The 93,526-nt window shown below is 62.3% G+C and carries 96 protein-coding genes, 3 tRNA genes, 1 rRNA gene, 1 other RNA gene and 1 pseudogene; 42 read left to right on the top strand and 60 right to left on the bottom strand.

Translation table 11 applies throughout. From position 1 onward, the window contains the following. Positions 1–153: 153 nt before the first annotated feature. The 6 genes from SIN04_RS18095 to SIN04_RS18070 form a co-directional block, all read right to left on the bottom strand. A tRNA-Ala gene (locus SIN04_RS18095) sits at positions 154–229 on the bottom strand. 205 nt (positions 230–434) lie between these two features. Further along, positions 435–511: transfer RNA gene (locus SIN04_RS18090), tRNA-Ile, on the bottom strand. Between the two features lie 181 nt (positions 512–692). Further along, positions 693–2,179: ribosomal RNA gene (locus tag SIN04_RS18085) — 16S ribosomal RNA — on the bottom strand. Between the two features lie 647 nt (positions 2,180–2,826). Next, on the bottom strand, positions 2,827–3,030 hold the full coding sequence (locus SIN04_RS18080) for a DUF1192 domain-containing protein (protein WP_134491473.1): 204 nt from the start codon (positions 3,028–3,030) through the stop codon (positions 2,827–2,829). A gap of 98 nt (positions 3,031–3,128) precedes the next feature. After that, the gene (locus SIN04_RS18075; RefSeq protein ID WP_134491471.1) at positions 3,129–4,883 is read right to left on the bottom strand and encodes a PQQ-dependent dehydrogenase, methanol/ethanol family; all 1,755 of its coding nucleotides are present in this window, start codon (positions 4,881–4,883) and stop codon (positions 3,129–3,131) included. A 74-nt stretch (positions 4,884–4,957) separates the two neighbouring features. Continuing rightward, complete coding sequence (locus SIN04_RS18070; protein WP_174513917.1) at positions 4,958–5,278, bottom strand: plasmid stabilization protein; 321 nt, start codon at positions 5,276–5,278, stop codon at positions 4,958–4,960. Between the two features lie 190 nt (positions 5,279–5,468). Here SIN04_RS18070 and SIN04_RS18065 point away from each other — a divergent pair, with 190 nt between their 5' ends. Further along, the gene (locus SIN04_RS18065) at positions 5,469–6,707 is read left to right on the top strand and encodes a metallophosphoesterase family protein (RefSeq protein ID WP_134491467.1); all 1,239 of its coding nucleotides are present in this window, start codon (positions 5,469–5,471) and stop codon (positions 6,705–6,707) included. Beyond that, positions 6,707–10,192, top strand: a complete 3,486-nt coding sequence (locus SIN04_RS18060; RefSeq protein ID WP_341264117.1) for an ATP-binding protein — start codon at positions 6,707–6,709, stop codon at positions 10,190–10,192. The genes SIN04_RS18065 and SIN04_RS18060 overlap by 1 nt, the downstream gene beginning before the upstream one ends. Here the strand turns inward: SIN04_RS18060 and SIN04_RS18055 are convergent. Both SIN04_RS18055 and mbfA read right to left on the bottom strand, forming a co-directional pair. Next, entirely contained in the window at positions 10,167–11,114 is a 948-nt protein-coding gene (locus tag SIN04_RS18055) for a metallophosphoesterase family protein (protein ID WP_134491463.1), read from the bottom strand. The genes SIN04_RS18060 and SIN04_RS18055 overlap by 26 nt on opposite strands. A 68-nt stretch (positions 11,115–11,182) precedes the next feature. Then, complete coding sequence (gene mbfA, locus SIN04_RS18050) at positions 11,183–12,154, bottom strand: iron exporter MbfA (RefSeq protein ID WP_134491461.1); 972 nt, start codon at positions 12,152–12,154, stop codon at positions 11,183–11,185. A 253-nt stretch (positions 12,155–12,407) separates the two neighbouring features. Between mbfA and SIN04_RS18045 the strand changes: the two genes are divergently transcribed. Together SIN04_RS18045 and SIN04_RS18040 are read left to right on the top strand one after the other, a co-directional pair. Further along, entirely contained in the window at positions 12,408–12,914 is a 507-nt protein-coding gene (locus SIN04_RS18045; protein WP_134491459.1) for a GNAT family N-acetyltransferase, read from the top strand. A gap of 116 nt (positions 12,915–13,030) precedes the next feature. Continuing rightward, positions 13,031–13,252: a hypothetical protein gene (locus tag SIN04_RS18040; RefSeq protein WP_134491457.1), complete on the top strand. Its 222-nt coding sequence runs from the start codon at positions 13,031–13,033 to the stop codon at positions 13,250–13,252. Between the two features lie 17 nt (positions 13,253–13,269). On the opposite strand, the gene SIN04_RS18035 is transcribed toward SIN04_RS18040, so the two are convergent. From SIN04_RS18035 to SIN04_RS17995, 9 genes are all read right to left on the bottom strand, one after another. Continuing rightward, positions 13,270–15,363, bottom strand: coding sequence for a hypothetical protein (locus SIN04_RS18035; RefSeq protein WP_174513912.1), 2,094 nt, complete (start codon positions 15,361–15,363; stop codon positions 13,270–13,272). 263 nt (positions 15,364–15,626) lie between these two features. Beyond that, positions 15,627–16,589 (bottom strand): beta-propeller fold lactonase family protein, encoded by a 963-nt coding sequence (locus tag SIN04_RS18030; RefSeq protein WP_197731996.1) that lies wholly within the window; start codon positions 16,587–16,589, stop codon positions 15,627–15,629. Between the two features lie 382 nt (positions 16,590–16,971). Beyond that, the gene (locus SIN04_RS18025; RefSeq protein ID WP_134491455.1) at positions 16,972–17,328 is read right to left on the bottom strand and encodes a hypothetical protein; all 357 of its coding nucleotides are present in this window, start codon (positions 17,326–17,328) and stop codon (positions 16,972–16,974) included. Between the two features lie 33 nt (positions 17,329–17,361). Then, positions 17,362–17,550 (bottom strand): hypothetical protein, encoded by a 189-nt coding sequence (locus tag SIN04_RS18020; protein ID WP_134491453.1) that lies wholly within the window; start codon positions 17,548–17,550, stop codon positions 17,362–17,364. Positions 17,551–17,682: 132 nt separating this feature from the next. Continuing rightward, positions 17,683–18,498 (bottom strand): TIGR00282 family metallophosphoesterase, encoded by an 816-nt coding sequence (locus SIN04_RS18015; RefSeq protein ID WP_134491451.1) that lies wholly within the window; start codon positions 18,496–18,498, stop codon positions 17,683–17,685. Between the two features lie 97 nt (positions 18,499–18,595). Next, a complete protein-coding gene (locus tag SIN04_RS18010) occupies positions 18,596–19,189 on the bottom strand; it encodes a 5-formyltetrahydrofolate cyclo-ligase (protein ID WP_134491449.1) in 594 nt (197 codons plus the stop codon). Positions 19,190–19,234: 45 nt separating this feature from the next. Next, positions 19,235–19,388, bottom strand: a non-coding RNA gene (gene ssrS / locus SIN04_RS18005) — 6S RNA. A gap of 53 nt (positions 19,389–19,441) precedes the next feature. After that, positions 19,442–19,816, bottom strand: a complete 375-nt coding sequence (locus SIN04_RS18000) for a cell division protein ZapA (RefSeq protein WP_134491447.1) — start codon at positions 19,814–19,816, stop codon at positions 19,442–19,444. Between the two features lie 77 nt (positions 19,817–19,893). Further along, complete coding sequence (locus tag SIN04_RS17995; protein WP_134491437.1) at positions 19,894–20,181, bottom strand: DUF4164 domain-containing protein; 288 nt, start codon at positions 20,179–20,181, stop codon at positions 19,894–19,896. Between the two features lie 549 nt (positions 20,182–20,730). Between SIN04_RS17995 and gap the strand changes: the two genes are divergently transcribed. Together gap and SIN04_RS17985 are read left to right on the top strand one after the other, a co-directional pair. Continuing rightward, positions 20,731–21,738: a type I glyceraldehyde-3-phosphate dehydrogenase gene (gene gap / locus SIN04_RS17990; RefSeq protein ID WP_134491435.1), complete on the top strand. Its 1,008-nt coding sequence runs from the start codon at positions 20,731–20,733 to the stop codon at positions 21,736–21,738. Then, a complete protein-coding gene (locus SIN04_RS17985; protein ID WP_134491433.1) occupies positions 21,735–22,961 on the top strand; it encodes a phosphoglycerate kinase in 1,227 nt (408 codons plus the stop codon). Before gap ends, SIN04_RS17985 begins: the two co-directional genes overlap by 4 nt. 39 nt (positions 22,962–23,000) lie before the next feature. Here the strand turns inward: SIN04_RS17985 and SIN04_RS17980 are convergent, their stop codons facing one another. Genes SIN04_RS17980 through SIN04_RS17970 form a run of 3 tightly spaced genes read right to left on the bottom strand, consistent with a single transcriptional unit; the run spans position 23,001 to position 25,332 of the window. Beyond that, a complete protein-coding gene (locus SIN04_RS17980; RefSeq protein WP_134491431.1) occupies positions 23,001–23,579 on the bottom strand; it encodes a nucleoside 2-deoxyribosyltransferase in 579 nt (192 codons plus the stop codon). A 26-nt stretch (positions 23,580–23,605) separates the two neighbouring features. Further along, positions 23,606–24,664, bottom strand: a complete 1,059-nt coding sequence (locus SIN04_RS17975; RefSeq protein WP_134491429.1) for a nickel/cobalt transporter — start codon at positions 24,662–24,664, stop codon at positions 23,606–23,608. 20 nt (positions 24,665–24,684) lie between these two features. Next, positions 24,685–25,332 carry a DUF1007 family protein gene (locus tag SIN04_RS17970; RefSeq protein ID WP_341264483.1) on the bottom strand — a complete coding sequence of 216 codons (648 nt, stop codon included), beginning with the start codon at positions 25,330–25,332 and terminating at the stop codon, positions 24,685–24,687. A 217-nt stretch (positions 25,333–25,549) separates the two neighbouring features. Here SIN04_RS17970 and ykgO point away from each other — a divergent pair, with 217 nt between their 5' ends. Beyond that, positions 25,550–25,675 carry a type B 50S ribosomal protein L36 gene (gene ykgO / locus SIN04_RS17965; protein ID WP_012590802.1) on the top strand — a complete coding sequence of 42 codons (126 nt, stop codon included), beginning with the start codon at positions 25,550–25,552 and terminating at the stop codon, positions 25,673–25,675. 67 nt (positions 25,676–25,742) lie between these two features. After that, positions 25,743–26,621, top strand: coding sequence for a tetratricopeptide repeat protein (locus tag SIN04_RS17960; RefSeq protein WP_174513902.1), 879 nt, complete (start codon positions 25,743–25,745; stop codon positions 26,619–26,621). Positions 26,622–26,636: 15 nt separating this feature from the next. Here the strand turns inward: SIN04_RS17960 and SIN04_RS17955 are convergent, their stop codons facing one another. Together SIN04_RS17955 and SIN04_RS17950 are read right to left on the bottom strand one after the other, a co-directional pair. Continuing rightward, a complete protein-coding gene (locus tag SIN04_RS17955) occupies positions 26,637–27,266 on the bottom strand; it encodes a L,D-transpeptidase (RefSeq protein ID WP_134491425.1) in 630 nt (209 codons plus the stop codon). 298 nt (positions 27,267–27,564) lie between these two features. Next, on the bottom strand, positions 27,565–28,992 hold the full coding sequence (locus SIN04_RS17950; RefSeq protein ID WP_134491423.1) for a sodium:proton antiporter: 1,428 nt from the start codon (positions 28,990–28,992) through the stop codon (positions 27,565–27,567). Between the two features lie 264 nt (positions 28,993–29,256). On the opposite strand from SIN04_RS17950, the gene SIN04_RS17945 reads away from it, so the two are divergent. The 4 genes from SIN04_RS17945 (at position 29,257) to SIN04_RS17930 (ending at position 32,423) form a co-directional block, all read left to right on the top strand. Then, positions 29,257–29,907, top strand: a complete 651-nt coding sequence (locus SIN04_RS17945; RefSeq protein WP_134491421.1) for a MarC family protein — start codon at positions 29,257–29,259, stop codon at positions 29,905–29,907. A 110-nt stretch (positions 29,908–30,017) separates the two neighbouring features. Beyond that, positions 30,018–30,740, top strand: coding sequence for a 6-phosphogluconolactonase (gene pgl / locus SIN04_RS17940; protein WP_134491419.1), 723 nt, complete (start codon positions 30,018–30,020; stop codon positions 30,738–30,740). Between the two features lie 618 nt (positions 30,741–31,358). After that, positions 31,359–31,649, top strand: a complete 291-nt coding sequence (locus SIN04_RS17935) for a general stress protein (protein WP_134491417.1) — start codon at positions 31,359–31,361, stop codon at positions 31,647–31,649. A gap of 369 nt (positions 31,650–32,018) precedes the next feature. After that, complete coding sequence (locus SIN04_RS17930; protein WP_134491415.1) at positions 32,019–32,423, top strand: cytidine deaminase; 405 nt, start codon at positions 32,019–32,021, stop codon at positions 32,421–32,423. Positions 32,424–32,635: 212 nt separating this feature from the next. Here the strand turns inward: SIN04_RS17930 and SIN04_RS17925 are convergent, their stop codons facing one another. Then, positions 32,636–32,845, bottom strand: a complete 210-nt coding sequence (locus SIN04_RS17925) for a cold-shock protein (protein ID WP_012590813.1) — start codon at positions 32,843–32,845, stop codon at positions 32,636–32,638. 380 nt (positions 32,846–33,225) lie between these two features. On the opposite strand from SIN04_RS17925, the gene SIN04_RS17920 reads away from it, so the two are divergent. Next, entirely contained in the window at positions 33,226–33,765 is a 540-nt protein-coding gene (locus SIN04_RS17920) for a formaldehyde-activating enzyme (protein ID WP_134491413.1), read from the top strand. 84 nt (positions 33,766–33,849) lie between these two features. On the opposite strand, the gene SIN04_RS17915 is transcribed toward SIN04_RS17920, so the two are convergent. Genes SIN04_RS17915 through SIN04_RS17875 form a run of 9 tightly spaced genes read right to left on the bottom strand, consistent with a single transcriptional unit; the run spans position 33,850 to position 41,653 of the window. Then, entirely contained in the window at positions 33,850–34,734 is an 885-nt protein-coding gene (locus SIN04_RS17915; RefSeq protein ID WP_244605883.1) for a Pnap_2097 family protein, read from the bottom strand. 34 nt (positions 34,735–34,768) lie between these two features. Further along, entirely contained in the window at positions 34,769–36,040 is a 1,272-nt protein-coding gene (locus tag SIN04_RS17910) for an MSMEG_0569 family flavin-dependent oxidoreductase (protein WP_134491409.1), read from the bottom strand. 47 nt (positions 36,041–36,087) lie between these two features. Next, positions 36,088–36,375 carry an MSMEG_0570 family nitrogen starvation response protein gene (locus SIN04_RS17905; RefSeq protein ID WP_134491407.1) on the bottom strand — a complete coding sequence of 96 codons (288 nt, stop codon included), beginning with the start codon at positions 36,373–36,375 and terminating at the stop codon, positions 36,088–36,090. Next, on the bottom strand, positions 36,368–37,531 hold the full coding sequence (locus SIN04_RS17900; protein WP_134491405.1) for an MSMEG_0565 family glycosyltransferase: 1,164 nt from the start codon (positions 37,529–37,531) through the stop codon (positions 36,368–36,370). The genes SIN04_RS17905 and SIN04_RS17900 overlap by 8 nt, the downstream gene beginning before the upstream one ends. After that, positions 37,528–38,505, bottom strand: a complete 978-nt coding sequence (locus SIN04_RS17895; protein ID WP_134491403.1) for a sll0787 family AIR synthase-like protein — start codon at positions 38,503–38,505, stop codon at positions 37,528–37,530. The genes SIN04_RS17900 and SIN04_RS17895 overlap by 4 nt, the downstream gene beginning before the upstream one ends. Further along, the gene (locus SIN04_RS17890; RefSeq protein WP_134491401.1) at positions 38,505–39,047 is read right to left on the bottom strand and encodes an MSMEG_0567/Sll0786 family nitrogen starvation N-acetyltransferase; all 543 of its coding nucleotides are present in this window, start codon (positions 39,045–39,047) and stop codon (positions 38,505–38,507) included. Before SIN04_RS17890 ends, SIN04_RS17895 begins: the two co-directional genes overlap by 1 nt. Next, a complete protein-coding gene (locus tag SIN04_RS17885) occupies positions 39,044–40,159 on the bottom strand; it encodes an MSMEG_0568 family radical SAM protein (RefSeq protein WP_134492647.1) in 1,116 nt (371 codons plus the stop codon). Before SIN04_RS17885 ends, SIN04_RS17890 begins: the two co-directional genes overlap by 4 nt. Next, positions 40,089–41,138 carry a Nit6803 family nitrilase gene (locus SIN04_RS17880; RefSeq protein ID WP_134491399.1) on the bottom strand — a complete coding sequence of 350 codons (1,050 nt, stop codon included), beginning with the start codon at positions 41,136–41,138 and terminating at the stop codon, positions 40,089–40,091. Before SIN04_RS17880 ends, SIN04_RS17885 begins: the two co-directional genes overlap by 71 nt. A 32-nt stretch (positions 41,139–41,170) precedes the next feature. Continuing rightward, the gene (locus SIN04_RS17875) at positions 41,171–41,653 is read right to left on the bottom strand and encodes an MSMEG_0572/Sll0783 family nitrogen starvation response protein (protein ID WP_134491397.1); all 483 of its coding nucleotides are present in this window, start codon (positions 41,651–41,653) and stop codon (positions 41,171–41,173) included. A gap of 363 nt (positions 41,654–42,016) precedes the next feature. On the opposite strand from SIN04_RS17875, the gene SIN04_RS17870 reads away from it, so the two are divergent. Further along, positions 42,017–43,399: a PLP-dependent aminotransferase family protein gene (locus SIN04_RS17870; protein WP_134491395.1), complete on the top strand. Its 1,383-nt coding sequence runs from the start codon at positions 42,017–42,019 to the stop codon at positions 43,397–43,399. Between the two features lie 14 nt (positions 43,400–43,413). Here SIN04_RS17870 and SIN04_RS17865 read toward each other — a convergent pair whose 3' ends face one another. Then, the gene (locus SIN04_RS17865; protein WP_134491393.1) at positions 43,414–44,019 is read right to left on the bottom strand and encodes a nitroreductase family protein; all 606 of its coding nucleotides are present in this window, start codon (positions 44,017–44,019) and stop codon (positions 43,414–43,416) included. Positions 44,020–44,204: 185 nt separating this feature from the next. On the opposite strand from SIN04_RS17865, the gene SIN04_RS17860 reads away from it, so the two are divergent. Then, on the top strand, positions 44,205–45,191 hold the full coding sequence (locus tag SIN04_RS17860) for an MBL fold metallo-hydrolase (protein WP_134491391.1): 987 nt from the start codon (positions 44,205–44,207) through the stop codon (positions 45,189–45,191). Positions 45,192–45,299: 108 nt separating this feature from the next. Further along, positions 45,300–46,352, top strand: a complete 1,053-nt coding sequence (locus tag SIN04_RS17855; protein WP_134491389.1) for a hypothetical protein — start codon at positions 45,300–45,302, stop codon at positions 46,350–46,352. An 18-nt stretch (positions 46,353–46,370) separates the two neighbouring features. Here SIN04_RS17855 and SIN04_RS17850 read toward each other — a convergent pair whose 3' ends face one another. From SIN04_RS17850 to SIN04_RS17840, 3 genes are all read right to left on the bottom strand, one after another. Next, on the bottom strand, positions 46,371–47,741 hold the full coding sequence (locus tag SIN04_RS17850; RefSeq protein ID WP_341264114.1) for an L-serine ammonia-lyase: 1,371 nt from the start codon (positions 47,739–47,741) through the stop codon (positions 46,371–46,373). 115 nt (positions 47,742–47,856) lie between these two features. Next, positions 47,857–48,831: a DUF5996 family protein gene (locus SIN04_RS17845; protein ID WP_341264113.1), complete on the bottom strand. Its 975-nt coding sequence runs from the start codon at positions 48,829–48,831 to the stop codon at positions 47,857–47,859. 206 nt (positions 48,832–49,037) lie between these two features. Continuing rightward, positions 49,038–49,814 (bottom strand): MOSC domain-containing protein, encoded by a 777-nt coding sequence (locus tag SIN04_RS17840; RefSeq protein WP_166795985.1) that lies wholly within the window; start codon positions 49,812–49,814, stop codon positions 49,038–49,040. Positions 49,815–50,206: 392 nt separating this feature from the next. Between SIN04_RS17840 and SIN04_RS17835 the strand changes: the two genes are divergently transcribed. Further along, on the top strand, positions 50,207–50,944 hold the full coding sequence (locus tag SIN04_RS17835) for a type 1 glutamine amidotransferase (RefSeq protein WP_134491383.1): 738 nt from the start codon (positions 50,207–50,209) through the stop codon (positions 50,942–50,944). 100 nt (positions 50,945–51,044) lie between these two features. Beyond that, complete coding sequence (locus tag SIN04_RS17830) at positions 51,045–51,491, top strand: 2Fe-2S iron-sulfur cluster-binding protein (protein ID WP_134491381.1); 447 nt, start codon at positions 51,045–51,047, stop codon at positions 51,489–51,491. Positions 51,492–51,500: 9 nt separating this feature from the next. Here SIN04_RS17830 and SIN04_RS17825 read toward each other — a convergent pair whose 3' ends face one another. From SIN04_RS17825 to SIN04_RS17820, 3 genes and pseudogenes are all read right to left on the bottom strand, one after another. Then, complete coding sequence (locus SIN04_RS17825; protein ID WP_423136035.1) at positions 51,501–52,064, bottom strand: IS5 family transposase; 564 nt, start codon at positions 52,062–52,064, stop codon at positions 51,501–51,503. 26 nt (positions 52,065–52,090) lie between these two features. Beyond that, positions 52,091–52,228 (bottom strand): annotated as a pseudogene (locus tag SIN04_RS20315) (transposase); the annotation flags it as partial. Between the two features lie 217 nt (positions 52,229–52,445). Then, complete coding sequence (locus SIN04_RS17820) at positions 52,446–53,165, bottom strand: 2OG-Fe dioxygenase family protein (RefSeq protein WP_134491379.1); 720 nt, start codon at positions 53,163–53,165, stop codon at positions 52,446–52,448. A 198-nt stretch (positions 53,166–53,363) separates the two neighbouring features. Here SIN04_RS17820 and SIN04_RS17815 point away from each other — a divergent pair, with 198 nt between their 5' ends. Continuing rightward, a complete protein-coding gene (locus tag SIN04_RS17815) occupies positions 53,364–54,053 on the top strand; it encodes a Crp/Fnr family transcriptional regulator (protein ID WP_134491377.1) in 690 nt (229 codons plus the stop codon). Between the two features lie 16 nt (positions 54,054–54,069). Here the strand turns inward: SIN04_RS17815 and SIN04_RS17810 are convergent, their stop codons facing one another. The 3 genes from SIN04_RS17810 to SIN04_RS17800 form a co-directional block, all read right to left on the bottom strand. Then, entirely contained in the window at positions 54,070–55,983 is a 1,914-nt protein-coding gene (locus tag SIN04_RS17810) for an AsmA family protein (protein WP_341264112.1), read from the bottom strand. Between the two features lie 211 nt (positions 55,984–56,194). Beyond that, on the bottom strand, positions 56,195–56,581 hold the full coding sequence (locus tag SIN04_RS17805; protein ID WP_134491373.1) for a response regulator: 387 nt from the start codon (positions 56,579–56,581) through the stop codon (positions 56,195–56,197). A gap of 99 nt (positions 56,582–56,680) precedes the next feature. Further along, the gene (locus SIN04_RS17800) at positions 56,681–57,076 is read right to left on the bottom strand and encodes a DUF423 domain-containing protein (RefSeq protein ID WP_244605881.1); all 396 of its coding nucleotides are present in this window, start codon (positions 57,074–57,076) and stop codon (positions 56,681–56,683) included. A 160-nt stretch (positions 57,077–57,236) separates the two neighbouring features. Between SIN04_RS17800 and SIN04_RS17795 the strand changes: the two genes are divergently transcribed. Continuing rightward, entirely contained in the window at positions 57,237–57,884 is a 648-nt protein-coding gene (locus tag SIN04_RS17795; RefSeq protein WP_341264111.1) for an invasion associated locus B family protein, read from the top strand. A 166-nt stretch (positions 57,885–58,050) separates the two neighbouring features. Then, positions 58,051–58,971, top strand: coding sequence for a penicillin-insensitive murein endopeptidase (gene mepA / locus SIN04_RS17790; RefSeq protein WP_134491369.1), 921 nt, complete (start codon positions 58,051–58,053; stop codon positions 58,969–58,971). A 5-nt stretch (positions 58,972–58,976) separates the two neighbouring features. On the opposite strand, the gene SIN04_RS17785 is transcribed toward mepA, so the two are convergent. From SIN04_RS17785 to SIN04_RS17775, 3 genes are all read right to left on the bottom strand, one after another. Continuing rightward, entirely contained in the window at positions 58,977–59,249 is a 273-nt protein-coding gene (locus SIN04_RS17785; RefSeq protein ID WP_134491367.1) for a hypothetical protein, read from the bottom strand. A 186-nt stretch (positions 59,250–59,435) separates the two neighbouring features. Further along, entirely contained in the window at positions 59,436–60,092 is a 657-nt protein-coding gene (msrA, locus tag SIN04_RS17780; protein ID WP_134491364.1) for a peptide-methionine (S)-S-oxide reductase MsrA, read from the bottom strand. A gap of 173 nt (positions 60,093–60,265) precedes the next feature. Next, complete coding sequence (locus SIN04_RS17775; RefSeq protein ID WP_134491362.1) at positions 60,266–60,583, bottom strand: hypothetical protein; 318 nt, start codon at positions 60,581–60,583, stop codon at positions 60,266–60,268. Between the two features lie 326 nt (positions 60,584–60,909). On the opposite strand from SIN04_RS17775, the gene SIN04_RS17770 reads away from it, so the two are divergent. Beyond that, positions 60,910–61,626: a DUF1013 domain-containing protein gene (locus SIN04_RS17770; protein ID WP_134491360.1), complete on the top strand. Its 717-nt coding sequence runs from the start codon at positions 60,910–60,912 to the stop codon at positions 61,624–61,626. Between the two features lie 152 nt (positions 61,627–61,778). Further along, complete coding sequence (locus SIN04_RS17765; protein ID WP_134491358.1) at positions 61,779–62,138, top strand: hypothetical protein; 360 nt, start codon at positions 61,779–61,781, stop codon at positions 62,136–62,138. Positions 62,139–62,523: 385 nt separating this feature from the next. On the opposite strand, the gene SIN04_RS17760 is transcribed toward SIN04_RS17765, so the two are convergent. After that, positions 62,524–63,036 carry a DUF2244 domain-containing protein gene (locus tag SIN04_RS17760; RefSeq protein ID WP_244605880.1) on the bottom strand — a complete coding sequence of 171 codons (513 nt, stop codon included), beginning with the start codon at positions 63,034–63,036 and terminating at the stop codon, positions 62,524–62,526. A 46-nt stretch (positions 63,037–63,082) separates the two neighbouring features. Between SIN04_RS17760 and nth the strand changes: the two genes are divergently transcribed. Then, the gene (gene nth, locus SIN04_RS17755) at positions 63,083–63,856 is read left to right on the top strand and encodes an endonuclease III (protein ID WP_134491356.1); all 774 of its coding nucleotides are present in this window, start codon (positions 63,083–63,085) and stop codon (positions 63,854–63,856) included. A 38-nt stretch (positions 63,857–63,894) separates the two neighbouring features. On the opposite strand, the gene SIN04_RS17750 is transcribed toward nth, so the two are convergent. From SIN04_RS17750 to SIN04_RS17730, 5 genes are all read right to left on the bottom strand, one after another. Beyond that, the gene (locus SIN04_RS17750) at positions 63,895–64,653 is read right to left on the bottom strand and encodes an ABC transporter permease (protein WP_341264110.1); all 759 of its coding nucleotides are present in this window, start codon (positions 64,651–64,653) and stop codon (positions 63,895–63,897) included. Next, the gene (locus SIN04_RS17745; RefSeq protein ID WP_244605877.1) at positions 64,643–65,608 is read right to left on the bottom strand and encodes an ABC transporter ATP-binding protein; all 966 of its coding nucleotides are present in this window, start codon (positions 65,606–65,608) and stop codon (positions 64,643–64,645) included. The genes SIN04_RS17750 and SIN04_RS17745 overlap by 11 nt, the downstream gene beginning before the upstream one ends. Next, positions 65,605–66,639 carry an ABC transporter permease gene (locus SIN04_RS17740; protein ID WP_166795983.1) on the bottom strand — a complete coding sequence of 345 codons (1,035 nt, stop codon included), beginning with the start codon at positions 66,637–66,639 and terminating at the stop codon, positions 65,605–65,607. The genes SIN04_RS17745 and SIN04_RS17740 overlap by 4 nt, the downstream gene beginning before the upstream one ends. Positions 66,640–66,770: 131 nt before the next feature. Further along, complete coding sequence (locus tag SIN04_RS17735) at positions 66,771–67,694, bottom strand: ABC transporter substrate-binding protein (RefSeq protein ID WP_244605876.1); 924 nt, start codon at positions 67,692–67,694, stop codon at positions 66,771–66,773. After that, positions 67,691–68,782 carry an ATP-dependent DNA helicase gene (locus tag SIN04_RS17730; RefSeq protein WP_134491352.1) on the bottom strand — a complete coding sequence of 364 codons (1,092 nt, stop codon included), beginning with the start codon at positions 68,780–68,782 and terminating at the stop codon, positions 67,691–67,693. Before SIN04_RS17730 ends, SIN04_RS17735 begins: the two co-directional genes overlap by 4 nt. Positions 68,783–68,943: 161 nt before the next feature. Between SIN04_RS17730 and SIN04_RS17725 the strand changes: the two genes are divergently transcribed. Beyond that, positions 68,944–69,447, top strand: coding sequence for a DUF3455 domain-containing protein (locus SIN04_RS17725; protein ID WP_166795982.1), 504 nt, complete (start codon positions 68,944–68,946; stop codon positions 69,445–69,447). 13 nt (positions 69,448–69,460) lie between these two features. Here SIN04_RS17725 and msrP read toward each other — a convergent pair whose 3' ends face one another. Then, complete coding sequence (msrP, locus tag SIN04_RS17720; RefSeq protein ID WP_134491348.1) at positions 69,461–70,414, bottom strand: protein-methionine-sulfoxide reductase catalytic subunit MsrP; 954 nt, start codon at positions 70,412–70,414, stop codon at positions 69,461–69,463. Between the two features lie 194 nt (positions 70,415–70,608). Between msrP and SIN04_RS17715 the strand changes: the two genes are divergently transcribed. From SIN04_RS17715 to SIN04_RS17700, 4 genes are all read left to right on the top strand, one after another. Continuing rightward, on the top strand, positions 70,609–71,484 hold the full coding sequence (locus SIN04_RS17715) for an S-methyl-5'-thioadenosine phosphorylase (protein ID WP_134491346.1): 876 nt from the start codon (positions 70,609–70,611) through the stop codon (positions 71,482–71,484). Further along, entirely contained in the window at positions 71,481–72,029 is a 549-nt protein-coding gene (locus tag SIN04_RS17710; RefSeq protein ID WP_134491344.1) for an adenine phosphoribosyltransferase, read from the top strand. Before SIN04_RS17715 ends, SIN04_RS17710 begins: the two co-directional genes overlap by 4 nt. A gap of 72 nt (positions 72,030–72,101) precedes the next feature. Continuing rightward, positions 72,102–72,377: a plasmid mobilization protein gene (locus tag SIN04_RS17705; RefSeq protein ID WP_134491342.1), complete on the top strand. Its 276-nt coding sequence runs from the start codon at positions 72,102–72,104 to the stop codon at positions 72,375–72,377. After that, complete coding sequence (locus tag SIN04_RS17700) at positions 72,374–72,625, top strand: hypothetical protein (RefSeq protein ID WP_134491340.1); 252 nt, start codon at positions 72,374–72,376, stop codon at positions 72,623–72,625. Before SIN04_RS17705 ends, SIN04_RS17700 begins: the two co-directional genes overlap by 4 nt. Positions 72,626–72,639: 14 nt before the next feature. Here SIN04_RS17700 and SIN04_RS17695 read toward each other — a convergent pair whose 3' ends face one another. Further along, positions 72,640–72,999, bottom strand: coding sequence for a hypothetical protein (locus SIN04_RS17695; protein WP_134491338.1), 360 nt, complete (start codon positions 72,997–72,999; stop codon positions 72,640–72,642). Between the two features lie 144 nt (positions 73,000–73,143). Between SIN04_RS17695 and rph the strand changes: the two genes are divergently transcribed. From rph to SIN04_RS17680, 3 genes are all read left to right on the top strand, one after another. After that, positions 73,144–73,857, top strand: a complete 714-nt coding sequence (gene rph / locus SIN04_RS17690; RefSeq protein WP_134491336.1) for a ribonuclease PH — start codon at positions 73,144–73,146, stop codon at positions 73,855–73,857. After that, a complete protein-coding gene (gene rdgB, locus SIN04_RS17685) occupies positions 73,858–74,487 on the top strand; it encodes an RdgB/HAM1 family non-canonical purine NTP pyrophosphatase (RefSeq protein WP_341264109.1) in 630 nt (209 codons plus the stop codon). A 139-nt stretch (positions 74,488–74,626) separates the two neighbouring features. Then, complete coding sequence (locus SIN04_RS17680; RefSeq protein WP_134491334.1) at positions 74,627–74,935, top strand: hypothetical protein; 309 nt, start codon at positions 74,627–74,629, stop codon at positions 74,933–74,935. 234 nt (positions 74,936–75,169) lie between these two features. Here the strand turns inward: SIN04_RS17680 and SIN04_RS17675 are convergent, their stop codons facing one another. After that, a complete protein-coding gene (locus SIN04_RS17675) occupies positions 75,170–76,075 on the bottom strand; it encodes a hypothetical protein (RefSeq protein ID WP_134491332.1) in 906 nt (301 codons plus the stop codon). 247 nt (positions 76,076–76,322) lie between these two features. On the opposite strand from SIN04_RS17675, the gene hemW reads away from it, so the two are divergent. From hemW to SIN04_RS17660, 3 genes are all read left to right on the top strand, one after another. After that, positions 76,323–77,492, top strand: coding sequence for a radical SAM family heme chaperone HemW (gene hemW / locus SIN04_RS17670; protein ID WP_134491330.1), 1,170 nt, complete (start codon positions 76,323–76,325; stop codon positions 77,490–77,492). A gap of 256 nt (positions 77,493–77,748) precedes the next feature. Then, complete coding sequence (locus SIN04_RS17665) at positions 77,749–79,518, top strand: DUF882 domain-containing protein (protein WP_244605874.1); 1,770 nt, start codon at positions 77,749–77,751, stop codon at positions 79,516–79,518. A gap of 171 nt (positions 79,519–79,689) precedes the next feature. After that, positions 79,690–80,175 (top strand): MmcB family DNA repair protein, encoded by a 486-nt coding sequence (locus SIN04_RS17660; RefSeq protein WP_134491326.1) that lies wholly within the window; start codon positions 79,690–79,692, stop codon positions 80,173–80,175. Between the two features lie 162 nt (positions 80,176–80,337). On the opposite strand, the gene SIN04_RS17655 is transcribed toward SIN04_RS17660, so the two are convergent. Further along, positions 80,338–82,341, bottom strand: coding sequence for an AI-2E family transporter (locus SIN04_RS17655; protein WP_244605873.1), 2,004 nt, complete (start codon positions 82,339–82,341; stop codon positions 80,338–80,340). A gap of 331 nt (positions 82,342–82,672) precedes the next feature. Here SIN04_RS17655 and SIN04_RS17650 point away from each other — a divergent pair, with 331 nt between their 5' ends. Beyond that, positions 82,673–83,641 (top strand): flagellar motor protein MotA, encoded by a 969-nt coding sequence (locus tag SIN04_RS17650; RefSeq protein WP_134491324.1) that lies wholly within the window; start codon positions 82,673–82,675, stop codon positions 83,639–83,641. 128 nt (positions 83,642–83,769) lie between these two features. Next, positions 83,770–84,807, top strand: coding sequence for a peptidoglycan -binding protein (locus SIN04_RS17645; protein WP_134491322.1), 1,038 nt, complete (start codon positions 83,770–83,772; stop codon positions 84,805–84,807). 32 nt (positions 84,808–84,839) lie between these two features. Here the strand turns inward: SIN04_RS17645 and SIN04_RS17640 are convergent, their stop codons facing one another. Both SIN04_RS17640 and SIN04_RS17635 read right to left on the bottom strand, forming a co-directional pair. Continuing rightward, positions 84,840–85,994, bottom strand: coding sequence for an acyl-CoA dehydrogenase family protein (locus SIN04_RS17640; RefSeq protein ID WP_134491320.1), 1,155 nt, complete (start codon positions 85,992–85,994; stop codon positions 84,840–84,842). A 38-nt stretch (positions 85,995–86,032) separates the two neighbouring features. Further along, complete coding sequence (locus SIN04_RS17635) at positions 86,033–87,583, bottom strand: acid phosphatase (RefSeq protein ID WP_423136034.1); 1,551 nt, start codon at positions 87,581–87,583, stop codon at positions 86,033–86,035. A 147-nt stretch (positions 87,584–87,730) separates the two neighbouring features. On the opposite strand from SIN04_RS17635, the gene SIN04_RS17630 reads away from it, so the two are divergent. Beyond that, positions 87,731–88,300 (top strand): mismatch-specific DNA-glycosylase, encoded by a 570-nt coding sequence (locus SIN04_RS17630; RefSeq protein ID WP_134491316.1) that lies wholly within the window; start codon positions 87,731–87,733, stop codon positions 88,298–88,300. 186 nt (positions 88,301–88,486) lie between these two features. Further along, positions 88,487–88,561: transfer RNA gene (locus SIN04_RS17625), tRNA-Val, on the top strand. A 512-nt stretch (positions 88,562–89,073) separates the two neighbouring features. Here SIN04_RS17625 and SIN04_RS17620 read toward each other — a convergent pair. The 3 genes from SIN04_RS17620 to SIN04_RS17610 all read right to left on the bottom strand — a co-directional run bounded on the left by SIN04_RS17620 (position 89,074) and on the right by SIN04_RS17610 (position 91,650). Further along, positions 89,074–89,358, bottom strand: a complete 285-nt coding sequence (locus SIN04_RS17620; RefSeq protein WP_197731995.1) for a hypothetical protein — start codon at positions 89,356–89,358, stop codon at positions 89,074–89,076. 181 nt (positions 89,359–89,539) lie between these two features. Beyond that, positions 89,540–90,223, bottom strand: a complete 684-nt coding sequence (locus tag SIN04_RS17615; protein WP_134492633.1) for a response regulator — start codon at positions 90,221–90,223, stop codon at positions 89,540–89,542. 14 nt (positions 90,224–90,237) lie between these two features. Beyond that, positions 90,238–91,650 carry a sensor histidine kinase gene (locus tag SIN04_RS17610; protein WP_134491312.1) on the bottom strand — a complete coding sequence of 471 codons (1,413 nt, stop codon included), beginning with the start codon at positions 91,648–91,650 and terminating at the stop codon, positions 90,238–90,240. 187 nt (positions 91,651–91,837) lie between these two features. On the opposite strand from SIN04_RS17610, the gene SIN04_RS17605 reads away from it, so the two are divergent. Genes SIN04_RS17605 through SIN04_RS17595 form a run of 3 tightly spaced genes read left to right on the top strand, consistent with a single transcriptional unit; the run spans position 91,838 to position 93,404 of the window. After that, positions 91,838–92,350: a DUF2380 domain-containing protein gene (locus tag SIN04_RS17605; protein WP_166795981.1), complete on the top strand. Its 513-nt coding sequence runs from the start codon at positions 91,838–91,840 to the stop codon at positions 92,348–92,350. 23 nt (positions 92,351–92,373) lie between these two features. Beyond that, the gene (locus SIN04_RS17600) at positions 92,374–92,823 is read left to right on the top strand and encodes an SRPBCC family protein (RefSeq protein ID WP_166795980.1); all 450 of its coding nucleotides are present in this window, start codon (positions 92,374–92,376) and stop codon (positions 92,821–92,823) included. Between the two features lie 59 nt (positions 92,824–92,882). Further along, positions 92,883–93,404, top strand: coding sequence for a DUF3280 domain-containing protein (locus SIN04_RS17595; RefSeq protein WP_166795979.1), 522 nt, complete (start codon positions 92,883–92,885; stop codon positions 93,402–93,404). Positions 93,405–93,526 lie beyond the last annotated feature (122 nt).

Raw genomic sequence — 93,526 nt, 5'->3', positions numbered from 1 at the left:
GTAGATAACCCGCCAGGCGCCTCTGACGTCAGCCGAACCGGCGTGACGTCTCAAGATCGCGCATGGCGAAACTCTTAATATATGGACGAACCAGAGCCGGCCGCGGCTTGCTTCAATGCGCCATCTCTAAGATGGCGCCGCGATCAACCAATCTGGTGGAGCCAGACGGGATCGAACCGACGACCTCATGCTTGCAAAGCACGCGCTCTCCCAACTGAGCTATGGCCCCATCCTGCGAAGAAGAGATCCTCGCATCAGCCCGGCGGCCCATTCGGGCCGAGCAAACCCTGCGGTTTGCTTGAGGCTGGCGACGATCGTCTTTGCAGGGTCAACGCCTGTGCCGCCTGCCAGCGCAAACCGCAAGGTTTGCGCCAGGAGCGACCGCGACGCCGAGCTGACGCGAGGAACTCGCGCCGGAGGCGCGCACACAAGAATGGTGGGCCTGGGAAGACTTGAACTTCCGACCTCACGCTTATCAAGCGCGCGCTCTAACCAACTGAGCTACAAGCCCGAGCTCTTGCTCAAACCCTTCGCCTCGGCGGCGCAGAGCGCGACAGCCGAAAGGGCTCGTCCTGGAAGAAAGAGAAACGAAGGCGGCGAAGTCCCGCAAAATGGCTCTTTGAATGAGCCTTTGTTCCAAGTGATCCGATAGCGCCTGACGAAAGTCAGGCGAACTGAAGGATCATCCTTAGAAAGGAGGTGATCCAGCCGCAGGTTCCCCTACGGCTACCTTGTTACGACTTCACCCCAGTCGCTGACCCTACCGTGGTCGCCTCTCTCCTTGCGGTTAAGAAAACGCCTTCGGGTAGAACCAACTCCCATGGTGTGACGGGCGGTGTGTACAAGGCCCGGGAACGTATTCACCGTAGCGTTCTGATCTACGATTACTAGCGATTCCACCTTCATGCACTCGAGTTGCAGAGTGCAATCCGAACTGAGACGGCTTTTTGAGATTTGCTCGGGGTCGCCCCTCCGCATCCCACTGTCACCGCCATTGTAGCACGTGTGTAGCCCAGCCCGTAAGGGCCATGAGGACTTGACGTCATCCCCACCTTCCTCTCGGCTTATCACCGGCAGTCCCCCTAGAGTGCCCAACTAAATGATGGCAACTAAGGGCGAGGGTTGCGCTCGTTGCGGGACTTAACCCAACATCTCACGACACGAGCTGACGACAGCCATGCAGCACCTGTGTTCTCGCCAGCCGAACTGAAGGAATCCATCTCTGGAAACCAAACGAGACATGTCAAGAGCTGGTAAGGTTCTGCGCGTTGCTTCGAATTAAACCACATGCTCCACCGCTTGTGCGGGCCCCCGTCAATTCCTTTGAGTTTTAATCTTGCGACCGTACTCCCCAGGCGGGATGCTTAAAGCGTTAACTGCGCCACTAAGCAGCAAGCTGCCTAACGGCTAGCATCCATCGTTTACGGCGTGGACTACCAGGGTATCTAATCCTGTTTGCTCCCCACGCTTTCGCACCTCAGCGTCAGTACCGGGCCAGTGAGCCGCCTTCGCCACTGGTGTTCTTGCGAATATCTACGAATTTCACCTCTACACTCGCAGTTCCGCTCACCTCTCCCGGACTCGAGATCCCCAGTATCAAAGGCAGTTCCGAGGTTGAGCCTCGGGATTTCACCCCTGACTTAAAGATCCGCCTACGTGCGCTTTACGCCCAGTAAATCCGAACAACGCTAGCCCCCTTCGTATTACCGCGGCTGCTGGCACGAAGTTAGCCGGGGCTTATTCTCCTGGTACCGTCATTATCTTCCCAGGTAAAAGAGCTTTACAACCCTAAGGCCTTCATCACTCACGCGGCATGGCTGGATCAGGCTTGCGCCCATTGTCCAATATTCCCCACTGCTGCCTCCCGTAGGAGTTTGGGCCGTGTCTCAGTCCCAATGTGGCTGATCATCCTCTCAGACCAGCTACTGATCGTCGCCTTGGTGGGCCGTTACCTCACCAACTAGCTAATCAGACGCGGGCCAATCTTTCGGCAATAAATCTTTCCCCCAAAGGGCGTATCCGGTATTAGCTCAAGTTTCCCCGAGTTGTTCCGAACCGAAAGGCATGTTCCCACGTGTTACTCACCCGTCTGCCACTCCCTATTGCTAGGGCGTTCGACTTGCATGTGTTAGGCCTGCCGCCAGCGTTCGTTCTGAGCCAGGATCAAACTCTCAAGTTGAATATGAGAATTTGCTTGCCCGGCTGGTCACCCGTCTTCCGCGCCCGTTAAGACAGCAAAAGACAGCGCGGCGCATTAATCAAAATGCGCCAGTTTGAGATCGCGCCTCACGACGCAACTCTTTTGACGAGTCCCAAGCACATCTGCCCGCAATCCCTCGCGGGACCGCAAAACACGATGAACTTGAAAACGTGACCGCCAGAGTATCTCATCGGACGCAACCCCTCCTAAGAGGAGGAAGCGTCCCGCAAGGACCCCGCCGTCCACGTTTCTCTTTCTTCCGATTCAATTGTCAAACAACAGATCGCGTCTTCAAATCCATCGCTTCGTAAAGCAAGGCTTCAACACAGCAGATCGTCAAAACAGCAAGGCCAAAGCCCAAAACGCGGAGAACGATCATCGACCCGGCCAAACAAACCAGGATCCATGACTACCCGAGAAAGTCCCGAGAAACGAAATCCGCGCCCGCCGCAAACAGCAGCGCCGCTTCCAATGACGCCCTTATAGGACCCACCATCCCCCCATGTCAACACGCGATTGCACTTTTTTGACGAAAACAATACGCGGTCGAGATGAATCAATGACATATGCCGCCAAAGGCCGAGCTGGCCGACCCGGCAATCGCCGCGGCGCGGTGAAAGAAGGCGTCAGATCTTGAAAAAAGCGGCGGCGGCGCCGCGCGAGGCTTGTTTGGCGTCCCGGGCCTCTTCCAAGCGGATGATCTCGGCCTGGAGAAGAGCGATGCGCTCCTCGATCTGATGAAGGGAGAGATCGTCCAGGTTCTGCCCGACCTCATGCGCCGCGCTCCTGCGGGGCGGCGCGCCAAAAATCCTTTCGTCATCGACGTCCATGTGCGTCTGTCCCAATCCCGATTAAAGGATTTTCAATCCTACACCCGCGCCAGCCTCTCTCAAAGCGAACCCTTGCCCCCTCGACGAGGCAGGAAACATCATTTCAAAGCGAACACCGTCAGCTGCCCCCCCAACGCCGTATAATTGGCCAGCGCCGCATAGACCCCAGGGGAATTTGCGCCCTCGTCCGAATGCGTCAGCCCGGCGGTGAGGCCAACGCCCGACCATCCGCCCGCCCCGGACAGGACGGCGATATATTGCCTGCCATTGCGCTCGAAGCTCGTGACGTCGCCGATGATCCCGGACGGCGTCTTGAACCGGTACAGCTCCTTGCCGGAGCGCGCGTCGACCGCCTTCAGATAGCCTTCGAGCGTACCGTAGAAAACGAGCCCGCCGGCCGTCGCAAGGACGCCGGAGGCGACGGCGAATGGCTCTGGATCAGACCACACGACCCGCTTTGACGCCGCATCCCAGCCAATGAGGGCGCCCATGTTCGTTTCGCCCTTCTCCGGATAGACCGCCGTGTCGGCGCCCGTATAAGGCTGACCCGCGGCGTAAGTGATCTGGAACGGTTCATAGTCCATGCAAAGACGGATCATCGGCGCGTAAAAAAGGCCTGTCAGCGCGGAATAGGCCGCCGGATTGGCGTTTTTCGCGCCGACCGTGCTCGGGCAGACGCCGTGGGTCACGGTCTCCTCGCCATTCTGCTGCGTCGAATAGGCGCCGTCGACAATAGGGCGGCCATAGCTCTTCGAGCTTTTATCCATATCGATCCGGCTCGCCCAATTCACCGCCGGATCATATTTATCCGCGCTGATGAGGTCGCCGTCGGCGCGATCCAGCACATAGGCGAATCCGTTGCGGTCGAAATGCGTCAGCACTTTGCGCCCGCCGGAAGCGTCAGTGAGAATCATCTCATTGACGCCGTCGTAGTCCCATTCGTCATGCGGGGTCATCTGATAGACCCACCGCGCGACGCCCGTATCGACGTCACGGGCAAAAATGGCCATGGACCATTTATTGTCTCCGGGGCGCTGCGTCGGATTCCAGGTCGAGGGATTGCCGGTCCCGTAATAGATGAGGTTTTCCGCGGCGTCATAAGAGATCCGGCCCCAGGGCGCGCCGCCGCCAATCTTCCATTGATCGCCCTGCCAGCTCGCAAGGCTCGACTCCTTGCCGACGGGCTTGCCAAGCTCTGTCGTTTTCTCCGGATCGATGAGCGTATCGGCGTCCGGGCCGACCGAATAGGCGCGCCAGAGCTTTGCGCCCGTTTTGACGTCATAGGCGGTAAGATAGCCGCGAAAGCCAAATTCCCCGCCGGAGACGCCAACGAGAACCTTGTCCTTGATCAGCGCTGGCGCGGAAGTTCCCGTCGCGCCCTTCGCCGGATCGCCGTTCTTGACAGACCAGACCGGCGCGCCGGTTTTCGCGTCGAGGGCGACGAGGGTTGTGTCCGCCTGATACAGAAAGATTTTGCCATCGCCATAGGCGAGGCCCCGGCTGATCGTATCGCAGCACATTAGCGGCACGACGCCGGCATCCTGGCGCGGCTCATATTTCCAGAGGATTTTTCCGTCGTGATCGAGGTCGAGCGCGTAGACGATGTTTGGAAACGGCGTATGCACATAGATCACGCCGCCGACAACCAAGGGCGCGCCTTCATGGCCGCGCAGAACGCCCGTTGAAAAGGTCCAGACCGGCGTCAGCCGCGACACATTTTCGGTCGTGATCTCCTTTAGCGGCGAATAGCGGAGGTTCGCGAGATCGGGCGCGGCCTCCTCTGCCTGAACAGCGCCGTTGGCGCCTAAACAAACGAGCGCGATGCGCAGGGCGACTGCCCAGGTCTTTTGCATTCGAAACACCACTCTTGCGACAATTTGAGCGAACTCATTGTCGCAAGTGACGGCGAATGCAAGGCGCGCGCGCCTCAGCCGCGGGCGGTATGTTCCGCCCTCGCCTTGCGCGTCGCAGCGGCCTTCTTGGCGGAAGCTGACCGCGCCGCCGCCGAGCGTGAGGAGGCCGCCGCGCCCCCTGCCCGGCCGCCCTTGTGAGCCGCCGGATGGCCCGTTTCCTTGCCGCGTCCCGAGCCCCCAGGCTTCTTGCCGCCGCCGTCATCCTTGTTGACCGTCGCCCAGGCTCTTCGTTCGGCTTCCTTGGTCGAAACGCCTTTCTCCTCATAGCTCTCGGCAATGTGATCGGCCTTGCGCTCCTGCTTGTCGGTGTATTTGGATTTGTCGCCGCGCGGCATGTCGATTCCTCCTTTGACGCCTAAACCCGCGTAAGATCGCGACAAAACGCGATTCGCCGCTGCCCGTTCCGCGGCGGCGAAGGCAGCCCCTGGAAAAATGGCGGGGACAGAATCGACGAAAGACCGATCTTCATTGATTTGACCATTAATTTCGCTTCGTAGTGACGCTGAAACCGCCAAAGGACATGGATTGCGCTTCCGTTTCATTCACGCCGCCGATCTCCATCTCGACAGTCCGCTACTTGGGCTCTCGAAAAAATCGCAGGATTTCGCCGCGCGCGTCGACGACGCCTCGCGCCGCGCTTTCGACAATCTCGTCGCTTTGGCGATCGAGGAGGAGTGCCGCCTCGTCGTCATCGCGGGCGACGTCTTCGACGGTCAGTGGCGCGATTATCGCACCGGGCAATTCTTCGCCGACCGCATGCGGCGCTTAAGCGAAAATGGCGTGCGCGTCGTCATGATCTTCGGCAACCATGATGCGGAGAACCGTTTCGCCAGCAGACTTGAACTCTCAGTCAATGTCTCAGTGCTGCCTTCGAAACAGCCGGGCACCGTGCTCATCGACGAGATCGAGACCGCCGTGCACGGCCAGAGTTTCGCCCAGCGCGAGGTGCTGGATAATATCGCCCTCGCCTATCCAAGGCCCATTGCCGGGCGCTTCAACATTGGTCTTCTGCATACGGCCGGCAGCGGCCGCGAGGGCCACGCCAGTTACGCCCCTTGCAGCCTCGAGCAACTGGCGAACCACGGCTATCATTATTGGGCGCTCGGCCACATTCACGCGCGTGAGCAGCTCTGGGATTCGCCGCCGATCATTTTTCCCGGCAATCTGCAAGCCCGCAGCATCAAGGAAACGGGAGCAAAAGGCGTCACGCTCGTCACTGTCGAGGACGGCGCCGTCGCCTCGCTGGAGCATCGCCCGCTCGACGTCGTGCGCTTCGCCGCCGAGACGATCGACGTCTCGGGGCTCGCGGATCGCGAAGAACTCTTCGCCGCGATCCGCCGCCAGGCCGAGGCGGCTTTCGCCACGGCGGAAGACCGCGCGCTGGCGCTGCGCGTCAAACTGACCGGCGCCAGCGCCCTCCACGCCGATCTGATGACGGATGCGAGAAATCTGCGGGAAGAAGTGGAAACCCTGCTCGCCAGCATCGCCAGCGACATCTGGCTGGAGAAGCTCGCGATCGAAACCGCACCCCCGCCGTTACGCGCTGGGGTCGATCCAACCATCGCGGGCGGCCTTCGCCTCGCCATCGACGAACTCGCCGAAAGCGGCTGGCTGCGCGAACGCCTCTCCGCGCGGCTCGCGGACATCAAGACCAAATTGCCGGCAAGCGCTCATCAGGACGAACTCCTTGCGGAATTGAAGGCTGAAGGCTGCGAACGCGCCAGGGCGCTTGCTCTCGCCCTCATCGAGAAGGGCCAGCGCTGATGCGCTTTGAAACGCTGACCATTGAAAATTACGGGCGCTGCAAGGAGGCGAGGCTCGTATTTCCGGCCACCCCAGGCTTCACGCTCATTTTCGGACCGAATGAAGCCGGCAAGAGCACCGCCCTCGAAGCGATTTCGGATTTTCTTTTCGGCGTGCCTGAAAGGACAGAACGCGGTCAGATGTTCGGCGCGGGCAATATCGCCCTCAGTGCGCAACTCACCCTCGCCGACGGGACGCGCCTCTCGCTCCGCCGCCGCAAGGGCCGCGCCCGCACGCTGACGGATCAATCTGGCCAGCCTGTCGAGGAGGCGGTCCTCGTCCGAACGCTCGGCGCGACAGGACGTGACCGATTCAACTCGCTATTTGGGCTCGGCCATGAGGCGCTGCGCAAAGGCGGCGACCAATTGCTCAAAGCGGACGGCGATATCGGCCGCCTGATCCTGTCGGCCGGCGGCGGCCTCGGATCGCTCGTCAAGATCGTCGACGGGCTGCGCGAAGACGCAGCTAAACTGTTCGACATGCGCAAGGGCAAAGATCGCCTGTTCTACATGGGCCTCAGCGCTTTCGAAGAAGCGGAAAAGGCTGTCAAACTCGGCCAGATGACGCGTGAGCATTATGTGAAGGCGCAGCAGCAGCTGAACGCGGCGCGTGAGACCGAGGCGTCCCTGCGCCGACGCAGAAGCGAGAAAATGACAGAGCATCTGCGTTTTGAGCGCCTCGCCCGCGTCATTCCCTTGATTCTCGCATTCGATCGTCTTTCGCAACACGCTGCGGCGTTCGCCGATCTGCCGCCGTTGCGCGCTGATTTCACCGCCTCATGCACAAAGGCGCTCGACGCAGAGTCGCGCGCCGACGAGGCGCTGCGGGAGGCCGAGGAACGCTGTCTTGGCGCCCAGCGCCGGTTGGAAAGTCTCGCGGTTTCCATCGCGGTCATCGAGGCGGAAGCCAAAATCCGAGACGCCGGCGAAAAAGCCATTCACGTCTCAAAAGCCCGCGACGACCGGCCGAACCGTGAAATCGAACTCGCCGAATACGCCGAGGCGCTGAAGACTCTCCGGCAACGGATCGGGCTTCCGGACGACGCCGATCTCGAAACCGCCGCGCCGTCCGCGGAGGCGGTCGAGAGAACGCAAAAGCTGGCCGCGGAGGGGCTGGAGCGGCGCGGCAAACTCGCCGGTCTTGCCGAAGAGCGCGCGAGGGAAACGAAAACGCTGGAGGCCGCGCAAAAGCGCCAGATCGACCGGCGCGCGGCCGGCGCGGACAGGCCCATCGGCCTCAGGGCGGCGGAGTTCTCCACGATCACCCAGCTCGCCGCCGCACATATGGCGAAAGCGAAACAGGCGGAGGCCGCGAAACAGGATTTCGAGACCGCGCTGACGCGCTTGGGATTTGCCGGAATAGAGGCGTTGCAGTCATGGCTCTGCCCCGACGAGGCCGCGATTCAGGCGGAAATCGACCGGCGCGGCGCGATCGAAGCGGAGCTTCTAACCGCGAAGGAGAAAATCGCGGCCGCGGCGGAAAAGCGCGATCAGGCGCTTGGCGAGGCAGAACGGCTGAAGGCCGGCGCTCCCATGCCTTCCCGAGAGGCGATCGAAAGCCTTCGCGCGCAGCGAAACCTCGTCTTCGACGGGATCAAGGCCCGCTATCTCAGCATTGACGCAAGCGAGGCGGCGGGGCGCTCGCAGGCCGAGCGCGAGGCCGACATTGAGGCGCATCAAAAGCACGCCGGTTCGGCAGACGCGCTGGCCGACCGCAGGGCCCTGGAAGCCGACCGCGTGGCGGCGCTCGAACTGGCGCAGCGCCAGGAAGCGGAGGCCCGGCGTCTTCTGGCAAGCCTCGCGCAACAGCAAGAACGTCTCGCCAGCGAACGTGCAGCGGCGGACGAAGTATGGAGCGCGATCTGGCCAGAAGCCGCGGCGAAGGAAAAAAATCCGGGCCGTCTCAAGGCCCTGTCGGCGCAGCGGCCCGTGGCCCTCGCGCGCCATGCCGACTGGCGGGAAAAGGCCGAATCGGCGGCGGCGCTGGAGGCGGAATTTTCGGCCCGGCTCGAGGCTTTGGCCCTGGCCGAGGCGCGGCTCGGCTTGCAGGCGGATGGCGCGATGAGCGCACGCGTCAGCGCTATCGCCGCGGCGATCGAGATCCATGAGGCGGCATTTGCCGATTATCGGACCGATGAAAACATCATCGCCGGCGTTCGCGCCAGACTGGCCGACATCGATGAGGCGCAAAAGGCGCTTCTCGACGCTGAGGCGAAATGGCGCGCCGCCTGGCGGCCGGCTCTGCAGGCGCTGGCGCTCCCCGACGAAGCTGCTTTCGAGTCCGCAAATGACATCGCCACGCAATGGGCCAAAGCCGATGGCGTCTTCAAGGGACGTCGCCAGACGCGCCATCGTCTGACGCGCATGGACGAGGACGAAGCAGCCCTGCGCAATCTCGTTGAGGAGATTAGGGGCGGCCTCGATTTCGAGCTGCCGCTGGACGCCGTCGCCGCCGCGCGGCTGCTCGCCGACCGGCTCGAGGAGGCTCGTAAGATCAGAATTGAGCGCGAAAGCGCAGCGCGGCAGTTGGCCGCGGAGATCGAGGACCGGGACGGAAAACGCGAGATCGCGGCCGCCGCGGCGGCCATCGTCCGCTCACATTGCGAGGAGGCGGGATGCGCGCCGGAGGCGCTGGCTGACTTCTCGGTAAGATTCGCCCAAAAAGTCGAACTCGAGCAGCAGCTTCGCGATCTTGCGAAAGCGATTCAGGAGCATGGCGACGCTCAGCCCCTCGAAGCCTTGAGGGAGCAATGGGGCGGGCGCAATCTCGACGAGATCGCCGCCGCGGCGGCGACCTTCAAAAGCGAGGCTGATGGACTTGACGCCGAGATCAACGAGGCTTTCGCGGTGCGGCGCGACCGCGAACGCGATCTCGACACATTCGCCTCCGCCGAGGGCGTCAACGCCGCCGTCGCCGAGCGCGAAAGCGCCGCCGCCGAAATGCATGATGCGCTCGAGCGCTATATTGAGATCGCGCTCGCCGAGGAGCTGCTGCGCGCGGCGATGGATCAGTTGCGGGACCAGCAGAAAGACCCCCTTATTCGCCGCGCCGGGGATCTGTTCGCGGTTTCGACGGCGGGCGCCTTTGCCGGCGTCAATACGGACGTCAATGTGGACGGCCTGCCCGTCGTCGTCGGCAGACGCAAAACGGGCGAGGACGCGCCTGTGGCGCTGATGAGCGACGGCGTCCGCGATCAACTTTATCTTTCTTTTCGCATCGCGAGCATCGAGCATTACGCGCAGGCGGCCGAGCCGCTGCCTTTCATCGCCGACGATCTGCTCGTCCATTTCGACGACGAGCGAAGCGCCGCCGCGCTTGGCCTTCTGGCTGAGCTTGGGAAAACGACGCAGGTGCTTTTGTTCACGCATCACCGCAGCCTCAAGGAGGCCGCCGCGCCGCTGGTCGAAAAAAACCTCGCCGCTATCCTTGAACTTTGCGGAACCTAGAGCGTACGCCGCGTGGGCTGGAGAGTCCGAGCGGGATCGGACCCAGATCTCCAATCGTCGTCGTGCCTGGCAGCAAGCCACGCGCGAAGCCTTTGATCTCATAATCGCGCAAGCTTCCCGTGATCTCGAACAGGTTATAACCGGCGCGATGGCGAGAGGCTGGCCGCGCGATCGACGCGGACGGCGCCCCGACAACGGGCGCGCGCCGCTTGGGCCCCTCGATATGGCTGACGCTCAGCCTGTGGTTATGACCGTGCAGGATCAGCTCCGCGCCCGTGCGCCCGATCATCTCTTCGAAATCGCGCGCGTCGGTCAGGCCGCGGGCGAGACTGGCTGCGTCCGTGCGCGGCGAATGATGCAGCATGACGACCCGGACGAGGTCGCGCCCGGCGGCTTCAGCGAGGAGCTTTTCGGCAAGCTCGATCTGCCGGCGCCCGAGGCGCCCGGAGGCGATGAAAAAAGGCGTCGGAACGGCGGACGAAAGACCTATAAGAGCGACTTTGCCGCGCACGCGCAAATAGGGAAAGCGGCCGTCCGGTTCGTTCTCGCCTTTCGTCCAGGGCGCAAAGACGCGCGCGAGATCGGGCAGCGAGCCGCGCACATAGGCGTCGTGGTTGCCCGGCACGAAGCTGACGTCGTCTGGCGGCCCCAAAGTCTCGAGCCATTTGCGCGCGAGCTGAAATTCAGCCGGAAGGCCGATATTGGCGATATCACCCGTCATTGCGACATGGTCGGGATTTTGCGCCCGGATGTCCGCCACGATATGGCTCAGCGTCGCCATATCGTGAACGAGGGAGCGGCCTCGCGTCCAGTTCAGATAGCCGGTGACGCGCTTGCCCAGAAGCTCGCGCCGGCGCGGGCGCGGCAGCGGGCCAAGATGGGGGTCGGTGAGATGGGCGAGGCGAAACTGCACGGTCGCCACTAACCGCGCCGCCTCTCATCCGTCAAGGCTCGCATCCGTCAAGGCTCGCATCCGCCGCGACGGCCCCATCACGACGCCCCTATGAGGATGCCCGTGGCCAGAACGATCGCGCCGCCGACAACGATCTGCAGCGCGGCCTTGAAGAAAGGAGTCTGCATATAGCGGGCGCGTATATAGGCGATGATCCAGAGCTCGAAAAAGACGATTACGCCCGCAATTCCCGTCGCAATCAAAAACGCGTTCGGCAGGGCGTCCGGCACGAGATAGGGCAGCGAATGGCCGAGTCCGCCCGCCGTCGTCATCAATCCGCACACGATCCCGCGCACCAGCGGCGAACCGCGGCCGCTGAGTTCGCCATCATCGGCGAGAGCCTCCGCGAAGCCCATGCTGATGCCGGCGCCGAGCGAGGCGGCGAGCCCGACCAGAAACGTCTGCCAGTTATTGTGGGTCGCGAAGGCCGCGGCAAAAAGCGGCGCCAGGGTCGAAACCGAACCGTCCATCAAACCGACGAGGCCGGGCTGGATATATTCGAGGATGAACATCCGCCGCCGCGTCTCGACCTCTTCCTTGCCGGCCGCCCCGGTTTCAAGCTTGCGTTCGAGATTGATCGCGATCTGCTCATGCGCCTGTTCGTCGCGCGCGAGGTCGAGGAGGAGCTTCCGAATGGCGGGATCACGCGACTGGGTTGCGGCCTTGGCGTAGAATTTCTCCGCCTCGATCTCCCGCGCCTCCGTCTCGTTGCGAATGGTGTTCAGCGACAGATTACGCGTCAGCCAGACGGGCGGTCGCCGCACGAAAGACCGCACGTCCGATTTGCGGATCGGCACGAGGTTAGGACCGAAGCGGTCCTTATAGAGGGCCGTCAGCTTGTCGCGATGGCCAGCCTCGACCTCCGCCATCCGTTCAAAGGTCTGCGCGGTGGCGGGATAACGCTCGCGCAGATCGTCGGCGAACATCATGTAGACGCGATTGTCCTCTTCTTCCGACGCGATCGCCATGGCGAGAATCTCGCGTTCGGTGAGATCTGCAAATTTCTTCAAGCCTTTTGCTCCGGATTGTTTAGAATTACTCTAATTTACTAGGCTCCTCAGTGCCAGACGGCGCGAGCGGCTTTTTTGCTCAAACCCATACTGAAAGGCGGCGTATGGCCGCGACATGAGCGCGCGCCAGCTCTCGTCTTGGCGCGCCGCCCGGGAGGACGCCTCTGCTTTCCTTCGCTTATGGCTTAATCTAACTTGTCGGCGGGCGCGCCGCCTCCGCCCGTTATCCTCGCACCGCTCAAACTACAATCGCATGGCAGATCTTTCCCTCAGTCTTACGCAGCAAACGCCGGGCGACTCGGCGGCGATCGAACGGCTCGACGAACGCGCCTTCGGGCCGGGCCGCTTCGCCCGCTCAGCCTATCGCCTGCGCGAGGGAGTCGAGCCGGATTACGCCCTCTCCTTTGTGGCGCGGGTTGGGACCCTGCTCGTCGGCGCTAACAGGATGACGACGATCCGCTGCGGGCAAGCGCTGGCGCTGCTGCTCGGGCCGCTCACCGTCGACCCGGCGTTTCGATCCGGCGGCATCGGCGAAGCGCTGGTGCAAAAGTCACTCGAAGCCGCGCGCGAGGCGGGGCACACGCTGGTGCTTCTGGTTGGCGACCTTCCCTATTATGAACGCATGGGATTTCAGCCCGTCCCGCCCGGACAAATCACTTTCATCGGTCCGGTCGACCCTGACCGTCTGCTCTACTGCGAACTCGTCGAGGGCGCGTTGGCCGCCGTCGGCGGCAGAGTGCGGCGGGTGCGGGCGCGCTGAGACGAAACCACGCGGCCCCGCGCCGCGGAGAAGACCGCGCGCCCCGCGCATCGGGAACTTTCAAAGGAGAAAAGGATTTCATCGAGTATCAACAGCAACCCGAAAGGGAGCCAGCCATGTCGACGCGGTTCCAGATCGCCTCTATTATTTATATGATGGTCAACGCGGTCGTCTTCGGCATTGGGATTGTCACGGTTCTGCTGGCGCCCGGCCTCGCCAACCATGCCTTTCAGCTCATCCCGGCCCTCGTGATCGCAAGCTTCATCGTCTCAGCTCCACTCGCCTGGTTCATCGCGCCACGGCTCAGGGCGCGTTACATGCGTCAGCATTCGGCCTGAGACGCGTAAACCGGAAATCACGCGTCCTTGCGGCCTCGGCGGCCCTCGAAAAGCCAGGCTGAAACGACGCTTGCGAGCAGGGCGATGAGCCCTAAGAACCCGATCGCCAGCGGCGTGACGCCGACGCCTTTGACTTCGCTCGCGCCGTTGCGCTTGATTGCGGCATAGTCCGAGCCGCCATAAACGGGGCTTTCGCGCATCGAGACGAGCCGCGGCAGGGCAATGTCGCCAGTCGCGCCGCTTGCAATGCGCCGCACTGTCCCGCCCGTCGCCTCGGCGAGCGGCCGCAGCCGCTCGGGCGTCGAAACCACCTCCTGGAATTCGCGCGGATTTTCCGGCCCGACATTGGCAAGAACGGACAAGGTTCCGTCCGTCAGGCGATAGAGGCCAAGCTCGGAGGCGTCGACGCTGGCGCGGGACAGCCCCGGCTCCGCGGCGGCGAGGGTCACGGTCGATTCCTGCCCCGAGGGCGCGGTGATTTTCACCGGCGGAATTTCGGCGAGCAGGCTCTGGCGCTCGATCTCGATCTTGCGACCGCGCACATTCGCGCGCAGCGCTTCTTCCTCAAGCTCCGGCTCTTTCATCAGCCAATGCGCAAGGCGGCGCAACAGATCGAGATGCGGTCCGCCGCCCTCAAACCCGCGCGCCCACAGCCACATCTGATCGCTGAGCAGCAAGGCGACTCGCCCTTTGCCTTCGCGGGACAGCACAAGGAGGGGCTTTTGATCCGCGCCGTCGAGAACGCTGGCGCCGCGCGTCACCTGCGCATTGACCTGACGGAACCACTGGCTCCAGGCCGGCGGCGTCTGATCGGAGCCCGGCAGCCCGCGCGTCACCGGGTGCTTGGCGCCATCTTTCGAGATCGCCGCGCGAAAGGCCTGTTCGGTCAGCGTGCCGTCCGGGCGGGCCGGCGCGATCCGCCCGAGCGGCGAATAATAGAGCCCGTCCGGGCCTGAAAAATCCGGGCCCGCCGCGAGCATCAAGGCGCCGCCCTCGCGGACATAGCGAACGATATTCTCGAAATAGACGAGCGGAAGGACGCTCTGATTGGAGTAGCGGTCGAAGACGATGAGATCGAATTCCTTGATCTTGCGGCCAAACAGATCGGCGGTCGGGAATGCAATCAGCGACAGTTCATTGATCGGCGTGCCGTCCTGCTTTTCCGGCGGACGCAGAATGGTGAAATGCACCAGATCGACATTGGCGTCGGATTTCAGAAGATTGCGCCACATGCGCTCGCCATTGTGCGGTTCGCCCGAGACGAGCAGCACCTTCAGCTTGTCGCGCACGCCCTCGATCGTCACCACCGCTTTGTTGTTGATCGCGGTCAGCTCGTCCGGCAAAGCCTCGACCTCGAGCTCGACGACATTCTGGCCGCCATGTTCGATGCGCACAGGGACGCGCACGCGTTCGGACGGCCGCGCCAGGATCGTTGCGATGGGATTGCCGTCGCGGCGCACCTTCAAGACGACGGGATCGTTCTTGCCGGCGGTGTCGAGCACGCGCAGCTCGATCGTCTGATCCTTGCCGACGATGCCAAAGCGCGGCGCTTCGAGAAGCTCGATGCGGCGGTCGCGCTCGCCTTCGCGCCCCGTGATCAGCGCATGCAGCGGCGCCTTGAAGCCGAGCGCGTCCGCATTGGCCGGAATATCGTCGACGAGGCCGTCGGTGATCATGAACACGCCGCCGACGCGCTCGGACGGCACATCGGCAAGGCCGGCGTTCAGCGCCGAAAAGAGGCGCGTGCCGTCGTCCTGCGCATCCGTGCGGTCGCTCTCGATGGTGCGGACCTCGACATTGCCGAGGCCTTTCAGCTGTTCTTCCAGCGCCTCGGCCGCCTTTTTCGTCTGCTCCGCCCGTTCGCCTATGGTCTGGCTGCCGCTCTGATCGACGACCACCGCGACGACGTCTTTCAGCCCGGCGCGATCTTCCCGCACCAGCGAGGGGTCCGTGAGCGCCAGCAGCAGCAGCGCCAGTCCGAGCGCGCGTAACAATGTGCCGCGCCGGCGCGCATAAAACCCCAAGGCGACGACGAAAAGAGCAAGAGCGCCAAAGCCGGCAAGGACCGGCCACGGCAGGAACGGCGCAAACGACAGGTTGAACTGGTTCATCAAGCTTTGGAGCCCTGGAGTTTAAGCTTTGCGCGCTTCATCGGCCTGAGAGATGATCCCGTCTGAGGGCCCCGCCACGCTCCAAATCGCTTCATCACGCCTCGTCGATCCATTCGCCGCTCATAGTTAAAGCGCGAATTGTGGTCATTTTCAAATCGCGGCCGCGTGAGGGGCGGAACTGGCGGGATGCGGCGCGGCCCTCGACCGGCGGACGAAGCCTGCGCGGGCCGTTGGGCTCACGGTTGTCCGCTCGCGAGCTTTCTTTAAAGAGGCGATGCGGGAGGCTTGGCCGGGGGCGGCGTGATGCCCAGATGAAAGGCCGCCACCCCTGCCGGAAAGGTCGATGCGACCGTGTTGCCGCCCGTCTCGATGACCGAAACGCTGTCGGAGGGCGCGCCGGCGACATAGACTTGGCGCCCATCCGGCGTCACGGCTATCCCGGAAGGAGAATCGCCCACGGCGACGCGGGTCATCACACGGTTGCCAGCCGTTTCGATCACCGAGACGTCACCGGAGAAAAAATTCGCGACATAGGCGTATTTCCCATCTGGCGTCACGGCGACGCCATTCGGATACGCTCCCACCATGACCGTGCCCGCCACCGCGCCGCCAGCCGTTTCTATCACCGAAACAGTGTTGGAGGGCTGGTTGGCGCGGCCCGCATTGGCGACATAGGCCTGTTTTCCATCTGGAGTAACGGCTATCGCGACCGGAGCCGTCCCCACGGCGATCGTTTTCAGCACCCTGTTGGCGTCCGTGTCGATCACCGAAACATTGTCGGAGCGGAGATTGGCGACATAGGCGTGTTTTCCATCCGGGGAAAGCGCGATCGCCTGCGGGCCGGCTCCGACGCGGACAGTGTTCACCACCGTGTTGCCGGCGGTTTCAATCACCGAGACGGTGTTGGAATCCCGATTTGCGACATAGAGGTGTTTTCCGTCCGGCGTCACGGCTATCCCCTCGGGGCGTGTTCCAACGGGAACCGTGCTCACCACCCTATCTGTGGCCGTATCGATCACCGATACGCCATCGTCGACGAAAATCGTGACATAGACATGTTTCCCATCGGGCGCCACGGCGATATCTTGCGGCCCGGTGCCAACCGGGATCGTGTCCACCAACGTGTTGTTGTTGCCGATATCGATGACCGAAACTGTGTTTGAGTTCACATTGGTGACATAGGCCAGAGACCGCCCCGTCCCGGCCATCGCTGCTGGGCCCAGCATCAGCATGGCCCAAAGGGCCGCAAAACCGTGCGCGCGAAATCGCCGTCGCCTGAGTTTTATGGCGTGCATGGTTTCATTTCGCGAAAATACTTTCGTGATCTGCCGGTCCCTTCGCGCGAAATTCTGATAATTATTGAAGATCAATAATACTGCGCGTAAGCGCCAGCATATTGAACTCCGGACAGACGCGCGCCGCTGTTACTTTAATCTCGGGAAGTTTGTTGGCAAGCATGTTCCGGGTCGACGCGAGAACACAAGCTGGGGCCAGACAGCAAGTTGAGACCCGTTAGACTCACCCGCTCAAATGCTTCGCCAACACGGGGCGCTTATCCGCCAGGGTCACGAGGGGTCAAACATCGGCCTCCAACCGCGTACCCAACAGCTAATATTCCTCACGGTAGTAGTGGTGGTGGTGGTGGTGGTGGCGATAGCCGGGCCCGACGGGAGGAATAGCGCGGCGCCAGGCACGATGATGATGATGATGGTGGTGGTGATGGTTATAATATTGTGCGAGTTGCGCCTCCGCCGGTTTAGACGCGCTTTGCTCATCGGATGCAGCTGCTTGCGCTGCGTCCACAACGCGAAGAAGAGCGATGGCGTTTGGGATCGGCTCAAGTAAGTCTCCAAACGAATCCACTTTTAATACTTCGGTCGCGCTCAATGGGGAGGCGTTTGCCGCCTGTGCAAGGGCGCCGAGAGCAGACATCGCTCCGACAAGGCCAATGATTTTTTTATCCATTCTTCTCTTTCCCCGACGAGTATTGGCTGCCGATCAGATATTGAACTGATCGGCCCGCCAAAGACGACAGATTATTTTCCGCTCACCTAAAGGGCTGAGGCCCTCAAAGGTTCCAGAGAGTTTTGTTCTTTGCTTGAGGCCCATGCCGCCCGGCCGGGACCGGAGCGCTTCGGCTGCTGTTCCGGCCTGCCGGATGCCGTAAATCCGCGCGGCGTCGATCAATTGCTCCTTGCCGCCGCGTTCCGGGCGGCGAGCCGAAGACGGGAGATCAGCAATCGGATCAGTCTCTGTTTCCGGCAGACTGCTGTCTTCAGCCGAGGCGCTGCGTAGCTATCCTGAGAGCCTTCGCCCCGCCTACCAAAAATCCGGCCGCGCCTCCGTCAGCCGGCCGCCGATGCGGACCGGCGCGATCTTCGCCGCGAGACCACGCGCGTCGAGTTCGACCGCGACGCCGCAGAGGGTCGCAGGGCCGGAGGCGGGCTCGAAGCGCGAGGCCGGGATCTTGGTCGTGAAGCGGCGCAGCGGCTCCTCCTTGTCCATGCCGATGACGGAATCATAATCGCCCGTCATTCCGGCGTCGGTCATATAGGCCGTGCGCTGGCGCAGGATCTGGTAATCGGCGGTCGGCACATGCGTGTGCGTGCCGACGACCAGCGAGACGCGGCCGTCCACGAAATGGCCGAAGGCCTGTTTCTCGCTCGAGGCCTCGCCATGAAAATCGACAATCGCGGCGTCGCAGCCAACGCCAAGGGGACAGGCTTCAAGTTCGCGCTCGATGGCCGCGAAGGGATCATCGAGCGGGTCCATGAAAACGCGGCCTAAAATATTGACGACAAGCACGCGCTCGCCCGTGGCCGTTTCAAACAGATTGGCGCCCTTGCCCGGCGTTCCGCGCGGATAATTGACCGGCCGGATCAGGCGAGGCTGACGGGCGATGAAGACGAGCGCCTCGCGCTGGTCGAAGGAATGATTGCCAAGCGTCACGCAATCGGCGCCGGCGCTCAAAAACTGGTCGCAGATCGACTCTGTGACGCCAAAGCCGCCGGCGGCGTTCTCGCCATTGACGACAACGAAATCGAGGCCCCAGGCGAGCCGCAGTTTCGGCAATTGATCGACAACAGCGATGCGTCCGGCGCGGCCAACGACGTCGCCAATGAAGAGAAGACGCATGTTTCTATCCATCAAAGAAGCCCCTTCCGCCGCCGCGGGCAAGGCTTTGCGACAGAAAAATGCGAAAAAGCAGCCACGCGCCTGACGTTCGGGGATCTCAGGGGAACGGCAGAACGCTGCGGCAGTCGATCAATCCCTCTTCGGTTAGCACAAAGTCGAGCCGCTGGTCATGATCTTCATGCGGGATTTTTTGCGTTTCCTGGCTGGCGTAGGCGACCCCGACCGCGAAGATCTTTTTCCGCGCGCGCAGAGCGGCCAGCGTGCGGTCGTAGTATCCGGCGCCATAGCCGATCCTGTGCCCTGTCCGGTCAAAGGCCGCGAGAGGCACGAACAGGAGATCGGGCGCGACTTCCGCCGCCGCGGGAGACGGCTCGGAAATGCCCATTTTGCCTTCCACCAGCGCATCGCCCGGACGCCACAGCCGGAAAACGAGCGGCGTGCCGCGCGGCCCCGTAATCGGCAGGGCCGTCAAAACCCCGGACGCCGAGAGCGTTTCCAAAAGAGGCATGGTGGAGGCCTCATCACGCAGGGAGAAATAGGCCGAGACGATGCCAGGGCGCAGTTCGGCGACCAGCGACGAGCCCGCGGAGGCGAGATGCTCGGCGAATGCGACGGGATCGACGCTGCGGGACGCGCGCCGGCGCGCCAGAGCCTCGGAGCGCAGAACGGCTTTCGGATGGGGGGGCTGCATTATGGCGAGGGCCGAGGTCTCTTTTTCGAGAAATCCAACAAAAAGTGCGGGGCCGCGATGGCCGTGGGATATCGATCCCGGGAACCTACAACGTAGGTGGGCGCCATGTGGCCAAGCCCACGGGCAAGGCCAGGGACAGCTCCCTTTGAGATCGATAAGGCCCCGGGTTACTGATCCAGCACGCACCCCGCAGCTCCGCCCATGCAATCTAGGGGGCGCCGAGGCAAAACGCCAGAGGGTTCGCGCAGCAAATCAGTCTTCGCCGCGAACGGCGCCATTGAGTTCCTGCGCCAGCGCCTCGATCCGCGAGGCCGTTTCGTCGAGCGAGAGCGCGACGCCGTCGATCCAGGCCTCGCGCCCGCTGAGCGCGCCTGCGACATGATCCTTCAGCTGCGAAAGCTCGGCTTCGAGTTCGCCGACGCGGCGGTTTGATTCGAAAAGTTCATCGGCGATCGTCACCGCTGCCATGACGGTGAGTCGCTGATCGCCCATTTCACCGAATTTTTCCCGCATGACCGAAATCTGGCCATCGACCTTTTTCGCAAGCTCGTCGAGATGGGCTTCCTCGCCCTCGTCACAAGCGACCCGGTAGACCCTTCCGGCGATCGTCATGGCAACTTGCGCCATCGCTGAAGCTCCTCGCATAAAGCATAATCGGTCGGTTTCGACGATCTCGGGGGTCACCGCCGCCGGTGCGCGCTATTTTAGCTTTCGTCCTCGACCGTGGCCAAGACGGCTTTGATCGCAGCATTGGCTCCTTTCAGTCTGCGCGCAACTTCCTCATTCGCCGTTTCGAGAGAGATCGAACGCGCCAGCGCCCCGTCGAGCTCGACGGCGAGACGGGAGCGGTCATCCTGCATCACGGCCAGCTCTTCTTCGAGATTGGAGCGGAGCGCGTCCGCTCCCGCCCGCCGCTCGCTCGCGGCCTCAAGCTTCTCCATCGCGGACGCGAGCCGCTTCAAGGCGGCGTCAAGACGTTCAGGAGTGTCCATACTGCATTCCCGTCCCGCTTTGCGATAAAGCCATGATTCCATCCCCAGCGCCCAAGGAGCGGGGCCGGCCCGCTCAGACGTCGATGCACGCATGCGTTGATACGTTGATACAATGGCCGGGCGCTCTGTCATAGTCGCGATGGAATTGCAGCGGCGCCAGCCAAGCCGAACGAGGGTGCGACCTAAGGAAACATAGACCGGGCGTTGACTCCAGCATAGCCGATGTCGTCAAAGTAAAACCATTAGTATGGCAACTGGTTCTCGTCGCCCGGGTTCCACTCGTGAACGGCCGGATTATCTTGGGCGCAAGGGCAGAATGACTTTTGGGGCGTCGGCAGCTGCGCGCCGAGCAATCCTCGCCTTCGCCCCTCCGGAGGGCTGCGTGAGGCCTGATGACCGCGCGAGCCACTCTCGCGTCTCATGCAACCGCCGGCCATTTGCCAAGTTGACGGCTTGGAAATTGCGCGACATATCACAATTCGCGTGAATGAGGCGCAAACTCGGAGGTCCTCGCGAGAGAGGGCCGGGGCCAAATAAGGAGCACATCGGATGGCGGTCAAAGTCGCGATCAATGGATTTGGTCGAATCGGACGCAACGTACTGCGGGCGATCGCCGAGTCCGGACGCACGGACATAAAGGTCGTCGCAATCAACGATCTGGGTCCGGTCGAGACGAACGCCCATCTCCTTCGCTTCGACTCAGTTCATGGCAGGTTCCCAGGCGAGGTCAAGGTCAGCGGCGACACGATCGATCTCGGGGGCGGCCCGATCAAGGTCACGGCGGTCAGAGATCCGGCCGAACTGCCGCATAAGGACCTCGGCGTCGATATCGCGCTCGAATGCACGGGCATTTTCACCTCGCGTGATAAGGCCGCCGCCCATCTCAAGGCCGGGGCGAAGCGCGTGCTGATCTCGGCGCCCGGCGACAAGGCCGACCTTACCGTCGTCTTCGGCGTCAATCATTTGAAGCTGACCCCTGAACATCTCGTCGTCTCCAATGCGTCCTGCACGACGAACTGCCTCGCCCCGATCGCCAAAGTGCTGAACGACGCCATCGGCATCGAGAGGGGCTTCATGACGACGATCCATTCCTATACCGGCGACCAGCCGACGCTCGACACGCTGCATAAGGATCTTTATCGCGCGAGGGCCGCGGCGCTCTCCATGATCCCGACGTCGACCGGCGCCGCCAAGGCGGTCGGCCTCGTTCTGCCCGAACTCAACGGCAAGCTCGACGGGTCGTCGATCCGCGTGCCGACGCCGAACGTCTCCGTGGTCGATTTCAAATTCAACGCCAGCCGGCCGACCAGCGCGGCGGAAATCACCGAGGCGGTGAAACGCGCGGCGGGTGCGGAGCTGAAGGGCATCCTCGGCTATACCGAAAGCCCCAATGTATCGGTCGATTTCAACCATGACTCACATTCATCGATCTTCCATGTCGACCAGACCCGCGTCATCGACGGAACCTTCGTTCGCGTGCTGTCCTGGTACGACAATGAGTGGGGTTTCTCGAACAGGATGATCGACACCGCGGTCGCAATGGGGAAACTCCTATGACGAGATCAGGCTCTTCTTCGCCCTTTCCAACTCTCGACGACGCTGTTCTGGCGAGTAAGAGGGTACTCGTGCGCGTCGATCTCAACGTGCCGATGGAAAACGGCCGGATCACCGATCTGACCCGCATCGACCGCGTCCTGTCGAACATCCGCGAAATTTCGGAAAAGGGCGGCAAGGTCATCATTCTCTCGCATCTTGGCCGCCCGAAGGATGGGCCGGAGGCGGAAACGTCGCTGAAATCGGTCGCGGTGGCGCTCGAACACGAACTCCGCCACATGGTGTTCTTCGCCTCCGATTGCGTTGGCCCCGTCGCCAAGAGCGCCGTCGCGGCCTTGCGCAACGGCGATATTCTGTTGCTTGAGAACACCCGTTTCCATGCCGGCGAAACCAAAAACGATCCGGCCTTTGTCGAGCAGCTCGCCGAACTCGGCGATCTTTACGTCAACGACGCCTTCTCGACCTCGCATCGCGCGCACGCCTCGACCGAAGGCATCGCCCATAAATTGCCGGCCTACGCCGGGCGCACGATGCAGCGCGAACTCGAAATGCTGACCGGAATGCTGGCGCATCCGGAGCGTCCGATGGCGGCAATCGTCGGCGGCGCCAAGGTCTCGACCAAACTCGAACTTCTCGGCAATCTGATGCGCCGGGTCGAATTTCTGTTCATCGGCGGCGGCATGGCCAACACCTTCCTTTCCGCCAGCGGCAAGAATGTCGGCAAGTCGATCTGCGAGACGCAACTCGCCGAAACGGCGCGGAAAATCATCGCCGACGCGGACGCCGCCAATTGTCAGCTCGTGCTGCCGGTCGACGCCATCGTCTCGACAAGGTTTGAAGCCAATGCGCAAACTCGCGCCGTCGATATCGACCAGATCGGCGAAAACGACATGATTCTCGATATCGGCCCGCGCACCATTTCAAAGGTCGTCGGCATCCTCGCAGCCGCCAGGACCGTCGTCTGGAACGGTCCGCTCGGCGCTTTTGAAACGCCGCCGTTCGAGGTGGGGACCGTGGCGATCGCAAAGGTCGCCGCGGAACTGACGCGGACCCATTCGCTGCAAACCATCGCCGGCGGCGGCGACACGATCGCGGCCCTCAATATGGCCCATGCATTCAACGACTTCACTTATGTGTCGACGGCCGGGGGCGCCTTCCTCGAATGGCTGGAAGGCAAGCTGCTGCCCGGCGTCGAGGCTTTGCGCGGGCAGAAAGCGAACGCCTGAGCTTCGGCCAAAGAGACTCGCGCCGCGCCATCCCGCCTTTTATTCGAGCGCGACGCGGAAATGCTGCGCCGCGTGCTCAAGGCACAGCCTGAACCCGGACAGGTCCGTGAAACGCTCATCTGGCGCGGTCCGGCGCTGCGTCAGCCGCCGCCCCTGCTCGGTGAGACAGCCGCCAAGCATCAGATTATCGGCATGTCCGAAATCTTCGATCGTCATGCCGAGAGCGTCGCGCCAGCGTCCTGTTGCGGCGTCGAAAGTTGCGCCCATGTCGCGTTTTATGCGGTCGAGCAGCGCGCCGTCCTCGTTGCTATAGGCGAAAACCGGCTTGCCGAGACCGGCGCAAAGCCCCAGTTCGAAGACCGTTCCCGCGTCCGCGCTCGGTCCGCGAAAAGGCGTCAGATTGAAGATTGCGCCATCGGCCGCCAAAATCATCGCGCGATTTGCGCGATAGATCGAGAGGCTCCTCTCGACGCCATCGTCGAGAGCCTCGCTTTCAAGAGGAAACAACCCTTCAAAGCCGTATTGCGCGCAAAGCGCCGTCTTGCGCTCGCCGGCTGCTTTCGCATCCGACAGAAAGACTTCAGGGCCGGCAAGATAAATCCGCAAGCGCCGCGTCATGCCGAGCTCTCTTGTAGGCCGTGGGCCTAGCCGCGCATCACGCCGCCCGAAAGGGTCGTCATGAGCAAGGCGAGGCCAAAGACGAGCACCGCCAGCGCGGCCGCCGCCTCAAACAGACGCCCTGCCATCATCGGCCGCCATGAATCAGCGCCGACGAAGCGCGCAGCCGCCTTTTTGGCGAAGACAGCCGATGTGGCGAGCGCGCCGGTCGTGATCGCAACGCCTAGCGACATCGCCAGCACCGCGCCGCAGCCGGCAAGAAAAATATCCTGCGCAGAGGCGAAGACAAGGACGAGAATGGCGCCCGAACAGGGCCGTGATCCGGCCGCCGCGACGGTGAGCAAAGCCTTCTTCCAGGAAAATCCGGCGTCGAGCGTTGCCGGATCGGCCGCATGAAAATGGCCGCAATCTGGCCCATGCATATGGGCCGCGCTGCAATCATCGGCGAAGAAGCGCGCGCTCGCGCCTCCGGCCGCGAGCGCCGGACCAAAGACGCCCGCGAGCTCAGGCGCGAGCTTCCGCGCGGGCGCCTGCCGCCAAAGGGCGACGACCGCGGCGCCTTTGGCGGCAAGCAGCATCGCGCCGAGGATGATGACGCCCACATAGCTCGCAATCTCGATCACATTGGCGGCGGCCGTCATATGTTTGGCCGTGGTCCCCAGGATGAGAAAGGCGACGCCGACCAGCGCCACCGCCACGAAACCTTGCAGCAGCGCCGCCGCGAGGCAAATCACTAGCCCGCGCCGTAAAACCCGTTCGTTGGCGACCATGTAGGAGGCGATCACCGCCTTGCCGTGACCGGGCCCCGCCGCATGAAAAACGCCGTAGCCGAAGCTGAGCCCGGCGAGGGTCCAGCCGGCGGAGGCGCTCTCCCGCGCCGCGCGGATCGCGCCCGTCAAAAGACGATAAAAGCCGCTCTCCTGAGCCAGAAGCCAGCCGCTGAAGCCCGTGGCGCTCGCCGCCCCTTCATTGACGCCGACGGCGAAGGGATGATGCGCGCCTTGCGCAAGGCTTTGTGTAGCGAAAGCCGCCGCGAGGAAGAGCGCGGAGACGGCCAGAGGCGAGAAACGGAAAGAAGGTTTCAAAGTTGCCCTCCAACAGCCCGTCAAGGACAGGCGACGATGACAGCCGAGGCGAGTTTGACGCCGAAATCCGACCCCGGCGACAGCCCGCTGAAGAAGGATTCGGTGAGCTTCTTCGATTCTTCCGCCGCCAGCGGCTTTGCTCCCGACACATTGGTCGAACAGCCCTTTGGCGCGTTGACGAAGCTGACAGGGGTCTGCTTGTCGAGTTCGAAGGCGACGAAATAGGTCGGATCGTAAACCTGAAAGGAAAAGAGTTTTGCTGAGACCGGCGTTTTCAGCGGCATGGTGAAGCGCAGCACCACGAGCTTGTCCGGCCTCTCCTCGAGCGAATAATCGGTCGGTTCGCCAAACTCGACCTTGACGCTATGAATCTTGGCGTGGGTAAAATAGTCGAATTCGGCGAGATCCTCGACATTGCTTTTGGCGAGCGGGGCGAGGTCCGCCTTGGTCAGAAGCTGACCTTTCTTGCCGACGCCCTCTGTGACGAAGGCCGAATACATTTCATCGAAAACCCAGGCGTGCCGGATCGCCACGATGTCGCCGTTCGGCCCGAAAATCACCTGCTCCTGCCCCGTGATCCAGACATGGGGATGCGCCATAGCTATGTGTGCGAACCCGATGATGAAAGCCGCCATCAGGCCGAGCCTCAACCGGTAGAGCCTACGCATAAACACCCAAAAAAATCGTGAAGCGGCGCCGCCAGGGCGTCTCAAGCCATCCATTGAGCGCAGAAGTCTGGCTAAACCGAGGCGAGGCTTTTCCCGCCGCGTCACGGCGAGACCGCGAGCCGGGGGGTTGATCGCGAACGGAAGATGAGGCATACACATTCGGAATTCATTTGAACCGGCCATCGCGGCCGGTTGTTTTTTTCTGGGAACAACTCCGATGAAAGTCCGTAACTCATTGAAATCGCTGCGCGGGCGTCATCGCGACAACCAGCTCGTGCGCCGCAAGGGCCGTGTTTACATCATCAACAAGACGCAAAAGCGCTACAAGGCCCGCCAGGGCTGAGGCGGCGCGCAGGCGCGGCAATACAAGGGCTTTGACCTTTTGAGCAAGCCTTATTAGGCTCAACGCCATGCTCAGAAGACTTCCTGGTTCAGCGTGGCTGCCGACATTTCAGGTCCTCGCCGTTATCGGCGCGGCCTTTCTGGCTCCCGCCGCGGCGCAAAATACGCCCGGCGCGGACAAGCGTGGATGGCCAGGCGGCCTGCCCAACGGCTGGCGCATGCTCGGCGATGACGAGGGTCCGGCGCCGCCAACCGACGCGCCGCCCCCTCCTTTCGATTTCGGGCGCGACGGACAATTTCTTCCTCCGCGCGGCCAATCGGCAAACCCGTTATCGAAGAATGGTCAAAATGGCGCAGCGAAACAGGCGGCGCCCGACGATCAAGCGGCCAAAGCCGCCAGGGTCAAGGCCCGCGCAGACCAATTAAAAAAGGCGCTCGCGCCGAAGCCAGAGCCGGCCATCCTGCGTCAACAGGCGCTCGACGAATTGTTCAAGCATCTCAGCGCCGCTAGCGATCCCGACGAGGCAAAGGGCTATGCCGAGGCGATCAAACACATCTGGATGCAGTCGCAATCCGATACCGCCCGCCTCATCATGCAGCGCGCGACGCAGGCCGCCGCCGCCAAAAACTATCCTCTCTCCCTGAGCCTGCTCGACAGGCTGGTGGCGCTCGAGCCGGATTGGGCCGAGGCCTGGAATCAGCGCGCGGCGGTCAAGTTCCTGATGCAGGACAGTGACGGCGCCATGGCCGACATCGACATGGTTATGAAGCTGGAGCCGCGCCATTTTGGCGCGCTCATGGGGATGGGAGTGATCCTGCAGCGCGCCGGTCTCGACAAGCGCGCCCTGCAGGTGTTCAACAAGGCGCTGGAGATCTATCCGGCGCAGCCCAGTCTCAAGGATAGCGTCGAGAAGCTGTCCCTCGACGTGAACGGCCGCGACATCTAAACGTGATTGAGACGCTTACCGCGGCCACGATTGCCACGACTGAGGCTGCTGCGTGACTGGATCGATGACGCGGCGATGCCTTGAAAGCACGGCGCTGCGCGGCGGCGCATAGGCCAGCCCGTCCGGCGCTTCCGCTGACCACCCCTGATAATCATCTTCAAAAAGACGCGGGCGTTGACGCCGCGCCACGCCCCCCTCGCGCCGCCATCGGTGCTTTGCATAGGCGCGCGGCGGGGAGCCGGAAATCCTGATGTCCGCCCCCTGCTCTTTGACCAGGCCGTAAAGGAAGGCGGCGTTGCCCGGCGAAAGGCGAATGCAGCCATGCGAAGCCGGCCGGCCAAGGTCAGCCGTTGAATAGGTGCCGTGAATGGCGTAGCCGCCATTGAAGAAGATCGAATGGGGCATCGGAGACATATGATATTTGCGCGAATAATGCATGCGCTCCAAATGCCTCGACCGGTAGTAGCCCCGTGGCGTCGCATAGCCTGAGCGCGCCGTTGAGACGGACCAAAGATAATCCGAGCCATCGGCGCTGACATGCATGGTTTGCGAGCTGAGATCAATGTCGATCCGAACCCTCGCCTGAGCCGCCGCTACACAGCCGAGACTACACAGGAACGCGCACACGCCAAGGATCCGCCGCATTGACCGCCCTCCCGCGCCACCGGCGGAGCCGATAGTCGATCGTCGCACTTCACCGTATTAATACAATGACAAATTGTTGATTAAGCGTTGTCGGAATTCGATCAGGATTATTTTAAAGTGATTAAATCGCGTCTTTGTCGCGCTGAACGCCGTCGTCGAGGCGCTGCACACGCGACTGACGCCGGGATGTCCTTTGCCTTCAGCTATTTCGGCGGCGGTCCACAGCCATTCCTCGAGGCACGGCCGAGCGCGAGCTTCATTCTCGCCTTTCGCGCGCTACCGCATCGTGACTATGCTGCTACATGAATAGCCAGGTAATGGCGGCAAAGAGCGGCAGAAGAATTGCTCCCGACCACAGCATGTAGCGAAAGAATCCTGGCGTCTTGACGCCGGCGTCGCGGGCGATGGCGTAAACCATGAAATTCGGCGCGTTGCCGATATAGCTGTTCGCGCCCATGAACACCGCGCCGAGTGAGATCGCCGCCAATGTATCGGCGAGCGGGCCCATCAGCTTCGCCGCCTCGCCGCCCGCGAGTTCGAAAAATACAAGGTAGGTCGGCGCATTATCGAGAAATGAGGAAAGCAGGCCCGTCGTCCAGAAATAGACCGGATTGTTCGGCGATCCGTCGGCGTGCTCGAGCAGGCCGATGACGAAAGCAAACGGGCCGTCCTTGCCAGCCTTGAGCATCGCCATGACAGGAATGATGCAGGTGAAAATCCCAGCGAAGAGGTAAGCGACCTCGCGGATCGGCTCCCAGTCGAAGCCGTTTTCCGCGCGGGAGGCCCTGTTCGTCAGCGCAAGCGAGGCAAGCGCGACGCCGATCATCACGGCCTCCCGAACCAGATTCTGCAGCTCGATCTTCGTCCCGTAGAGATCGAAACTGACGTCCGGTCGCCAAAGACCGCTGGCGACGATTGAGGCGACGACCACCCCGATCAGCGCGATGTTGACGAGACCCTTTACGCGCAGAGGAATGATCGGGCCGGATGCGCCACTCCGCCCTTCCCGCTTGAAATAATAGGCGTCGATCAGAAGGAACAGAGCGAGAAGAACGCCGACGGCGAACAATGTCTCCGGCCATAGCTTTTGCGTCGTCCAGAAGAAGTCGACGCCGTGGAGAAATCCAAGAAACAGCGGCGGATCGCCAAGCGGCGACAACGCTCCGCCGATGTTCGAAACGAGAAAGATGAAGAACACCACGACATGCGCGTTGAAGCGCCGCGAAGCATTTGCGCGAATGAGCGGCCTGATCAGGATCATCGAGGCGCCGGTCGTCCCGATGACGCTGGCGATCCCCGCGCCGAAGGCGAGTATCGCGCCATTGAAGAGCGGCGTGGCGTTCAGCGAACCGGTTATGGCGATGCCGCCCGCCGCCGTGAACAGCGCGAGGAGCATGAGGATGAAGGGCGCATATTCGAGCGCCATATTGTGGACGAAGGCGGCGGCCGTCACGTCGAAGCCTTTGACGGCGACAAGGCCCGCGAGCGTTAAAAAGGCCCAAAAAGCAGCGGCTTTGGCGTAGTGAATATGCCACCACTCCCTAACAAAAAGCGGAGCGAACGCAATCGACATCAATATGCCGACGAAAGGCAGCCCGAGTAGCCAGGGCAGCTTCGCGCCATCGAGGACCTCCGCCGCGGCGGCGGGCGAGCTTGATGCGAGGATCGCGGCAAAGGCCGCGCAGCCGCCAAGCGCCACAATGGCCGCACGCTTCCAATCGGTCATATCTCCTCCATATGTCGCACTACGTGAGCCGGATACGCGGCGGTGACGGCCATAGCCAAGTTCAAGGACGGTATTACGTGCGGGCGCCCCGCGCGGCAAGGCCAACAGGTTTCGCAGCTTTGAGGCGCCAGCTTGATCGAAGCCGCCGGTATGCTACTCAGGACGCCAAGGAGCCAGGGATCGCGGTCTTCGCCATGGCGAGGCTTGGCCCGCGGATCGGCTGAGGCGTCAATAAATACAAGATGGATCGGGAAGGATCGGCCCATGACGCAGGAATGGACCCTCTTCATAAGCACCTTCACGACTCTGCTGGCCATCATCAATCCGCTGGAGGCGCTGCCAATCTTCCTGCTGCTTCTTGAAGGCAAGAATCTCGCCGAACACCGAAAAGTTGCGGCGCAATCCAGCCTCTATGCAACCTTGCTGCTGCTTTTCTTTCTGTTCTTCGGCTCATTGATCCTTCGGCTTTTCGGCGTGCCCTTGAGCATGGTGCGCATAGTCGGCGGCATCATCCTCACCAAAATCGGCTTTGAACTCTTCTCCGGCTCTTCGGGTTCGGGATCGGTCGTTCCCGAAGGCGGCGCAGGCAAGGACGCCAACATCGCATTCGTGCCGCTCGCCCTGCCGATCATGTGCGGTCCCGGCGCCATCGCAACCGTTCTCGGCATGACGGCGCAGGTGCAAAGATGGGAATTTGGCTCCTTCGCTCCGATCGTCGCCGCCGTTCTCGCCACCATGTTCGTGACATATCTGTGCCTTGCCTATGCCGGCAAACTGGTCGATCGCCTTGGTCCCATGGGCATCGACGCCATCACCCGCATCGTCGGCTTCTTCGTCTCCGCGATGGGCGTCGGGCTGATCTTTAACGGCGTCATCGAAGGGCTGCAAAACCACGGGCTGAATATGCTGCACTGATGGCGGCGCGACGGGCTTCGCTCGCATGAAGCGCGATTTGCCGATAGTCTTGCCGCGGCGGTGGGACGGCGCCCTTTACCTCCCGGTCAACCATCCAGGATCGCCGCCGCATGAGCCCCGCCCCTAGGATCGACGTCGCGGAAGACGCCAAGGATCTCGCCAATCGCGTCGCCGCCTGGCTCGTTTCGCGCATCGCCAGCGCATCCAAACCATTTGCGCTCAGCCTCTCGGGCGGATCGACGCCGAAGCAAGTGTATCAGCTGCTCGGCGCCGAGCCGTTGCGCGATGAGGTTGACTGGCGCAAGGTGGAGCTGTTCTGGGGCGACGAACGCTTCGTCCCTTTTGACCACGAAAACAGTAACTTCCGCATGACGTCCGAAGCTTTGCTTCGCCATGTTGCGCTGGCTCCGGCGCAAATTCATCGCGTGCCGACAGACGCTGAATCGCCGGCGCAAGCGGCGGCCCTCTATCAGCGCGCCCTTCAGAATTTTTACGGAGCAAAGACGCTCGACCCGGACCGTCCTCTATTCGACGTGACCTTGCTTGGTCTTGGCGCCGACGGCCACACAGCTTCCCTGTTTCCGGATACGCGGGCCCTCGAAGAGCGAGACGCCTGGGCGACATTCATCATAGGAGCGACGCCCGAACCGCGGATTTCGCTAACCTATCCCGCGCTGGAATCCAGCGCCGAAATCGCTTTCCTCGTGTCCGGGGCCGAGAAGAGAGGCATATTGGCCCGCGTGCTGGCCAATGATCGCACGCTTCCGGCGGCCCGCCTCGCAACGCGCGGCCTGATCCACATTTTCGCTGATCGCGCAGCCCTCTCCCCATAACCCTGTCGGCCGCGCGGCCCAAATTCCCCGGCGCCGCGATGTGCGCAAGCAAACATACGCGCGGGCCGGGGCCGGCCATTCGGACAATAGCGAATTTTAATCGAAGCCGGAGCGAACATGCCGTCGCCGCGGCGCCCTTGGATTTTCGGAGCATCAATGCGACAGACGGCAAAAGCTTTTCTGACGGCCTGCGCCTTTTTCGCCGCGGGTCTGTTCGCCGGCGGGGCGGAAAGTTCAGATTTCGACCAAGCGCTGTTTAGCGTGTTCCGTTGGCCGGCGGAGTTTCAGCCTCCGGCGTCCCCCCTACCGGTCAGGCGCCAAAAAAAGCCGCCCTTACGTAAATCGTGGGGAAATCCGGAACTCCCAGCCCAGCCTCCGCGTTCAAGCTGTGAAGCCTTGGCGTGCCCTGGCTTTATAATCCTTGGAGTAGGATTCTAATTAAATGAGAGCTTAGCTCCGTTCGCAATCGCAAAATATTTAACGCGACTGCAAACAATTTAACGCGGTGCAGCATACAGAATTTTTTATTTGTAACGTGAACTTGAAGAATTTTTCGAAACCTTTGCCGCTGCCAGACATTACATAAAACAGGTAAGCGAACTCAGAGAGAGCACAGCAATGAGCGCAGTGGAGACCACCAAGAAATCGGCGACGTCGACCCGAGGCTTCGCTTCAATGGATCCGGAAAAGCAGAGAGCAATCGCGCGCAAGGGGGGCGAAAGCGTTCCCCATGAGAAGCGCAGCTTCTCGCAGAACCCGGGGCTTGCAGCCGAGGCCGGCCGTAAGGGCGGCCAGAGCGTCAATCCCAACAAACGCAGTTTTTCGCGCAACCATACCCTTGCGTCTGAAGCCGGCCGCAAAGGCGGCCACGCTTCGCACGGCGGACCAAAGAAAGCGATCATAGACTGATCGAAGGTCCGCAATAGCAACAAAAAGACGCGGCAGCCGCGGTTTTGGGGCCGCGCCTTTTATGTCTTGGCTTGTCCAGGATTACGGGCGCTCCAGCTTTCACCACTGCAGGGTGATGCTTTCGCTGCGATTTTCGCGCTTTTGGCGACCAGCGTCACGCGGCGCCTTTAATTGTTTTTCGCCCTATCCACAGCGGACGCCAGAGGATATTCCGATCAGGTCGGTTCGATTCGGTCACAACAATATGCTCAAGCTTTTGGAGCCGGAGCGATTTCTGATCGGTCGAACGGCTCCATTCGATCGGAAGGCGCTTGGTGTGAGGCGGTCGCATTTGGGAAAGCAAATTCTCTTTCGGGCGACGGCTTAAGCATGAGCGCGCTTGATGATTTGTTCAGCGCCGCCTTTGAAGCGCGGCGCAATGCTTACGCGCCCTATTCCAACTTCGCGGTGGGGGCGGCGATCCGCACCACGTCCGGAGCCGTCTTTAGCGGCGCTAACGTCGAAAACGCCTCATATCCGCTCGGCTCCTGCGCTGAAGCCAACGCAATCGCCGCAATGGCCGTTGCGGGCGAGAGGCAAATTTCCGAAATTCTGATTATCGGCGAGGGCGAGGCGCTTTTGACCCCCTGCGGGGCGTGCCGCCAACGCATTTTTGAATTCGCCGGCGCTGGCGCTCGCATTCATGTCGCGGGACCTGAGGGCGTGCGGGCGACATTCTCGTCAGCAGAAATGCTTCCCTACGCTTTTGGCCCGAGCATCACCGAGCGGCGTTAGCGCGTAATGCCGAAAAGCTGAAGACTTTCCGGGCCGATTCATGCAGTAAAACAGACACTTAAGGCGCGGAATGAAATTCCGCCCAAATGCCTTCTGCTCTAGTTAACGGTTCCTGATGCTTTTGCTGTCAGGAACTCGCCCGAACAAGGCCCCCTCGCGATAAAAAGCCCCGGCTTGGCCGCCAGGGCTTCGTGTCGAGGGGAGGTTGTGCCTCAGGCGGCGCGAAGATTGCCGGCCGAAGATTTGCCAGTCCGCTTGTCGGCGATCACTTCATAGTTGATCTTCTGGCCTTCCTGGAGGTGGCGCAGCCCTGATTGTTCCACAGCGCTGATGTGGACGAAAACGTCCTTGCCGCCATCGTCTGGCTGTATGAAGCCGTATCCTTTGTCCGGATTAAACCACTTCACAGTTCCCGTAGTCATATAGTGCATCCTTAGAATCGTAAGTAAACGAGCGTCAATCGATGACGCCGGTGTCGCATCGTCGTTTTAAGAAGGAGGTCGTCAGCGGACGCAAAACTGCGAGGCCAAGTCGTCGGTAAAAAACACGACACGATCCAACATACGGCGATGCTGACCGGAAGACAAGGGGGCCTGCGTCATTTTGACAGATGGCGCGAATCCCAGACGCACGAGCAGAATCTTCGCAATTGCCAGATCAATAAAGGTCACGCTTTCGCTTGTCGCCCGCTGGAGCGCGGCGCCAGTTTCAAGCCTCCCGCAAGTTCGGTCCCGGCGCCCCCTTCCGCGCAAGCGCCGCCGGTGGTATTCGACCACTTCTTTCAACAACAACAGGGCGAAACATGAGCGAGATCTGGCTGCGCGCCGGCGAGGCGACGGTTCTGGCGGCAGAGGGGCAATTCACCGACGCGATGCCCGAGGTCATGATCGGGCACGTCAAAGGACCTGTCGGTCACGCCTTCGCCGCCATGGCGGGGCAGGTCGCGGGCCATCCGCGCATGTTCGTCATTCGCGACCTTAATCAGATGGTCCGCCCGCCGACCATGATGACGACCAAGGTGACGGTCAACTCGACGGCCTATGTGGAATTGCTTGGCGGCGTCGTGCAGGCGGCGACGGGCGACGCCATTGTCGACTGCCTCAAGGAAGGCGTTTTGCCGAAGAAGCACGTCGACGATCTCTGCATGATCATCATGGTCTGGCTCGACCGCCGCTGCGCCACCGATCCGAACCTCGACAGGCGCGACCTCTACCGCACCAATTATGAGGCGACCAAGCTCGCGATTTCCCGTGCGATGAATGGAGAGCCGACTGTCGAGCAATTGATCGAGAATCGCAAGACCGTCAGCCACTACGCCCTCGAGGGCGTTTTCGAGGGTTGAACGGGCGCGCAATCGCCGCGCGCCGCAGCGTCGGCTTGAGCGAAGCTGGCTGGATGCGCGCTCCAGCATAGCCGCCAGCTTCTCTCAGTCATGAGGCCCACGCCGCGTAAATACATCCGCGAGCCTTGCGCCGTCACTTTCCCGCGCGATCTCAAACCAGTGCGCCAGAACATGGTCCTCCTTGCGCTGGCTGAGCAGCCGTAACACGATGCGCTCGCCCGGCTCGATATTGCCGTGATAGATGATGTCGCGATCAATCGTCATATAATGGACGGCCGAGACGTCCTCCAACAGCTCCCATTCGGCGCGGTCGACGAAAGACTGGAAGGCGGCGAAGTAAAGAAACCCGGCGCCGTTGAAATCCTGCGAAGGGCAAGGCCTAACGCGAAGCTGCGCCTCACATCGTCCTTTCGCTTTTTCAAATCCGAAATGCGCGCTCCAGCGATCAGATCTGATCATGGCCGCGACGCCGGCGGCGCGATCGAACCCCTCGCTCTTCTTGATAGGAGGAAGGCCTTCGAGCGAAACCCGCGCGATCGAGCGATTCTTGCCCTGCTCCCGCCGTTTGACGAAAACAGAGACGAGTTCAACCTCGCCGACCACGCGCCCATCGCAGCTCAGCCGGTGGAGGCTGACAAATTGCGCGCCTGAAATCCGCGCGAGATCGGACGAAAAAGCGAGTTCGTCATTCTCGCCCATGACGCCGAATTTTGCGTTCCGGATCGTCGCGGCGCAAAAGGCGGCATAGACAGGCTCACCATCCGCGTCACGAAAATCGGGAAGGGCGCGCCCTGCTGCGGCGGCGATCATCAGCCAATGGCGATGCCCGCATTCTTTCAGCAGCCATGTTTCCGATAGGCCCTTTAAGCTCAGATGCGGCATTCCGAGCAGCAACGTCGGCGGGGCTTCGATCGCCGCCGTTTCAAAAACGTCGAACGGCGCCGATCGCGCCGACAGGATGCAGTTCACCGGCGTCTTCTCCGTCGGATTAATTTGAGCGAATTCAACACGCCGCCCGCAGCCGGGGCTTAATGGCGAGCAGATGCTCATCAATGCGATGCGACAAAAATTCAGCGTCGCCTCCAACCCCGACAAATCGCCCAGAGCCCCATGTGTAGAGCCACGGCAGCCCGATGATGAAAAGCCCCTCCTCCTTCGTGACGCCGCGCCGATGTTCCGGATAGCCTGACGCGTCGAGAATCGGCAGATCTATCCATGACCAGTTCGATCGAAATCCGGTCGCCCAGACGATGCTCGTAACGCCTCCCGCCACCGGATCCAATTCAGTCAGAGCTTTGCTCGGGCGCCACACAGCTTTATAGTGACGGCCGGGGGGAGCATCAATGCTCTTTTCGGCGATGTGCTTGTCGATGAGGCCGCAAATTCCATTGTAGACAGCGTCGGCGCCATCGAGGTTCTTGGCAAGATCATCTGCGAACAACAACCGGCCGGACTCGATGTCCTTGAGGCGGCCATAGAGCGACATGCCTTCCTTTGCAAACCGCCGCAGATCAATGTCCCGTCCGCCGTCGCGCCCAGTGAGATAGTGGTTCGCCTTCTTGCGTACGCCTTCCTTCAAAGGATGATCGTCGACCGGCAAATCATATTGTCCAAGATCAGCCAGCCAATCGACGCAATCGCGGCCGCGGTAGACGCGCGGACAACGCGGAGCGCTTCCGACGACAAGATGCACCTTGCGCCCGGCAAGATGCAGATCTTCCGCGATCTGACAGCCGGACTGGCCTGAGCCGACGACCAACACGTCGCCTTCCGGCAATTGGTCGGCGTTCTTGTAGGCGGAGGAATGAATCTGCCTGATCGCTGGATCGACGCGCTCGGCGCTGCGCGGAATGCTTGGCGTATGATAACCACTGACCGCGAGGACCACCGCATCCGCCGTCATCCCTCCCTCGCTGGTTTCCACCACAAAGCCGCCGCGCGCATCGCGCCCCAGCCGCTTCACTGCGACGCCTTCCTCGACAGGCGCCTCGATCCTCCTCGCGTAATCCTCGACATAGGCGACGATCTCTTCGCGCTTCATAAAGCCGTTCGGCTCCGCGCCGGCGTAAGGGCGCCCCGGAAGCTGACACTGCCAATTCGGGGTCACGAGGCAAAAGCTGTCCCACCGTTGCGTGCGCCATGAATGCGCGATGCGGCTCTTTTCGAGAATGACATGATCAACGCCATGCTGTTTCAAAAAGTAGCTGACCGACAGGCCGGCCTGGCCGCCGCCGATGACGACGACGGAACGATGGGAGGGCAGTCTGGAACTCATTGGAGTAACTCCTTGATTGATCTGTTCGTTCGATTTTTGAGAAATCTTCACTCTTCGAATGCTTCGATGACGACGCGCGCGTCCCGAATCGTCGCGAACTGGGCGCCCTGCTTTTCGATGCGGGCGAGCTGACCGAGCGCGCGCGAGCAGGGCGCGCCATATTGTGCCTGCACGCGATCGCTCGCGATGCGTAGCGCGATGCGGCTCCGGTCGAGAAAGTCATCGAGAGAATACCGCCTGCCGACCTCAAAATGGTCCTTGATTACGAGCGAGGGCGAATAGCAGCGTTCTGTCGCGCCATCCGGCCAGCGGATGCGAAAATACATCTCAGGCATAGGATTCCTCAGTCAGTCTTTCATAGGCGGCAAGATGCGCGCGCGCCGTATGTCGCCAGTCATGTTTTGGCGCGATTTCGAGGCCCGCGGCGATGAGGCGACCGCGCAAAGGCTCGCAAAGAGCGGCGAGGATGGCGCGTGCGATCGAAGCGGTGTCGTGCGGATCGCACCAGGCGACGTCATCTGCGCCAAGATATTCGGTGAAAGGCGCGATTTTCGAAACAACGACAGGAACGCCGCTCGCCATCGCTTCAATCACGACAAGGCCGAAGCCCTCCTTCAGCGAAGGAAAAGCCAGCACATCCGCGATGCGGTAGAGAGCTGGCATGTCATCTTGCGCTAACGGACCCGCGCAGACGACCGTATTCGCCGGCAAGCCATTCGACGCCAGCGCGTCAGCGAAGCTTTGTTGATAGGCGCCGTGATCGAGCAATGATGCGCCGCCCGCGATGATGAGCTGCGCATGCGGATGAACGCGACGAACCTCTTGGAAAGATTCAAGACTCGCAATCGTATTCTTGCGGGCTTCGATCCCGCCAATACAAAGGACCACGGGACCGCGCCCAAGGCCGAGTCGCTTGCGCAGTACGCGGTCGCGATCATCAGGCCTCGGATGAAACCGGGTCATGTCGACTCCATTGCCGATAATTTTCGCATCGACGCCGAACCGCTCTGCGAGCCAGTCGCGCCATTTGCGGCTGACGACGAAATGCATGTCCGCGGCGCGGATCGCGCGCGCCTGTAGATCCATCAGGGCGGCGGATTCGAAATGATCGACATGATGGACGGTGCGTGCGATTCTTTGGATCAGACCGCGCTCTTTCAAAGTAGCAAGCGCATTGCCGGAAATGCCGTCCTGCGCATGGAAGACATCAAATTGCCGATGGTCCTTATTTTCAAAATGACGCACGTAATCTCCGATGCGCGCCTTGACCATCTCTGTGGTGTCCGAGCCCACAGGCGAAGCGGGAACGCAGACCGTCCCGCACGCCGTCCGTCTAAAGAACCCTTTGCCCTTAGAGTCTGGCGCATGGACGACCGCTTCATGTCCGAGAGCGACCAATGCATCTGCGAGCTCCAGCGCGTGGACGACGCCGCCGCGCGGATTGGTCGAATGCGCCAATATGGCGATGCGGAGGGAAGAGGTGCGGCTCATGCCAACGCCTCCTCGATCGCGCAACCGATCAATGGCCGCTCGGTGAAATCCCAGATCGTTTGCGTCGACGTTCCGTCGGCGATTCTCAGCTGCCGCTCCTCCGTCACGACACCAATGTCGGCGGCGGCGATCCCTCGCGCGGCGAAGGCGGCGAGGACCACTTCAAGGTTGCAAGGCGTAACAGAGAGGAGATAGCCAAAGCTCGGGAAGCTGGTGAGCCAGCGCTCCAGAAAAACGCCCGAAGGCCTCGGGACCGAGAAGACGTCGATCACGGCGCCGACGCCGGAGCATTCCGCCAGCATGGCCGCCGTTCCAACGACCCCACCCTGGCTGATGTCCTTTGCGGATTTGGCAAGCCCTCCCTCCGCGATGGCGGGGAGGATTTCGAGGTCGCCGCGCAACCGCTCGTGCGGCGCGCCGAGCGCAGCCTGCCAATTGGAAAAAGGCTCGCGATAGGCTCCGCGCAGATCTATCGCAGCGACGAGGCGATCGCCCGGCCTCGCGTCGAAACTGGTCAGAAGGCGTTTTGCCCGGCCAAGGATTGCGACCGATAATTGCCCGCGATCCGTGTTGATATTGGTGTGGCCGCCGACGATCGGCACGCCATAAGCCTCAGACGCCGCGCGAAGCCCGGCGAGCACCGGATCGGCCTCGTTCTCGCCATTGGCCCAAAACGCGTCGACGACGGCGATCGGGCGGCCGCCCATGGCGATAACGTCGGACACATTGACCATGACGCCACACCAACCCGCGAACCACGGGTCGCGCGCGACAAATTCATTCATGAAGCCTTCGATCGCGAGCAGCAGAAAGCCATCAGCGTCTGGGATCGCAGCGCAATCATCGCCGACCGCAATCATAGAGCCGCCGTTGACGCCAAGCTTCGTGGCGACCATGCCTATGTCCTGTTTGGCTTTGAGACCGGCGCCGGCGCGCAGCGTCACGGCGAGCGCGGCGAGATCGAAGCGCTCCATCATGCAGCCTTTCTCGCCAGAGAATGAAAGCCGGTTTCGGCGTCGACGAAGGGCGGATAGAAGGAGAGATCGGCCTCCATGCGATGATGCGGCCTTCCGTGCAGAACGACTTCCTCGACTGTGCGCCAATGCATGCGGCGAAAGAGCAGGACGTTCTGGCTTTGGACGTCTGCAAGAAAGCGCACGCATCCGCGCGCATGGGCTGATGAGACGGCAAGCTTGATGAGCGAACCGCCGAGCATTCCGACACGGCGATAATTGACTGCGACCGCGAGCCGAGAGCCGACCCATAGGCCGGCTTGCCTTTCGTGTATCCGCACCGTTCCAACCACCGCGTCGGCCGCGACCCCAAACAGGGAGATCGCAACGATCGGGATTGCGGTCTCATCGATGGCGTCGAGGTCGTCGCCTTCAAAGATCCCCTGCTCTTCACAAAAGACAGCGCGACGCAACGCATGGGCGCCTCGCTTCTCCCAAGGCCGGGTTGCGAATTTGATTTGAAAGGCGCTGGCGACAAAGGGAGCGAAGGGTTCGAGAATCATGCCGAAATCCCTCGCTCATAGGCTGAAAGAGCAGAGCATGCGCCGCATTTGGAGCAGCCCGCCTTGACCTTCTCCGATTGCATGCCGGCGGCGACGAGCATCGCGGCGAGCGGGCGCAAAATCTCATGCATGAATTGAGGGTCAGGCGTCGGGTGGCTCTCGAGCGGCGTGCCGGAAATCGGCACGAAAGGCGCGACGAAAGGGTAGACGCCGATGGCGACAAGCTTTTCGCAGATCGCAAGGATCGCCTCCTTTGCATCGCCGAGGCCGGCGAGGATGTAGGTTGAGACCTGGCCACGGCCGAACACCGGGACAGCGGCCTGAAACGCCGAGACGTAGCGATCGAGCGGGACCTGCGCCTTGCCTGGCATGATCCTCGCGCGGACTTCGGGCGTCACGGCTTCGAGGTGCATGCCGAGCGCATCGACGCCGGCCTCCTTCATGCGCGCGAACCACACATCGTCATCCGGCGGCTCGCATTGCGCCTGAATCGGCAAAGCGACGGCGGCTTTGACGGCCGCGGCGCTCTCGGCGAGAATCGCAGCGCCGCGATCGGGAGTCGCCGGCGTTCCGGTCGTCATCACCATATGTTTGACGCCGTCGAGTTCGACCGCCGCCTTCGCGACTTCTGCGAGTTGAGCCGGACTCTTTCGCTCGATCGTCCGGCCGGCCGCGAGCGACTGGCCGATGGCGCAGAACTGGCAGGTTTTCGTGCGGCTCTGATAGCGAATACAGCTTTGCAGAACCGTCGTCGCCAGCACGTCGCGTCCGTGCAGTACGGCGATCTTTGAATAGGGTATGCCATCGGCGGTCTGCAACGCGTAGAATCGCGGCTGCGAGGGGAATGACGCTTCAGCGATGGCGAACCCATCGCGCAGGATGCGGCTGACGCCGAAGGCGTCGGGCTTTTCGACGAGATAGGGGCTCTCGAACGCGGGCGCGGTATGCACCGGCGCCATCACCGTTACGCCGCCGATGGTCAGCGCCTTGTGATCGGAAGGGCCTGCGCCCCCACGACGGCTGTCGGCGCCCGCCTTGGGATCAACGAGACGCACCCCGCAGGACTGCAACTCGTTGATCAACTGCTCCGTCGAGATCGCGGCTGCAATCATCTGCTCCATCGAATTCACTCCCGGGTGCACAAGGGTTTTCGAACGATGTCGTGGTCTCCACCGGCGTCGCCGGGCGGTTGTCGAGTTTGAGGCTCAGCAGTTCGGGGCGCGCGTAATGGCCAACGCTATCCATCATGCGTTTGCGCTTGACGATGAGGCTCATATCGAGATCGGCGACGAGAATGCCTTCCCCCGAGGTCAGAGGAGGAACGACATGCGCGCCTTCAGGAGAGATGATCGCCGTCATGCAACCACCGCGGAGACCACGCCGCATCTTTTCATCAGGCGATATTTTTGCGATCTGCTCCTCGCTCAGCCAACCCGTCGCGTTGACGACGAAACAGCCGCTTTCGAGCGCATGATGACGGATGGTGACTTCGATCTGATCGGCGAAGACCTGCCCGACCAGTGAGCCCGGAAACTGCGCGACGTGAATCTCTTCATGCTGCGCCATCAACGCATAGCGGGCGAGCGGGTTGTAATGTTCCCAGCAGGCGAGAGCGCCAACCCTGCCGACCGCCGTATCGACGACCTTGAGCCCCGCGCCGTCGCCCTGCCCCCAGATCATCCGCTCATGGAAAGTTGGGGTGATCTTGCGCCGCTTGAGCAGCAGCGTTCCGTCGGCGTCGAAAATCAATTGCGCATTATAGAGCGATCCATGGTCGCGCTCATTGATCCCGAGCGCGACGACGACGCCGCAGCGCCGCGCCATCGCGGCGACCGCCTCCGTCACGGGGCCGGGAACGGTAACGGCGTTCTCATAGAGCCGCACATGTTCGGCTCCAGTCAGCATCGGCGGGAAGACGAACGAAAAGTAAGGATACCAGGGCACAAAGGTTTCGGGGAAGACCACGAGCTTTGCGCCTTTTTCCGCCGCCTCGTTGATCGCCGCCAGGACGCGGTCCAGCGTCCCGGTCGGCGTCTCGAGGTCCGGCGCGATCTGAACGGCCGCGACGCGGACCAGTTTCTTCTCGGCCATCGCTGTTTCTCCTCTGCTCAAGCGCTCGCGCGTCACAGCGTCCAGGTGTCGAGGATGAAAGCGTTGTCGCGACGGTGCAGAAGCACGAGGTCCAGCACGTCAAGCGGATTGATCGGCCTGATGCCGGGGATAAGAGAGGGCTCGCCATGGCCGTAGAGGGCCTGCAGGGCGAAGCGGCAGGCGTAGACCTTGCCGCCCTCGGCGATGAATTTCGTGATCTGATTGTTGAAGTTCTGATGGCCGGGAAAAGCTTCGTCGCCGATTTTGGGGAAGCCCCGCTGCACGCCGAGCGTCACTCCCGGACCATAAAGGAGGATCGAGGTGTCAAAGCCCTTGCGCTTGAGGCGCGTCGCTTGCAGCAGATTGACGAAGCCGATCGATCCTTCGAATGCGACGGTATGAAAAGTGACGAGAGCTTTTTCGCCGGGCTGCGCCTGAACGTCTTCAAAAACCTTCTCTTCATAGTCGACAAAGACATCGCCTTTTTGATGGGCGGGCAGGGTGACTGCTGGCATTGCGAACTCCTACGGGGTATATTGACTGGATTGGTAGCGCCACATCCGGGCTGCTTACGAGAATATGATAGCAACTGATGTGCCAATTGAATGGCTTGCTCAAAAGTGCATAAAAATAGTCATTTTACAGTCAATTATGCCGTCAATTATCATTTTTTGCATTTACAGCTGGCGATGGGAATTGAGCACAATGCCTCTGTTTTAGGAGATGGCGCCTAAATATTTCCCGCGAGGCAGGTGGCTGAAATGAATGGATAGACCGGAAGCACACAAAAATCTGATGCGTGAGGATCCTTAGCGATATACAGTCAATCTTTCGGATTGAATCAATTCTTGGCCCAAGAGCAAGAAAGATGTGGCAGCATGCCTGACTGGACGCCTGATCTGAGCGGCAGCGATAAACCGCTTTACCTCGCGATCGCGGACGTCATCGCGAACGATCTCAAAACCGGTCGGCTCGCCGTCGGCGACCGGCTGCCGCCTCAACGTAAGCTGGCGAGCCGCCTCGCCGTCGATTTCACCACCGTGGCCCGCGGCTATGTCGAAGCGCAAAAGCGCGGGTTGATCGAGTCGCGGGTCGGCCAAGGCACCTTCGTCAGCGCCAGGGCGAAGCCGCAACGATCCGCCGGGCTGGCGCGGCAGGACCTCGTCGATCTCTCCATGAATCTGCCTCCCGAACCCGACGACCCCGATCTCATCCAGCGCATGCGCGCAGGCGTCGAGGCCGTCTCGCAGGATCTTGTCCCGCTGCTGCGCTATCAGGGCTTTGGCGGTTCGCCCGCCGATAAGGACGCAGCCTCGAACTGGCTCGGGCGGCGCGCTCTGGTGCCGTCACATGAGCGCCTTTTCGTGACGCCCGGCGCCCATCCCGCCCTGCTCGCAATCTTTGGCATCCTCGCCAAGCCCGGCGAAACAATCCTCTCGGAGGCGATCACCTATCCGGGCGCGCGTTCGATCGCCGCGCAACTGGGCGTCAATCTGCACGGCCTCGCGATGGATGAGGACGGCGTCGATCCGGACGCCTTCGCGCAGGCCTGCGCGCGGCTGAAGCCAAAGGCGCTCTACCTCAATCCGACGCTGCAAAACCCGACGACGCTGACGATTCCGGAAGCGCGCCGCACCGCCATCGCCGCCGTCGCCCGGCGGTTCGGCGTGCCGATCGTCGAGGACGACGCCTACGGCTTCATTCCGTTGCGCGGCCCTGCCCCCTTCGCGGCGATCGCGCCGGACCTCACCTGGCACGTCGCCGGCCTGTCGAAGTGCATTGGCGCCGGTCTTCGCGCGGCCTATGTCCTGACCCCAGACGCGCGCTCTGGATGGCCCTTTGCCGCGTCGGTGCGCGCCTCCTGCGTTATGGCCTCGCCTCTCACAGTCGCGCTGGTCACGCGCTGGATCGAAGACGGCGCGGCCGACGCGATCTTGCGCTTCATCCGCACGGAGACAGCGGCGCGCCAGGCCCTTGCGACCGAGCTGCTGCCAAAAGGCGCGTTTCGCGCCGACCCGATGAGTTTCAATCTGTGGCTGACACTGCCGAAGCCATGGACGAGATCGGCCTTCGCCGAGCATATGCGGTCAACGCGCATCGGCATTGTCGCGAGCGACGCCTTTACGGTCGATGGGGCGCCGCCGGAAGCTGTGCGGGTCTGCCTCGGCGGCCCGACCCGGCGCACCGACATCCGCAACGCGCTCGAATTCATGGCGCATGCGCTGCAAGAATCCCCTGCGCTCGCCTCGACATTTCTTTAGGAGCGCACACGTCGTCAGAGGTTGCGCCACCTTGTGGTAATCGCATCGACGTCTGGGCGTTTGCGATCCGCCGGTTTTTCTTTCGCCGTTCCTATGAAAATGACGCCTGCGATTTTTTCGTCTTCCGCGGCGCCGAGGACCTTGCGGGCGCGAGGACTCGAGGCCGCAAAGCCTGTCACCCAATTGGCCGCGAACCCCATCGCATGCGCTGCGGTGAGAAGATTCATGCAAACCGCTCCGGCGGACAATTCCTGCTCGAAGACGGGAATTTTCGCGGTCCCGTCGGTCCGGCTCACGACGATCACTACGACCGGCGACGATGTGAAGACGCGCGCCATGATGGCGGCGAATTTCTGCAGTTTGCCAGGCTCCATCGCCGCATTCTCGGCCAGGTAGCATTCAGCCAGCTTTTCGCTCGCTTGCGCCCGGGCGTCGCCCTCAATGACGATGAAGCGCCAGGGCTCGAGCACGCCATGATCCGGCGCGCGGGCGGCGATCGTCAGCAGGCGGCGAAGCTGGCCCTCATTTGGCCCCGGCTCCCCGATCAGGCCGCCACCCGCCGAGCGGCGGCTTTCGAGCAGGGCGAGCAGGCCTTCCTCCGCACGAGCTTCGATCGTCATGACGCGCTTTCCCCAACCTTCCTCTATGATCGCAACTTGTTGTTTTTGAATTGGATCCAGACCAAGCCAAGTTGCATTGTCTGATATCGCATTATTTTATCCGAAGACCAGCATCCGGTTTTAGGAAATGATGGTTGGGTGAAGAGAGCCTCGCTCGCCCGCAACTGCGCCCCGGAGACCATTCTATGCCCAATCCTTATTACGAAGGTCCGGCTTCAGATCATTTCGACGGCGAACGCTTCTTCAATCCGGGCCGGCGCCGCGAGACGCCGCCTCTGCGCGCGCTGCTGCGGTGGCGGCTGAACGGCCAGAAAGCGAAATGGCCGCAAGGCGTGCCGAGTCCTTACAAGGATCGCCCGCCGGAGCGGGTCGAAACATTGCGCATCGCCTTGGTCGGCCACGCGTCTTTTCTGATCCAGGCCGCCGGCTGCAATATCCTCGTCGATCCGCATTGGTCGGAGCGCGCGAGCCCCTTCTCCTTCGCTGGGCCGAGGCGCTTTAACGCTCCAGGCATCGCCTTCGACGATCTGCCGCCGATCGATGTCGTGCTGGTGACGCACAATCACTATGACCATCTGGATGTCGCGACCCTGATCCGGCTTTGGCGCGCGCATCGCCCGCTCATCGTGGCGCCGCTCGGCAACGACCGTGTGATCCAGATCGCGGATCCAAATATCGCGGTCTCGACCGGCGACTGGGGCGAACGCTTCGTTCTGTCGCCTCATGTTGTGGCGACGATCACGCCCGCCGACCACTGGTCCGCCCGCGGCCTGCGCGATCGCCGCATGGCGCTCTGGGGCGGCTTCGCGCTCGAGGCGCCGGCCGGCCTTGTCTATATCGCGGGCGACACGGGCTATGGCGATGGCTCCATCTTTCGTGGCGTGCGCAAGAGATTCGGCTCGCCCGCGGTAGCGCTCATCCCCATCGGGGCCTATGAGCCGCGCTGGTTGATGGCGCCGCAGCACGTCGATCCGGCGGAGGCCGTGAAGATCATGCGCGACTGCGGCGCGCGTCAGGCGCTCGGCGTGCATTGGGGAACCTTCCATCTTAGCGACGAAAACCATGACGCCCCAGAAAAAGCGCTGACCGAGGCCCTTGAGGCCTATGCCATCGCGCCGCGGCGCTTCATCGCCCTGCGTCCGGGGCAGGTGTGGGAAAACACGGCCGGCTGACTTGCCGCCGACATGTGGGATCGCCCACATGCGGGGCCGCGAATTTGCGCTTCTATCCTTTCAGATCCGCCGCGAGCGGCGAGATGTTCCGTGAAAGGAGACAGCGTCATGAACCCAGTTGAATATAAAGACGTTCCATCCCTCAACCTTTGGATGCGTGATTCCAACGTGACTTTCGCGGTAAGGAAGCAGGACATCATCCTTATGCGGATCGATCAGCTGGTCGAAGACTACCACACGGCCGGATTGGATCTCCCCCGCCAAAGCCTCATCCTTTGCGACCTTTTTCTCACCATCGACTTTTGGGTAAAGAGCCTCCACTCCGGCAACAAGAAATGCGAGAAGGGGCGATATCCCGCGATGATGAATCTGTTCGCGGCGATCGTGAAGCTGCTCAAGCTGGCCTTCGTCGTTCAGACCGACGTCGAGCTTTCCAATGCGCTGAAGGAGTTCGTTGGCCTTGGCATGAGCGCAGGCGGCCATGCCACCGATCAGAGCGCGCCGATGAAGCCTTTCAGCGATGATGAGCGCGCAAGATACCGCGTCTGGTTCAAGGACACGCTCGCCTACCAGGTTCCGTGGTGGGAAAACTCCAGGAGCCTCAAGAGGGAGCTCGCCTGGTCCTATCGCGGCTATGTCGAGATGAAGAGAGGAATGGAGATGGGAGGCCAAACCCCGAGCTACTCCGGCTTCATCATGACGCTCGACCGCGAACTCTATATGACGAAACAGGACAAGGCCGAGTTCAGATTTCATTCATCATATACCTCCGGCGCGCGGGTTATGATGGCCGGCACGATCCTCATCAGAAGCGGCCGCATCCTCGGAATTCGGACCGACAGCGGGCACTACAAGCCGGGGCAACACAACATGACTGCATTTTTGTGGGCCCTTTTGATGTTCGGCGTTCCGTTGAGCCCCATAGCGATCCTCAACCACGAAGAAAAGTTCATAACGACCGCCGACAAATTTCTTAGCGACCATAATAAATGGAGCAAGTTTCTCGAGGGACGCGAGCAGGAAATCGAGAAACTGCGCGACGCGAAGGGCGCGAGCGGATTCCAGAACCGCGACATGTTCCGCAAGGGCGATGATCTTCAGGGCACGCCGATGAAGCCCATGATCGACAACCCCTACGACGAGGCGGCGGCCGCGTCATGAGCGGCGCCGCCCTGCGGGTCAGCACTCGGTGAAATTGACGGCAAGGCCCCCTTGCGAGGTTTCCTTGTACTTCGTCTGCATGTCGGCGCCGGTCTGATACATGGTTGCGATGACCTGATCGAGCGACACCCGATGGACGCCATCGCCATTCAGCGCCAGCGAGGCCGCGTTGACCGCCTTCACCGCGCCGAAGGCGTTGCGCTCGATGCACGGAATCTGGACGAGGCCGCCGATCGGATCGCAGGTCATGCCCAAATGATGCTCCATGCCGATCTCGGCGGCGTTCTCGATCTTTTCATTGCTGCCGCCAAGCGCCGCGGCAAGACCCGCCGCCGCCATCGAGCAGGCGACGCCAACCTCACCCTGGCAACCGACTTCGGCGCCGGAAATCGAGGCGTTCATCTTGAAGAGCGCGCCGACCGCCGCGGCCGTCAGCAGGAAGGCGCGCATCCCCGCCTCCGAGGCGCCGGGGCAATAGTCGCGATAGTAGCGCAGCACGGCTGGGACGACGCCCGCCGCGCCATTCGTCGGCGCCGTGACGACGCGTCCGCCCGCGGCGTTTTCTTCATTGACGGCGATCGCAAATAGGCTGATCCGATCCATGATTTCATGGGGCGGGCGCTGATTGTTGAGGCGGTCCGCCTCAAAGCGGGCAAGCAGCATCTTGGCGCGACGGCGCACGCGAAGACCGCCCGGCAATTCGCCATCGAATCTGAGGCCGCGATCGATGCAATTCATCATGGCCTCGATGATCCCGGCAAGATTCCGTTCGACCTCTTGCCGCGGCCGCAAGGCGCATTCATTGGCCTCGACGATCTCTGCGATGGCAAGGCCGGTCGCAGCGCCGATATCAAGAAGCTCCGCCGCGTTGGCGAAGGGATAGGGGACCTTGACCGTCTGGACCGGCGGCGTCTCCATGTCCTCTTCGCGAACGACGAAACCGCCGCCGATCGAACACCATCGCTCATCCGCCAGCGGCTTGTCTTCCGCGTCGAAAGCCCTGAAGCGTAGCGTATTGGGATGATGCGGCGTTTCGCTCATCCGGTCGAAAACAATGTCGCGCGTCGCGTCGAAGGCGACCGCCCTTACGCCGCCAAGCGGCAGGCTGTGCGTTTTGGCGGCTGCGGCGACAAGCGCGTCGCCGCGATCGGGATCGATGGTTTCGGGCCTCTCCCCGGCAAGGCCGAGAATGACGGCCTTGTCCGTCGCATGTCCCCTGCCGGTCCAGGCGAGCGATCCATAAAGATCAACCCGCACGCGAGCGGCGGCGTTGAGATCGCCGGCTTCGGCGAGAGACTGGACAAAGGCGCCCGCCGCCTTCATCGGCCCCATGGTATGCGAAGACGAAGGCCCGATGCCTATCTTGAACAATTCGAAAATGCTGATCATGCCGCCAATCCATCAGCGCCGCCGCTGAGCCGGACGCCGCGGTCTTGGGATATAGATAATGGAAGCCAGGGAAATCGCCATGTTTTGAGGCAGGCGCCGTTGAAAGCGGGCGCCCTCAAAGCGGGGCGGAGATCGCGCGGGGACGCCCGATTTCCCCGGGCCCGCATTCAAGCGAAGCGCGATCCCATGCCGCGCCAACGGCGGCCGCATCATAAGTGCTCTGTAGAAATTGCAGCAAAGCCTCGTCCGGTGCAGGCGCCGTTCGCACGCAGTCGTAAGGCAGGATGAACTCCTGCAAGTCTGTGCTGAAAAACGCCCGTTGCGGACGCAGGACAGCCGAGGAAAAGCCGGGCGGCGCCGGATAGGCATAGGAATAGAACGCTGGATAATCGATTCCGCCGCCGCCCGGCCAGAAGCCAGCGCTGCTCACCTCATGCGAATAGGCCTCGCGCACGACGCTGTCGGGAAGATAGGGAACGCCGCCCGGATGCAGCGGCGCGCGCCGCCCGGAGAAGCGCGTCACGGCGAGATCGAAACTGCCCCAGAAGAAATGCACAGGGCTGCATTTGCCGAGAAAACCGGTGCGAAACAGCTTAAAGACACGATCAATGCGCAGCAACGCTTCCCAGAAGCGATGCGCCTGATCTGGATCATAATGGCCGTGCAGCCGGTCTTCATTGAAGCGGATCGGGTCCGGGAGTTCGTTCGGCGTTTCATTGATCGCCAATCGGACGCCCAAGCCGGCGAGCCCCGCCATGAGCGTCGCATAAAGATCGGCGATGGTCGAAGACCGGAGCGGCATATGCCACCTTTGGCCATCGCTCGTCTCGACGATCAGCCGGTGCGCGATAAAGTCGAAGCAGATCTCGAACGCGCCTTCGCCGTAGGGGATTGGCGAAGTCGTCAACCCTCGCGCGCAGGCATAAAGCGTCACATGCCAGGAGTGATTGAGCCAGGGCGTTCGCGACAGCCGGATCTTGCCGACGATCTGCGTCAACAGATGCAGCGTCTCATAGGTCTCCCGGCCGGCCGCGTAGTCAAGCTCGGGCCATGCGTTCGAAGCGTCCAAAACGTCTCCAGGCTGCGCCATAAAACCTCAATCGACGACCGCTGCGCGACCGTCCGTTCAAAAGCTGCAGATGACGAGGGCCGCCATTCCCGCAAGGGCCCGATCGCTTAACCCTAGAGCGCTTTCCGATCGAATGGAGTCATTTGATCGATCAGAAATCGCTCCAGATTCAAAAACTTGAGCATATCCTTGTCGATCAGATCGAACCGATCTGATCGGAATATGCTCTAAGCGAGAGTGATGACGTCGCCAAGAGTGATATCGGCGCCCTCTTTCATTTCGACATAGATGCCCATGTCCGGATGATTGAAGGCGCGAACGAGGGCCGCGGGCAGATTGCGGTCACGCTCCGCCGTCGCTGGATTGACGTTGGTCGCGCCGCAGCGCTTCGTGCGCAAAACGCCGACGGCCCCGGCGGGACCGATGCGAACCTCCTTGCCGATCCAGTCGAATTCCTCCCAGGGGTTGTCGCCTTCGAAGTAAATATTGGCGCGAAAGCGCAACGGATCGACCGGCGCGCCGACAGCCTCTTCAAGAACGCGCACAGACTTCAGATTGATCAGCGAGACCGCCCGCATCATGGCTTCGCTCGTCACCGCCACATCAGTGAACTGGCGCCCTTCGATACGCAGCAGTTTCGGCTGTCCCGACACCTTGCCGTTCATGAAAGCCGCGATGAATTGCTCAAGACGCTCAACATCCTCGGCCTGGGTCAGCGAACCGCTGAACAACGGCTTGCCGCCCATTGAGAGCAACAGGCGATCATCACCGCCATCATCGAATTTTGCATCAAGCTTCGCCAATTGTTCATGCAACAGCAGCATCAGAAAATCGGTTTTCGGACGGGGCGCGGCCTCATAATCGCTCGGCTGAAGCGTGCCCTTGCTGAAGGCGTAAAACCGGTCCTTTGGAAATCCGGCCGCCGGCATGACGGCCACTTCCGTCAGCGGCTGCGCCGTAAAGCCCTTGACAGGATATCGATAAAGACCCGAAACCTTCCCCATTCCCATGCGCTCCATACCCCTCGGCGGCGCGACGCCAAACGTCGAGCCTCAATCAGCCGGCCGCTCAGTTACTTGCATGAGCGGCGCCACCAAATGGGGGGCCTCGCTTGACGCCAGCTCGCATTATGAGAAATTCTAAATTTTCTCTGGAATATAAATCAATTCTTACAGAGAGAGTAGCCGGCTCATATCTTGCTTCGGGCTGATGAGCGGCCGCGCAGCAAGGCTCGCGGCCTATAACGACGAACGGAGGGAGGGCGACCATTTTATTCAAAAAATCACTGGCGCGCGCGGCTTTCAACCTCGAGCAGAGCGGATCCGCGACCTTCAAACAAGACTCTAGAGTCTGCGAACAAGACTTCAGAATCTTAAGCTGCTTCTGAGGATTTATGATGCGTATTTTGGTGTTTCAACATCTCTCTGTCGAGCATCCCGGTATCTTCCGCGCGTTGTGGACTGAAGCCGGACACGACTGGGAAACGGTCGAACTCGACGCCGGAGAGACGATCCCGGCTCTCGACGGCTTCGACCTTCTCGCCGTCATGGGCGGACCGATGGACGTGTGGCAGGAGAGAACCCATCCGTGGCTCGTCCGCGAAAAGGCTGCGATCCGTCATTGGGTGCGGGTTTTGGGGCGTCCCTATCTCGGCATCTGTCTCGGCCACCAGCTTCTTGCCGCCGCGCTTGGCGGGAAGGTCAGCCTCATGGCGCGGCCCGAAGTCGGCCTCGCGCAGATAGACCTGACGCCAAACGGCCAGGACGATCCGCTGTTTCAAGGGTTCGCCCCGGGCTTTGAGACCTTTCAGTGGCATGGCGCGGAGGTATCCCGCCTTCCCGAAGGAGCGACGATCCTCGCCGGAAATTCGGCCTGCCCGGCGCAGGCCATCCGCTGGGGGCGGCACGCCTATGGCCTGCAGTTTCACACTGAGGTGGAGGCAAGCGCCGTCGGCGAATGGGAACAGATTCCGGAGTATAAAGAGAGCCTTGAGAAGGCGATCGGCGCGCGGAACGCCGCCGCCCTTGGGGAAACGATAGCGCCTAAATTGGCGGCGTTCAGCGCATCCGCGCGTCTCATCAGCGAGAATCTGGGCAATATCGTCGCCGGGGCGCCGCAGCGGCAGCGCGTCTGACTTTCCAGGGCCGATGCGTGTGACGTGACGGCTTTCCCCGCAAGCTGCGCATCGCCGCTTGTGCGTCGGACGATCCGCGGCGGCGGCGCTGGACTGGATCATGCATGAGGTTGACCGCCAAAACGGCATGATCGCCTCCGGGTGCGTCCCTATGGATAATTTCTCTCCTTCGACCGAAGCGATTGACGCGGCCGACGACGCGCGGCTGACGATCTCGCTGATCCTTTGGGATAGCGCCGGAAATGCGCAGCCGATCGAGGGATTTGCGGGCGAACGCCTGCTCGACGCCCTGATGCGGGCGCGGGCAGACGTCATGCCCGTTTGCAATGGACGGGCTTGTTGCGGCGGATGCAGAGTGAGAATCGACAAAGGCTGGCGCGCTCGCGTCACGCCATCAGGCCGGGGCGAACGAAGCGTGCTGCGCTATATCGACAACCCGCACGAAGACGATCGGCTATCGTGCCAGATCGCCTTGACGGCCGCGATCGGCGGTCTCGAAATCCGCACGCTCGAAAGGCCGCAACGGCCCAAATCGGAACCGGACTAGGCTCAGGACTCATTGATTGATCCAGAAGATGACGGTTGCGGCGATGCAGATTGCGGAGAAAAAGGTGTGTGCGCATCGATCGTAGCGGGTGTGGATGCGGCGCCAGTCTTTCAGCTTGCCGAACATGTTCTCGATCCTGTGGCGCTGACAGTAAAGCGTGCGGTCGTGGTTGATCGGTATTTTGCGGTTCGCCTTCGACGGGATGCAGGGGACGATACCGCGTTCGGCCAGGGCGTTGCGGAACCAGCCGGCGTCGTAGCCTCTGTCGCCGAGCATGGCCTTGGCTTTCGGCAAGGCGCCAAGCATCAGGGCCGCGCCCTTGTAATCGCTCATCTGGCCTTCGCTCAGCAGCATCACCAGTGGGCGGCCCTGGCCATCGCAGACCGCGTGAAGCTTGGAGTTCAGGCCGCCCTTGGTGCGCCCGATACGTCTGGGAACAGCCCCTTTTTGAGCAGGCTTGCCGCCGTGCGATGGGCTTTGAGATGCGTGGCGTCGATCATAAGCCGGTCGGGCTTGCCGCCCTTGGCCGCCAGCTCGGCGAAGATCCGGTTGAACACGCCAAGCCGGCTCCAGCGGATAAAGCGGTTGTAGATCGTCTTATGCGGGCCGTAGTCCTTCGGGGCGTCGCGCCAGCGCAGTCCGTTGCGGATCACGAAGATAATCCCCGAGATCACACGCCGATCATCGACCCGCGCAACCCCATGCGACAGCGGAAAGTAAGGTTCAATACGGCGCATCTGCGCCGGCGACAGCCAAAACAGATCACTCATCAAAGCACCTCCCGGCGCCTCCAATGAATCAATCGTTCGCCATCTCCGCAAGCAAATTAATAGGTCCTGAGCCTAGAGCATATCCCGATCAGATCGGTCGATCTGATCGGAAGGAATATGCTCAAGCTTTTGAATCTGGAGCGATTTCTGATCGATCGAATGATCCATTCTATCGGAAAGCGCTCTAGCGGCGGAAGGTCACGACGAGCACATCCCGATAAGCCGGACGCGAAGGATCGAGAGGCTCGACCGGCGTGACGCCGTGATAGACCCTCGAATCATCGACGAAGGCGGCGTCCATCGGCTGCGTCAGAGTGAAATTGCCGATGTTTTGTTTCAGAAGATCGTGGATCGAGGTCATGCCGCTGGCGACGTTTTCGCGCGCAACCAGCAAAACGAGCACCCAGTCGACGCCATCCCGGTGCAATCCCTCGGGCGTTGGCAGTCCGTGCTCGCCGGCGCGCGCTTCGATTCGGAATTGATGGATTTCGACGTGCCATGCCGCAGGCTTGGCGTCGGCTGGCGTCAAACCGTCGAAGAGATCGAAACAGGCGCGCAGGATCGCCCGCATGGCCGGATGGGCGCCGATTGCGCTCGTCACCGGCGCAAACCAGCGCTCAAGCCCTCCATTCAAGGGATTATAATCCCGGCTCTGATAATGGGGCTGGTGCGGCTTGCGCGTAATTTCGCTCTGCGCGGCGGCGAAAGCGGCGTAGCGGCGGCGGCGATAGCGCCCTCCATCGGCCATGTAACCATCGATGCCGAGATCGTTCCAGCTTTGCGCAAAGCTGTCCCAATCGGTGAGGCCAGCCTCGCGCAGCGCAGCCTCCATCTGTTTGGCTTGCGCGAATGCGAAGCCGTCGAGCTTGAGAGATTCGGCGATGAGTTGAAGATTTGCGTTCATCAGGCAGGTTTTTCTTTAAATGGGAGCAAGAAAGCGCTTCGCTCATTCAATCAGCCGTTGCAATCAGCTATTTAACGGTCGAAGCCCCTCTGACCAAGTTATGCTTTGGCGGAATTGCGAAATTCGGCGACAGCGGCGATTGTTTCAGCAAAGCTGAACTGAATGATACGAAAGCTCCTTTCCTGATTCGAGCAAGCCATGCAGACCCTCGCGCGCCTACCATTTTTCAAGGATGTCGCCGATCTCGACTTCGAGCGTTTTGATCGGCTCTGTCTGTGGCGCCGGTTCGACGATGGCGAACTCGTCGTCGATTACGAAGACGAATCATCCGATGTTTATTTCATCGTCGCCGGTGAAGTGCGGGTCCTGATCCGCACCGTCGCCGGCAAGGAGATTATCCTCGGAGAAAGCCGCGCCGGCCAGTTCTTCGGCGAAATGACGGCGATCGACGGCGCTAAACGCTCGGCCAATGTGACCGCCTTGACGAAGTCGGAACTCTGCATCATGCCGGCCCATGTGTTCCGCGAGGTCATTTTCGCCTCGCAGACGGCTTGCGACCGCATCTTGCGGCTGCTGACCGGCCGCATTCGCGAGCTGAACGCAAGGCTCGCCGAACATTCGATCTTCGATCTGAAGCACCGCCTCTATTCTGAACTGTTGCGCATGGCGCATCCGCGCCCCGGCAGGCCGACGGAACGAGCAGTGACGCCGCCGCCTTTCCATCACGTTCTGGCGGCGCGCATCGGTTGCCGGCGCGAGCAGGTCACGCGCGAACTCTCGGCTCTGGCTCAGGAGGGCCTCATAGAGAAAACCCGCGGCGCCCTCGTTCTCGTCCGGCCTGGCGTCCTGGAAGCGCGTCTAGCCGAAGCGATGCGCGAAGGCGGCTGACCCGCGCAGCCTTGGGTCAATGCGCCTCAACTGAGGATGTCGGTTTGACGCCGTCGGGAGCGCTGGAAAACAGGGGCGCCGCCGCGCCAGACTGCCGGATCAAGCTTCGCGCGTCCGGAATGAGAGCGAGATCGTCAAACGAGCCCGCGAGGTCGAAGGAAAATTTCGGTCGTTCGGCGCCAGGCTTAACCTCGCCGCCGGCGGTCGTCGCGGTCGCATGGACATTGAGCGCGCGCTCGCCAATGTCGATGGAGCCGCCGAAGCCGAGGGCAAGGTTCCGGCCGCGCATCCGCCCATCCTCGATTTCAGCGACGCCCTTGGCGATGCGAAGGCTGAAACCGAGTTCATCGAAGCCAGTGCCGCCATAGCGTATATCATCGGCAAGCCCCAGCGGCCTCGTGTCGATCCAGCGCAAAGCCTGATCGAGATTGATCCCCCCAATTTGGCCGCGCTCCAGCGCGATCTGTGCATGGCCGTTGAGATTGCGCATCAATTCGCTCATATTGGCGCCCGTGCTCTCGACATTGCCCGCGGCGGTCAGCGCGCCCTCGACTTTCCACGATTCGATGGAGTTCGGCCACACCCCGGCGGCGTCGACGCCGGAGAAAACCGCGCTGCCGTGCATGGCGAGCCCGGCGCCGGTCTTGGCGAAAGATGCGCGTCCCTTGACGCTCCCCTGATAGGCCCTGGCCTCGATCAAGGCGATGTCGAGACGCTGCTTCTGGTTCATCAGGGAAAATGCGGCGTCCTCCAGTTCGATCCCTGGCAGCGCGAGGCGGGCCGCGGAGACCCGCAGGTCCACGTCGGCGAAATTCTCTTCGTCGAGATCAAAAGCGTCATGGCTCCATTGCCCGTCGCGCCCGAGCGCCGGAGACAGATTGGCCAGGAAGGGCCGCAAGGACAAATCGCTCGTCGCCAGCGTGCCGGAAAGAATCGGCTTGGCCTGCCCCATCATGACCGCGAGAGCGCCCTCATAGGCATTGCCGTCGAGCTGAAGGCGCAGATTTGAAAAACTGGCGCCTGACGCGCCGATGCTGGCGTCCGAGGTCAGGGCGAAATCCTGGAAAGGAGCCGGCAGCTCGACAAAATATCCCCCCGTTTCGACCAGTTTGCGCAGCGACGGAGCGGAGGCGAAAATGCGCCCGGTGAATTGCGCCTTCGGCGCGCTTGCAAGATTGCCTTCGGCTGAGAGCGACAATGCCGGCCCGTTGACCTTGAGGCTCAGCGCGGACTGTTCGCCGCGCATCAAATCCGTCGGATGATCGACGATGGCGGCGATATCGGCGCTCTGTCCCCGAAAACGCGCTGTCCCGGTGAGATTCGCGGCGGCGCCCAATTTGCGCCAGTCGAGGGTCACATTGATCGCGTCGATCCAAAGATCCCCATCGCCAAGGCTCGACGTCAGCCGGGCGCTGCCATCAACCAATGACACCACTCCAAGCCGCGCCTCATCGGCGGATGTCGCCTGCGGGCTTGATGATTTTGCATTCGCGGCGCGCCCGATCGCGCTGTCGGAAGGCATCGGATGACCGTCGAGATTGATCACCATCTCAGGTTCGCCAAGGGTCGCCGACGCGATCTCGAGCCGCCCCTGCAGAAGCGCCGCGACGCGCAGATAGCCCTTGAGATAAGCAGCGTCGATGCGCAGTGCGCCGGACGGGTCGGCGAAACGGATATTGTCGATGCTGATGTGGGGCTGCGGCAAAACAACGAAAACGGCGTGGCCTTGTGATATCGCAATGAGCCCGGTCATGCGCCGGATTTGCGCGATGATCTCATTGCGCAGCACATTCGTCGAAAACAGCCATGGAACGGCGGCGACCGTCATGCCGAGGAAAATGGCGAGAAAGCCGAAGGCCGCGATCCATCTCGTGACCTGCCTGCGCGGCGGTTGCGGGGAAAGGGAAGCAGTCGTCGCCACTTCAGCCATGGCTTTCAGGCGCCCTCAAGCTCTCGTCCGGCCGGCCGCTTCGCCCGCACACCCCGCGAAAACAAGCTTGTGGCCTTCGACTATGTCACGAAGAAGGCAAAAAATACGCCCTCCTGGGCCTATTTTCGGCTCTCAGCAACCCGTTTTCGATCAAAGGGCCTGCTCGAAACTCGAATAATGGCGCGCGGGTTCCGAAAGCGCCCGAGAAGGTCTAGTGGCCAACGGCGCCAAACACTTTGTCCAGCATCGAGACAAGATCCGCGGTGCCAAAGGGCTTCTGCAAAATCGCTCTGTCCGCATAGGCGGCCGGGATGTCGGACAGTCCGAAGCCGGTGGTGAAAATGAACGGACACGACCGCTGCGCCAGCAAATCGGCCACAGGGTCGATCCGCTCCGAACCGAGATTGATGTCGAGAAGCGCTCCGTCAATGTGTTCCCGGCCAATGAAGTCCATCGCGGCGCTGACGTCGCCGAAACAGCCCGCGACGTCAAAACCCAGCTCAGACAAAGCGTCGACAAGCGAGAGCGCGACGAAAGGCTCGTCCTCGACGATCAAAATCCTCTTGGATGGCGGATCGCCAGCGCACGCAAGCGTCATCTTGAGACCTAGTTTCTGGGAGGCTGACTTTGCCTTGAGCGATCCCTAATGTCCAGAGAATCACAAATGGTCACGATTTGTTCATTTCTTGAGGGTTATTCAGGCAGGTTTTGACGCGAGAGCCGCCAGCGCGGCGACGGCGGACGATAGCCAGCCGAGGATCAAGGCCGAGCCGCCGATTGGCGCCGCCATGGGGAAAAGTCTGACGCCCAAAAGCGCGCGAAAGGCGAGATCACCGCAAAAGAGCATGCTGCCGAAAAGAAACAGCGCCGCCCCGCAAAGGAACCAGCCGCCGCGACGGGGCGCGGCTAAGGCGAGGGCTGCGAGCGCCAGCGTGGCGACGGCATGGATCAGCAGGAAGCTGGCGGCGGTCGTCAGCAGCGTGCCTGCCGACAGGTGCGCGGAGACCGCCGACAGGATCACGCCGGCGGCGCCGGCCACGCCTGCGAAAGCGGCGGCGATCAAGGCGAGTTGTTGGATTTTCGGAGCCGTCACGGTGGGCCTTGGTTTGCCAATCGACGAGCCCCTGCTTACGGAGACGGCGCGCCAAAATCAAATGCGCCGTTTCCGCTTTCCGGCGTCTGCGACCGCCAAATATTGGCTTGCCTCGGGCGCTGGCCTCCCTATAACTCCGATCCTCACATTGAGGCTGACCATGCGAAAGACCCTGATACTGGCGATAAGCGCGTTGCTTGGCTCCTGCGCCGCCGCAATCGCGGAAACGCGCGCAACAACGGCGCCTCCCGCCCCAGCGGCGCCTCCGGCCCCCACGGCGACGACATTCGGCCAATGGACTTTGCGATGCGGCGTCGACCCCGGCAGCGGCGAGCGCGCCTGCGAGGTCGATTCCGCGATCGTCCTGCCGGGACAGACCGGGCCGATCGCGCAGGTTGCGTTCGGACGCCTCGTGAAACAGGCTGAGAAACAAGCCAAGAACCAGCAAGCGCCCGACAAGACCGCGGACAAGGACAAGCCGGCGGACAAAGCGACGCCGGACAAGGACGCCAAGAGCGAAGAGAAAACAACGCGGCTCATCATTCTCGTGCCGGTCAATGTGACCATCGCGCCCGGCGTCGAGGTCGTCGCCGACGCCGCCAAGCCTCATCTCAATATTCCGTTCAAGACCTGCATCCAGGCCGCTTGTTTCGCCCAACTGGAGCTGACCGCCGAGCAGATGCAGGCGTTCCGCGGACAGACCAAGCCCGGCCAGATCACTTTCACCGATCCAAGCGGCAAGCCTGTGCCCGTCGAGCTATCGTTCAAAGGGCTGGACCAGGCCCTCGATGCGTTGGCCAAACGTTAGCACCAGGGAACACGCGTGATCGCTTCAATTTGAAGCGATCACGCGCTTGGCGTTCCGCTTGTCCTCAAAAAAACCTTCGTGCCCCGATTTCAATATAAAATCGCGCGTCGATTCGGCCGACCCCGGACGGACCTTGTTGAAAGCGCCGGTTTATCGGGGAGCTTCAATGCGATCGCCTCTGCTTTTACTGGCCGCCCTTTGCGCGATTTGGCCGATGCGGGCGGCTCTGGCGCAGGACAGAGGTTCGCTCGAACCCGTCGCTCTTCCTCCCCTCGCCCATCCGAACGATCCGGCAACTCCAGCCAAGGAATTATTCGGACGCGAGACCACACCGGCGCCCCTCGCAGCGCGCACCATCGGTTTTTATTCGCGCGGCTGCCTCGCCGGAGGCCAGCCCCTGCCCGTCAATGGACCCGCCTGGCAGGTGATGCGGCTCTCGCGCAACCGCAACTGGGGCCATCCGGCCCTGCTCGCCTTTCTGGAACGATTTGCCCGCAAGGTGCCGACCGTCAGCCATTGGCCTGGAATTCTCGTCGGCGATATGTCGCAGCCGCGCGGCGGCCCTATGCTCACGGGGCATGCCTCGCATCAAGTCGGCCTCGACGCTGACGTCTGGCTCACGCCGATGCCGGCGCGCCAGTTGACGCGTTCTGAGCGGGAGGAGATGACGGCGATCAATGTGGTGCGGCCGGACCGACTCGACGTCGATCCTTCGAAATGGACGCAGGATGATCTTGAGGTCGTCAAGGCGGCCGCGCAAGACCGGCAAGTGCAGCGTATTTTCGTCAACGCGGCGATCAAGAAAGCGATTTGCCGCGAGGCGACCGGCGATCGCTCATGGCTGAATAAAGTACGCCCCTATTACGGACATGACTACCATTTCCACATCCGCCTCGTCTGTCCGTCAGGAGAGCAGGCCTGCCGTGAGCAGGACCCCGTCCCCCCGGGCGACGGCTGCGACGCCTCGCTCGCCTACTGGTTCTCGGACGCCGTATTGCATCCCTTGCCGAGGCCACAACGGCCGAAGCCGCCAATCACATTGGCGCAGCTTCCGACCGAATGCAGAACGGTTCTCAACGCAAAATAGCGCGGTCAGTTATTGTCAGGCGCGATATCGCCTGCAAGCGGCGCCTCGAGAGGCGCCGCCGGCTTGACCATCAGATGGTGCATCTTGGATTTGCGATGCATGGCGGCGCTGCGCCCCGAAACGATCGGGGCCTCATTCGCCGCGCCGTAGACCGCCGTCGTGACCACCCCCGTGCGATCAGCGACATCCGGTTTCGCTGAAATTGGATTGCCCATCGCCGCCCCCGCAACGCCAAGGCTGAAGATCGAGCCAATCGTAAGAACTTTAATAAAACGCATCGAACGCTCCAAAGGTCATACGCGCCGTCCCGCTGTCTAGACCCCAAATATTACGCGAATAGAACAACGCCAAACTTGCGCAACCGTTGCCTCGGCCTTGCATTAATCTCAAAACCCGGCTCCGACGGGGGGGGCGCCACAAACCGATGGCGGCCACTCCGCGATACGCAAAAGCAAACGGCGCGATCAGGCTGCGACGCCGACCCCGATCGGACACGAAACCCCCGTGCCGCCCAAGCCGCAATATCCATTCGGATTTTTGGCGAGGTATTGCTGATGATAGCTCTCGGCATAGTAAAAAACCGGCCGATCGAGGATCTCCGTTGTGATCGGGCCAAAGCCCTTCTCCGCCAACGCCTTGCCATAGGCCGCCCTGCTCGATTCGGCGGCGGCGCGCTGATCGGCGCTGGCGACATAAACACCGGAGCGATATTGTGTTCCGACGTCATTGCCCTGGCGCATTCCCTGCGTCGGATCGTGGCTTTCCCAAAATGTTCTCAGGAGAGATTCGTAGGAGATTTTGGCTGGATCGAAAGCGACCAGCACCACCTCATTGTGGCCGGTAAGGCCTGAGCAAACCTCTTCATATGACGGGTTTGGGGTCAGGCCGCCGGCATAACCCACCGCTGTCGCGTAGATCCCGTCTCCCAACTGCCAGAATTTGCGCTCCGCGCCCCAGAAGCATCCCAGCCCGAATAAGGCCGTCTCGACGCCGGCGGGAAACGGGGGCGCCAAACGACCTCCGGTGAGGAAGTGCGTTTCAGCGGTCTTGATCGGGTCCGGACGACCAGGCAGGGCGTTCGCGGCCGTCGGCAAAGTCAGCGGTTTCCGAAACGCGAACATCTCCGCTCCTTTCCGCGAGAAACAGCCCGCGATAGACTGGACATCGGGGGATTAACCCTCGCCGGGATTCTATGTAGCTCAAATGGGGTCTCAACTGCGCCGAGACAACGGCTCAGACGCCGGCAAAGTTTCCGAGTTTCGTTAATTTTGCGCCAATACGGGGTCCGAATGGCTTACCGGCTGGAGTAGCCGATCTTTGGCTGCGGCTTGCGCGCCAGCCAGAACATGAGCGCCCCGATCAGGCCGAGCCCGAGAAAAGTAGGCAGTTGCGCAACTTTCGTTAGAGACCTTTCGAGGAGCGCCGGCCAGTGCCCGCTGATCGCGACCCTCAACGCCTCCGCCTTGTTCGGCGCTAGCGCGGCGGCCGTGTCGCCCAATTCCGTCAAGATCACGTGTCCGGCCGCAAAGGACCTGGAAGAATCGATGGCCAAAGCCGCGAAGGCGCTGGCCAGAATGAACAAGCCGATAAATTGCAAGGTCAAGCGAATCATGAAAGTCGGGGATCCCTTAACAGGAGCCTCATTGGCCCGGTTTGATCATGATGGTCAGAGCCAAGGGCGATAGTCCAGCCCGGCCGCCGTTTTGGCTGGGCCATCTGGCGACACAAACATTTGCCTCGTGAAAAGGCAAACGCATTGCCTTCGGCCTCCGCGCTCCCTATAATGTAACTATTCCCGTCATGGCTGATTGATTAAGCCTTGTCTCGTGAGCATCGTCTCGTGGGCCTCGCCCCTGCGCGGCGGCGGGCGCTCCGGACAGCGCGTCGGCGCTGGTTGCTGGAATTCTTAAGTTTCCGAGCGCAAAGGAGAAGTAAAACATGAACAATGCGCCGCTCATGCCTAAGGCCACGGCTGTATGGCTCGTCGAAAATACGTCTTTGACTTTCGATCAGATCGCCAATTTCTGCAAACTTCACCCGCTCGAAGTGAAAGGCATCGCGGACGGCGAAGTCGCGACCGGGATCAAGGGCCATGATCCGATCACTTCGGGACAATTGACCCGCGAAGAAATCGCCGCGGCGGAGAAAGATTCCAATCGCCAGCTGCAACTGGCGGTTTCCAAGGTGCGGCTGCCGGAGCCGGCGCGCAAACGCGGCGCCCGCTACACGCCGCTCTCGCGCCGCCAGGATCGCCCGAACGCCATTTTGTGGCTGGTGCGCAATCATCCCGAGCTGAAGGATGCGCAGATCATGCGCCTCGCCGGCACTACGAAAACGACATTGCAGGCCATTCGCAATCGGACGCACTGGAATTCAGCCGCGTTGACGCCGGCCGACCCCGTCACGCTTGGCCTCTGTTCGCAGATTGATCTCGATTTCGAAGTCAATCGCGCTGCAAAAGATCGGCCGCATGTCGAAGAAGATCACAGCCAGACCCTGATGTCCGCCGAAACGACCACGCGCCCGCCGCATGAAGAGCGTCGCACCGAAGCCGAGGTGTTCGGCGTTGCGCCGGCCAAGCAGCACGAGGTTGAAGAAGACATCGACGTGCATTCGGTCTTCGCGAGTCTGAAAGGCCTAAAGGTAAAAGAATAACCTATAATTGTAATTTTCTCTTTCTGGTTGTGTTTTCGGTGTTTCTCCGCGTAGAATGGAACTAAGATCAAAAGGCGAATCAGGCATCAGGGCGAGCCTCGATTCGCCGGTCGTGATCTTGAATGCCGCGTCCTTGCGCTGGAGAAACATTGATGAGCATCTTGGCCGCCGGCGCGTCCGGCGCTCAATCGCCAAGGCCCGCGAAGAAGTGGGCCTATGGATTAGTGCTGCTATCGGCCCTCGGCGCGCAGGGCGCCGCGGCGGCCGACCTTGGGTATGGGCCGCGCAGCTATGCTCCGCCGCCGCCGCCGCCGCCAGCGCCGCCCTCTTACGCCTTCGCAACTGACCCCCGTTGCAGTGTCGTTCCCATGCCACAGTTGGACCTTGTCGGCGACACCGCGCGATTTCGCGCGACCGCCGTTTGCCAGTCGCGCGGCCTTTATGCCGACTCGGTGATCTTTCCGGAGCCGCCCGTGCTGTATCGCGGCTATAATTACGGCCGCGAAAGATAGGCGCCCAGATTTCGCGGGCTCTGGGGCGCGGCATCCTCGCGGCAACTTGCATTTTGCCTGCGGCGCCTTTGGGCGCGCGCCTTGCGGCTGCGCTCGCAGACCGCCCTATCTCACCGGACAGAGCAGCGGCGACCGGTCTTTATCCGGAATCCGCCGCAATCACGTCCAATTTATTCATTTTTTTACGATCTAGCATATTTGGGTCAAGCGGAAGAGCGCCAAAAACGCTAGCCCTGCGAGGCGAGGTTTCGATGCCTTCGCGGACTTCGGACAGTCCGCGTCCTGCTTCTGATCGAGCATTGGCGCGCCTTGTCTGGCCGGCCGTTCCGTTCGCTTTGGGACGGCCGGATTTTCTTTCGCCTTGCCGCTGTCCCTCTAGGAAGGCTCAGGAGTAGCGAGGTCCGCGCCGCGCCTCGGCAAGGGCGCGCGACAGGGCGCTGGCAAAATCCGCTTTTTCGCCCGGCCCGAGGAACGCCGCGACTTCGAGGCTCTTGCCACGCGAGACGAGCGCCAGCCGCAAAGTTCCGAACTCCTCGTGCTCCTCCCGCTCCAAGCGCACGAAGGCTGGATTGAAACGCCATTCGTCCCGCCGCCCTTTGGCGCTGACCTTGGCGACAAAAAGTTCAAAAGGCGTCACATGGACGTCCTCATAGGCGCGGGCGGCGCGGTAATTCGCTTTGAACGCGAAATAGAAAAGCGCGACGTCGAGCCCGAAGAACCCCGCGACGGGCCATGCGCCAAGAAAAATAAATGGGAGGCTCGAGACGATATTGGCTCCCAGAAATGCCATCAACAGAAACTGAAAGTTCCGCCGCCCCAGCGAGCGATGTGGTTTCAGCCGCGCGGCGAAAAGCGCGGGATCTTCCATTTCACCGATGATGATTTTCGCAGCTGACATCCGAGAGGCCCTTCTCTCCCGCCCTATCGAAAACTATAACGCGTCCATGGTCAAAAGAATTATTGCAAATGCTACCGTCGCCAAGGGCGCCGCCCGCGCGATCGCCGGAAGCGTCAAGGCCGCCGCTCGAAAGCAAGGCGGGACGACGGCTCCGAAACCGGCGAACGCGCGCCGCGAATCTCTGGATGCAGCGCGCATCGAGGAAATTTTTCGCCGATTCGCCGCCGCAGCGCCAAATCCCAAGGGCGAACTTGACTATGTGAACCCTTTCACCCTGCTGGTCGCGGTGGTGCTCTCGGCGCAGGCGACGGACAGCGGCGTCAACAAGGCGACAAAGGCGCTGTTCGCGGTTGCGGATACACCGCAAAAAATGCTGGCGCTCGGCGAAGACAGACTCCGCGAGATGATCAAGACGATCGGCCTCTACCGGACCAAGGCGAAGCATGTCATCGCCCTGTCGCAGCAGCTCGTCGACAATTTCGGCGCCATCATTCCAAATGATCGCGAGGCGCTTGAACGGCTCCCGGGCGTTGGCCGCAAGACCGCCAATGTCGTGCTGAACATCGCCTTCGGCGCGCCGACGATCGCGGTCGACACCCATATTTTCAGGGTCTCTAACCGCATTCCGCTCGCCCCCGGCAAGACGCCCCTCGACGTCGAGCGCGGCCTCGAACGGATTATTCCGGACACGTATAAGCTGCACGCGCATCATTGGCTCATTCTGCATGGCCGCTATGTCTGCAAGGCGCGCCGGCCGGAGTGCGAGCGCTGCCTGATCGTCGATCTCTGCGAATTTCCCGGAAAAACCGTCGTCAACTAAAACTTGATGATCAGACTCGCCGGGCGAGCAACGTGGATTCAACCACGCGGAGCGCAGAGCGCCGTCTCCAAGGACTGAAATCCGCGATCGACCGCCACAGCCAGCAGCGCGACGATCAGGGCGCCCTGAAGGACGTAAGCGGGATTTGACGCCGACAGCCCTTCGAGGATCGGCGAGCCGAGCGAAAGAGCGCCGACGCTGGAGCCGATCGTCGCCGTCCCAATGTTGATGATGACAGCGTTGCGCAGACCCGCGAGAATGAACGGCAAAGCCAGCGGCAGCTCGATCCGCCAGAGGAGCCCAAAGGGAGCAAAGCCCATGCCTTCGGCCGCCTGCCGCGCGGCGGCGGGCACATTGTGCAAGCCCGTCAAAGCGCCGTCGAGAATGGGCAAAATGGCGTAAAGGCTCAGAGCGGCAAGCGCCGGCGCCGCGCCATAGCCGAGGATCGGAACGGCCAGGGCGAGAACGGCGACCGGCGGAAACGTCTGGCCCACGGCGGCGATGGCGCTAATCATGGCCGCGAATTCGCGCCCGCGATCGCGCGTGGCGAAGATGGCGAGGCCGATCCCGACAACCGCCGCGAGAAGGCTCGAGATCGCGACGAGTTCGCAATGCGCCAGCGTCAATTCAAAGAAGCTTGCGCGCGAATAGAGGGGGCGCGGATCGCCCGGAAACAGCGCGGCGAAAAAGGGCGCGCTCCATCGCATCGATCCGATCGCGCCGACGAGCAGCAGCGCGAGCCAGAACGCCGGCTGACGCGCGACCACACGAACCGCCGCCATGATGCTAACCCGCATCGCCAGCTCCAAGAACATCGGCGACGGCGATTTCGCCCATCAGTTCGCCGCGCTCATTTTCAACGGCAAGCCGATCGCGATGACGCTCGAGCATGAGGGTCAGCGCCTGCCGCAGACTCGCCGTGTCCCTGATCGCAATCGGCTCGTCCGCTGAACCAGCGGCGGTCGTGGCAGGCCGCGTGCGCTCCCCGACAGTCGCAAGATCAAGTAGTCTCAAAGGCAAATCCTCACGTCCGAGAAAGCCTTCGACGAATGCATCGCGCGGCCTCAGCAGGATGTCAGCCGGCGCGCCCGCCTGGATCACGCGGCCCTTGTCCATCACAATAATATGGGTCGCGAGGCGCAAGGCTTCGTTCATGTCATGCGTGACAAAGACAATCGTTTTTCCGCTCTCTTTGTGCAGGCGCCGCAACTCGCCCTGCAAAGCGCCGCGGCTGACAGGATCGAGCGCGGCGAAAGGCTCGTCCATCAACAAAATGTCCGGGTCGGCGGCGAGAGCGCGGGCGACGCCGACCCGCTGCTGCTGGCCGCCCGACAACTGGCGCGGATAGCGAAGCAGCAACGCAGGGTCGATCTGCAGCGCGGCGGCGATATGTTCGACGCGCTCGGCGATTTTGACCTTGTCCCAGCCCATCAGGCGAGGCACGGTTGCAATGTTGGCGGCGACAGTCCAGTGCGGAAAGAGCCCGACCGATTGTATGACGTAGCCAATGCTGCGCCTCAGCTCAATGGGATCGAGCTCGCTGACGTTTTGTCCGCGCACTCTAACGACGCCCAGATCCGGCGCAATCATCGCGTTGATCATGCGCAGAACCGTCGACTTGCCGCAGCCGGAGGGACCTACCAGAACGCAAAATGCGCCAGCTTCGATGGACAGGAAGAGGCTTTCAATGGCGGACGTCGCGCCAAAGGATTTCGACACGCTTTGCAGTTCGATGATGGGCGACAGGCTCATGCTCGCCTCCTCGCCGCCGCCAGCAGCATCTGAAAGATGAGATCGGCGGCGAGCGCCAGGAGAATGATCGGGATCGCGCCAAGCAGAACAAGATCCAGCGCATATTGTCCGATGCCCTGAAAAACAAAGACGCCAAGTCCGCCGGCGCCGATTAAAGCTGCAACGGCGGCAAGGCCGATGGCTTGAATGACGACGACGCGCAGCCCCGAAATCAAGGCCGGCAGCGCCAGCGGCAATTCAACCGAAAGGAACAGACGGTGCCGATCAAAGCCGAGGCCGATCGCCGCATCTTTCACCTCCGAGGCGACTGCATTGAAGCCCGTAACAAATATGCGCACCAGCGGCGGCAGCGAGTAGAGTGTCAGCGCGATGATCGCAGGCGTTGGGCCAACGCCGGCGACGCCGAGCTCGCGCAGCGCCGGAAACCGTGCGCTGAGGGCGGAGAGCGGCGCGATCAACGCGCCAAAAAGCGCAATCGATGGAATCGTCTGCACGACTCCGAGCGTCGCGAAAAGCCATCCGCGCGCGCCTGCGTGACGCAAAGCCACCGCGGTCAGCGGGACGCTGATGATCAACGCAAAAGCCGCGGCGGCGCCGACGAGGCCAACATGGCGGGCGAGCTGTTGCTGGAATTCCACGTGGCGCCCCATGAACTCCCTGGCGAGCGCGAGGCTGGTGAAAACGCCGTAGCGCGCCATAAGCACAAAGCCAAGCGCGACAGCCGCGCCTGCGGCCACGCGCAGCCAGAGGGAAAGCGCGCCGCGCTGCATCGCGTTCAACATGGCGAGGAGAGCGACCGCGCCAAGGATCCAGAAGGCGGGCCCAAGCGATATGCGCGCCGCCGGCGGCGCCGTCGCGGCGAGGACATGGGCGAATGCTCCCGCGCCGGCAAGGCAAGCAAAGAACAACGCCGCCCCCGCAAGCAGCGCGGCGTATGCGCGGAGCTTTTCTTGCGCGACAAACGACAGGCCGGCGAGCGCGGCAAAGCTTGATATGATGGCGCCAAGATCCGCCGAGGGAGCCTGCCACACGGATAAGGGCGCTCCGTCAGCCAGGCGATTCCCGGCGTAATTGACGAACGCGGTTGAAGCCGCAGCGAGCGCGCCAATACAACACAGCGTCAATAAAACGCGATCGTGAATTTTGAGCGCGCGCAGGATTCTCATAACAGATTTTGCGCCGTCATATAATTGCGCGCAACGAAGGTCGCCTCTTCGCCTTCGACCGCCACCCGCTCATTGAGCGCCCGCAAGGTTGTAAGATCAAGGCCAGCGAAGACTGGCGCCAATGCCTGTCTTATCTGCGGATAGTCCGCCAATGTCGCGGCGCGAATGACGGGCGCCGGCGCATAGACAGGCTCCGCATGGCGCGGATCGTCAAGCGGCAACAGATCAAGCGCGTTGAGCGCGCCATCGGAGCCATAGGCCATCGCCGCATTGACGCCCGAAATTCCGTCCGAGGCAGCCTTCATCGTCGCCGTCGTCTCGCCGCCGGACAGCACCAGAAGTTGCGAGGCCTGCAGATTGAATCCATAGGCCGCTTCAAACGCCGGAAGGCCCGCCTCGCTTTCGACGAATTCGGCCGAGGCGGCCAATTTGATCCTGTTTCCGGCCCGGACGAAAGCGGCGAAATCGTCCAACGTGCGTAGGCTTTTCTCTGCCGCAAGCGCCTTCGGAATGGCGATGACCCAGCTATTATCGGCAGGCGCCGGCTCCAGCCAGACGAGGCGATTTTGAGCATAGTCCAACTCTGCGACGCGCAAAAAGCCCTGCCGCGCGTCGCGCCACACCGGATCAGATTCCTGGTGAAAGAAAAAGGCGCCGTTGCCGGTATATTCGACGCAAAGATCGACCGCGCCTGAGATCAAGCCCTGACGCAAAATCGCCGTCGGCCCGATCTGCAGCTCGTTTATCGTCGGAACGCCGGCGCGGGCCAGAGCCAGCAGCATCATCTGCCCAAGGAGAGCGCCTTCGAGGTCAAGCTTCGAGCTGACGACGACCGGCGCGGCCGCCACAGCTTTTGTCACGCCAAGCGCCAGCGCGCCGAAAAGAACGCCGCGGCGGGAGAGCTGCGGCGAGATCATCATATGACAACCGTCAGTCTTTCCGCCGCGCGCGTGATGCCGGTATAGAGCCATCGGTTGCGGTGTTCCCGGAAGGCGCCGCTTTCATCGAACAGCACGACGGAATTCCATTGCGAGCCCTGCGCCTTGTGCACGGTAAGCGCGTAGCCATAATCGAATTCATCCGATTCGCGGCGCGCTTTCGGCGTAAGGCTGTCTTCGGCGCCGGAGAAAAATTCCGGCAGCACGCCGATGCGCAGCGTCTTGCGGGTCGGATCGTCTTCGGGCGCCACATTCAGCGCCAGCTTCTTCTTGCGGGTTGTTCCGGTCGTCTTGACGATCCATATGCCGCCGTTGAGCAGGCCTTTCGTGTTGTCGTTCTTAAGGCAGACGAGCTTGTCGCCGGCTTCGGGAAATTCCGATTGATAGCCGAATAATTCGCGCATTCGGCGATTGTAGGAGCGCCGGGTGCGGTTCAAGCCGACGAGAAGCTGGTCACTCGCCGTCACGGCCGCCGAATCGATTTCTCTGCGTCCGATGACGCGGCTCTCGCCATAGGCGCCGGGGTCGAGCCGGCGGCCTTCGCGCACCAGCATGGACATTTTGATGATCGGGTTATCCGCCGCCTGACGGTGCACCTCCGTGAGCATCACGTCCGGCTCCCCTTCCGTGAAAAACCCGCCGCCGCGCACCGGCGGCAGTTGCGCTGGATCGCCGAGCACCAGCACCGGCTTGCCGAAGGATAGAAGATCACGGCCGAGGTCAGCGTCGACCATCGAACATTCGTCAATGATGACGAGGCTCGCCTTGGCGACCGCGCTGTCTTCATTCAGGACAAAGGTCGGCTCGTCGACGTCGGCTTCGCGCGGGCGGTAAATCAGGCTGTGGATCGTGCGCGCGCCTTTGCAGCCTTTGGAGCGCAGCACCAGCGCCGCCTTGCCGGTGAAGGCGGCGAAGGCGACGTCTCCATCGACGTCTTCGGCGAGCTGTTTGGCGAGCGTCGTCTTGCCGGCGCCGGCATAGCCGAACAGGCGAAAAACCTGCGGCTCGCCGCGCTTCATCCAGGCGGAGACGGCGGAAAGCGCGCCATCCTGCTGCGGCGACCAGCTCATGCCGGCGCCCGGCGCTGGCCGACCGGTCCAAAAGGGTGCCGCGGCGTCATTTTGCGGCTCGTTCGTCTGAAGAAATCATGGGCCCTGTCTGTGGCTGGCGTCACCGGCGCGCCTCGGCTAGCTTCCTTGTCGCCGCGATTTGGCGGCGAGGGGGAATCAACATGAAGCGAATCGCTGTCGCGCTTTGGAGCTTTGCCTTTATCAATCTCGCGCAGCAAGCGTCGGCGCAGGATGCGCTAAGCCCGCCCTCCGGGTCAAACCTCTTGCTCGCGGCAGAGGCCAGCGGCGTACAGGTCTATGTCTGCACGGCAAAGGAAAAAGACTTCGTCTGGATTTTCGACGGCCCGGCGGCGTCGCTTTTCAATCACACCGGCCGGGAAATCGGCACGCATGGCAAAGGGCCTATGTGGACGCTCGCCGACGGCTCGGCGATCACCGGCGATCTTTTGGCGAAGAGCGACGCGCCAGAGGCCGGCTCAGTGCCCTGGCTTCTGCTCAAGGTCAAGACGCATCTGGGGACATTCGGCACGCTCTCGAGCGTCAATTACATTCGCCGCATCGATACGAAAGGCGGCGTCGAGCCGCCGGACGGCTGCGACGCGGCGCATCTTGGCGATATCGCCCGCATCCGCTATTCCGCCGTCTATCAATTCTACGCGCAGTGATGCGTGAGGCGGCTCAGACAAAGAGCCGCTCCTTTTCGAGGCCGACGTAGAGGCTGGCGACGAATTCGCCATAACCGTTGAAGATCTGCGTCGGACGGCGCTCTTGCGTTCCAAGCACCTCCTCGCTCGCCTGGCTCCAGCGCGGGTGCGGAACGGCGGGGTTCACATTGGCCCAAAAACCATATTCGGACGCCTGCAGGCTCTCCCAAAAAGTCTTTGGCCGCTCGGCGACAAAAGAGATGCGCGTAATCGACTTGATCGATTTGAATCCATATTTCCAGGGCGTCGCCAGCCGCAGCGGCGCGCCGAAGCTCTTGGCGAGCGGCTTGCCATAGGCGCCGGTGACGAGAAAGCTCAGATCATTGGCGGCTTCCGCCATGGTGAGGCCCTCGACATAGGGCCAAGGATACCAGACCTGCCGCTGGCCCGGCGCCATGCCACGATCGAGAAAGGTCTCCATCCGCACATATTTCGCGGCAGAGAGCGGCTTTGCGGCCTCAACCAGCGCGCGCAGCGGAAAGCCGGTCCAGGGCGCGGCCATCGCCCAAGCCTCGACGCAGCGGTGGCGATAGAGCCTTTCCTCCAGCGGCATCGACTTGATGAGATCGTCGATTCCGATGTCGAAGGGTTTTTCCACCAGCCCGTCGATCTTGATCGTCCACGGCCTTGTCTTGAGAGACTGAGCGGCGTCGAAAATATCCTTCGTTGAGCCGAATTCGTAGAAATTATTGTAATGGGCATTGATCTCTTCCGGCGTCACGGGGCGGTCGAGCTTGAATATCTCGTTGCGCTTGGCCGGATAAAGCGCGTCGGCGGGATCGCCTGCGGCGAAAGCGGGAGCGGCGAGCCACGAGGCCGCGGCCGCCGCCGCGCCGCCTTTGAGCAATGAGCGGCGCGCGAAAAACAAATGTTCCGGCGTCGCTTCGCTTTCGCGAATTTCCCAACCTTTGCGGCGATGAACAAACATGCGGCTCTCCCTGCGCGTGCGCCTCAAAGGCAAGATACGGCCTCCAAGGCGGATTTGTTACGAACGAACACGGGATTTTGGACCGTCGGCGATCACGAGAGCGGGAGGATGGCGTCACGGGGACGCGGCGCTTCAGCAGCCACTTGCGCTGACGTCTCGCCGCGTTAAAACTGCGCCGCTTGAAAGGCGGGCAAATGGCCAAAGCGATCATAGGCATTATCGGCGGATCAGGCGTCTATCACCTGCCGGGCCTCGAAGACATCCGCGAGGAGCGCGTCACAACGCCCTGGGGCGAGCCGTCGGATGCGCTGCATTTTGGCCGGATCGGCGCGACGGAGGCGGTTTTTTTGCCCCGCCACGGGCGCGGCCATGTCCTGTCGCCCTCCGGCATCAATTACCGCGCCAATATCGACGCGTTGAAGCGCGCCGGCGTCACCGACATTGTTTCCGTATCGGCCTGCGGCTCTTTCAAGGAGGAGCTTTATCCCGGCCTGTTCGTCCTTATCGACCAGTTCGTCGACCGGACCTTTGCGCGGCAAAGCTCGTTCTTCGGCAATGGCTGCGTCGCTCATGTCTCAATGGCGCACCCCATCGCGCCGGCGCTGCAGGCGCGCATCGCGCTGGCCGCGCAGGCCGAGGCCATCCCCTGCCTCACCGGCGGAACCTATGTCTGCATGGAAGGGCCGCAGTTTTCCTCACTCGCCGAATCGCGAAGCTATAAGGCGGCCGGCTATGACGTCATCGGCATGACGGCGATGCCGGAAGCAAAACTCGCGCGCGAGGCCGAAATATCCTATGCGACAGTCGCGATGGTCACCGATTATGATTGCTGGCACCCGGACCACGACGACGTCGACGTCGCCTCAGTGATCAAAATCGTCAACGCCAACTCGGGCAATGCCGCGCGCCTTCTGGCTCGCATGTTGCATGATTTTCCGGCCGAGCATGAGGCCTGCCCGGTCGGCTCGGACCGCGCCCTCGATAATGCGATTCTGACTGCGCCATCGGCGCGCGACCCTGTTCTCATGAAGAAACTAGAGGCGATCATGCGGCGGATCCATCAGTCATGACCTTGAACGACAAGACATACGACCTCAAGGCCGCGATCCGCACCATTCCCGATTATCCAAAGCCCGGCATTCTGTTTCGCGACATCACGACGCTGCTTGGCGACGCGCGCGCTTTCCGTCGCGCCATCGACGAATTGGTGCAGCCCTGGTCAGGCGCCAAAATCGACAAGGTCGCAGGGATGGAAGCGCGCGGCTTCATCCTCGGCGGCGCTGTCGCGCATCAGCTTTCAGCCGGCTTCGTGCCGATCCGCAAGAAGGGAAAGCTGCCGCATACCAAGGTCTCGATCGCCTATTCGCTGGAATATGGGCTGGACGAGATGGAGATTCATGACGACGCCGTGGTCGCCGGGGAGCGCGTCATTCTCGTTGACGACCTCATCGCCACGGGGGGCACGGCGACGGGCGCGGTCGGCCTCCTGAAGAAGATCGGCGCCGACGTCGTCGCCGCCTGTTTCGTGATCGATCTGCCGGACCTTGGCGGAGCCGACAAGATCAGGGCGCTCGGCGTGCCGGTGCGGACCTTGATGAGTTTTCCGGGGCATTGAGCCGATCGCCTAACGCCATTGCCGCTCCGCGCAGGATCATGTATATGATCATGTCTAATATTGGAGGCGGCAATGAGTCTGGCCAGTCAGCGGCTGATCGTTCCCATCACGGCGCGGGACAAGGAACTCGTCGAACGCAAGGCCGCAAAGGCCGGCAAGATTTCGACGGCGGAATTCGTCCGCCGCGCGGCGCTGGCCTATGAGCCCGCCGACGAAGAGGCGCTGGCGGAGCTGCGCGCCCTTGTCGACGGCTTTGCCGACATTCACGCCGCGACGCTGGCGCAGCTTGACCGCACCGAGGCCGCTCTCGACGCGGCGCTGGCGCATTTTGGACGCGCGGTGAAGTGAGCGCCGTTGGCGATGCGCTGAAAGCCCTCAAAACGGCGATGCTGCTTGAGGAGCGCATCAGCAGCCAAGCCAAGAAGGTCGAGCAACTCGCCCTCAGCGTCGTCGAGATCGACAAAAGGCTGGCGGCGCTCGAAGGCCGCATGGAGGGCTTCATGGCGGCGGCTTCCGCTTTCGGCGGCCGCGCGCGGCCAACGAAAGTGATCGAGGCGCCGCGCGATCAACAAAATCTGCCGCCGCGGAAGGGGTGACGCGCCCGCCCCCCTCACTTCGAGCAGTCGACCAGATCCTTGTCCTCGACGGAAAACACCTGCCCCGCCTCGACCGGCAGGTTTTTGGCGGCGCAAACGCGACCGTCCGGAAAGCCGATCCGGGCGTCATACTGGCCCGTCTCGACACCCGTGACCTTCAGCCGCTCGTCATGCTCGACCTCGGCGTCCTTATCGTTCAGACACTGGTTTTCGCCAAACTCCTGCGTGCCAGCGGGCGCGAGGCGCAACTCCGTCACGGTCGATGAGGTAAGGTTCCAAAACCGCGTCGGCTTGCCGGCGGCGCGCGCGGGCGCGTCTGCGAACGCCGCAGCGAAGACCAGCAGCGACGCGGCTGCAAGCGTGAGACGGCGCATTTTCGCTCCTTTAAGGTTCGCTGCCTGCCCTTTTTAGCCTCCAATACAGCCGCGCGGATAAATTGAACAGAGGCCCCACCCGCCGCAGTTGCGCATTTGTGGACGACCCACTAGAGATGCGCCTCACTCAAAAGAGGGTTTTTGATGCGTCCGTCTCAACGCGCCGCCGACGAATTGCGGCCAGTCACGATCGAACGCAATGTCGCGCGCTATGCCGAAGGCTCCTGCCTGATCAAATTCGGCTCGACGCATGTGCTCTGCACAGCCTCGCTGGAGGACAAGCCGCCGGCGTGGCTACGGGGCCAGGGGCGCGGCTGGGTCACCGCCGAATACGCCATGCTGCCGCGCGCGACACATACGCGCACGCGCCGGGAATCGACCACCGGCAAGCAGTCGGGGCGGACGCAGGAGATCCAGCGCCTCATCGGCCGCAGCCTGCGTGCAGTGACCAATCTGCAGGCCCTCGGCGAACGCCAGATCACGCTCGACTGCGACGTGCTGCAGGCTGACGGCGGCACGCGGACGGCCTCGATCACGGGCGCCTGGGTTGCGCTGCATGATTGCCTGAAATGGATGCATGGACGCTCGATCATCAAGGAGTTTCCTTTGCGCGATCATGTCGCGGCGATTTCCTGCGGCGTCTCCAACGGCGAGGCTGTGCTGGACCTCGACTACGCCGAGGATTCCGCCGCCGAAACCGACGCCAATTTCGTCTTGACCGGCGCCGGCTCCCTCGTCGAGGTGCAGGCGACGGCCGAAGCCGCCGTATTCACCGAAACGCAGTTGAACTCCATGCTGACGCTGGCGCGCGGCGGCATTTCGAAGCTCATCGAGCTGCAAAAGTGCGCAGTCGCCTGAATGCCGCGCAGCCTCAATGGAAGACTGGTCATCGCGACCCATAATGAAGGCAAGCTCGCGGAAATGCGCGAGTTGCTCGACCATTACGGCGTCAAGGCCGTCTCGGCCGGCGAACTCGGGTTGCCGGAGCCGGAAGAAACCGGATCGACATTCCTCGCCAATTCGCAGCTGAAGGCGATCGCCGCCGCCGCGGGCGCCGGTTGCGCCTCTCTCGCCGACGATTCAGGGCTTTGCGTCGAGGCGCTGGGGGGCGAGCCGGGGATTTATTCCGCGCGCTGGGCGGGACCGACGCGTGATTTCGGCATCGCAAGGGCGAAGGTCGAGGAGGCGCTGCGATCGGCCGGCGCCGCGCCGCCGTTCAAGGCGCATTTCATCTGTGTGCTCACGCTCGCCTTTCCAGACGGCGAAACCCGGAGTTTTGAGGGACGGGTCGACGGCGAACTGGTCTTTCCGGCGCGCGGCTCGCTGGTGTTTGGCTATGATCCGATCTTTCTGCCGGAAGATCTGACCAAGACCTTCGGCGAGATGACGCTGGAAGAAAAGCAGGCGATTCCGCCGGATGGGTCGCCGGCCTTGTCTCATCGGGCGCGCGCCTTCCAGGCTTTTGCACGGGGCTGCTTCCGCGCTTAGCGCTTTCCGAGACCGGCGGAAGATGCGTCAAAACGGCCAAATTCGCGAAACTTCGGCCGGAGGACTTGATTTACCCCGCCTCGCGCAATATCATATTGCAGTGCAATATAACGGGTTGCATTTGCAGGGAAAGCGCGTGATGTCCGCCGTCTGGAATACCAAATATGGAACGCGCCGGGTCCGCCACGACCCGCCGACGCTGAAGGAGGCCATCCTCGCCGCGCAGGGATTGACCGACCAATTGCTGGAGCAGGTCGAGATCGCCGCCGCGCTGATGGACATGCCCGTCGCCGAGGTGCGCGCCGAATTGCTGAAGAGCGCGCCGCCGCGCAAAGCCGAACAGATCGTAACCTCGAGCGGCCGCACGCCGCGCACCGTGGTCGTCGAGCGCAAACCCAGCCGGCGCATCCCCGCCGGAGCCGCGCCGCGCCTTTCCCGGTCCATTTAGAGAATCGCCGCCCGAAGGACGCCCCGCGCGAGAGATGCGGCGCACGCTCTGGCGGCGACGCAACGGCGCTAAAGCAGAATGCGTTCAGGCGGTCGCGCGGCTGACGCTTCTTCCAAGAAAACCAAGCGCTTTCCGATCGAATGGAGTCATTCGATCGATCAGAAATCACTCCAGACGCAAAAGCTTGAGCATATTCGTGTCGATCAGATCGAACCGATCTGATCGGAATATCCTCTAGCGAGCCAGTTCCGCGTAAGCGACAAAGCGCGCCGGTAGTATTTTCTGTGCGCCGCCGATGACCTTCGGCAAAGTCACGCGCGCCATCCCGTAAGCGTAAGTGATCTCCACCGCGCCCGGCCTTGGCGGGGGCGGCGCCTCGCTCTCGACAGGCTGAGCCGCCGATCCGATCTCATCCGCGGCTTCGATGCCGGCTGCGTTTGGCGCGAGGCTCACGCCAGCGGCCTCGCCTCTGTCCTCAGCTGGCGCGGCGATCCCGGCAGGACGCGGCGGCGGCAGCGGCGCATCGGTTGAGAGCTGTTCAGAGGATGGCGGCTTGCCGGGCGTGACCCGCGCCATCTGGATGCGAGCCTGCTGCGGCTCGGACTTGCCGCCAAGCGCGCCAAAGACGGATGCAACATTGCGCATCAGCCCGCCGAAGATCGACGCCTGCGGGCCCGCTGGCGTCCGCGCATCGGCGACAAGCGCGGCAGGCGCGGCTTTGCGCGGCCCGTTCGAGGCGACCATGATCTGCGGCTCACCAGGGCGCGGCGCGTTACAATTGCGAACGCCGAGCGCGATCAGTTCGCTGCCGCGCAAAACCTTGTACTGCCGGGTCAGAGGGCCGAGCTTCTCGCGCACCGCCGGCGGATAGGAATTGAAGAGCTGCTGCGACACATCATAATTGCTCTCATGATTGCGCGGATCGTAAGCAAGATGAAATTTCAGCGTGCTATCAGGATAGACGCAGACGTTCGGAAGGCTGAGCGCCAGCGTGCAGGCCGAGCGGCACTCATGCAGCCGGACTTCGCGGTCCGTCGCCCGATAGAGTTCGGTCTGGCTTTGATATTGGTTTACGTAGCCGCCGACGTCTTTCATGACGACGACCGGCGCCGGCATAGGCGGGGGATCGAGATAACTCAATGTTCACCCATTTTCGCAAATTCGACGCTTACGCAAATCTCTTTGCATCCAAGGTAATTAAACGTAGTGAACGCACTCTTAATCGGCCGGCGGAAATCTGAAATGTGTAGCCAAACGCATGAAGTCTGCGCCAAAATGGACGGCTTCACGGCCCAAGACCTAGCGACGAGTGTGGCCGTAATTAAGGCGCGGCTTCGCGCGCATCATGGCGCAACCAGCCGCCGAAAGAGCGTGACCCCGGATGACCATGACTGATCTATCCCTGAAGGGCGAGGATCCCGGCTTCGGCGTCTATGTGCATTGGCCGTTCTGCCTGTCGAAATGCCCCTATTGCGATTTCAACAGCCATGTCCGGCAGCAGCCGATCGACGAGGCGCGCTTCGTCGCCGCCTTCGAGACGGAACTCGCCCATCGGGCCGCTCTGACGCCTCGGCGCACGGTCTCCTCGATCTTCTTTGGCGGGGGCACGCCGTCGCTGATGAAGCCATCGACGGTCGCCGCGATTCTCGACGCTGTGGGCCGCCATTGGCTGATAGACACAAAGGCGGAAATCACGCTTGAGGCCAATCCGACGAGCGTCGAAGCCGAGCGCTTTCGCGGCTATCGCGCCGCTGGCGTCAATCGAGTCTCGCTGGGCGTTCAGGCGCTGAATGACGGCGATCTGAAAGCGCTCGGGCGCACGCACACCAGCGCGGACGCCATGACCGCGGTCGCGCTCGCCGCTTCGATCTTCGACCGCTTCTCCTTCGACCTGATTTACGCGAGGCCCGGCCAGAGCGTTGAGCACTGGCGCCGCGAACTTGAGGCCGCCCTGCCCCATGCGCGCGATCATCTTTCGCTCTACCAGTTGACGATCGAACCCGGCACCATGTTCGAGCGGCTGCGCGAGGCTGGCAAACTTGCGCTTCCCGATGCTGACCTTGGGCGCGATTTCTGGGACGCGACACAGGACATCATGAACAAGGCCGGCCTTCCCGCTTATGAGATTTCCAATCATGCGCGCCCTGGCGCGGAGAGCCGGCATAATCTCATCTACTGGCGCTACGGCGAATATGCCGGGGTTGGTCCGGGCGCTCATGGCCGCATCCTCACCGCGACTGGGCGCCATGCGCAGGCCTGCGAGCGCGATCCCGAAAAATGGCTCGCCGCCGTCGAGGCCAATGGCGATGGGCTTTGCGAGGACGCGCCTCTATCGCTCGAGGAGCAGGGCGATGAATTCCTGCTGATGGGCCTTCGCCTTGCGGAGGGGATCGAAATCCGGCGCTTCGAGGCGATGTCGGGCCACGGCCTCGACCCGCGACGGCTCGCTTCGCTGATCGCCGAGGGCATGGTGGAATATACGCATCAGGGTCGCGTAAGGGTCAGCGCGGAAGGTTTTCCAGTGCTCGACGCCGTCGTCGCAGACCTTGCCGCCTGAGTCTTTTATCCCCTTGAATTCACTGAAGAAAGGAAGGCGGCAAGACGATTCCCCGGGGGCGACACACGCTCGCCACATTCAAAGACTTAACCTACAGCCTTGGTTTGCCGCATAGATTCGTCAAGGTCGTTTTGCGGAGCGCCTGTCACAAGATGTTACGCAATGCTACGCGGCATTAACGGTTCAAGTTTAATGAATGCGAACATCATCTGAAGACGGGTTCGCCCCGTCCATCCGGCCATTGCGAGAGTCACAATTGCGTCTAGCCCGCCCCCGCATCACTCTCGGAAAACAGGCGCGCCGAGCCGCCGCGGTTTACGCCGCCACATTGCTGAGCAGCTTTTTCGTAAACTCCTCGACCGAGACGGCGGTCGCCAACGGCGACACCCGCACGCTCAATCTTTATCATTCGCATACCGGCGAATCGATCCAGGCGACATTCCGCGTCAACGGATCTTATGATCCGGCCGTCCTCGCACAACTCAATCATTTCCTGCGCGACTGGCGCAACAATGACGAGACTCACATGGATCCGCGTCTGTTCGACGTGATCTGGGAGGTCTATCGGACCGCCGGCGCAACGCAGCCGGTCGTCGTCTATTCCGCCTATCGCTCTCCCGAGACCAATGCGATGTTGCGCGCGAGGTCTCACGCAGTCGCCGAATATTCGCAGCATATCCTCGGCAAGGCGATGGACACCACCATGCCCGGCATGTCGATGCAGCAAATCCGCGAAATCGGCATGCGTCTGCAAAGGGGCGGCGTCGGCTATTATCCGAGAGAGAATTTCGTTCATCTCGACGTCGGCAATGTCCGCTACTGGCCGCGCATGAGCTATGAACAGCTCGCCCGCATCTTCCCGGACGGCAAGTCGGTCGATCTCGCGGCGGACGGCCGCGCGCTGCCGCGTTATGAAGAAGCGCGCGCCGAGATTACCGCGCGCGGCGGCGTCGCAACCGATGTTCCACAGCCTCAAGGCGGCGGCGGATTGTTCGCGTGGCTCTTCGGCAATCATGATCGCGAAGAAGAGGCCATCGCCCGCCGCGAGGCCGCGCCTGGCCGTGGCCCGACACAGGTCGCTTCGCTCGACGGAGCTGGCGCCGCCGCCAATTCGCCACCCGCCCGGATGACCGCAGCCGAGCGCCGCGCCGCGCGCGCCGCCGCGAAGGATGCTCCCGCGTTGGCCGCGATCGCCGCGAGCAATCCGCCGGATGCGAAACCGGCGGCGCCCGCGAATGCAACGCAGGTCGCAGCTCTCGCGCAGCCCGCCGCCCACGCTCCGGAGCCTTCGCCAGCGCCAGTTCCGACGCCAGTCCCCCGGGAGAAGGACGCCGCCGCCGATCAGGACGCCGGCGCGCCGGAGAAGGATCTCAAGAAGGACAAGGCCGAAAAGACAATCGTCGCGGAGGCGCCGCTGCCGCCCTCTCGCCCGATGGACCTCGTCGCCTATGCCGACGTTCCGACGCCTCCGAGCCGGCCGGAGGCGCTGCTTCGCCTCGCTTCTCTCGCGCCTCAGACCAGCCAGGACGCCGGCGAGGCCGCCAAAACACCCGCGAAGCCCGACGCGATCTCCCCGCTCGCGCGGGCGGCGAGCCTGCCCGTCGTCATCACACGCGGACCAAAAGACCAGCCGGGTCTTCCCTCGTCAGTGCTTGGCTACGCCGCCAGCCCCGACACCGCGCCAAGGCCGCGCCGGACGCTCTTGAGGGACGACAAAGCGCCTGAAATCATATCGGCGCGGCTCGACCGATCGAATTACAACGAGCTGACCAGCGAAGCGCCGACGGCGGAAACGCCGCCTCAGTCGGTGTTGGGCCAGGCCATAACGGGCCTGCGCCAGGCCGCCCGCATCATCCCGGACGCTCTCTCCGCGATGCCTTTGGCCGGCTACAAGATGGCGTTCAGCGCGGCGTCGAGCATGCTCGACTCCGCTCATTTCACCAAAGGACCCGCGACAAGCGAACAGGCGCAGGCTTTGAACCACGTCAGCATTGTCGACGCGTCGAAGAACCCGCCGGCGCAATAGGACGTCGTGAAGAGCCGCGCGCCTCTGTCGAACGGGCGAGCGGCGCCGGCGAGATTGAGACCCGGGCCTTGAACGGCGCGCCAGTCTGGCGCATGCTTCAGCCTCTATGCTATCGCGCGTCAAGGCGCCTCATCAAAGCGCCCGACGCTTGACGCGGAGCCGACGTCCAAAATGCCACGGTTGATGCAGACTCTGACGCCACAGGATGGGCGGCAGTCCGAGACCGCGCTGTTCGTCGCGCGCGGAACGCGGCGTCTGTTGCGGCGCCTGAAATTCTCGACCGTCACCGAGCTTCCTTTATTGTCCGGAAGACGCGCCGACATCGTCGCGCTGGCGGCGGACGGCGGCGTTCATATCGTCGAGATCAAATCCTCGATCGCCGACTTTCGCGCGGACATGAAATGGCGCGAGTATCGCGCCCATTGCGACCGGCTCTATTTCGCCATTCCTGAAAGCGTGCCTGTCGAGATCATGCCGCCCGACGCCGGGCTCATTGTCGCGGACGCGTATGGCGCGGAGATTTTGCGCGAGGCGCCGGAGCATCGCCTGGCGGCGGCGACGCGTCGCGCGGTGCTGATGCGCTTCGCTCACGCCGCCGCCCATCGGCTGCACGGATTAAGCGATCCCGAGGTGATGGCGATGGGCCCTATCGGCTAACGCATATTCCGATCAGATCCATTCGATCGGAAAGCGCGAGATGCATGACGCCGAAAAGTTGCAGACTTTTGGGCGTCATGCATTAAATCAAAGGCTTAAAGAGCGGAATACGATTCCGCTTGAACGCATTTTTGCTCTGGAGCCGGATGACTTCCGAAGGAATCACGCCGCACCGACAAGCGCGCTATTCGGCTCCTCGCGAAGTTCGATTCCGCGCGGATCCGCGGGAGTGGGGCCTTCTGAATCAATATGCGCCTTGGCCTCGGCGACGCAGAAGGCCACGACCTCGGCGAGGCGCGTCGCGCAGAGGTCCGCCTTGGTCTGGCCACAGAGTTCGCTCGCCTTCTCCGGGTCGCATTGCCAAAAGGCGGCGATGATCCTGGCTTCTGGAAGGCGGCGGCGCAAGCGGCGGATGGCGTAGCGCACGCGCGCGGCGCTGACCTCCCCCCCGAGATACGAGAGACAGATGATCTGCGCGCCCGATCCCGTAAGATGCAGAATTCCGCCAATCGTCAGCATCTGATGCGGTTCGAGCTTGGCTTCCATTCCATGCTTTTCCAGCATTTGCGCCAGGAGAGCGGCCGCGGCCTCGTCGAGCGCATTGCGGCCCGCGATGCACAGCACCGCCTTGCGCGGTCCGGCCGGCCGGGGCGCATCCTCCGGCGGGATTTCGAGCGAAGGCGCCGCGGCGGGCCCATCCTCAAGGTCGGCATAGGGTCTTTTTGCCGGCTCTGGAACCGCCGCGGGCGGCTCGTCGACGTGATCGGATAAATTCTCGATCACCTCCATGATGGTTTCCTTGATCTGCTCCTGCCGGCCCTCATGCAGAACGCCGCGCTTCAAATCGGCCTCCGCCATCAAAAGGCCCTTCAGCGCCACGTCGTCGTAATAGGCGATGAGCGAACTGGTCTTCAGAAATTGCTCGGCCTGATCGGCGACTTCCGACGCGTCGCCAACAAGCATGCGCTGGTAAAAGTGCTCTTCCGGGGTCAGAGCCGGGGCGTCGCCGAGGATGACGTCAAGGAAACTGAGCTGATCGACATGCCTGCCAAGGACGACGAGGCAGACGGTCAAAGGCGTCGAGAGGACAAGGCCGATCGGTCCCCACAGCCAGGTCCAGAACGTCGCCGAAACGACGACAGCGATCGGCGAGAGGCCGGTGTTACGGCCATACAGCAAAGGCTCGACAAAGTTGCCAACGAGGATTTCGAGAACCAGAAACAGGGCGAGCGTTTCCAGCGCCATGGCCCAGCCGGGATCAACAGCCGCGGAGAGCGCGAACGGAAAACTGGCGGAAATGATCGCGCCCACATAAGGCACGAAGCGCATCAGGAACGCGATGATTCCGAACAGAATGGGGCTCGGAACGCCGATCATATAGAGACCCGCGGTCACGACGACGCCGAACGCGGCGTTGACGAGCGTCTGGGTCAGGAAAAACCGGCTGAGCCGGCCGGCCGCATCATTCATGGCGACTGTCGTGCGCTGCAAGTCATCGCATCCGACGAGACGAATGAAGCGATTGCGCAGATCTTCGCGCTGCAGCAGGATGAAAATCACGAAAATGACGACGATCGCCGCCGTCTCCAGCGGCGACAGCGCCGTTCCGACAATGGTTTGCACCATAGCGAAGGGGCTCGGCGCCGGCTGGCGCACCTCGACCAGAACCGGAGCCTCGATGTTTTCCCCGCCACTTCGCAAGGGCGAAGGCGTGGCGTCCGGCGAGGGCCGCGCCGGATCAAGATGGCCGATGCTTTTCAGCGCGGTCGCGCCCTTCTCGAAAACGGCGTTCGTCGAGACGAGGTCGCGCAACCGGCTGATCTTGCCGTTGATGGTCGTTTGATATTTCGGCAGGTCGACGGCAAGCTCCGAAACCTGCCGGGTCAACGCGGCGCTGGCCGCGAAAGCGATGAAGAGGGCGCCGGCAACGACGATCATGACAGCCGGGACGCGGGGAAGGCCGAGGCGCCGCAGCACGAGGATCGGCTGCGACAGCACGAAGCTCAACAGTACGGCGATCGCAATGGGGACGAGAATATCACGCGCGATGTACAGCACGCCGACCGAGAACACGAGGGCGACCAAGGTCGCCAGCATGTCGATCGTGCGTTGAAAATCACGCTTCCGGCGCGGACGAGCGGCGACAGCATCGAATAATTCGCTCACCTTCATCCCCATGACCTATGCAGAGCTTTGCAACGTCTCCTATTGTTCAAAGTTCCGGCCCTTCTATTTTTCTCGTTGCGCAGGAGATTGAAATATCAGATTTTTCTTAGTCCGGCATGCGCTCCGAACGTTCGCGAGGCCGCTGGATTCACTCCATTTGGATGTTGCGCGCAAGGTCAAGGCCGCCTTTAGTCTGTTTGCGGCGCGGGCTGGCTGGTCAAAGCTCTGGCCGGACCCCGCCAAATCTTGTTACAGTCCTCGTCAAAGGATCGGCCAATGAGTTTCGCGGACGCCTCGTTGCACGGCCTCTCTCGCGCTGCCGGTGATCGACATGGGCAGTAACGATCGCGGCCGCCTCTCGTTTCCCGTCATCTATCTCGTGCGGATGCTGGCGTTCCTCATCCTCGCGGGCTTTTGCGCGCTGATTTTGCATCGCCAGATCGCGACCGCCTTCATGGCCAATCCGGGCCTCAACGGCTTGATCATCGGCGTTTTGACATTCGGTATCATTCTCGGACTGCGACAGGTGATTCGCTTGTTCCGCGAAGTGAAATGGGCCAACGCTCTGCTGCGAGGCGAGGCCAGGCGGGTCAAGCCCCCGATTTTGCTGGCGCCCGTGGCGCAGCTGTTCGGCGCCAAACCTTTCAATCCGTCAGCGCCTCTGCCGCTTCGCGTGGTCCTCGACACGATCGGCGCGCGGCTCGACGAATCGCGCGACACGGCGCGCTATCTGACCGGGCTCCTTGTGTTTCTCGGCCTGCTCGGCACGTTTTGGGGTCTGCTCGAAACGGTCGGCTCGATCAGCGGCGTGATCAAATCGATGCAGACCGGCTCGGACGCCGGCGTCATGTTCGACGACCTCAAGAACGGGCTTTCCGCGCCAATCGCGGGCATGAGCATATCCTTCACCTCATCCTTGTTCGGGCTCGCGGGCTCGCTCGTGCTCGGGTTCCTCGATCTTCAGGCGGGTCAGGCGCAAAACCGCTTCTTCAGCGAACTCGAAGACAGTCTGGCGGCGCTTCCGATCGCAACTCCCGCTGAAATCGCCTCCGGCTACGAGGGGCTGCCGGCCGAACTGCGCATCGCGCTCGAAAAGCTCGCGGCCTCCGCCGATCAAAGCCAGGCCAAGGCGACGTCGATCGCAGTGGCCAATCTTGCCGACGGCGTTCAGGCGCTGGTTCAGCACATGCGCTCCGAGCAGCAGATCATTCGTGACTGGGTCGAAGCGCAGGCGGAGCAGGGACGCGAGGTCAAGGACGTTCTTCAGCGCCTCGCTGAAGAATTGAAGGAGCGCGGCTGATTGAAAAAGATCGCGTCGCAATTCGGTCCGAGGTCGTCCGACTCTAAAGAAACGGCGGCAAGCAAGGCCCCGATAAGTCAGGGGCGCCCTACCCTCAATCACCGCGCCCTCATGAGCGAGCAATTTTGATGGCTTCAACTCGTTCGCGGCAGCGGATGCGCCACATCGATTACTGGCCGGGTTTCGTCGACGCGCTTTCGACGATGCTTCTAGTCATCATCTTTCTTCTGTCGGTCTTTATGCTGGCGCAATTCTTCCTGGCGCGGGAGGTGACCGGCAAGGACACCGCCCTGACGAAGCTCAATCGCCAGATCGAGGAGCTCAGCGCGCTTCTCGCGCTTGAGCGCAGCAACAAGGCGGAAGCGGAGAACACGGCCACCACGCTGTCGGCCAATCTCGAAGCCGAGCAACACGACAAGGCCCAATTGCAGGGCATTATCGATTCAAAGGGCGCTGGGGCGCAAAGCGCCGAAGCGGCCGACGCGCGCGCCGCCAGCGCGCAGCAGCAGTTACAGTCACAGCAAGACGTATCGGCCAAGGCGCTGGCTCAGGTCGAGATCCTCAATCAGCAGATCGCGGCCCTGAGGCGCCAGCTCGCCGCTGTTGAAGAGGCTTTGGCCGCCTCGGAAAAGGCCGGGGCCGAATCGCAGACGAAGATCGCCGACCTCGGATCGCGGCTCAATGTCGCTCTCGCCCAGAAGGTGCAGGAGCTCGCCCGCTACCGCTCCGATTTCTTCGGACGCCTGCGCCAGATTCTCGGCGACCGGCCGGGCGTCAGCGTCGTTGGCGACCGATTCATCTTCCAATCGGAACTTCTGTTTGAATCCAGTCAGGCGAGCCTCGACGCCGCAGGCCGCGCGGAACTCGACAAGCTGGCGAGCGCGCTGATCGAGCTTGAACATGAGATCCCGCCGGACATTCCCTGGATCGTTCGCGTCGATGGCCACACCGACAAAAAGCCGATTCAATCAGCGCAATATCCATCGAACTGGGCCCTGTCGGCCGCGCGGGCGATCGCGGTGGTGCAATATCTCGCCTCGAAGGGCGTATCGCCGCAGCGATTGGCCGCCGCCGGCTTCGGCGAGTTCCAACCGATCGACCCCGGCGACAGCGACGAGGCCAATCGGCGCAATCGCCGGATCGAACTGAAGATCACGGAAAAGTAGCGACGCTGTTCGATACGGCCCGGGCTCGAATATCAGGGGATAATGGACAGGGCCTCTCGCCCCGCGTCCAGCCGAATGGCGTCGTTCTGCGGTGAATGGACCCGTCCGCACAGCACATCGCGATAATGGCGTTGCAGGGCATGATGGCGCGAAAGGCCGGGATTGCCCGAGACCTCCAGCGCCTTGGCGACGGCCTCGATGGCGTTCGTCGTGACGGCGAGCTTCATGAAGTGGCTCTCGCGCGCGGGAGGCGCCGCGCCGCTGTCGCAGCGGCTGGCAATGTCGGCGAGCAAAACGCGGTTCGCGTAAAGTAAAGCGTCGATCGCGCCGACCGCCTCCTGCATTCGCGGCAAAGTGGCGAGAGACGCGCCGAGGTTAGAGGGCCTCCGACTGTGCAAAAACGCTACGAGCCAGTCGCGCGCCGCGCGGGCGACCCCGTCATAAATCGTAGTGAAGAGGGTGGCGATCCACGCCGAGACAACATCATCCGGCTTCTGCTGGGTCGCGGCGGGCCGCAGATCGACGACGCGGTCTTCCGCGACAAAAACATTGTCGAAGATCATGTCATGGCTGGCGCTGGCGCGCATGCCGAGATGATCCCAGCTCTCCACGATCCTGACGCCTTCTGAGCCGCCCGAAATAATCCAGGCGCCGACCAGCGGATCGGCGTCGTCGCTGCGCGCAAACACGCCAATCCAACTCAACGCCACGCTTCCGGTCGAATAGATTTTTCGCCCCGTGATGCGCCAGCCGCCCTCGACGCGGCGGGCGATCGTCGCCGGCAAGCCGCCACGGATCGGCGAGCCAAGCTCGGGCTCGACCAGCAGCATATTGCACAGCGCCCCCTCAGCGACGGCCGAGCGCGCGATCTCCTCGCTCAAGGCCTGCGGAAAATGGGGATTACGCAGCATCCGGAAGTGGAAAAGATATTGCTGCGCCAGCACCAGCGCGGTTGAAGGCTCGCCCGCCCCTATGCCGTTCACGATGCGATTGGCGGCGCGAAGCCCGCCGCCCAGGCCGCCGAGAGCAGGCGGGACTGTGAGCGCGAGAAGCCCGGCCTTGCGCAGGGCGTCAAAATTCTCGAACGGGAACGTTCCTGCTTCGTCATGCTCCGCAGCGCGGCGCGCAAAATCATTAGCCAGCGCATCGACTTTCGATTCAAGGTCAGGCGTGGCCGGCATCAACATGGCTTCAATCCTCGTCGCCGGCCCGGCCGCAGGTAAGTTCATGGCGTCGCCAGATCAAGCGCGCCGGTGAGGTCCCCAAGCTGATGGCCGCCAGCCGCGATCGCGTCCGCGCGCCGCCGCAGGCCCGGCAGCGTCGGCAGGCCGAATCGTTCGGTAATGAGCCGCAGCACTGAACTCGTATCGTAGAGCGTGTGATCGACGAAACCCTTCTTGGCGAAAGGCGACACGATAAAAGCCGGAATGCGCGTCCCCGGCCCCCAGCGATCGCCCTTTGGAGGCGCGGCGTGGTCCCAGAAGCCGCCATTCTCGTCGTAGGTGATGACGACGACCATATGCGCCCACTGCGGGCTCTTTTCGAGATGGGCGACAAGATTGGCGAGATGCTCATCGCCCGCCATCACGTCGGAATAGCCGGGATGTTCGTTGAGATCGCCCTGCGGCTTGTAGAACGTCACCTGCGGCAGCGTTCCCGTATCGATCGCCGCGATGAATTTATCACCGCCAAGGCCACCATCGCGCAAATGCTCCGCGCGCGCCGCCGTCCCCGGAGCCATCGAGGCAAAATAATTGAACGGCTGGTGATGGAACTGGAACTTCGGATTGGGCTCGACTTTGGCTCCGTCGAGCGCCACTTGCCAGGCGCCGGCGTACCAGGCCCAACTGACTCCCTTGGCGCTCAAAAGATCGCCGATGGTCAATTCGGTCTGCGGCGGCAGCGTGCTTGGCTTATCCGGATCGGCATAGGCCGGATCGCCGCCAGGGGCGGGCTTGACGCCGCTCGGCTGATAGGGCGGCTGCATCGTGTTGACGGCGTAGAAATCCGGCGTCAGAGCGCCATCGCGGACAAATTTCGGAATGCGTTCGAGCGCGGACTTTGGCGCGTTAGGGTCGAGCGTCAGCGAAACGCCGTCCGGATCGACAACCGAGGTCAACCCCTTGGCCGGGCTCTTGTCCGCGCCCGGATAGCGCGGCGCGCAGGCGCAGGCGAGAAAGAAATGGTTGAGAAAAGAGCCGCCGAACGCGCCCATGAAGAAATTATCGGCCAGCACATATCGCCGCGCGATCGGCCAGAGCGGCAGGTTCGGGCCTTCGTAATGGCCCATGACGAGAGCGCCGGAATCGCCATAGGCTACGAATTTGTCGTTCTTGCCGCCATTGATCTGCATCTGATTTTGATAGAAGCGATGGACGAGATCGGTCGTCGGAACGCTAAGCGGCGTGTTGAAACCCTTGGGATCGTCGATCGCAAAAGGCGCGTTGGGCAGATGGGCCGTTCGCTCCTGGTCAACCGCGGGCTCGACGCCTCTCGGCGTCAGGCCGCCCCAGATCGGCGGCAATTCGGGCAGCGGCGCCCCGTCGCGATCGAGCTGCGGCGCTTCGCCGGGCTTGAAATCGGCAAGGCCATTGGCGCCCGGAAAGCGGCTATAAAGGTTATCGAAGCTGCGATTTTCCGCATAGAGCACAACGATCGTTTCGATTTTTTCGAGCCCCTTGGGAGCGGGCGGCGCATCGCCTGCGTTCGCTGCGGCGGCAAGCGCGAAAATCAGACAGCCGCTCGTCAGGGCCAGACGTCCAAACTGCATGTTCATCATTGTCCCACACTGCGGTGCGCCAACCGGCGCAAATCGACTTGATTGTAAACGCTGCGCATTGTGTTGTTTTGACGCTCAAGAACAAGTCCGGAATTTTTATGCAAAATGACCACGCGGAATCGGCGGCCGGCAAAGGGGCTGGCAATGGACGATGAAAATCCGCCCGGCCTGCCCGATCTTCTGCGCGAAGGCCTCAAAGTGGTCTTCGTCGGCATCAATCCTTCGATCTTCTCGGCTTCGCAGGGACATTATTTCGCGCGCAAAACGAACAGATTCTGGCCTGCCTTCTCGCGTTCGGTCTTGAGTCTGGCGGCGCGCGAGGCGATTGGCGCATCCTCGCTCGGCCCGACGCATGACCGCGCCTTGCTCGACCACGGATTCGGCTTCACCGACATGGTCGCGCGACCGACGGCGCGGGCCAGCGAGCTCAATCCGGCAGAGTTTGCCGCGGGCGCGCCGCTTCTCATAGAAAAGCTCGAGCGCTACCGGCCCGGCGTCGCCTGTTTCCATGGCATGACGGCCTACCGGATATTTCATCGAATGCTGGGGGTGGACAGCGAGGCGGTCCTCGGAGCGCAACCTTTGCGCATCGCAGGCGCGCGCCTCTTCGTCGTGCCGAACCCCAGTCCGGCAAACGCGCATTCCTCGCCGGCCGATCAGACCCTCTGGTACGACCGTCTTTGGGCATTTGTCATGGAGGAGGCGGAGCGATGATGCGCCCTACCGCGCGCCTTTCACCAGAACTGGAGGGTTCTTGGCCTCTTTGAGCCACGGCGCCCGCGCAAGATGCATGGCAATTCAGTGAATCGAGCTTGACTTCAACCCTTGGCGTTTCATAAAGGAACCGCTTCGTCTCGCGGCGGTCGATCCGACCCAGCCCTTTCGGGCGGCGAGCCGGACGGGCGCGTAGCTCAGCGGGAGAGCACTCCCTTCACACGGGAGGGGTCACAGGTTCAATCCCTGTCGCGCCCACCACTAAAATCAATAAGTTAGCTAGTAATATCTTTTTGCGAAGGCCGTGTCAGGCAGCACGGGCATACCTTGTAATTGGACGGTTGCGCTACGGCTCTGGCCAATCCGGGATCGCAATCCAAAGACCATTCAGCACCGCTCGGAATTGATGAGCCCCTTGTCGCATGGATACCACCGAAATGCCCCTCTCTGATAGCAACGCAGCCTCGAAAGGCTGCGGATGGGAAGCATGGCTGGCCCACGCTCCAATCCGCGCGATATTGTCAGGAGCGAAAAAGGCCACAAAATCATCCAATCGCTGGCGAAACTTCGCGTAAGCCTTGTTGGCTTCCGCCAATTCGACGTATGCTTTTCGCCTCTCTTCGGCATCCATCTTGACGATATAGTCGAGCGCCGCGGTCTCGGTTGAGACCTTGTCGTGGCGGCGTAGGGCGACGATGATGCGCTGCAGTTCAGACGTCGGCCTATACTCTCCACAAAGCGCAGTCGCACAGTCGAGAGGGCCAAACGTGATGTCATAACTCCGGCTTCTCGGTCTGCGCCTGGCGCTCGCCAATGGTCTGGCTGCCGCTCTGATCTACGACGACGGCGACGACGTCCTTCAGCCCCGCGCGGTCTTCGCGAACGAGGGAGGGATCGGCCAGCGCCAGCAGCAGGAGGCCAAGGCCGAGCGCGCGCAGCCATGCGCCGCGCCGGCGCGGCGCATGGCTGCGCGCGACCACGATCAGCGCCAGAACGCCGAAGCCGATCAGAATGGATGAGGGCAGAAGCGGCGAAAAGGACAGATTAAACTGATTCATCGGCGATTGGAGCCTCGGCGGTTAAGCCTTGCTGGTTTTGCCAGCCTTGCAAGAGTTCGCTTGTTCGAGGCCCCCGCCACGCTCCCGATCTTTCGCGCCCTATGCGCATCGCGCAGCTAAAGCGCGAATTGTGGTCAATTTCAAATCGCGCCGGGGCGTGCGAAGCCGCATCATACAGGTTTCAGGCGAGCTTTGGCGCCTCTGGCGCGGCCGAAGGGCTGCCCGAATTCCGCTCGACATCGCCCCCCGCGCCCAAAATTCCCTGCCGCAGCGCCGCGAGAACGAGTTCAATGTCGGAGGAAACGCCAAGCTTGCCCTTGATGAGGTAGCGCGTATTCGCCACCGTCTTCGGGCTGACGTGAAGAATTCCGGCGATGTCCTCGGTCGAGTTTTCCGCAAGCAACATGCGTAAAATCTCGAACTCGCGCGGCGTCAGCACATCGGTGGCGACCGGCGCATCTGCGACGCGGCTCAGCGCGAGCTCATGGTCTATGTCGGCGCTGAGCGCAATTCTGCCTTGCAGCACATCGAAGGCGGCGCGCACCAGCGCTTCGGGCGGACTGCTTTTGGTGACATAGCCCTTCGCCCCGGCGCGGATCGCCTGCACGGCGTAAGCGGCGTTCTGATGCATGGTGAAGACCAGAATGCGGGCATTGGGATCCCATTGCCGGATGCGCCTGATAGCTTCGACGCCGCCGAAGCCCGGCATGGTTAGATCCATGATGACGAGATCCGGCTTCGCTTGCTTGAACAGACGATAGGCCTCGGCGCCATCGCTCGCTTCGGCGACGACCTTGAGGCGCGGCTGTTGCTGCAACAGCGCGCGATAGCCTTCGCGCACTATCGCATGATCGTCGACGAGCATTATCGCAACGTCCGTCACGCCGCGTCCCTCGTCTCGTCCGGGGGCGTTTCCGCTGGCGGGACGGGAATTCGCGCGCGAAGGCGAAGCCCGCTCGGGCGCGAGGTCTCGATGCTCAATGCGCCGCCGAGCGCGGCGATGCGCTCGCGCATGCCAAGCAGCCCCATGCCGGATTTGACCGAGACGTCGGCCCCGGCCTTGCCGTCGTCATCGACTGTAAGCTCGATGCGCGCGCGCTGATCCGCTTCGGCGGGCTCCCGCATGTCAAGCCTCAGCGTCACCTGCGAAGCCTCTGCATGTTTCGCGGCATTGGTGATCGCTTCCTGCGCGATCCTGTAAAGGCTCGCCGCGAAATCGCGCGGCAGCGCGTCGAATTCGCCGCCAAGCTCGATTGAAAAACGCGTGCCGCCAGCGCAGCGGCCGTTCCATCCAGAAACCAAGCCTTCAAGGCTCGCGGCGAGGCCAAGCTCATCGACATCGGGCGGACGCAGGCGCAAAAGCGCGCCGCGCAGCACCTCCATCATATGCGCGGCCGTGCGGGCGATGCTCTGGCACGCGGGCGCCAGCGCCGGATACTCCCGCCGCGCGGTCTGGTCGGCGGAGGCCGCGACCGCACCGATGGCGGCGAGGCACTGCCCGAATTCATCGTGCAGCTCGCGCGCAAGATGGCGCCGCTCCTCGTCCTGGACCGCGATCAGCCGCTGCGTCAGCGCGTTGCGCTCGGCGAGCGTCGTCTCAAGGCTGCCGGCGAGATGATTGAAGACGTTGCCGACCGCCGAAAGCTCGGCGAGGTCGAAGGGCGGCAGACGCGCCGAGAGATCGCCGGCGGCGAGGCGCTGAAGCCCGGCGCGGATCGCCCGGGTCGGCCGCAAGGCGTCGGCGAGCGCAGCGTAGACAAGGACGCACAACGCAAGCAACGCGACGGCGAGGACCCCGACGAGGCGGCTCGTCTCATGCCAGCTCTGTCCGATGAGGCTCTGGCGATCAATGGACGCCACAGCCTCCCCCTGCGCCTCGCCGTGGTAGATGACGGGATGCGCCGACTCCCGGTCCGCGCCAAACAGGCGCTGGTAGAGGTCGGCGAAAAGCTGTGGGGCGCCGGCGTCGCCGGGCGCGACGCCGCTGCACAGGCGCTGAATCATCTCGCCATCCCGCGCGCGATAAGCGACGCAGACGCCGGGCGCCATCAGCGCCGGCGCAATTCTCTGCAAATCGGGGAACTGGCTGGGCGCGCCCTTGATCCAGTGGAGCTGGCCCTGTTGCAGCGCGAGGTCTTTGGCGAGGACCTCGGCGATCCAGTTCGCCCGCGCCTGCGCGGCGCGGTCCGTCTCGAACAGAACGTAAGCCGCGGCGGCGGCGAAACAGAACGCCGCCAGAGCGGCGACGCGCAGGGCGAGCCGAAGCTTGAGGTCGATCCTTGACGCTCGCATTGGCGAATTCTTTCGCGAGGTTGGCGGCCGCAGCCGCAAAGCCGCGCTTAGTCTAGAGGCGGAACCCGCCCCATGGAAGGCGCGCGCGGACGATCGGGCAAATTGCCCGGCCATAGCCGGGACGCGCGCGCTTTCCGGCCGCCCGCCGTCCGCGCAAGGTGACGGCGAAACAACGGGGATTTGCGACATGCGTCATTTACTTCTTCCGATACTGGCTGCCGGCCTGTGGCTGGCGCCGTCCTGCGGCAAGGCCGAGGATGCCGGCGCGAAGGTGCAGGGCGGCGCGATCGCGGTGATCGACTTCGACTATCTCGACACGTCGGGCGAGGTGCGCGATCAGCGCAAAGAGCATGAGGCGCGGCTCACCGCCTTCGCGGGCGCCCTCAGGAGCGATCTCGCCAAAGGCTCGCAGTTCCAGGTCGTGACGCCGGTGTGCCGCCCCGAGCCATGCTCTCTCACGGGCACGACTGTTCCCAATCTCCTCGCCGCCGCGCGCGAAGCTGGCGCGGACGTCGTCATTATTGGCGGGATCCACAAGATGAGCACGCTGGTGCAATGGGCGAAGATCGAGGCGATCGACGCCAAGACGGGGCGCGTCCTGTTCGACAAGCTGTTCACCTTTCGCGGCGACACGGACGACGCCTGGCGTCGGGCCGAAGCCTTCATCTTCGAGGGGATCACCGCGCTGCCGCCTTCGTAAAAGCGCACCTTGGGAGACTTGCCATGATTGAATCCGTGAACCCCATCAAAAGGATCGACGCGCCGCCCGACGCCGCCTTCGCCGTCGTCGCCTCCATCGGCGGCCTCGACCGCTTGCTTCCCCTCATCGAGAGCTGCCGCGTCGAAGGCGCCGGCGTGGGCGCGCGGCGCTTCCTGCGCCTCGCCGCCAGCGCGGGCGGCGGCGAAATCGAGGACCGCATCGACGAGATCGATCATCAGCGCCGGCGCTTGCGCTACACGCGCACGCGCTCGCCCTTTCCGGTCGAGAGCTATGTCGGGACGGTCGAGGTCCGCCCCGCGCCGGAGGGCCGTTCCGAAGTCTCATGGCGCGTCGAAATCGACGTCGCGCCGGAGGCGAAAGAGGAGCTGGTCCCTCTCCTTTTCGGCGCCCTCTCCGGGCTCATCGACGGCATCGAGCGCGAGGCGAAGCAACGGGAAACCGCGTCGCGCTGACCCCTCTTCATGCGGTGGAGAGGCCTTCGCTTTACCCGATCATTCCAGCAGGAATTCCAGTGAAAACCAATATTTTCCAGCGCCGCCTGTTCGCCGCCTGCGCCATCGCCCTTTTCGCGACGCTTCCGGCCCGCGCCGATTCGGCTCCGGTCAAGCTTGCGCTGTTTGATTTCGAGCTCAAGGATTTCAGCGGCGGGGCCGGCATCGCGGGCGATCCCGCCGCCGACTTGAGGCATCTCGACGACGTCACCAGCATGGCGCGCCAGCTCATCGCGGCGTCCGGGCGCTATGCTCTGGTCGATGTCGCGGGCGCGCATGGCGAGGGCGTCAAGGACCGCAGCTTGCGCGAATGCCACGGCTGCGAGGCGCCCATCGCGGAAAAGCTCGGCGCCGATCAGTCATTTCTCGGCATCGTGACGCGGATCACCCGCACCGATTATGTGGTGAGTTTCGTGATCCGCGACGCCCACACCGGCGCCATCATCTTGACGCGCACAAGCGATCTGCGCATCGGCGCGGATTATTCCTGGGATCGCGGCGCCCGCGCGCTGATCCGGGACCATTTGCTCGACGGGAGTTGAGGGGGCGGGCGATCGCGAAGCCTCCAACGAGTGGCTAGGAGTCGTTTAACGACCGGGAGGACTACTCCTTTGCAGTCGGCGAGGATCCAAACAAGCTTTGCTCTACATCGCTTGTCCTACCA

The sequence above is a fragment of the Methylocella tundrae genome (assembly GCF_038024855.1).
GTDB lineage: Bacteria > Pseudomonadota > Alphaproteobacteria > Rhizobiales > Beijerinckiaceae > Methylocapsa > Methylocapsa tundrae.
This window is presented reverse-complemented; position numbering and strand designations above follow the sequence as displayed.

What these genes read in the sequence shown, in the direction of transcription:
- SIN04_RS17785 (WP_134491367.1), bottom strand. Translation starts at nt 59,249, where the DNA reads ATGCGTTTTATTAAAGTTCTTACGATTGGCTCGATCTTCAGCCTTGGC.
- SIN04_RS17890 (WP_134491401.1), bottom strand. Translation starts at nt 39,047, where the DNA reads ATGATTCTCGAACCCTTCGCTCCCTTTGTCGCCAGCGCCTTTCAAATC.
- SIN04_RS17745 (WP_244605877.1), bottom strand. Translation starts at nt 65,608, where the DNA reads ATGAGCCTGTCGCCCATCATCGAACTGCAAAGCGTGTCGAAATCCTTT.
- SIN04_RS18070 (WP_174513917.1), bottom strand. Translation starts at nt 5,278, where the DNA reads ATGCCGCGCGGCGACAAATCCAAATACACCGACAAGCAGGAGCGCAAG.
- SIN04_RS17775 (WP_134491362.1), bottom strand. Translation starts at nt 60,583, where the DNA reads ATGATTCGCTTGACCTTGCAATTTATCGGCTTGTTCATTCTGGCCAGC.
- SIN04_RS17760 (WP_244605880.1), bottom strand. Translation starts at nt 63,036, where the DNA reads ATGTCAGCTGCGAAAATCATCATCGGTGAAATGGAAGATCCCGCGCTT.
- SIN04_RS17960 (WP_174513902.1), top strand. Translation starts at nt 25,743, where the DNA reads ATGCTCAGAAGACTTCCTGGTTCAGCGTGGCTGCCGACATTTCAGGTC.
- SIN04_RS17880 (WP_134491399.1), bottom strand. Translation starts at nt 41,138, where the DNA reads ATGGCCGAGAAGAAACTGGTCCGCGTCGCGGCCGTTCAGATCGCGCCG.
- SIN04_RS17730 (WP_134491352.1), bottom strand. Translation starts at nt 68,782, where the DNA reads ATGAGCTGGTCGCCGCAGCAGGATGGCGCGCTTTCCGCCGTCTCCGCC.
- SIN04_RS17850 (WP_341264114.1), bottom strand. Translation starts at nt 47,741, where the DNA reads ATGATCAGCATTTTCGAATTGTTCAAGATAGGCATCGGGCCTTCGTCT.
- SIN04_RS17810 (WP_341264112.1), bottom strand. Translation starts at nt 55,983, where the DNA reads ATGGCTGAAGTGGCGACGACTGCTTCCCTTTCCCCGCAACCGCCGCGC.
- SIN04_RS17895 (WP_134491403.1), bottom strand. Translation starts at nt 38,505, where the DNA reads ATGGAGCGCTTCGATCTCGCCGCGCTCGCCGTGACGCTGCGCGCCGGC.
- SIN04_RS17805 (WP_134491373.1), bottom strand. Translation starts at nt 56,581, where the DNA reads ATGACGCTTGCGTGCGCTGGCGATCCGCCATCCAAGAGGATTTTGATC.
- SIN04_RS18075 (WP_134491471.1), bottom strand. Translation starts at nt 4,883, where the DNA reads ATGCAAAAGACCTGGGCAGTCGCCCTGCGCATCGCGCTCGTTTGTTTA.
- SIN04_RS17750 (WP_341264110.1), bottom strand. Translation starts at nt 64,653, where the DNA reads ATGCGGGTTAGCATCATGGCGGCGGTTCGTGTGGTCGCGCGTCAGCCG.
- SIN04_RS18000 (WP_134491447.1), bottom strand. Translation starts at nt 19,816, where the DNA reads ATGGCGCAAGTTGCCATGACGATCGCCGGAAGGGTCTACCGGGTCGCT.
- SIN04_RS17885 (WP_134492647.1), bottom strand. Translation starts at nt 40,159, where the DNA reads ATGATTGCAGCCGCGATCTCGACGGAGCAGTTGATCAACGAGTTGCAG.
- SIN04_RS17680 (WP_134491334.1), top strand. Translation starts at nt 74,627, where the DNA reads ATGTCCGCCGTCTGGAATACCAAATATGGAACGCGCCGGGTCCGCCAC.
- gap (WP_134491435.1), top strand. Translation starts at nt 20,731, where the DNA reads ATGGCGGTCAAAGTCGCGATCAATGGATTTGGTCGAATCGGACGCAAC.
- SIN04_RS17635 (WP_423136034.1), bottom strand. Translation starts at nt 87,583, where the DNA reads ATGAACATGCAGTTTGGACGTCTGGCCCTGACGAGCGGCTGTCTGATT.
- rph (WP_134491336.1), top strand. Translation starts at nt 73,144, where the DNA reads ATGCGTCCGTCTCAACGCGCCGCCGACGAATTGCGGCCAGTCACGATC.
- SIN04_RS17770 (WP_134491360.1), top strand. Translation starts at nt 60,910, where the DNA reads ATGAACAATGCGCCGCTCATGCCTAAGGCCACGGCTGTATGGCTCGTC.
- SIN04_RS17860 (WP_134491391.1), top strand. Translation starts at nt 44,205, where the DNA reads ATGCCCAATCCTTATTACGAAGGTCCGGCTTCAGATCATTTCGACGGC.
- SIN04_RS17645 (WP_134491322.1), top strand. Translation starts at nt 83,770, where the DNA reads ATGGCTTCAACTCGTTCGCGGCAGCGGATGCGCCACATCGATTACTGG.
- SIN04_RS17970 (WP_341264483.1), bottom strand. Translation starts at nt 25,332, where the DNA reads ATGCGTAGGCTCTACCGGTTGAGGCTCGGCCTGATGGCGGCTTTCATC.
- nth (WP_134491356.1), top strand. Translation starts at nt 63,083, where the DNA reads ATGGTCAAAAGAATTATTGCAAATGCTACCGTCGCCAAGGGCGCCGCC.
- SIN04_RS18010 (WP_134491449.1), bottom strand. Translation starts at nt 19,189, where the DNA reads ATGCAGCCCCCCCATCCGAAAGCCGTTCTGCGCTCCGAGGCTCTGGCG.
- SIN04_RS17630 (WP_134491316.1), top strand. Translation starts at nt 87,731, where the DNA reads ATGGACGATGAAAATCCGCCCGGCCTGCCCGATCTTCTGCGCGAAGGC.
- SIN04_RS18045 (WP_134491459.1), top strand. Translation starts at nt 12,408, where the DNA reads ATGGCAGATCTTTCCCTCAGTCTTACGCAGCAAACGCCGGGCGACTCG.
- SIN04_RS17820 (WP_134491379.1), bottom strand. Translation starts at nt 53,165, where the DNA reads ATGAACGCAAATCTTCAACTCATCGCCGAATCTCTCAAGCTCGACGGC.
- SIN04_RS17815 (WP_134491377.1), top strand. Translation starts at nt 53,364, where the DNA reads ATGCAGACCCTCGCGCGCCTACCATTTTTCAAGGATGTCGCCGATCTC.
- SIN04_RS17870 (WP_134491395.1), top strand. Translation starts at nt 42,017, where the DNA reads ATGCCTGACTGGACGCCTGATCTGAGCGGCAGCGATAAACCGCTTTAC.
- SIN04_RS17765 (WP_134491358.1), top strand. Translation starts at nt 61,779, where the DNA reads ATGAGCATCTTGGCCGCCGGCGCGTCCGGCGCTCAATCGCCAAGGCCC.
- SIN04_RS17610 (WP_134491312.1), bottom strand. Translation starts at nt 91,650, where the DNA reads ATGCGAGCGTCAAGGATCGACCTCAAGCTTCGGCTCGCCCTGCGCGTC.
- SIN04_RS17935 (WP_134491417.1), top strand. Translation starts at nt 31,359, where the DNA reads ATGAGCGCAGTGGAGACCACCAAGAAATCGGCGACGTCGACCCGAGGC.
- SIN04_RS17910 (WP_134491409.1), bottom strand. Translation starts at nt 36,040, where the DNA reads ATGAGTTCCAGACTGCCCTCCCATCGTTCCGTCGTCGTCATCGGCGGC.
- SIN04_RS17615 (WP_134492633.1), bottom strand. Translation starts at nt 90,223, where the DNA reads ATGCTCGTCGACGATCATGCGATAGTGCGCGAAGGCTATCGCGCGCTG.
- SIN04_RS17725 (WP_166795982.1), top strand. Translation starts at nt 68,944, where the DNA reads ATGAAGCGAATCGCTGTCGCGCTTTGGAGCTTTGCCTTTATCAATCTC.
- SIN04_RS17835 (WP_134491383.1), top strand. Translation starts at nt 50,207, where the DNA reads ATGCGTATTTTGGTGTTTCAACATCTCTCTGTCGAGCATCCCGGTATC.
- ykgO (WP_012590802.1), top strand. Translation starts at nt 25,550, where the DNA reads ATGAAAGTCCGTAACTCATTGAAATCGCTGCGCGGGCGTCATCGCGAC.
- SIN04_RS17900 (WP_134491405.1), bottom strand. Translation starts at nt 37,531, where the DNA reads ATGAGCCGCACCTCTTCCCTCCGCATCGCCATATTGGCGCATTCGACC.
- SIN04_RS17845 (WP_341264113.1), bottom strand. Translation starts at nt 48,831, where the DNA reads ATGGCGCAGCCTGGAGACGTTTTGGACGCTTCGAACGCATGGCCCGAG.
- SIN04_RS17620 (WP_197731995.1), bottom strand. Translation starts at nt 89,358, where the DNA reads ATGAATCAGTTTAATCTGTCCTTTTCGCCGCTTCTGCCCTCATCCATT.
- SIN04_RS17795 (WP_341264111.1), top strand. Translation starts at nt 57,237, where the DNA reads ATGCGAAAGACCCTGATACTGGCGATAAGCGCGTTGCTTGGCTCCTGC.
- SIN04_RS17920 (WP_134491413.1), top strand. Translation starts at nt 33,226, where the DNA reads ATGAGCGAGATCTGGCTGCGCGCCGGCGAGGCGACGGTTCTGGCGGCA.
- SIN04_RS18080 (WP_134491473.1), bottom strand. Translation starts at nt 3,030, where the DNA reads ATGGACGTCGATGACGAAAGGATTTTTGGCGCGCCGCCCCGCAGGAGC.
- SIN04_RS17950 (WP_134491423.1), bottom strand. Translation starts at nt 28,992, where the DNA reads ATGACCGATTGGAAGCGTGCGGCCATTGTGGCGCTTGGCGGCTGCGCG.
- SIN04_RS17875 (WP_134491397.1), bottom strand. Translation starts at nt 41,653, where the DNA reads ATGCCAGCAGTCACCCTGCCCGCCCATCAAAAAGGCGATGTCTTTGTC.
- SIN04_RS17600 (WP_166795980.1), top strand. Translation starts at nt 92,374, where the DNA reads ATGATTGAATCCGTGAACCCCATCAAAAGGATCGACGCGCCGCCCGAC.
- SIN04_RS17650 (WP_134491324.1), top strand. Translation starts at nt 82,673, where the DNA reads ATGGGCAGTAACGATCGCGGCCGCCTCTCGTTTCCCGTCATCTATCTC.
- SIN04_RS17865 (WP_134491393.1), bottom strand. Translation starts at nt 44,019, where the DNA reads ATGACGATCGAAGCTCGTGCGGAGGAAGGCCTGCTCGCCCTGCTCGAA.
- msrP (WP_134491348.1), bottom strand. Translation starts at nt 70,414, where the DNA reads ATGTTTGTTCATCGCCGCAAAGGTTGGGAAATTCGCGAAAGCGAAGCG.
- SIN04_RS17710 (WP_134491344.1), top strand. Translation starts at nt 71,481, where the DNA reads ATGACCTTGAACGACAAGACATACGACCTCAAGGCCGCGATCCGCACC.
- SIN04_RS18040 (WP_134491457.1), top strand. Translation starts at nt 13,031, where the DNA reads ATGTCGACGCGGTTCCAGATCGCCTCTATTATTTATATGATGGTCAAC.
- SIN04_RS17905 (WP_134491407.1), bottom strand. Translation starts at nt 36,375, where the DNA reads ATGCCTGAGATGTATTTTCGCATCCGCTGGCCGGATGGCGCGACAGAA.
- SIN04_RS17640 (WP_134491320.1), bottom strand. Translation starts at nt 85,994, where the DNA reads ATGTTGATGCCGGCCACGCCTGACCTTGAATCGAAAGTCGATGCGCTG.
- SIN04_RS17695 (WP_134491338.1), bottom strand. Translation starts at nt 72,999, where the DNA reads ATGCGCCGTCTCACGCTTGCAGCCGCGTCGCTGCTGGTCTTCGCTGCG.
- mepA (WP_134491369.1), top strand. Translation starts at nt 58,051, where the DNA reads ATGCGATCGCCTCTGCTTTTACTGGCCGCCCTTTGCGCGATTTGGCCG.
- msrA (WP_134491364.1), bottom strand. Translation starts at nt 60,092, where the DNA reads ATGTTCGCGTTTCGGAAACCGCTGACTTTGCCGACGGCCGCGAACGCC.
- SIN04_RS17840 (WP_166795985.1), bottom strand. Translation starts at nt 49,814, where the DNA reads ATGGGGAAGGTTTCGGGTCTTTATCGATATCCTGTCAAGGGCTTTACG.
- SIN04_RS18035 (WP_174513912.1), bottom strand. Translation starts at nt 15,363, where the DNA reads ATGAACCAGTTCAACCTGTCGTTTGCGCCGTTCCTGCCGTGGCCGGTC.
- SIN04_RS17980 (WP_134491431.1), bottom strand. Translation starts at nt 23,579, where the DNA reads ATGACGCGGCGCTTGCGGATTTATCTTGCCGGCCCTGAAGTCTTTCTG.
- SIN04_RS17945 (WP_134491421.1), top strand. Translation starts at nt 29,257, where the DNA reads ATGACGCAGGAATGGACCCTCTTCATAAGCACCTTCACGACTCTGCTG.
- SIN04_RS17930 (WP_134491415.1), top strand. Translation starts at nt 32,019, where the DNA reads ATGAGCGCGCTTGATGATTTGTTCAGCGCCGCCTTTGAAGCGCGGCGC.
- hemW (WP_134491330.1), top strand. Translation starts at nt 76,323, where the DNA reads ATGACTGATCTATCCCTGAAGGGCGAGGATCCCGGCTTCGGCGTCTAT.
- SIN04_RS18060 (WP_341264117.1), top strand. Translation starts at nt 6,707, where the DNA reads ATGCGCTTTGAAACGCTGACCATTGAAAATTACGGGCGCTGCAAGGAG.
- SIN04_RS17830 (WP_134491381.1), top strand. Translation starts at nt 51,045, where the DNA reads ATGCATGAGGTTGACCGCCAAAACGGCATGATCGCCTCCGGGTGCGTC.
- SIN04_RS18025 (WP_134491455.1), bottom strand. Translation starts at nt 17,328, where the DNA reads ATGGATAAAAAAATCATTGGCCTTGTCGGAGCGATGTCTGCTCTCGGC.
- SIN04_RS17705 (WP_134491342.1), top strand. Translation starts at nt 72,102, where the DNA reads ATGAGTCTGGCCAGTCAGCGGCTGATCGTTCCCATCACGGCGCGGGAC.
- SIN04_RS17995 (WP_134491437.1), bottom strand. Translation starts at nt 20,181, where the DNA reads ATGGACACTCCTGAACGTCTTGACGCCGCCTTGAAGCGGCTCGCGTCC.
- SIN04_RS17660 (WP_134491326.1), top strand. Translation starts at nt 79,690, where the DNA reads ATGCCACGGTTGATGCAGACTCTGACGCCACAGGATGGGCGGCAGTCC.
- SIN04_RS18015 (WP_134491451.1), bottom strand. Translation starts at nt 18,498, where the DNA reads ATGCGTCTTCTCTTCATTGGCGACGTCGTTGGCCGCGCCGGACGCATC.
- SIN04_RS17735 (WP_244605876.1), bottom strand. Translation starts at nt 67,694, where the DNA reads ATGATGATCTCGCCGCAGCTCTCCCGCCGCGGCGTTCTTTTCGGCGCG.
- SIN04_RS17715 (WP_134491346.1), top strand. Translation starts at nt 70,609, where the DNA reads ATGGCCAAAGCGATCATAGGCATTATCGGCGGATCAGGCGTCTATCAC.
- SIN04_RS17985 (WP_134491433.1), top strand. Translation starts at nt 21,735, where the DNA reads ATGACGAGATCAGGCTCTTCTTCGCCCTTTCCAACTCTCGACGACGCT.
- SIN04_RS17855 (WP_134491389.1), top strand. Translation starts at nt 45,300, where the DNA reads ATGAACCCAGTTGAATATAAAGACGTTCCATCCCTCAACCTTTGGATG.
- pgl (WP_134491419.1), top strand. Translation starts at nt 30,018, where the DNA reads ATGAGCCCCGCCCCTAGGATCGACGTCGCGGAAGACGCCAAGGATCTC.
- SIN04_RS17605 (WP_166795981.1), top strand. Translation starts at nt 91,838, where the DNA reads ATGCGTCATTTACTTCTTCCGATACTGGCTGCCGGCCTGTGGCTGGCG.
- SIN04_RS17925 (WP_012590813.1), bottom strand. Translation starts at nt 32,845, where the DNA reads ATGACTACGGGAACTGTGAAGTGGTTTAATCCGGACAAAGGATACGGC.
- rdgB (WP_341264109.1), top strand. Translation starts at nt 73,858, where the DNA reads ATGCCGCGCAGCCTCAATGGAAGACTGGTCATCGCGACCCATAATGAA.
- SIN04_RS18030 (WP_197731996.1), bottom strand. Translation starts at nt 16,589, where the DNA reads ATGCTGGGCCCAGCAGCGATGGCCGGGACGGGGCGGTCTCTGGCCTAT.
- SIN04_RS17955 (WP_134491425.1), bottom strand. Translation starts at nt 27,266, where the DNA reads ATGCGGCGGATCCTTGGCGTGTGCGCGTTCCTGTGTAGTCTCGGCTGT.